Consider the following 85,359-nt stretch of genomic DNA (forward strand, 5'->3'; position numbering starts at 1 on the left):
TGGCTCCCAGGACGTCGCCGGCCTACAGCGGTTGATCGACCGGCTCTACGTGGACGCCAAGCAGTGGGAGCTGGCGGCGCGCCGGGCGGATCAACAGCGCCTCGAACAGGTCCGCGTGGCGATCCGGCTGCGGATGCAGCGCTTCATCCGAGAGGGGTGCTCCGCCGCAGACCTGGGGGAAGCTGGCTCGGGCGGTCGCGAGCTAGCTCACCGGCGATTCCTGGCGGAGCTGCGGGTGGCGGTCTTAAGTCAAGGGATCCTCTGCCCACCGGTGGATACCGCGCTTCCGCCGGCCGCCAAACCGGTGGAAGTGCCCGGCCGTGCCGCGCAACTGGCCACCCTGGCAGCTGGGGTGCTGGGCGCGGTCGGCCTGCTGTTCGCGGTGGGTCGGCTGGCGGGCTACCCGTGGTTGGGGCTCAGCCTGGGGCTGCTCGCGGCGGTGGCGCTGGGATGGTTCCGGCTCAGCGCGCAGCAGCGGGCTATCGACCAGGCTCAACGAGAGGCGGACTTCCGCCTGCTCCAGGAAGCCTGGAGCGCACAAGTTACAGAGACGATCACCCGCATGAACATTCCGCGGGTAGCTGAGCAGCTGACGCTGCGAACGGGGGTATAAGGCATGGATTTTCTTGGCGATATCTTTTCCCATCTACCGGCGGAACCGGACGCCACGGGGAGGCAGGACATGGTCTTCTCCGTTGGGGGCTCGGAGTATGCCATCCCCAATCCGCAGGGCTTAGGCTCCGCGACATTCACCGGCGAGGACGGCGTCACCACGGTCTCTGACCTGGACGGCGACGGGCACGTGGACTACGTCAGCAACGTCTCCTACGACGGCAAGTGGACAGCCTGGCGTCCTGATGGGGCGGCGGATGCGAAAGAAAACGGGCAACAAGTGAGTGAGCCTGTGGAGGGGGTGGCCGAATCCACCCCCAATGAGGTGAGCAAAACCTGGGATGCCGGGCGCTGGGAATGTGTGGACCGGGGGGAGTGGGGCTAGTGTGGGGGGTGAAGAAAAACTCTGCGCATCAGCATTCATCAGCACGAATGAGCACCTCAGCGCCTGCGACGCGAATCTGTGCGTCGGGGCAGGGGACGCAGACTCGGTTGGAGTAGTCCACACAAAGGTGGGCAATTCCGGCTGATCCGTGAGTCTGGTCCCCACATCCGCTCTCAGAACCGATAGTGTTGAGCCAGAGAAATAGCCGAGCGTTAGGAAAATATTCGATGACCATCCGAGGGCTTGTCGGCGAGGCACCCACCAAGAACCAGGAGCTGCTGGACTGGATCGAAGAATCCGTAGAGCTGTTCCAGCCGGACTCCGTCGTATTTTGTGACGGCTCCGACGAGGAGTGGAACCGGCTAGCCGAGCAGCTGGTTGAGGGAGGCACCCTCATCAAGCTGGACGAGGAGGCACAGCCGAATAGCTTCCTCGCACGCTCCAACCCGGCCGACGTGGCTCGCGTCGAGTCCCGCACCTTCATCTGCTCCGAGAAGGAGGAGGACGCCGGCCCGACCAATAACTGGGTCGAGCCAGAGAAGATGCGCGAGGAGATGCGCCAGCACTTCTCCGGCTCCATGCGCGGCCGCACGATGTACGTCGTCCCGTTCTGCATGGGCCCGATCTCTGACCCGGAGCCGAAGCTGGGCATCGAGCTCACCGACTCCGCCTACGTCGTGATGTCCATGCGCATCATGACCCGCATGGGTGCAGAGGCTCTGGCGAAGATCGACGAGACCGGTCAGTTCGTCAAGGGCTGGCACAGTGTCGGCGCTCCGCTGGAGCCGGGCGAGAAGGACGTCCCGTGGCCGTGCAATGACACGAAGTACATCACCCACTTCCCGGAGGACCGCGAGATCTGGTCCTACGGCTCCGGCTACGGCGGCAACGCCATCCTGGCCAAGAAGTGCTACGCCCTGCGCATCGCGACCGTCATGGGCCGCGACGAGGGCTGGATGGCCGAGCACATGCTGATCCTGAAGCTGATCAGCCCGGAGGATAAGGCGTACTACATCTGTGCCGCCTTCCCGTCTGCCTGCGGTAAGACCAACCTGGCGATGCTGCAGCCGACGATCCCGGGCTGGCGAGCGGAGGTCGTCGGTGACGACATCGCGTGGCTGCGCTTCGGCGAGGACGGCCGCCTGTACGCCGTGAACCCGGAGAACGGCTTCTTCGGCGTGGCACCGGGCACCAACTACGCCTCCAACCCGGTCGCGATGAAGACCATGGAGCCGGGCAACACCCTGTACACCAACGTCGGCCTGACCGACGACAAGAACGTCTGGTGGGAGGGCCTGGAGAACAAGCCGGAGCACCTCATCGACTGGCTGGGCAACGAGTGGACCCCGGAGTCCGAGGACAAGGCCGCTCACCCGAACTCCCGCTACTGCTCGCCGATCTCCCAGTGCCCGACCGCGGCACCGGAGTACGACGACCACCGCGGCGTGCCGGTCTCCGCGATCCTGTTCGGTGGCCGCCGCGCGGACACCGTCCCGCTGGTGACCCAGGCCCGCGACTGGAACCACGCCACCTTCATCGGCGCGACGATGGCTTCCGGCCAGACCGCCGCTGCAGCCGAGGCAGCGGTGGGCTCCCTGCGTCACGACCCGATGGCCATGCTGCCGTTCATCGGCTACAACGCCGGTGACTACCTGCAGCACTGGATCAACATGGGCGAAAAGGGCGGCGACAAGATGCCAGAGGTCTTCCTGGTCAACTGGTTCCGCCGCGGCGAGGACGGCCGCTTCCTGTGGCCGGGCTTCGGCGAGAACTCCCGCGTCCTGAAGTGGATCGTCGACCGCATCGAGGGCCGCGTCGAGGCCGATGAGACCGTGGTTGGCTACACCGCTCGCTACGAGGACCTCGACACCGAGGGTCTCTCCGAGCCGGAGGAGGACATCCGCGAGGCGCTGAGCGTCCACCCGGAGGAGTGGGACCGCGACGTGGCCTCCAACGAGGAGTGGCTGAAGTTCCTGGGCCCGAAGGTTCCGGCCGAGGTCTGGGAGCAGCACGAGGCGCTGAAGCAGCGCATCGAGGCTGCCAAGTAAGCGCCTAGAAGCCTTCGCAAGAACGACGGCTCCCGCCCACTGGGTGGGGGCCGTTTTCTCGTGTTATAGGGGGGCTTGCTGCGGGCACGGCGGTGGCTCTTGGCGAGACCATCCCTGGATGTGGCTTCGCCAGCAGATGTTCGTCTGCCCAGTCGTCGAAGACAGAGCCCAGCACGGCCACCTGTAGAAAGAGCAACACCCCGGCGCCACCATCGCGGTGGGCCGGGGCGGATGCTTAGCAGCCCGGGGTAGGGCTTAGCGGCGGAGCATTAGCCGATCGCGTTGTGTTCCCAGGCGGACAGGCCGGCGGTGGCGCCGGTGCCCGTGGCGATCACGATCTGCTTGTACGGCACGGTGGCACAGTCGCCAGCGCCGTAAACGCCCGGCACATTGGTCTTGCCCTTGGCGTCGATGACGATCTCGCCCATCTGGTTCAGCTCCACGCCGGAGCCCTCCAGCCACTTGGTGTTCGGCAGCAGGCCGATCTGGATGAACAGCCCGGAGAGCTCGAGGGTCTTGACCTCACCGGTGGTGCGGTCCTCGTACTTCAGGCCCGTGACCTCCTTGCCGTCGCCGATGATCTCCTTCGTCGCGGCGGAGGTGACGATGTCGACGTTCTTCAGGCTGCGCAGGGTGTCCATGAGGACGTCGTCGGCGCGGCAGGTGTCCGCGAACTCCAGGACGGTGAGGTGGTTGACCACACCGGCCAGGTCGATGGCGGCCTCGACGCCGGAGTTACCGCCACCGATGACGGCGATGTCCTTGCCCTTGAACAGCGGGCCGTCGCAGTGCGGGCAGAAGGAGACACCCTTGTTGCGGTACTCATCCTCGCCCGGAACACCCATGAGGCGCCAGTTCGCGCCGGTGGCGACGATGACCTCGCGGGCCTTGAGGGAGGCGTTCTCACCGAAGTGGACGGTGCTGAGCTCGCCGTCCTTGCCCGGGGTCAGGCCGGTTGCGGACTGTGCCTTGATGACGTCGATCTCGTAGTCGTTGACGTGTGCCTCGAGGTTCGCGGCGAAGGTCGGGCCATCGGTCTCCGGGACGGAGCTGTAGTTCTCGATGGACTGGGTATCCAGCACCTGGCCACCGAAGCGCTCACCGACGATGCCGACGCGCAGCCCCTTGCGGGCGACGTAGATCGCGGCGGTCGCACCAGCCGGGCCCTGGCCGACGACGAGGACGTCGTAGGGCTCCTTCTCGTTGAGCTTCGCGGCTTCGCGCTCGGCGTGGCCGTCGTCGAGGCGGGCGACGAAGTCCTGGATGTCCATGCGGCCGGAGGCGAACTCCTCGCCGTTGAGGTAGACGGTCGGGACGGCCTGGATGCCCTTCTCGTTGACCTCGTCCTGGAAGAGGGAGCCCTCCACCGCGGTGTGCTTGATCCGCGGGTTGATGACGGACATCGCGTTCAGCGCCTGCACCACGGTCGGGCAGTTCTGGCAGGTCAGGGACATGTAGGTCGTGAACTCGAAGTCCCCGTCCAGGGCTGCGACCTGGTCGATGAGGTCCTGCTCTTCCTTGATCGGGTTACCGCCGACCTGGAGGAGTGCCAGCACCAGGGAGCTGAACTCGTGGCCCATCGGGATGCCCGCGAAGCTCACGCCGATGTCGCTGCCTGCACGCTGAATGGTGAAGGAAGGCTTGCGCTCGTGAAGCTCGTCGTCCTGGCGGGCGGTGATGTTATCGGAGAGTGCCGCGATGTCCTCGAGCAGCTGCTTGAGGTCTGCGGACTGGCTGCGGTCGTCGAGGGAGTAAACGAGCTCGACCTTCTCGGTGATGCGGTCGACCAGCTGGCTGAGCTGGGACTTCAGGTTGTCGTCTAGGAGCTTCTTGGCCATGGTTAGCTGCCTCCTTCAAGGCGTGTGTGTAGTGCGGGGCCGGTATGGGCGGTGATTTATGAGTGCTTTATGGGGTGGCTCGGGCGTGTGGCGCGAAGCGACAGATAAGGGGAAAGGGCGGGCGGGCAGTGAGCCCGCCCGCCCTTAGCATTCGCGGCTGCGAGCTTGAGCCGCTTAAAAGATCTGGAAGCTAAAGGCTAGATCTTGCCAACCAGGTCGATGCCCGGGGTCAGGGTGTCCTGGCCCTCTTCCCACTTCGCCGGGCAGACCTCGCCTGGGTGCTCAGCGACGTACTGGGCAGCCTTGATCTTGCGGACCAGCTCGGAAGCGTCGCGGCCGATGCCCTCGGCGGTCTGCTCGATGTACTGGATGATGCCCTGCGGGTCGACCAGGAAGGTCGCGCGGTCGGCCTGGCCGACGCCCTCGCGCATGTTCTGGAAGTTGCGGGTCAGGTCGCCGTTGGAGTCGCCGATCATCGGGTAGTTGACCTTGCCGACCTCCTCGGAGGACTCGTGCCAAGCCTTGTGGACGAAGTGGGAGTCGGTGGAGACACCGTAAACCTCGACGCCCATCTTCTGCAGCTCCTCGTAGTGGTCTGCGAGGTCGCCGAGCTCGGTCGGGCAGACGAAGGTGAAGTCGCCTGGGTAGAAGAAGAAGACGGACCACTTGCCGAGGACGTCGTCCTTGCTGACCTCGGAGAACTCACCGTTGCGGAAAACCGGGTTCTTGAAATCCAGAATCTCAGTGTTGATCAGAGACATATGAACTTCCTTCCTGCTTTGTCGCTTGAATTGTCTGCCCTGTGGTGACCGGGCGCACAGGCCGGTGGTGGCCTGCGGAATTCCCGGGGTGGGCATTCACTATTTAAGGGTACCTAGCTGCGGCGGACTTCGCTGCCGTAGCTTCTGTCCATTAATATAGCAGAACCTTTTAATTATTCAAGCCCCAATAGGTGAGGGCTATAACAAGTCTTCACTTTGGAGCTCTGGGCGTGTCACTGCATTGCGGGTGGAGGGATGGCTGGGTTGTCGCGGCGCGCAGCGGGGGTGCGGCGGATGCTCCGCCAGTGTCGTGTGTCTGCCGCGCGAGCAGTGTGTGCGGCGCCGCTACGCGAGTCCCGTCATGCGACCGCCGTGCGCGTTTTGCAGAGTTTGATGCCGGAAATTGATGGAAAAGCGACATCAAACTCTGCAAAACGGATCAGTGGGGCGGGGTGGCTGGGTTGATGCGGGAGCTAGTAAATGGATATCAGTCAGTGTTTGGTGGAGGAAGGGGCGAGTTGTAGACCGTTCGGTCTTCTTCAATGGGGGTAAAGTTATGCCGGGTTACCTGCGTGAATGATGTCTATGGGGTGAAAACTAGACCGAGTGGTACGTTTTGCGCTTTACAAACTTCCGGCGGGGCGCTAATGTTCTCGGCCATACATAGACAGATCGGTTCATTACTGACAGAAAAGAGAGACACATGATCATCACCGGCCTCGCGCTCGGCGTGGTACTCGGATGGGTTATGCAGCGCGGCAGGTTCTGCGTCACCGGCATGATCCGCGATATCTTCCTCAACAAGACATGGCGCGGCTTCACCGCCCTGCTTATCGTCATCGCCGTCCACGCTGTGGGGTTGGCGGCGCTGACCACCGCTGGGGTGATCACCCCGGATTACAAGGAATTCGCCCCGCTGGCCGTGACCCTGGGCGGCTTCCTCTTCGGTGCGGGCATCGTGCTCGCCGGCGGCTGCGCCTCCGGTACCTGGTACCGCTCAGCCGAGGGGCTCATCGGCTCCTGGCTTGCGCTGCTCTTTTACGCGGGTAGTGCCGCTGCCATGAAGGGTGGCGCGCTGAACTTCCTCAACGAAGGCCTGCGCAGCTGGACCCTGCCGCTGACCACCATTAACGCCTCCCTGGGGGTTTCCGTCTGGTGGCTGGTGATCCCATTCGCCATCGGCGTGGCCTTCCTGACCCGCCACTTCCTCGCCGAAGAGGCAGCGGCCCCGAAGATGGCCACCCTGAAGCCGAAGAAGACCGGCCTGGCGCACATCCTCGCGGAAAAGCCCTGGCACTTCTACCCAACCGCAGCCATCATCGGCGTGCTCGGCGTGATCGCCTGGCCACTCTCCGCCGCCACCGGCCGCAACGACGGCCTCGGCATCACCAGCCCGTCCTCCAACCTCTCCAAGTTCCTCATCAGCGGTGAGGACACCGTGGACTGGGGCGTGCTGCTGGTCCTCGGCCTGCTGGTCGGTGCATACTTCGCCGCCAAGGCCTCCGGCGAGTTCCGCCTGCGCCTGCCGTCCGCTACCCAGGCTGTGCGCTCCGTCATCGGCGGCATCCTGATGGGTGTCGGTGCCTCCGCCGCCGGTGGCTGCACCGTCGGCAACGGCATGGTCCAGACCTCCCTGTTTAGCTACCAGGGCTGGGTTGCGCTGCTGTTCATCTCCATCGGCATCTGGGCGGCAGCCAAGCTGTGGCTCAAGCCCACCGACGCCGTCCCGGGCCAGAGCGCACAGCCGACGCAGGACGCCCCGAAGGCTGACTCTGCTCCGACCGTCGCCGCACCGGCCGCGCAGTCCGCAGAGGCTGCCGACCTGCAGTCCGCCGGCGCCCAGTACGGCTTCCAGACCACCGGCGTGGCCCTCCTGGAGCGTCCTCAGATTGCGACGGCCGCCGGGTCGACGTCCGAAAACACCGGCACCACGACGGGCCTGGAGCTGGTCGGGGACCGTACCTACAAGCTGGACTCCCTCGGCGCGGTCTGCCCCTTCCCGCTGATCGACGCCAAGGCTGCCATCGCACAGCTTCAGGTCGGCGACTCCCTGCAGATCGACTTTGACTGCACCCAGGCCACCGACGCCATCCCGCGCTGGGCGGCCACTGACGGTCACGAGGTGACGAACTTCGAGCAGACCGACGAGGCTGGCTGGACGATCACCGTCAAGAAGGGTGAATAGTCCCCGAACTGCACTGAAAACTAAATAAAAACCCCAGGGGTGGGCGGCTGCTTCCTGCTAACTTTGGAAACCAAAGTAAGGGAAGGAAGCAAACACATGCGAGTGAGAAACCTGCACGCACAGCCACGGGAAGCCAGTACGGCGCCCGCAGGAACGACCCGCCCCGAGCACAACACCGGCCTTTCCGGCCGGGTGCACAGCAGCGCTAAGCACCGCAGCGCGATGGCCGTCGCCATCGCGCTGTTGCTGTCTCTAGCCGGGGTCGTTGTCCCCTTCGGGCACCCCCAGGCCGCGGCGGAAGCCAAGGACATCCCGCCGACCATGCTGATCCTCGACGCATCCGGCTCCATGATGGCCCGCGACGCGGGCGGCCAGACCCGCCTGGACGCGGCGAAGGAGGCGTCCAAGAACTTCTCCCGCTCTGTCTCCAAGGACTCCGAGCTGGGGTTCATGGTCTATGGCACCAAGGTCGGCAATTCCCCGGAGGAGCGGGAGGCCGGCTGTAAGGACGTCACCACCCTGCTGCCCGTGGGCAAGGGCAACGCGGGCAAGATCCCGGGCGAGGTGGACAAGGTCAACGCCTCCGGCCACACTCCCATGGGCCCGGCCCTGAAGCAGGCCGCCAAGGAGCTACCTAGCGAGGGCGAGCGTTCCATCGTGCTGGTCTCCGACGGCGAGGACACCTGCGCTCCGCCGCCGGTCTGCGATGTCGCAAAGGACCTGCACAAGCAGGGCATCGACCTGACCATCAACACCGTCGGCTTCCTGGTCGACCCAGCTGCCCGCAAGGAGCTGCAGTGCATCGCCGAGGCCGGTGGCGGCGAGTACCTGGACGCTAAGGACTCCGAGTCCCTCGCCGAGTCCATGAAGGTTCTGGCGACCCGCACCGCCCAGACCGCGGAGTCCAACGCCCCGGAAATTAAGGGCGGGGACGACGCCGCGTCCGCCACCGAGGTCCCGGAAGACGTCGAGCTCTTCTCCACCCCGCTGCGTGAAAAGTCCGGCGGCGCGAAGAATGACGAGGACGGCGCCGAGTACTTCAGCACCCCCATTGCAGAGGGCGAGCGCCTCGCGATCGGTGTGGCTACGATGCCGCCGCCGTCCCAGGGCAGCGAGATCGGCTTCGGTAAGAACTTCTCGGTCAAGGTCGAGGTCGACGAGCCTCTGTGCTACCTCGCTAACGACAACGACTTCGGAATCATTGACTCCAACGGCCCTTTCTTCGCTTCGTGGACCACACAGCAGGCCGGCGAGGACTGCCCCGCCGGGGACTTCCGCTTCAAGGTGGTGCGCAAAAGTGGCCCTTATAAGGGCAAGGAGATCCCGGCTGAGGTCTCGATCAAGCGCCTGCCGAACGAGGACCTCTCTGAGGTTCCGGAACCCTTTGCGGCGGATAAGGCCGAGAACCGCAAGGAGCCGAGCGCTGCCGGCAAGCCCCGCAAGGTGACACCAGGCGCATGGTTCGACGACGCCACCGAGCTGAACCCGGACGCCAAGGAAACCGTCAGCGCGGACATCGTCCCGGGTGAGGCTCACGTCTACAAGATCAAGACCGACTACGGCCAGCAGCTCCGCGGCGGAATCAAGGTCACCAGCGAGCCACCGAAGGACCATTACGCAGAGATCAAGCAGCTGGACATCAACGTCCTCAACTCCGCCCGCCAGAAGGCAGCGATCGCGGAGAGCGTGCACGTCCGGGAGGGTGAATCCAAGGCCTTCGGTAACCCCGTGCGCGTGAACTACCGCAACATGGTGGGTGACGGGAAGGAACAACCGAGTGACGTCGAATCCCAGAAGGCCTGGCTGGACGGCGAGCAGTACATCGTCATTTTCCTGAACAAGAGCCTCAAAGCTGGCGCTAACCACGACATCAGCAAGGAGAAGAACGCCACCGCCACCTACGAGCTCACCACTGAGCTGGTGGGGGAGAGGATCCCCGGCCCCAGCTTCGAAAAGGTCTCCAATGACACGGAGATTGAGGAGAGCGAGAAGGCGGAGGAGCCGAAGGAGACCGAGCAGGCGGCCGCTGAGGAGGATAGCTCCATCAATTGGTTCCTGATCGGCGCGGGCGTACTCGTGGTGCTCGCCGTGGCCCTGGTGGCCCTGACCCGTCGCGGCCGCTAGAGCTCACCGGAGCCAAGCACAACGAAGCCCCGGCCCTGCCACTGAATCATTCTCAGTGACAGGGCCGGGGCTTTAGCCGTGCCCTGGTGGTACCAGAGGAGTACCAGAGGGCTGGTCGCGGGAAGTCCTGAAGAGCTCCCCGCACCCACCTGCTAGCTCTTCAGGGAGTCCAGCGGGGTGAAGCGCTCGCCGTACTTCGCGGCCAGCTCCTCGGCGCGGGCGACGAAGCCAGCCACGCCGGTGGTCGGGTAGTCCCCGCCGTCCACATCAGCCTTCTTGCCCTCCGGCAGCGCAGCGGCGGCCGGGCGAGCGTAGTTCTTGATGTACTGGCGGGTACCGCCGGTCCAGGCCGGGAAGCCGATGCCCATGATGGAGCCGATGTTGGCGTCCGCATCGGACATCAGCACGCCCTCGTCGATGCACTTCTGGGTCTCCAGAGCCTCGGCGAAGAGCATGCGCTCCACCAGGTCGACCAGAACCGGGCCCTCGGTGGAGATGGACTCCAGGCCGTGGCCGGCGGTCGCGGACTCGGCGTCCGGGACGGTGACGGACCCGCCGCCCAGCTCGTCCCACAGGCCGCGCCACAGACCCGTGCGGCGGCCCTCCTCGTTGTACTCGTAGAAGCCCTTGCCCTCGAGCTTGCCCGGGCGGTCGTAGACGTCCAGCATCTTGTCGACGATCTCGGTGACGCCACCGTCGTCCACGGAGATGCCGGCGGCCTCCTGCGCGGCCTTCGTCTCGGCGCCGATCTTGCGGGCCAGCTTCAGGTTCAGCTCATCCTGCAGCTGCAGCGGCGGTGCCGGGTAGCCAGCCTGGCGGCCAGCTGCCTCGATGACGGCCGGGTCGATGCCCTCGGCCAGCATGCGCATCGCCTCGTTGAGGAAGAAGCTGATGACGCGGGAGGTGTAGAAGCCACGGGAGTCGTTGACGACGATCGGGGTCTTGCGGATCTGGCCGGTGAAGTCCAGGGCCGCAGCCAGGGTCTCGTCGGAGGTCTCCTCGCCCTTGATGATCTCCACCAGCGGCATCTTGTCGACCGGGGAGAAGAAGTGGATACCGATGAAGTCCTTCGGACGCTTCACGCCGGTAGCCAGCTCGGTGATCGGCAGGGTGGAGGTGTTGGAGCCCAGGACGCAGTCCTCCGGCACCGCTGCCTCGATCTCTGCCCAGACCTTGTGCTTGAGCTCGGTGTTCTCGAAGACCGCCTCGATGACGATGTCGCAGTCGGAGAGGTCGGAGTAGTCCACGGACGGGGTGATCCGGTCCAGCAGAGCCTTCGACTTCTCCTCGGTGGTCTTGCCGCGCTTCAGCGCCTTGGCCTCCAGGCCCTCGGAGTAGGCCTTGCCCTTCTCCGCTGCCTCCAGCTTGATGTCCTTGAGGACGACCTCCATGCCGGCCTTCGCGGCGACATACGCGATGGCAGCACCCATCATGCCGGCGCCGACCATGCCCAGCTTCTTGAACTGCTTGCGCGGCACGTCCTTCGGGCGGGAGCCGCCACCGTTGCAGTACTGCAGGTCGAAGAAGAAGGCCTGCATCATGTTCTTCGAGGTGGAACCGGTGACGAGGTCCACGAAGTAGCGGGTCTCGACGCGGGTGGCCTCCTCGATGTTCTTCAGCTGCAGACCCTCGACGGCTGCGGCGAGGATCGCCTTCGGCGCCGGCATCGGCGCGCCCTTGATCTGCTTGGTGACGTTGGCTGGGAAGGACGGCAGGAAGGCGGCCAGCTTCGGGTTGGTCGGGGTGCCACCCGGGACCTTGTAGCCCTCGGTGTCCCACGGCTGCTTCGCATCCGGGTTTTCCTTGACCCACTTCTTCGCGGCGTCGAGCAGCTGATCGGCCGGTACGACCTCGTCGATCAGGCCGGTCTTCAGTGCGTCCTCGGCGCGGAATTGGCGGCCAGTGGTCAGGACCTTCATCAGCGCGTCCTGCAGGCCCAGCATGCGGGTCACGCGGGTCACGCCGCCACCACCCGGCAGCAGGCCGAGGGTGACCTCTGGCAGGCCGACCTTCAGGCCCTTGGCGTCGGAGGCCACACGGTGGTGGGTGGCCAGAGCCAGCTCGAGGCCTCCGCCGAGCGCGGTGCCGTTGATGGCTGCTGCGACCGGCACGCCCAGGGTCTCCAGGGCACGCAGGTCGGCCTTCATCTGGTCGATCTGCTGGGTCAGCTCGGCGGCATCCGCCGGGGTGGCCTGGATCATGGCCTTGATATCGCCGCCGGCGAAGAAGGTCTTCTTCGCGGAAGCGATCACAACACCCTTGACCTCGCCGGCCTCGACGGCCTCCTTGACCTTCGCCACGGTGGCGGTGAGGTCGTCCTGGAAGGTGGTGTTCATGGTGTTGACCGGTGCGTTCGGGTCATCCATCGTCAGGGTGAGGATGCCATCGGCGTCGACATCCCACGCGAACATGTTGTTGCTCATTGATTCTCCTGTATTCGAATCTTGCAGTGAGGTAGTGCTCTTCAGCGCTGAATGACTTCAGTGCTTACAGCGGCTGCAGTGCTTGAACTGTCGGGTGTCGATCGCTTAGACGCGCTCGATGATGGTGGCCACGCCCATGCCGGCTGCGACGCACAGGGTGATCAGCGCGTAGCGGCCGCCGGTGCGGTGCAGCTCGTCGACCGCATTACCGGTGATGATCGCGCCGGTCGCGCCCAGCGGGTGGCCCATGGCGATCGCACCACCGCTGATGTTGAGCTTCTCATCCGGGATGTTCAGCTCGCGCTGCGCACGCAGGACGACGGAGGAGAAGGCCTCGTTGATCTCCCAGACGTCGATGTCCTCCGGCTTCAGGCCAGCCTTGGCCAGCGCGGCGCGGGAGGCCGGTGCCGGTGCGGTGAGCATGATGGTCGGCTCCACGCCGGTGGTGGCGACGGAGACGACGCGGGCGCGTGGCTCGAGGTCCATCTCCTGGCCCGCCTTCTCGGAGCCGATGGCCAGCAGGGCTGCGCCGTCGACGATGCCGGAGGAGTTACCGGCGTGGTGCAGGTGATTGATGCGCTCGAGCTGCGGGTACTTCGTCTGCGCGACGGCGTCGAAGCCGCCCTGGTCGCCGATCATGGCGAAGGCCGGGCGCAGGCCGGAGAGGGACTCCACGGTCGTGCCCTGACGGATGGTCTCGTCGCGGTCCAGCAGCACCTGGCCGTTCTGGTCCTTGACCGGGACGACGGTGCGGTCGAAGCGGCCCTCCTCCCAGGCCTTGGCGGCGCGCTCGTGGGAGCGGGCGGCGAAGGCGTCGAGGTCCTCGCGGGTCATTCCGTCGAGGCTGGCGATGATGTCCGCGGAGATGCCCTGCGGGATGAAGTCGTTGTAGAAGTTGGACTCCGGGTCGAGGGCGAGGGCGCCGCCGTCGGAGCCCATCGGCACGCGGGACATGGACTCCACGCCACCTGCGAAGACGAGCTCATCCCAGCCGGAGCGCACCTTCTGTGCAGCGAGGTTGAGGGCGGTCAGGCCGGATGCGCAGTAGCGGTTGACCTGCAGGCCGGTCGCGGAGTACGGCAGGCCGGCGTTGAGTGCGGCGGTGCGGGCGATGTCCATGCCCTGGTCGCCGACGGGGGTCACGCAGCCAGCGATGACGTCGTTGATGCGCGCCGGATCCAGGCCCGGGTTGCGCTCCAGGATGGCCTCGATCAGTCCGCTGAGCAGGCTGACCGGCTTGACGGTGTGCAGGGATCCGCCGGGCTTGCCCTTTCCACGGGGCGTCCGGACGGCGTCGTAGATGAAGGCCTCAGGGGCGCCAGAGTTGCTCGTCATGACAGTCCTTTGGTTCCTATCGTTCGAGAAATGTGTCCTGCATCACTCTAATCTATTTCGGCCCGGTAGTTGTACTTTTATTCTCTTCTTTTTAGGACGTCAGTTCCCGCCTCCCCGGGCCACCGCCAGCTAGGCCTTCCGGAACACCAGAACCAGGTTGGATACCGCGAACTCCCGCAGCAGCGGAACCCGCACCATCCACCACGCCCACCAGGGGTGATAGCGCGGGAACGCCGCCACCAGCTCCGCGCCGCCTGCGGCGGCAACCCGCTGGCCGTATCGCAAACCATCGGCCGCGGAGACGTTGAATAGTGACTCGCCCCAGCGATTCTTCGGTGGCTTGCCCATCTTCTTCTCGTAGCGCCGCGCCGCGAACTCCCCGCCCACGTAGTGCTCCCACAGTCCGGTCTCGTGGCCGCCGAAGGGGCCGAGCCACACCGTATAGCTGTAGATCATCACCCCGCCCGGCTTGGTGACCCGCAGCATCTCATCGGCCATCACCCAGGGCTCCGGCACGTGCTCGGCGACGTTAGAGGAATAGGTGATGTCGAAGGCGGCGTCGATAAACGGCAGCTCCATTCCGGAGCCCCGCACCGAGGAGGCCAGGGTGATGCCCGCGGCTGCCATCTCGCCCACGTCCGGTTCGCAGGTCACGTACTCCGCGCCCGCGTCGCCGAAGGCGACACCGAAGTAACCAGGCCCGCCACCGACGTCCAAAATCTTGGAGCCTGTGAGCTCCCGTCCCGTCGCGCCGCGCCACAGGGCCTCGATGAGCCCCACCGTGTCCTCGGCGAGGTGACCGTAGAAGATGTCGGGACGAGTCTGCTCATACCGGAAGTCCGAAAGCAGGCCCACCGCGCGCCGCAGGCTGGCTTTCGGGCGCCAGAAACGCAGGGCGGAATTGCCCGCGGGGGCGGTGAGGGCAGTGCTGATGCGCCGGAAGAAACGCCGGGCGGGGTGCGCGGAAGTCATGGAAGGAATTGTGACATAACCAGAAGTGTTTGGGGTCGAATCCGGGTAGGGTGTGATGCACAATGAGTCGTTCCCTAAAAGTAATTTTGCTGTGCTGGCGCGACACTAACCACCCGGAGGGCGGTGGTTCGGAGCGCTACCTCGAACAGGTGGGGCAGTATCTAGCCTCCCAAGGACACGAGGTGATTTACCGCACCGCTTACTACCCGGGAGCGAAGAAAACCGAGCACGTCCAGCGCGGCGGATACTGGCTGAAGTTCTCCCGCGCCGGGGGAAACTTGAGCGTCTACCCCCGTGCGCTCCTGGCACTGCTGGCGGCCCGGCTCGGCCTCCGAGTCGGCGCGATCGGCAAGATGGGTGCCCCGGATGTGGTCGTCGATACCCAAAACGGTGTGCCCTTCTTCGCCTCCCTCGTCGCCGGCGCCCCCACCGTGGTGCTCACCCATCACTGCCACCGTGAGCAGTGGTCCGTCGCGGGACCAGTGCTCTCCCGGATCGGCTGGCTCGTGGAATCCAAGATCTCCCCACTGATCCATCGCCGCAACCGCTGGGTCACGGTCTCGCAACCCTCGGCGGAGGAATTCGCCGAGCTGGGCGTGCCGGCCGAGAACTTCACGATCATCCGCAATGGCATCGAACCGGTGCCCGCGGCCGCACGGGGGCACAGTGCCCAGGAAGGGGAGGACAAGCCCGTCTACCTGGTCGCGCTCTCCCGACTGGTGCCGCACAAGCAGATCGAGCACGCCCTCGATTGCCTTGCCGCCCTGCAGCGGAACCACCCCAACCTGCGCCTGGATGTCATTGGCGACGGCTGGTGGTCGGAGAACCTACGCCGGTATGCCCAGGAACTGGGGGTGGACGGCAAGGTGGTTTTCCACGGCTACGTCAGCGAGGAGCTCAAGCACCGCATCCTGCAGCGAGCCAGCATCCACGTCATGCCCTCCCGCAAGGAAGGCTGGGGGCTCGCCGTCATCGAGGCGGCTCAGCACGGGGTGCCCACCGTGGGCTATGAGTCCTCCGCGGGCCTGCGGGACTCCATCGTCGACGAGGAGACCGGCCTGCTGGCCACTTCCCCGGGCGGGCTGATTAACGCCGTGGAGCACCTGCTGGACGACCCCGCCCTCTGTCGGCGGATGGGGCAGGCGGCCGAGCGGCGGGCCGCCCAGTACTCCTGGGAAAATACCGGCCGGGCCTGGGAGGAACTGCTGCACCAGGTAGCGGGGCCCCGGAAGGCCGAAGGGCAGCACTAGCTGGAGATCTCGGCGGCCAGGGCGCGCCGACGCGCGTCACGCCGCGCCTGGCCCAGCGACCATAAGCCCGCGCCCAGCGCGCCCAGCTGGGTGATCCAGTACAAGACCATGCCCGCCACGGCGGGCGTGGAGGGCTGCTTGCTGCCAGCCCCGTGCGGCTGCGGGATCCGGTAGAGCTGGATGCCCTCGACTTCGTCGACCATCGGGTACTCGGCGAGCAGCTCGTCGAGCTGCTGGTAGTCCTCCTCGTTGTTAGTCATCAGCGGCCGGTCGGCGATCACCCAGCCCACACCATTAGCAGCCAGCGTGTCCCGGCCCGCCATCGCGTCCTTGAGCAGTCGGATCGTATCCCGATCCCCGTCGACGAGCGTGCCGTCCACGATGAGGAACTGCGGATCCAGCGGCTGGCCAGGCAGCGTCTTCAGCGCCGGGGTGAGGGTCGGTTCGCCGTCCTCACGCAGGCGATAATTGCCGGGAGGGAAGAGCAAGATCTTGCTCCGCGGAACGCCCGCGATCGTCTCCGCGAAGCTCGCCCACGCCGGCGAAATACGCTGCGGGGCAGCGGGAGAAACATCCGCGGGGTATCCCGGCACCGTCGCGATCACCAGCGCGCCGACGGCCAGGGGGACTACTCCGCCGAGCACTCGCGTGCCGTTGGGGGAGAGTTCCGTGCTGGTGGATGCCGCGTGCTGGCGCAACCGCTCCAGACCTACGGCCAGCAGTAGGATCAGCCCCGGCAAAGCCAGCCCCACGAGCTTGTGGGTATCGCGGAATAACGCCACCCCTGGCACGTGCGCCACCAGGAAGCGCATCAGCGGCAGCCCAAACGGTGTTGCGAGCAGCAGGGGAACCGCGAAGGCCGCAGCGGTAAGCACCGCCACGCCCCGGTACACCCGCCACAGCTCCGCGAAGCCCCAGGCCGCGAAAAGGAAGAGCGCGAGCCCCGCCAGCGCACCGAGCAGACCCCGGGAGGGCGGGATCGCGCCGGCGTTCCAGATGCCACCCAGCCCCAGCACCGAGACCACCGTGCCGAGCGGGCCATCCGGGCCCACCGCGAATGCCTCCGCGCCGTTGGCTGAAGACCGAGAGGGCGTGCCGTTGAACAGGGTCACCAGCAGCCAGGGGGTTGCCAGGGTGAGGCTGGTGAATAGCACCAGGGCGCGGGAACGCGCCGTCGGGCTAAACATCAGGGCGACGAGCGCGCCCAACACCAGCCCGGCCGGGGTCAGCCCCGCGAGGCTGATCAGCAGCACCTGCGGGCCCTGGAATCCCGTCGCCGCACAGTAGGCGATCGCGGGCAGCAGCATGACCGCCAGCGCCAGCGACCACTGACCCTGCAGCAGCCGCTCGATGACATACGGGTTCCACACCACGAACAGCCCGCACACCAGCTGGGCGGCCCGGTGGGCGCCCGCCATGTCGCGGGCCATCTTCACCGCGCCGAGGATTCCGCAGGCTGCCGCGGTCAGCACCATGGCCGCCGCCAACGTGGTCGCGGGGATGATGGGCGAGAAGACCGCGAGGATCGCATCCTGCGGCAACGCCCGCGGCGAATAATCCCCCTTGCCGAGGACCAGGTCATTGGCGCTGAGGTTGAAGGGCACCATCATGTCGCGGAGCATGAAAGCCCGGTCGCGGGAGGGGACGAGACCCCACCAAAAGGGCCACAACGTGCTGGCGGTGACCGCGAGGATAAACAGCCCCAAACCCCACGCCGGAACGCGCGGGAGGGGCCGGCCAGGCTTACCTGTGGCCAGTTCCCGCGTCGGCGTCGAATGAAGGGAAGAGCTCACAATACAAGTTTAAGCCCGCCCCGTTGCTGCGAAAGCAGAAACGGAAAGCGGGCTTAAAACGTCAGGTTTCTTGGGGTGAAGGCCTAGCTCTTACGCGGTGCGCGCTGCAGCCACAGGCCGACGAAGAGCAGGAACAGCCCCAGCAGGCCAGCGATGATAGGAACCGTGGCTCCCATCGTCTTGATGGTGCTCAGGCCTTCCTTGGCGGTCACCATCTGGCCCTCCTTGGACTTCTCGTCCCACTGCGCCGGCAGGTACATTGCGGTGCGCTTCGGGTTGGCCAGCTCGCGCTCCCGGTTCTCCGGCTTCGCGATCTCCTTGGCCTCCTCTTCATCCTGCGCGTAGAACATCCAGATCTCTTCGGCAGCGTTGACGATCACGCCGGTCTCCGGCTCGATGCTGATCTTGCGGTTGACGGTGTAGTAGCGCTCCATCTCGACGTCCGGGCCGGCCTCGGACTTCTCGTCCTCGTCCTTATCCTCACCCTTCTTCGGGTTACGGATCTCGTCGTCCTTCAGTCCCCACACCTTCGCCGGGAAGGTCAGCTTCAGGGAAGCCAGCACGCCCTCCTCCGCGGCGGTCAGGGAGCCGTCGGACTCGAGGTACTTCTTCTGCGCCTCGTACAGCGGGGTCGGGTCGATCGTCTGCTCGAAGGTGTAGATCTTCTCGCCGCCCTGCTCACCTTCGTCGACGAAGTCGATCGGGTTGGTGGTCAGGGTCTGGGCGTCGAAGTAGGGGTAGGACTTGCGGTCAGCGCCCATCGGGAACTGGTACTGCAGGCCCTTGCGGACGAACTCCGGCGGGGTGTAGCCCTCCGCGTCCTTGCCCTTCGGCGGGGCCAAGTTCAGGGAGGAGACCGGGTCGGTCACCGGCATCTGGGTCTTGCGGTCCAGGGTGACGCGGTCGATGGTGGCGGAGAGCAGGTTATCCGGCTCGCTCTTGTCCGTGCGGAAGACGGTCTGGCCGACCTCCAGGGTGACCTGCTTCTTGTCGCTCGGCTCCTGCGCGGTGGTGAACTTCTGGGTCTGGATCTCGACGTCCTTCAAGATGAAGCACGAGACCTCCTTGTCGTCCCCCTTGCACTCCGGACGGTTCTTGTTATCCCCCACGGGCTTGCCTTTCGCCAGCGCTCCCGAGTCGAGGAGGCGAGCCTCTACCGGCTCGGTGCTCGTCGTCGACACGACGTCCAGTGGCAGAACCTTGCCCTTAGGGACGACGTAGGTCGGAAGGGCGATCGCGAAGACCAGCAGCGCTGCTCCCAAAACGATCGAGATTAGGGAGATGGTTTTTCTCATATGGCAATTCCGTTCAGTGTCCTTGAGGCCTCTCTGCCCAGAGATCCCTCTTACAACAACGTGTTCGCCATACTTTAACCAAGAATGAAAGTATGTAAGGGGAAAGAAACAAAAAATTCTCTGGTTTTATGGCTATGCGCTGACTTTAGCCCTCAAGTACTCGCCGGAAGCTTAAAATGAACGGCCAGGAACCCGCCCGTCACGGTGGTTTTAATCCACCGGCGCGCCCATGATTACCTCGAGGAGGGTGAGTATGCGCTCTGCGTCCGCGTCGGAGAAGGCTTCAGAGACGGGGCCGTCCGCACCGTCCGCGACGTCGTCCAGCGCAACGTCTGGGGCCCCCACGACGTCGTCCTCGGGAACCGTGGCACCGTCGGGAACCGGTTCAGCGTCGACGACGGCCCACCCCAAGACCCCCTTCCTGCCCTCCCTGGAGGGGCTCCGCGCGATCGCGTGTTCGGGGATCATCATCACCCACGTGGCCTTCCAGACCGGCACGGACACTGGCTCGCTGATCAACCAGATCATGGCGCGCACGGACTTCTTCGTGCCCGTGTTCTTCGCCCTCTCCGGCTTCCTGCTGTGGCGCCGCCAGCACGTGCAATTCCGCAACCGGCGGAGCGTGGCCAGCTACTACGTCAAGCGCCTGGGGCGCATCATGCCGGCCGCCTGGGTGATGATGCTCTTCGTCTTCCTCTTCCTGCCGGTCGCCGATAACCCCTCAGCCAAGCAGATCGTGGAGAACCTGCTCATGGCGCAGGTCTACTTCGCCGACGGCCTGGTCGGTGGCATGACGCACCTGTGGTCGCTGTCCGTCGAGCTGACCTTCTACCTCGTGCTCCCGCTGATCGCCCTGCTGATTGGGAAACAGCCCCGCTGGCGCCGGGTGCTCGTCATCGCCACGCTCGGGCTCATCAGCTACTACTGGGCCTTCCTGCCGCCCTTCACCGGGGAACTGGAGCCGGGGCGGGTGAACCCGCACACGATGCCCCCGGCGTTCGCGGCCTGGTTCGCGATCGGGTTCCTCTCCGCGGAGGCGGAGGCCTGGGTGCTGGGCAACCCGGAGCGCAGCCGTCGGTTGGTGGCGGCACTGTACCGGCTGCGGCCGCTGTTCTGGCTGATCGCACTGGCGGCCCTGGTGGTCGCGGCCGTAGATGGCCCGCAGGGGCTGGTGCAGGCCACCCCGGCTGAGTTCGCGCGCCGCACGATTTATGGCACGGTCTTCGCCGCCGCTCTGATTACCCCCTATGCGTTGGCGCCACGCTCGGCATTCCTGGAGTCCGCGCCGATGCAGGCGCTGGGGCGCTGGTCCTATGCGATCTTCCTCTGGCACATCGCGATCCTCTCAGTGGTCTTCCCGCTGCTGGGGGTCCCGATGTTTAGCGGCAATCACGTCCACACGGTGATCGTGATGATCGCGACCTTCGTGCTGACCGTGCCGGTCGCCGCGCTGAGCTATGCCTTGGTGGAGGAGCCCGCCCGGGTGGGGATCAACAAGATGTGGGCGAAGTACACGGCGAGCACAACCGCCAGCAGCGCCAGCTGAACCACCCAGGAGTCCCCGGCGTAGTGGCGACCGGTCCACGGGCCCTGCGCCGCGAGCACGGCTGCCAGGAACGCGCCCGAGCCGGCGACGATGCGCAGCACGCCCCCGGTCGGCAGGGACCGGAGGACGGGGTGCTGCTCGGCCCACCGCTGGATGCCAGGCCGGGCGAACACCAGCTGCAGGAGGGCCAGCACCACCGCGAGCACCAGGCCCGGGATGCCGGCCAGCAGGAACGCCAGGGCCACGGTGGCGAGCAGCGCCGCGCCGCGCTGGGCCCGGTTGAGCGGGGTGGCGCTGTGGGCTGCGGCGCTGGCCTCGACCTGAGCCTCGTCGGCGGGCTCAGTGGATACCTCGTCGGTCGCCGCGGTGACCTCGCTCGAATGTGCCGACGCCCCAAGCGCTGCTGGGATGCCCGCCCGGCTGCCCAGCCGGCGAGCGCGCCGCTCCGCCAGCGCCCAGGCCAGTACGACCGCGAGAGCCAGCACCAGACCCGCAGCCAGCCAGGCCTGGTAAAAACCGGTGGCCGCGAAGCTGAGCGCGATCGTGCCGCTCACACCTGCGGGAACCACCCAGCCCTGCTGCCAGCCGTTGATCACCATCGGGTGTAGGCGAATCTCGCGGGAACCCTCGGGATCCGCCACGTGCAGGGTGGCCACCCGGCCCGGGTTGGCGTTGGAGGGCAGGAACACCACCCGCTGCTCCGAGGAATACCCCAGGTGGAAGCGGTCGTCACCGCCAGAGCCACCGTCCTGGGAGACCACCGGCAGAGCATCGGCCGCGGGAGCCTCGGAAACCGCCTCCGCGTACAGCGGTTCAGCCACGGAGAGGGCGGCCCAGCGCGCCGTCGTGGCCAGGCGGTGACGTCCTTCCGAAAGAGAGAGCTTCTCCCCGCAGCGGTAATCCTCCCCGTCGACGTTGACGACCGCAGACTCCGCGCGCGACGATGAATTCTCGCAGCCGGCGGTGTGGAGCACCAGCTCCTGGCCCGCGAGGTGCTCCGGCACCGTGAACTCCCGCACCATGGAGTGCTCCGGGACCTCCTGGCCGAAGACGAAGCGGTTGAGGTAGCGCGCCGAGGAACCGTCTAGCGCCGGGACGGTGGGCACCCGCCGGGGCGTGACATCCTGGGCCGCCCCGCCGCCGTCCGTGGCGAAGACGTCGACCTCCGAGAAGCCCACGTCCGAGAAGCTGCCCAGCAGCTGGAGGCGCACCCGATCGCCCCTGCCGCCCGGGATCGCGATGCGCGTGGCCTCGCCGGCCTTGACCGTCACTGTTGTGCTTCCCAGCGGGCTATCCCCGGCATCGCTGCGGAAGCTCTCCGCGTGGATGCGCGCGTCCGAGCCCTGGGTGAGCAGGGAGACGCTGAGACCCCGGTGTGGCTCGTCCAGCTCCAGTTCCAGGTACTGGCCGATCGCGCGCCCCGGGCTGGGGTACCAGGCAGTATCTGGGTTGCCATCCACCGCCGCGGTGAGCGAACGGCGGGTATCGGCCCCACCGAAGCCCGTGGGATCTGCCGCGGTGCTGCTCGCCCGGACCGTGCCCCCGGAGGCGCGCACCTCAGTCAGCGGGTGCTCGTCGTGGTTCGCCGGATCCGCGCCCTCCGCCACGCTGCTCAGCGGGTAATCCCGCACCGGGTTGAGCACCCGGGTCGAATCCTTGGGGGCGCGGATTTCGGAATCCGCGTTGGTCACATTGCCGTAGTTGTGATCGCGCCGGGCGGGCGTATCGGTGAGGGTCTGCGGGCCGCGATCGGCGAAGGCATCCGCGCCCGTGCCGCTGCCAGCGAGCTGCTGGTGGAGCGCCCGCACGCGAGGAGCATCGGTGCGGCCCAGGGCGCGGTCGGCAGCATCCAGCCGGGGCAGGGCCTCGGGGCCTGCATAGACGATCTCCACCTGCTCGGCGTCGATCTCCCGCAGCCCACCGGCCGGTTGGGGCGCATCCCCGCCAGCTTGGTCGGGGGTAACGGCGAAGATGCGAACCTCGGGGGCCTGCTCGTCCCCGAAGGTCGCGACCTCGCGGAAGCCACCCGAGCGCCGCAGCGTGCGCAGCACCGAATGAGCTCCCGGGGTGTCCGCGGCCACCGTCAGGTCCGTGCGCACCAGCACGTGGCCCACTCCCTGGGAACGCAGGGTCGCAGCCAGGGTGGGCAGCGGTTGCCCGGAGTGAACCTCGCGCTGAATGCCGTCCAGCCCGCGGATGGCATCCGGCTGCACGAGCGGCACGGAGTCGCGCACCACCCACGGCACATCCAGCAGTGGCTGGGCGGGTTCGTCGCGAGTATTGCCCCAGGTCTGGCGCCCAAAACGCGCCTGCGGGAGCAGCATGACGCGCCCGTCTTCCGGCTGGGTACTGTTCTCATTCAGCCAGTCCGCGGCGGCCCGCCAGTACTGCGGCACGCCACGGAAACCGTCGGCTGGGGCGATCCGGCCGGACCAGCCGGGGGCGGTGGCCAGCACGGTCAGAAGTACGGCAGCGGACACCTTCACCACACGGGGGTTCTTCTCCGGGTGGCGCCACTGCTGCATCCCCGCCCGGTCTCGGCCGGGGACCCGCACGTGGGCCAATGCGTGGGCCACGCCGACCATCAGCGGCAGTCGCACCAGGACGTCGAATTTGTGCAGGTTGCGCAGCGCGGCACCAGCGCCGTCGAGGAAGGAACGCGCTCCGCCGGAGAGCAGGGAGAAGGGGTCCACCGCGACCCCGAGCGCAGCCAGCCCCACGCCCAGCATGCTCAGCCACACCCCGGCGGCTGGAAGATCGCGCCGGGCAAGCCCCCACAAACCGAGCAGCGCCACCGCGAGGGTGGCAAGGATGAATACCGGCTCGCTGACCAGGGCAGCGCCAGCTACGCGCTCGGAGGAGAGAAAGGGAACCCAGCTGGTTGTGCCCCGCAGGTTCTCCAGCAGGTTCAGCCAGCGGGTGGTCAGCGAACTGGACTCGATGTAGTCCGTGAAGGGTGGGGAGTAGCGGCCCAGGATCAGCAGCGGGCCGACCCACCAGAAGCAGACGGCCAGCCCAGCGGGCACCCACCAGCGGCTGAAGTAGGCCACCTGCCCCCGGGTGTCGCGGCGCAGCCAGGCGGCGAGCCAGAAGATCACCGCCGGCAGGATGGCCACGGCGGTCGCCACCGCGTTGACCGCACCCATGCACAGGGCCGCCACCGCGCTGCGCAGCGCAGCCCGGCGCAGCAGAACCTTGTCCTCGGAGCTCAGGGCACGGTCAGCGGGGCCCGCGGCGGCATCATCGCGGGCCCCAGCCCGCGGCCGCAGCACGTCGACGAGCGGCAGGAGAACCCACGGCGCCAGCGCGCACACCCAGGCCTCGGAAGAGATCGCTCCCAAGGTGGTGAGCACCCGGGGAGAGAGCGCGAAGAGCACGCCGGCCACGATGCGGGAGAAGTTGTTTCCGACCGGTAGCTTCTCCAGCAGCCGGACCATCCCCGCGAAGGCCAGGAACAGCAGCAACGCCCACCACAGGCGCTGGGTGACCCAGGCGGGCAGCCAGGAAAAGAGCGCAAAAAACAGGCCGTGCGGGAAGAGATACCCGTAGGCCTGGTTCTGTAGCTGCCCCAGCGGGAAAACCTCAGTCCACGGCTGGAGCGCTTGCGAAAGAAAGCCCCAGGGGTTCTGAATCAGGTCGAGCTTGGTATCAGCGACCGATAGCCCAGGGGCTTGGAGAAAGGCGAAGGCGAGCCACCCGATGGCGCACAACAGCCACGCGCGGCTGCGCATGCTCGAGTGGACGGGGGCCTTCACCTAGCGGAGAGTGTGCAGCGTTGAGCTAGCTCTCGACGCGGCCGCCGTACTGCACGGCACCCAGGAACGCGCTGTCCTGGTCGACGGCCACAGCCTCTGCGGAAGGCAGGCTCGTGTTATCGGCGGCAGCGCCGGCGCCAAAAGCGACGAGGCCACCGAGGATGGCGCCCGAAACGATGGCGGCGATGGCCGGGCCGGCGGTGCGGCGTGGTGCGGAGTCGTTCTCGAATGGCATGGGAATCCTTAAATTGCTTCGTCGTGGTGCCCCACCTCCCCAACCGGAGAGGAGTGGCGCTGGGTGTTGTGGACTTATGTAGTGGTGAACCCCAAGTCCTTAATCGTCCTCGGCTGCCGGGACGATAAGCACTGGCCGACCAGCATTCTTCACGATGCTGTCGGAGACGCTGGACTGCAGGATGGACTTCCACCCGCTGAGCGCCCGGGAACCAGTGACGATGATGTCTACATCGAGCTCTTCTGCAGCGTCGACGATGGCGCTCCAGATGGCTGTTTCAGACTCTACCAAAAAGGGTTCGGTGGCAAAGCCGTTTTTGCGAGCAAACTCCACACCTTCGCGGCAGGTGGCCACAGCCTCGGTATATGCGGGGTCCTCGTTCTCGTTTTCCTCCGGCGAATCCACCGACCAATCGTGCTGCATCATCCCGCTCATCCCCGCGGCGCGGGCGGCCTGGCGGTGGATGGGCTCCCACACGGTGAGGATGTAGGCGTTGTTCGCGGACAGGAATCGCCCGGCGTATTCGATGGCCGCCTTGGCCTGCTCGCCGCCGTCGTAGGCAATGAGGACGGTATCGCCCTTCAGGCTGCCGGTGCTGCCTTCCTGCGCCTCTGGCTGTGGGGCGGGGGCGGATGCATCCTGGGCGGTCTGGGCGGGATCAGTCACGGTGTGCCTTCCTCGTTTTGGGTTTGCCGGCTTCATGCCAGCACTTGTTGCTCTTCTCCCCAGGTTAGTACGTTGGAATGATGACTTCCCGTCTTTGCCTTCTTCCCCGTTCCCGCAGTAGGACGGCGCGTCCCGCCGCCGCTGCTGTCCTGGTCGCTGGCCTAAGCCTGGCTGCCGGCTGTTCTTCCGGGGAGGAGGACGCAGCTCTTACTTCCGCCTCGTCTTCTTCTATGACGACGACTCCCCCGGCCAGCACCCCAGAGACCACGCCGCCGGCACCACAGGTGCCGGCCGAGGAACTCGCACCGAAACTCCTCGCGGTCGGGGTGACGGACTTCGAGAGCGCGCGGGCGGCCGTGGACGCCGGGGTGCGGCACCTCTTCTTCGGCACCGGCTCGGACTTCAGCATGCTCAACGGACAGGGTGACCCCGAGCGGAGCATCGCCGCGCTGCAGCGCCGGGCGGGGGAGCCGCTGCGGGTATCCGTCGACGAGGAGGGCGGGATGGTCCAGCGGCTCTCCGAGCTGATCGGCACCCTGCCCGCGCCCCGGGACATGGCCCGCACCATGACCCCTGAGCAGGTGCGGGGCATGATGGCGGAGCACGGCCGGAAGATGGCCGAGCTGGGATTCACCGTGGACTTCGCCCCCTCCATCGACCTGGCTGGCGGCGAGAATATCGAGGACAACGCGATCGGCTCGCGTTCCTTCGGGTCCGATCCACAGGTCGTCGCCCGCTACGCCCGCGCCTACGTGGAGGGCCTCCTGGATGCTGGCATCACCCCGGTGCTCAAGCACTTCCCGGGTCATGGCCACGCCAACGGGGATTCCCACACCGGTGAGGTCTTCGTCCCGCCGGTGGAACAGCTCAAGCAGGCTGACCTGAAGCCTTTCGCCGAGCTGTTGGAGATCCCGGGGGTCGAGGTGATGATGGGGCACGTCCAGGCGCCGGGGCTGAACCCCGACGAGCCGGCCTCTGTCAGCCCAGCCACCTATGGGCTGCTCCGCAAGGGCTGGGAGGGCTTCGGCGGCTACCAGGGGGTCGTCTACACCGACGACCTCACCGGGATGCGCGCGATCACCGACCGCTACCCAGGCGCAGAGGCCGTCGTCGCGGCGCTATCCGCGGGAGCTGACCAGGGGCTGACAGCCGCCGGTGCCTTCGACCTTCCCGAGCTCATTAGCGCGGTCACCGAGGCGATCCGCAACGGGGAGATCGCGCCCGAACAAGCCCAGCGCAGCGCCGAACGTCTCGCCCCGCCTGCGGAAGAAACGGAAAACTAAGGCCGTCGATGGCCTGAGCGCCCACCGCCTGCGCGGAAGCTAAAGACCTGAGAAAGTTCCTAGAAACGCTGGTCGGCCTATAGACTGTGCCTTATTGCTGGGCGCGGGCATCTTCACACGCTGGATGGAACCGCGCCTTGCCTTTTCAGGAATCGAACTAGGAAGGTGCGCCGTCATGGCGGCAGCTGCGAAAAAGAAGACTGTAAAGCCGCGCCACAAGCGCCGCCGCTGGCCCCTGTTTGTCTGGGGACTCCTTGTTCTCCTCGGCCTCGGCGGGGTCCTCTACGGAGTGGACTACGCTATGAGCGAGGGCAAGGTGCCCCGCGGCGTGACCGTGGGTGGGGTGGACATCGGCGGGCTGCCGAAGGACCAGGCGGAACAGCGCCTCGTCAACAACCTCGGCGACGTCGTGCGCCAGCCGGTCACCGTCAACGCGGGTAACATGTCCAGCATCGTCGACCCGCGCGACTCCGGCCTGCAGGTCGACTGGTCCAAGACCGTCGACCAGGCTGGGCAGCAGCCGCTGAACCCGATCACTCGCATCCGCAGCTTCTTCCAGACCCGCGAGGTCGGCATCGTCTCCCAGTTCCACGAGGGACCACTCGCGACGACCCTGCGACGCGTCACCGATGAGCTCACTCGCGAGCCAGAGAACGCGCACGTCTCCATCACGGAGAAGGGCAAGCCGAAGGTTGTCGCCGATAAGCCGGGGCAGACCGTCAACCGAGACCTGGTCGACGCGCGGATCCGGGAACACTGGCTGAACAAGGACCGCACCGTGCACGTTGACGCGGACGTCGTGGAGTCCAACATCCCGAAGTCCGCGGCGGAAGAGATGGTGGAGAAGGTCATCAAGCCGGCTACCAGCAGCGACGTCGTCTTCAAGGGAAGGGATAACGTGGACGGCACCCTGCGGGCGGAGGACATGGCGCACGTCGTCAGCTTCAACGAGAAACCAGGCAAGGAACCGGGCGACGGCACCTTCGAGCCGGTGTACTCCACTGAGGCGGCGAAGAAGATCCTGCAGCCGCAGCTCGCGGAGACCGAGGTGGAGTTCCGCAATGCGGGCTTCAACTTCAAGGGCCGCGACATTGAGGTCATCCCGCACCAGGACGGCGTGGAGATCGAGTGGGACAAGACCCTGGGCGACCTGAACAAGAAGGTGCTGGATACAAAGCACCGCGAGCACAAGGTCTTCTACGAGGACAAGAAGGCCGAGTACACGACCGAGGAAGCCGAGAAGGCCCACTTCGACGACGTGGTCAGTAGCTTCACCACCCACGGCTTCAGCGCCTCCTCTGGTGTGAATATCCGCCGTGTCGCGGAGATGGTCGACGGGGCTATCGTCCTGCCGGGTGAGACCTTCAGCCTGAACGGCCACACCGGCCCACGCGGCAAGGAGCAGGGCTTCGTGGAGTCCGGCATCATCATTGACGGCCAGGCCGGCGAGGCCGTGGGCGGCGGCATTTCCCAGTTCGCCACCACGCTGTACAACGCCTCCTACTTCGCGGGCATGGAGGACGTGGCTCACACGCCGCACTCCTACTACATCTCCCGCTACCCGGCCGGCCGCGAGGCCACGGTCTTCGAGGGCGCGATCGACCTGCAGTTCAAGAACCCGTTCGACACCCCGGTGCTGATCGAGGCATCGGCGGGCTCGGATAGCGTGACCGTGCGGATGCGCGGCGTGAAGCAGGTTGAGGTGGATTCCATCGCGGGCTCCCGCACCAACCCCACGAAGCCGGAGGTCCGCAAGGGCAAGGGCGATAAGTGCATCCCGTCGGGTGGCGCGCCGGGATTCACGGTCACGGACACTCGCGTGATTAAGGACCTGCGCGGCAAGGAGATCAAGCGCGAGACGCAGACCACGGTCTACGATCCGCAGCCGATCGTGCGCTGCAGCTAGCAGCGAGAAAAAGTGATGGGCGCCCCGGGGTGGGGCGCCCATTTCTTATTGCACGGTTGGGTTCGCCGTTGTGCGAGGGGCACGCCTTAGGAGTAATTGGCCTCGTGGGGCGGGTGGCCGCTGGCGATGGAGACGCGGTTGAAGGCGTTGATCGTGATGATCGCCCACTCTAGGGCGGTGAACTTCTCCTCATCCAGGGTGCGTAGCGCCCGGTTCTGGACGTCCACCAGCTCCGGGCCGCTGATTGTTCCGGTGGTGCTGCGGCCGATGGTCAACGCCTCGGCGAGCTCGAGGGCGATGCGTTCTTCCTCGGTGTAGATCTCGGCGTCCTGCCAGCTGGGCAGGAGGTCTAGTTTGAGCTCGGATACACCCGCGCGCCGGGCGGCGGGGACGTGCACACTCAGGCAGGCGGGGCAGCCGTTGAGCTGGGAGACGCGCACGTTGACCAGCTCGGTGAGTGCGCGGCTGAGGCCCGCTGCGCGTTCTGCACGTCGGACGTGGCGGGTCACGCCTGCGAGTGCCTTATAAGTCTCGGGGTGGGTCTTGTCGAGGAACGGGCGTTCGGCGGGGCTCATGGCTTCCCTTCGGGGTCGAGCTGGGTGTTTGGGCTTCGTAATGGCGGAGGCTAGCGGAAAACACGAAGCCGGGTGGGAAGCCACAGTGATGTGGTTCCCACCCGGCTGGGTGGTGCTAGCGCGCGACCGTTGTTGTGGTGCGTGGTGGCCGGTGCGCTAGGCGGTCAGTTCCTTAATTAGAACTGGCCCTCCTCGGTGGAGCCCTTCAGAGCGGTGGTGGAGGAGTTCGGGTCGACGGTGGTTGCGATGGCGTCGAAGTAGCCTGCACCGACCTCGCGCTGGTGCTTGACGGCGGTGAAGCCGCGCTCCTCGGCAGCCTTGAACTCGCGGTTCTGCAGGTCGACGAATGCGGTCATCTGCTCGCGAGCGTAGCCGTAAGCCAGGTCGAACATGGAGTAGTTCAGGGCGTGGAAGCCAGCCAGGGTGATGAACTGGAACTTGAAGCCCATTGCGCCCAGCTCGTTCTGGAACTTGGCGATCTCGTCTGCCTCGAGGTGTGCGGACCAGTTGAAGGACGGGGAGCAGTTGTAGGCCAGCAGCTGGTCTGGGTACTCCTCGCGGACTGCCTCGGCGAACTTCTTAGCCAGCTCGAGGTCCGGGGTGCCGGTCTCCATCCAGATGAGGTCAGCGTACGGAGCGTATGCCTTCGCACGAGCGATGCATGGCTCGATGCCGTTCTGGACGTTGTAGAAGCCCTCAGCGGTACGGCCACCGGTCAGGAACGGCTTGTCGCGGTCATCGACGTCGGAGGTCAGCAGGGTTGCAGCCTCGGCGTCGGTACGTGCGACGACCAGGGTCGGGGTGTTAGCAACGTCAGCTGCCAGACGAGCAGCGTTCAGGGTACGAACGTGCTGCTGGGTCGGGATCAGGACCTTGCCGCCCAGGTGGCCACACTTCTTCTCGGAAGCGAGCTGGTCCTCCCAGTGGGAGCCAGCGGCGCCAGCCTTGATCATGGCCTTCTGCAGCTCGTAGACGTTCAGAGCGCCACCGAAGCCGGCCTCACCGTCAGCGACGATCGGGACGAGCCAGTTCTCGACGGAGTCGTCGCCCTCGACGCGAGCGATCTCGTCGGCACGCATCAGAGCGTTGTTGATGCGCTGAACAACGTTCGGCACGGAGTTTGCCGGGTACAGGGACTGGTCCGGGTAGGTGTGGCCAGAGAGGTTGGCGTCACCTGCGACCTGCCAACCGGAGAGGTAGACAGCCTTCAGGCCAGCGCGGACCTGCTGGACAGCCTGGTTACCGGTCAGTGCGCCCAGAGCGTTGATGTAGGAGTCGTCGCCCTTGTTGACGGCCTCCCAGAGGATCTCAGCGCCGCGGCGTGCGAGGGTGTGCTCCTCGAGGACGTTGCCCTGGAGCTCTGCAACCTGCTCAGCGGTGTAGTCACGCTTGACCTGTGCCCAGCGCGGGTTCTCGTCCCAGTCCTTCTGGATTTCAGCTGCGGTACGTGGAGTTCCGACAGTCGACATGTGATGTCACTCCCTTTGTTGGTGGAGAATTGTGCCTAACAGTACGAACCTCTGAGGCCGTACGACGCTCAAGTCGGGCCGATAATCCCGGTGTAAAACCTGGTTGAAGGGCTCGACCTTGTGTGTCACAGGCCACTCTACCAAAGCATTCCTGCACGTCAACGGGGTGCGAGCGAGTGAATTGTGTGGGGGTACTCGCCCTTTTTGCAAAGTTTGCAAAGTTCGATCTGTTCAGATTTTTCCCGTTGTGGTGTGATTTGTCTCTCGTGCAGGGGTGATGCGGGGCGTTGAGATCTTTCATCCGGGGGTAACTCGGGATATTGTTCAACGAAAAATTTTGCTTTTCGCCAGCGAACGGGGGTAGTCGCTGTTCGCTCGTGGGCCGGTTTGCCTCTTTCGTGATCGAGGTCACCTAATGTGGGAGGGGTACTACACATGGGAAACCGCAACATAAAGGAGTCGAATATGGCCCAGACTCAGCAGACCGAACGCGTCAGCGCTGGTGGCCTCCAGGTCGCCAAGGTTCTCTATGACTTCGTGAATAACGAGGTTCTTCCGAAGGCTGGTAAGTCCGGCGAGGATAACCAGAAGAAGTTCTGGGATGGCTTCGGCGAGATCGTCGAGAAGTTCACCCCGCGCAACAAGGAGCTGCTGGCCAAGCGCGATGAGCTGCAGGCCAAGCTCGACCAGTGGTACACCGACCACAAGGGCGCTCAGGATCCGAAGGAATACGAAGCATTCCTCCGCGAGATCGGTTACCTGGTCGACGAGCCAGGCGAGTTCGAGATCGCGACCCAGAACATCGATAGCGAGATCGCAGAGACCGCCGGCCCGCAGCTGGTCGTCCCGATTCTCAACGCCCGCTTCGCCCTGAATGCGGCGAACGCTCGCTGGGGCTCCCTGTACGATGCCCTCTACGGCACCGATGCCATCTCCGAGGAGAACGGCCAGGAGAAGGGCAGCAGCTATAACAAGGTCCGTGGCGACAAGGTCATCGAGTGGGGTCGTGAGTTCCTGGACCGCGTCATCCCGCTGGAGTCCGGCTCCCACAAGGACGTCACCAAGTACGCCGTCGAGTCCGGCCAGCTGACCGCCACCATCGACGGCAACGATGTGCACCTGCGCAACCCGGAGGTCTACGCGGGCTACGCCGGCGAGGAGTCCAACCCGTCCGGCATCCTGGTCCGCAACAACGGCCTGTACTTCGAGATCCAGATCGATCCGGAGTCCCCGATCGGCAAGACCGACAAGGCTGGCGTGAAGGACATCCTCATGGAGTCAGCCATCACCACCATCATGGACTTCGAGGACTCCGTCGCAGCCGTCGACGCCACCGACAAGACCCTGGGCTACCGCAACTGGCTCGGCCTGAACGTCGGCGACCTCTCCGAGGAAGTCGAGAAGAACGGCAAGACCTTCTCCCGTACCCTCAACGAGGACCGCTACTACACCGACAAAGACGGCTCCGAGCTGCGCCTGCAGGGCCGCTCTCTGCTGTTCGTCCGTAACGTCGGCCACCTGATGCAGAACCCGGCGATCCTGGATGCCAATGGTGAGGAGATCTTCGAGGGCATCATGGATGCCGTTATTACTTCGGCTGCTGCGATCCCGGGTCTGGATGAGAACAACCCGCTGCGTAACTCCCGTACCGGCTCCATCTACATCGTGAAGCCGAAGCAGCACGGCCCGGAGGAGGTTGCCTTCACCAACGAGCTGTTCGCAGCCGTGGAGGACCTGCTGGACCTGCCTCGCTTCACCCTGAAGGTCGGTGTGATGGATGAGGAGCGTCGCACCACCGCCAACCTGGATGCCTGCATCGCCGAGGTTAAGGAGCGCCTGGCATTCATTAACACCGGCTTCCTGGACCGCACCGGTGATGAGATCCACACCTCGATGCTGGCCGGCCCGATGGTTCGCAAGGCGGAGCTGCAGACCGCGCCGTGGAAGATCGCTTATGAGGACAACAATGTCGACGCTGGCCTGGAGCATGGTCTGCCGGGCAAGGCGCAGATCGGTAAGGGCATGTGGGCCAAGACCGACCTGATGGCGGATATGTTGGCCCAGAAGATTGGTCAGCCGAAGGAGGGTGCATCCACCGCGTGGGTTCCGTCCCCGACTGGTGCGACGCTGCACGCGACCCACTACCACGAGGTGGATGTCTTCCAGGTGCAGGACAAGCTGCGCACCGAGGGTCGTCGCGAGACCTTGGGCGACATCCTGACCCTGCCGGTGGCGGAGTCCGCTGATTGGTCTGCTGAGGAGATCGCCGAGGAGATCGACAATAACTCCCAGTCCATCCTGGGCTATGTGGTCCGCTGGGTGGAGCAGGGTGTTGGTTGCTCCAAGATTCCGGATATCCACGACATTGATCTGATGGAGGACCGCGCGACCTGCCGCATTAACTCCCAGCACCTGGCTAATTGGCTGAAGCACGGTGTGGTGACCGAGGAGCAGGTTCTGGACTCGCTGCAGCGCATGGCTGCGAAGGTTGACCAGCAGAACGCTGGGGATGCTGCCTACCGCAACATGGCGCCGGACTTCGACGAGTCTGTGGCTTTCCAGGCTGCTAAGGACCTGGTGTTTAAGGGGCTGGAGCAGCCGGCTGGTTACACCGAGCCGATCCTGCACGCACGTCGTTTGGAGTTCAAGGCTAAGAACGGCATCGCCTAACACGGCTGCCGACTCTCGCCAGCGCTCTTGAGCGGGGCGGTGAGTAGGTCAACGGGGCGGACACACCACAACGGTGTGCCCGCCCCGTTTTTCATTGAAGGGATGGGGGCGAGGTGATCGGGGTGAGGGGGTGGCGGCGCTGGGGTTGGCCGGTGGAGGTGCCAAGAGCGAGAAGGCGGTCCCGGCCACAAGCCGCAGTGGGAAACGTACTATCGGCAGCATGAACCCTGGGAACGTGAACAAGCGACAGCCCGAGACGTCGACAAGCGGGCAGGGGAGCGGCAGCGCAGGCGCAGACCTGCCCGACCTGTGCCTGCCCGATCTGTGGCAGTACGGCGCGATCCTCTTCGACCTCGACGGCGTAATCACCCCCACCGCCGACCTCCACCGCGAGGCCTGGGCCCACATGTTCACCGAGTACTTCCGCGAACTCGGCGCCGGTGGGCAGAGCGTGGCCGAATACACCGACCAGGACTACTACGACTACCTCGACGGCAGACCACGAACCGAGGGCATCGCCGCGCTGCTGCACTCCCGCGGGATCGACCTACCCGCCGGTAGCGAGGAGGATACGGCGGCCGAGAACACCGTCTACGGGCTGGGCGAACGTAAGAACGCCGAGTTCCTCCGACTGCTGGGCCAGGGCATCGCGGCCTACCCAGGCAGTGTCCAGCTCCTCGACAGCCTGGCTGCGCCGAAGGGGGGCGCGACCCCGCCCCGGCTGGCGATCGTCTCCTCCTCCAAGAATGCGCGCCCCGTGCTCGAGGCGGCGGCCCTGCTCGACCGCTTCGAGCTGGTCGTGGACGGCCTGGTCGGCGCGGAACTCGAGCTGCCCGGCAAGCCCGCCCCAGATACCTACCTGCACGCGGCCACGTGGTTGGGTGTTCCCGCCGAGAAGGCCGTGGTGGTGGAGGACGCTCTCAGCGGGGTGGCCTCCGGGCGTAACGGCAAGTTCGGCCTCGTCGTGGGGGTGGACCGGGGAGCAGGCGACCAGGAACTGCTCGACGCCGGGGCGGACACCGTGGTCGCCGACCTCGCGGACTTCGTGGGCTAGCCCCGCGATAGCGCCACAGCGCTTGCTGCACTGCCTTTTGCGGCCGCACAAAAGAGCCGCCGTGCAACCGCACGAGCCAGCAACGTGACAACCCGAGCCCGCGATTCGGGGTAGTGCAACCCGCCCGCTAGACTGTGCGCGGCTCAGAAGAAAACCTCAACATGTGGGACACAATGACCTCAGCTTCTCAAACCGGAAACGCACAGCTCCAAGCCTTCCTCGCCGCCAAGCGCAACGGTGGCGCACAGGGGCCGAACCGGCCGATCGACGGTGCGGACTTGGCCACCGAGGGCTACCGGGCGGACCGCCACCACCACGGCGTCGACCCATTGGAGCTGATCGACCGCGATAATAACCCCGTCTGGGAGTGGGGCTGGGCGGAAACCAAACCCAACCGCACCGACCTGGGTGTCGCCGAGGCGCTCTTTGCGCAGTCCAACGGCTACCTCGGCATGCGCGGCAACCCGCCGGAGGGCCGCGATTCCGCCGTCCACGGCACCTATATCAATGGTGTCTACGAGAACTGGAAGATCACCCACGCCGAGGACGCCTACGGCCTGGCCCGCGATGGGCAGTCCATCATCGACGTCCCGGACGCGAAGGCAATGCGCCTGTACATCGACGACGAGCCGTTGCGCCTCGGCAACGCGGATATCAGTGAGTACAGCCGCACCCTCGACTTCCGCGACGGCGTGCTGCGGCGCAGCATGATCTGGCGCACCCCCGGCGGCAAGCGTGTGCGCGTGACCACCGAGCGCATGGTCAGCTTCCAGGAACGTCACCTCGCGATCATGGCGCTCGAAGTGGAGCTGCTGGATTCGGACGCCGCCGTCGTCGTCTCCTCCCAGCTGCTCAACCGCCAGGACGGCGAGGGCGAGTTCCCGGATAACAACGGCCCCGTCGCCGTCCAGGATGGGGAGCTGGACCCGCGGAAGGGCTCCACCTTCGACGAGCGCGTCCTGATCCCGAAGTACCAGTCCCAGCCCGAACCGGAGCGCGCGACCCTGGGCTACCAGGTCAACCACTCCGGAATGACGGTCGCCGCTTCCATGGACCACGAGCTGCGTGTGGACAATCCGGCGACCGCGGACTCCGGCGACGTCGAGGTCACAACGGAGGTCGCGGAGGACGTCGCCAGCGTCGTCTACCACATCAACGGCGCGAAGGGCTGCCACCTGCGTCTGGAGAAGTTCGTTAGCTACCACTCCTCCCGCCACGTGGCACCGAAGGAGCTGGCCTTCCGCTGCGACCGTACGATCAACCGGGCGAAGCAGGTGGGCTACAGCAGCTTGGTGGAAAATCAGCGCGAGTGGCTGGGCGCATTCTGGGAGCGCTCGGACGTGCGCATCGGTGGCCAGCCAGAGCTGCAGCAGGCGGCCCGCTGGTGCATCTTCCAGCTGATCCAGGCCTCCGCGCGGGCCGAGACCACCGGTGTTCCCGCCAAGGGACTGACCGGTGCCGGCTACGGCGGGCACTACTTCTGGGACACGGAGATCTACGTGATGCCGTTCCTCAGCTACACGAACTCGAATTACGCCCGCAATGCGCTGCGCTTCCGCTACGAGATGCTGCCCTCCGCGCACGAGCGTGCCCTGGAGCTTTCCCACGACGGCGTGCTCTTCCCGTGGCGCACGATTAACGGGCACGAGTCCTCCGCGTACTACGCCGCGGGCACGGCGCAGTATCATATCGACGCGGACGTGGCCTTCGCGCTGATGAAGTACTTCTACGCCACCGGGGATAAGGAATTCCTCATGCGTGAGGGCGTGGAGATCTTGCTGGGTACGGCCCGGTTCTGGGTATCCATCGGCTTCTTTAACTCCGCGCAGGATCGCTTTGAGATCCACGCGGTCACCGGCCCGGATGAGTACACCACGGTGGTGAATAACAACCTCTACACCAACGTGATGGCGCAATATAACCTGCGCATGGCTGCGAAGGTGCTCAAGACGATGCGCGCCGAGCGGCCGGATGACTACGCGGACCTGGCTGCTCAGCACAAGCTCAACGATGCCGAGCTGGACCGCTGGGAGCTGGCCGCAGAGCAGATGTACATCCCCTTCAACGAGGAGCTGGGGATCAATCCGCAGGATGATTTCTTCCTCAACCGCCAGATCTGGGACTTGGACGACCCGAACGGTGAGCCGAAGCGCCCCCTGCTGCTGCACTATCACCCGCTGACGATTTACCGCTATCAGATCCTGAAGCAGGCGGACGTGGTGCTGGCTCTGTTCCTGCAGGGGAAGCGATTCTCCCAGGAGGTCAAGCGGGCTGACTATGATTACTACGACCTGTTGACGACGGGGGACTCCACCCTGTCGGCGGTGGTGCAGTCCATCATGGCCGCGGAGCTTGGTTATGCGGATAAGGCGTTGGAGTTCTTCCACCGCGGGCTGTTTGTGGACCTGGCGGATATGCATGGCAATACCGCTGACGGCGTGCATATCGCCTCCTGCGGTGGGGTGTGGACTGCGCTGACCTATGGCTTCGGTGGTCTGCGCGATCACGAGGGGGAGTTCACCATTGATCCCCGCTTGCCAGAGGGCTGGGAGCACCTCAGCTACAACGTCACCATTCGGGATGTCCAGGTTCGCGTGACGGTTCGCCCGGGTGAGGTGGAGCTGGTTTCCGTTCGGGGGAAGGACGCCGGCGTGGTCACGGTGCTGGGTCAGGAGGTTCGGATCACCGGTGAGTCGCAGGTTGTCGTGGGGGAGACGGTTCTCGCGGCCGGCTAGGTGCGGATTTTTCCATTCTTCTCCCCGCCCCGGTGACCTCGATGCCACCGGGGCGGGGAGTTTTGTGGCTGTTGCGACTGGTGTGATTTGAGGGTATTTACGCAACGAAGTTGTTGCGCAATAGGTGCGCTTCCTGTGATTTTGCCCTAAATAGGGTGTAAAAGCCCAGGGTGGACCATGACAGTTAGTGACCAAGGTCTCCAAGCTCGTAGAGTTATTACGACACTGGAGGTGCCATGACTGTAAAGAATGACGAAAACCGGGACGCCCTTGTCCACGGGAAAATAACGACGAAAGCCCTGCGCGAAAAGCCGGGCATCCCAACCTGGGTTATGAAGCTGACGATGGCCATCACTGGCATCATCTTCGGCCTGTTTGTTCTGGTCCACATGCTCGGAAACCTGAAGGTATACACCGGCGCTGAGGGCTTCAATACTTACGCGGACTTCCTCCGCGAGGTCGGTTCGCCGATCCTGCCTGAGGGCGGCCTGCTGTGGATCTTCCGCATCGTGCTGCTCGTGGCAATCGTGCTGCACGTGTGGTTTGCGTTCGCACTGATCGGCCGCAGCCACCAGTCCCGCGGCCGCTTCCGCCGTAAGGGCATGGTCAGCAACTGGAATACCTTCTCTGCACGCACCATGCCGGTCACCGGTATCGTGCTGCTGCTGTTCATCATCTTCCACATCCTGGACCTGACCCTGGGTGTCCAGCCGGCTGCATCCAGCGAGTTCACCGAGGCTGTTGACGGCAACCACGCCGCCTACCAGAACCTCGTGGCCTCCTTCGAGCGCCCGGCAGTGGCGATCATCTACATCGTCGCGATGTTCATCCTGTTCGCCCACCTGTCTCACGGCATCTGGACCGCATCCTCGGACCTGGGTATCACCGGCCACCGCTGGCGCCAGGTGATCCTGTGGATCTCCTACCTGGTCCCGGCCCTGATCCTCATCGGCAATATCTCTATCCCACTGGCTGTGCTGTTCGGGGGCATTGAGCAAGTGCCATTCGTCCCAGGCGTTTAAGCTCGCGAGTCTGTTAAGGAGTAAACGGCTATGAGCGATGTTATTAATCACCCGCACAACCAAACTGCGGATTTCAACTACGACGAGGCAGTCGCAGCTTTCACCGCGCCTGAGTCCTCCGTCGACGGCGTGACCGTCGGCAAGGTTCTGAAGGACAACGCCCCGCACGAGGTCGGCCAGGATCAGCAGTGGACCTACGCCAAGGACCACTTCGGCCTGGTGTCCCCGCTGAACCGCAACAAGTTCCGCGTCCTGATCGTCGGTACCGGCCTGGCCGGTGGCGCTGCCGCTGCAGCCCTCGGCGAGCTGGGCTACGACGTGAAGGTCTTCACGTACCACGATTCCCCACGCCGCGCGCACTCCATTGCTGCGCAGGGTGGTGTGAACTCCTCCCGCGGTAAGAAGCTGGATAACGACTCGACCTACCTCCACACCAAGGACACGGTCAAGGGTGGCGACTACCGCTGCCGCGAGAACGACTGCTGGCGCCTGGCCATGGAGTCCCCGAAGGTCATCGACCACATGAACGCCATCGGCGCACCGTTCTCCCGCGAGTACGGCGGCACCCTGGCAACCCGTTCCTTCGGTGGCGTGCAGGTTTCCCGCACCTACTACACCCGTGGTCAAACGGGTCAGCAGCTGCAGCTGGCGACGACCTCCGCGCTGTACCGCCAGATCGGCGCCGGCAACGTGGAGATCTTCACCCACGCAGACATGCAGGACGTCATCGTCGAGGACGGCGTCTGTAAGGGTGTCGTGATGCGCAACCTGATCACCGGTGAGCTGACCGCTCACACCGGCCACGCAACCGTGCTGGCCACCGGTGGTTACGGCAACGTGTACCACATGTCCACCCTGGCGAAGAACTCCAACGTTTCCGCCATCATGCGCGCCTACGACCAGGGTGCCTACATGGCGTCCCCGTCCTTCGTGCAGTTCCACCCGACCGGCCTGCCGGTCAACTCGGACTGGCAGTCCAAGACCATCCTGATGTCCGAGTCCCTGCGTAACGACGGCCGCATCTGGACCCCGAAGAAGAAGGACGACGACCGCGACCCGAACAACATTCCGGACGACGAGCGCGACTACTTCCTGGAGCGTCGTTACCCGGCATTCGGCAACCTGGTCCCGCGAGACATCGCGTCCCGCGCGAACGCCCAGCAGATCAACGCTGGCTACGGCGTTGGCCCGAAGAAGAACTCCGTCTACCTGGACCTGGGTGACGCCATCAAGCGCCTCGGAAAGGACACCATCCGCGAGCGCTACGGCAACCTGATTCAGATGTACGAGGAGGCCATCGGTGAGTCCGCGTACGAGACCCCGATGCGCATCGCCCCGACCTGCCACTACACCATGGGTGGCCTGTGGACCGACTTCCACGAGATGACCTCCATTCCTGGGCTCTTCTGCTCCGGCGAGGCTTCCTGGATGTACCACGGTGCAAACCGACTGGGCGCTAACTCCCTGCTCTCCTCCTCCGTCGAGGGCTGGTTCACCCTGCCGTTCACGATCCCGAACTACCTGGCACCGCTGCTGGGCGAGGAGGTCTCGGCTGAGGACTCCCCGGCCGCACAGGAGGCCCTGGAACGCTCTCAGAAGCGCATCGACCGGATCATGAACATCCGTGGCGAGGAGCCACACGGCGCGGCCCACTACCACCGTCAGCTCGGTGAGATCCTGTACTTCTCCTGTGGCGTGTCCCGCAACGTCGAGGACATGAAGGACGGCATCGAGAAGATCCGCGCACTGCGCAAGGAATTCTGGGCCAACGTCCACGTCCCGGGCGAGGCCAACGAGATGAACCAGGAGCTGGAGTACGCACTGCGCGTGGCCGACTACCTGGATCTCGGCGAGCTCATGTGCGTCGACGCACTGGACCGCGACGAGTCCTGCGGTGCCCACTACCGCGATGACCACCTCTCCGAGGACGGTGAGGCCGAGCGTGACGATGACAACTGGTGCTTCGTCTCCGCTTGGGAGTCGAACGGCGATGAGAAGTTCATCCGCCACTCCGAGCCGCTGTACTTCGATCGAATCCCGCTGATGACAAGGAATTACAAGTAATGAAGCTGAATCTTGAAATTTGGCGTCAGGCGGGCCCGAACGCCGAAGGCCACTTCGAGTCCGTCAAGGTTGACGACGCCGCAGAACAGATGTCCATCCTGGAGCTGCTGGACCACGTCAACACCATGTACGTCGAGGCTGGCAAGGAGCCCTTCGCCTTCGCCTCTGACTGCCGCGAGGGTATCTGTGGTACCTGTGGCCTGATGGTGAACGACCGTCCGCACGGCCCAGACCAGAACAAGCCTGCCTGCCAGCAGCGCCTGGTTTCCTTCAACGATGGCGACACCATCAAGCTCGAGCCGCTGCGCTCCGCTGCCTACCCGGTCATCAAGGACATGGTCGTCGACCGTTCCGCACTGGACCGCGTCATGGAGAAGGGCGGCTTCGTCTCCGTCCAGGCTGGTACCGCACCGGACGCCGACGACCTGCTGGTCAACCACTCCGACGCGGAGAAGGCTCTGGACCACGCGGCCTGCATCGGCTGCGGTGCCTGTGTCGCAGCGTGCCCGAACGGTGCTGCTCACCTGTTCACCGGCGCGAAGCTGGTTCACCTCACCCTGTCCCCGATGGGTCGCGAGGAGCGCGGCAAGCGCGCCCGCGCCATGGTCGACGAGGTGGAGACCAACTTCGGTCACTGCTCCCTGTACGGCGAGTGCGCGGACGTCTGCCCAGCTGGCATCCCGCTGACCGCCGTTGCCGCGATCACGAAGGAGCGCGCACGCGCTGCCTTCCGCGGTAAGGACGACTAGGTTAAGCTGTAGATACATACAGGTTTTCCGGAAAGTAGGAAAGAAATGGCTCTCGCTGAAAACCTCCACATGGAGCGTTACTACGAGGACGGCTTCGTCCCGTCGAGCTACGATGCGCCGCACTCTTCTCTGCACCGCTCTATCACCTGGGTCGCAATGGGCTCCATCCTGAGCTCCCTGGCCTTCTTCGGCATGGCGATCTACGGCCTGGCTGGTGCAGCCGGTAGCGACAATGCAACCGGGTTCGTTATCGCAGGTCTGATCGGTGCTGCGCTCTTCCTCTTCGGTGGCTTCGCCATGGTCCACATCGGCCGTGCGAACTACCGCGAGTACGTCAAGCGCAGTGGTCGCATCCACTAGAACTTGGCTAGCGAGCGCGTAATGAACGCGCAGGGCACGCACCTCCAACGCAGCCCGCAAAGCTAGTACTTGAGGCCACCCCGGTCCCCGTCATTAAGGACGGCGACCGGGGTGGCCTTTTTTGCATGCCGTTCCCGGTCATGCCGCGGAGCACGAGACCTGGCCAGTGCATCGACCCCGGGGAAGATGCGGGTGAGATTAGGCAGCTCGTTCTCCGCACCGGGGGCAGTCAATCGGAGTGGGGGTGTGGCGCGTGTCGGCCGGGGCGAGGGGACCGCCGAAGGCCCAAAGCTGCGATACTGGTGGGGTGAGCCATCGCAGCATTGATAACCCCGCCCCAGCAAGCAGCAGCCTGCCAGTGCCCGGCCCCTCCCCGGAGTCCGAGGCCCAGCGGCGCCACGACCTGCGCAAGCACAAGGACATCGCCTCGGGTCTGCTGATCTTCGCGGCGATCGTCTTCGCAATCTGCCGCATCGTGGATCACGGCGGCAATGCCCCGGCCTGGGTCGGCTACGTCCAGGCCGCCGCCGAGGCCGGCATGGTGGGTGGCATCGCGGACTGGTTCGCCGTCACCGCACTCTTCCGCCACCCACTGGGCCTGCCGATCCCGCACACCGCGATCATCAAACGGAAGAAGGACCAGGTCGGCCACTCGCTGTCGGAGTTCGTCGGCGAGAACTTCCTCAACGCCACCCTGATCTCCGAGAAGCTGCGCGCCGCTCACCTGCCTACACGGGCAGCCAAGTGGGTTGTGGAATCCGAGGGGGACCAGGTCATCAGCCGGGAGATCGGCAAGCTGATCCGGCTGACGGTCAACGGGGTGAACGCCCAGGAGGTCGAGGCCGTCCTACGCGTGATGGTCATCGACCGCCTCCGCGAACCACAGTGGGGTCCACCGACGGGGCGCGGCCTACAGCAGCTCATCGACGAAGGGCGCACCGAGCCACTGGTGGACGCGGCCGTCATCTGGATGGACGATAAGGCCCGCGAGTCGGAGGACTTCATCGTCAACCTCATCGACGAGCGCACCCCGCGCTGGGCGCCCCGCTTCGTTCGCGAGCTCGTCGGCGACCGCGTCTACCGCGAGGTCGTGGACTTCACCGCTGCGGTGCGGGCCAACCCGAACCACGAGGCCCGCCAGCAGTTCCGCAGCTTCATCGCGGGTCTGGCCCGCGACCTTCAGCACGACCCGGTGATGATCCAACGCATGGAGAACATCAAGGAAGACATCCTCAACTCCGGGCCCATCACCGCCCTCCCGGCGACCTTGTGGGAGAACACCCGGCACGTGCTCGCAGAGCAGGCCGAGGACCCAGACTCCATGCTGCGCACCCGCATCGCGGCCTGGGTCACCGAATTCGCCAACCGGGTGCTCGCGGAACCACAGCTGCGAGAAAACCTCGAAGACCGGCTGGTGGGGGCGGCGTCCTACCTGGCGGAGAACTACGCGGGCGAGGTCACCAGCATCATCGGCGAGACCGTGGAGCGGTGGGATGCTGAGGAGGCCAGTGACCGCATCGAGCTGATGGTGGGTAAGGACCTGCAGTTCATCCGCGTCAACGGCACCGTCGTGGGCTCCCTGGCGGGGTTGGCTATCTACTCGCTGGCGCAGCTGATCGGCTGGCTCTTCTAGCGGCAGGGTCCGTGGCCTGCCGCTCCCGCTACGTGTCCGGGGAGTGCATTAGGATGAGGCCATGATGAATCCCGCACTACTCATCGGCTTCAAGGTGGCTGGCTACCTGTATTTGTCCCTGTCCGTGATCGTTCTGATCCTGGGGGTTGCTGCCGCTGCCCAGGTGGCAATGACCCGCGATGACGCCTTCGATGTCATCAACCGCAAGAAGCAGAACTGGCTGCTGCTCGGGGGTGGTGCGGCGCTGACGGGCCTGTTCGGCATCTTCGGCGGCGGTGCCTTCCCGCTGTGGATCATCGGTGCGGTGATCGTCGGTATCTACTGGCAGGACGTCCGCCCGGCGATCCGCGACGTCCTCGATAACGCCTCTGGGGCGTGGTAGCCGTGGCTGCTTCCCAGAACTCTTCCGGGCCGGTGGTCCCGAGCCGCGAGTCGGTCGCCCAGATTATGGACGCCACCCTGCTGGCCACCGACGCCAGCCGCGAGGACGTGCGGGCGCTGCTCCGCGAGGCCCAGGAACTTGGCTGTGGCGCGGTGTGTGTATCCCCGTCCATGCTGCCGATCTCGGGGGATTACCCCGGGCTGCGGGTGGCCACGGTGGCGGGATTCCCCTCCGGCAAGCACCAGAGCCTCATCAAGGCCACCGAGGCCCGCTTTTCGGTGGAGCAGGGCGCCGATGAGGTGGACATGGTGATCGACGTGGCCAATGCTCTGGCCGCCGACGAGAATGCCATGCTCTCGGAGATCATGGCCGTGCGCGAGGCGATACCAGCACCGGCGGTGCTGAAGGTGATCCTGGAGTCCGCGGTGCTTTCCGAGGAGCAGCTGCGCGCGGCGGTGCGTTCGGCCGTCCGGGCTGGGGCGGATTTCGTGAAGACCTCCACCGGATTCCACCCGGCGGGTGGCGCCAGCGTCGAGGCCGTGCGGATTATGGCCGATGAGCTGGATCGGATGGGCAAGCGCGGTCAGGTGGGGATCAAGGCCTCCGGCGGCATCCGTACCTGGGAGCAGGCCGTGGCCATGATCGAGGCGGGGGCGACCCGCCTGGGGGTATCCGCTGCGCGCGCCATCCTCGAGGGCGCTCCGCAGCAGTAGCCGGGGCTTGGTAGGGGCTTAGGCCGCAGCCCGGTTGAAGATCTCGCCGCCGGAGCCCACGGCTCCCGGGCGGTCCTCCCCGGCCGGGGTATCGTCCCCAGCGCCGTCGTTGCTGCGACCCCCGCGCGGGCTGTCCTGCCCGCCCTGCTGGGGCTGGCCCGCCTCGTTCAGGGAGTTCTGTAGCTCGTCGATGTGGACGTCCGTGCCGTGCAGGGAGATCTGCAGGCCCCGGTTGGTGACGCGCACGTCCCGGGCCTCCAGGCCGCCCGGCGTGTTCTGGTCCACGGAATCCTCGACCGCGCCGCCGAGTGTCTCGGCGAGGACATCCGGCAGCTCCTGGCCGAAGACCTTCACTGCCGAGACCTCCATCGTCAGCTGGCCCTGCTCGATCTTCGGGCTCATCACGATGCTGGCCAGCCCACCGCTGAACTGCACCTCGAGGGTCTGATCCTTGGGGTTCGGCACAACGTCATTGACCTGCAGAAGCTGACTCATCAGGTCATCGCCCGACTGACCGGACTGGTTGGCGATCATCTCCGCCTTCATGACCTCCTTCGGCAGCTCCGCGTCGACGGTCAGCTCCCCGAAGATCATGTCCTCCGGGTTCTCCCCCATCGAGAGCTTCTTGCCGGTGATATGGGTGCGCGGCATGCCGGTGATGACCGGGCGGCTGGGGTCGTTGTCCTCATAGGAGACGTCGATGCTGGAGGGGACCTCCACCTCCAGGTGGGGCAGCGAGCCCTGCACCAGCCCAAAGAGAACAGGGGTGGTGCCCAACGAGACCTTCGGGTCCTCGGCCATGCGCGAATCCGAGGCCTCGGTCATGGCGTTGGTGATCTCATGCTTGATGTACCAGCGCGCGCCGAACTCGGCGATCAGCGCGAGCAAGAGCACGATGACCACGATGATGGCCAGGATCTTCGGCGCCTTCGACTTCTTCTCCGGCGCCTGCTGGGCCGGGTAGCCGGAGAATTGGGGCTGCTGCTGGGGATAGTAATTTTGAGAGCTCACCCAACATAGTGTTCCGCAAAGCCGGCGAGATTTCTATAGAACGTCTAGAGCCGGATGTCGCTGACGAGCTCCCACGGGACGGTGAGCAGGTTGTCCTGCATTCGCCGCCGCGGGTTGAGCTTCGCAACCCCGGCAGGGAGCTGGCCCAGAAGGTCCTCCCGGGCGAAGCGCCAGCGCACCCGAGGGCCGTAGGGTGCATAGCCCGCCGCCCGGTCCCAGGCCGCATCCGCAGCCTGCAGCAGCGCGAAGACCTTGTGGCCCTCGGTGTTCTCGTGGATCAGGGCCTTCGGCAACCGCTCCGCCACATCCGAAGGCTTGTCCACATCGGCCGGGTCCCAGGCCAGCGTCAGCGTGCGCGGCCCGGACTCGTCCAGGAGCACCCAGGCCGCCCGCCGTCCGATCTCATCGCACGTTCCCTCGATGATCTGCCCGCCGGGGTTAAGCCCCGCGATCATCATCCGCCAGGCTGCCAGGACCTCGGAGACGTCGTACTGGCGCAGCACGTTGAAGGCCCGCACCAACTCGGCGCGGTGGCCCGCCAACTCGAAGCCGCCCAGGGCGAACTCCACGCCATCGCGGGGCGGCAGCACCCGGGAGGGCTCGATCTCGAGCCCCAGCACGCGCACCTCAGGGTTTACCCGGCGCAGCCACCCCGCCCATTCCACCGTGGTGGTGTGAGAAGCCCCGTAGCCCACATCCACGGCAAGGGGGCGACGTCCTGATAAAGAAGCGGCATCGAAGGCAGCGCGCACCGCGGGGTGATGGGCGAGCCACCGATCGGCCTTGCGCAGCCGGTTGAAGCCGGTCGTGCCACGGGTGGGTACGCCAACGGGCCCGTCCTGCGACCAGGAACGGGCCCGTAGATTGTGGGCGTGATCAGCCACGGAAGTTTAGGCGTTCTCCTTCAGATACTTCTCGATCAGGGAGGACTCGTGGGCGATGAACTGCTCGACCCACTCCATGATCTTCGGCTCCAGCATGGAACCCATCATGGGGATCTTAACGTCCACCGCGGACTTGGCGCTCAGGGAGGTCGCGTCACCGGCGTCCTGCAGCACCAGGTCGGCGTTGAACTTCACCGGCAGACCCGAGACCTCGGCGGTGACGGTCCCGGTCGCGCTGCCGCCCTCGACCGGTCCCAGGGTGACGGTGCGGGCCAGCTCCAGGGTGGCCGGGACCATCGCGCGGAAAGACTCCGGGACGGCATCAATCGGCAGCTTCTCGGCCAGCTCAACCTTGACGTTCGGGCCGCCGGTGAAGTTGCGGACCTCGCCGGGCTCGTCGCCGATGTTCTTCGCCTCGTACTCCCAGTACTCCTGGCTGGATAGCGCGGCGTGGACCTCGGCGAGCGGGAAGCCGATGCTGTGGGTGTTCTCACTGTTAGTCGTCATGGCTACAGGCTACCGTTAGAGGGGTGACACAAAAGCAGAATCACGCCAATACTTTTCCGGCCGCAACTACCGGCCTCGCCGCCCCGCCGAGCCTCGACGAAGTGGCCGCCGCCGTCGCCCCCACCGGGGCGGCCGTGGATCGCCGCCCGCTCGCGGAACTGACGACGCTGCGCATCGGCGGGCAGCCGGCCGCCGTGGTGGAATGCACCACCGCCGAGCAGCTGGCCGGTGTTCTGGAGATCGTCGATGCCGCGGGCTGGCGCGTGCTGGTCGTCGGTGGGGGATCGAACCTGCTGATCGGGGACGGGCCGGAGGTCTCCGAGCTGGTTGTGGTGCACGCCGCGGACGATCCGGAGGCTGCCATCAGCATCGATCCGGAGACGGGCGTGTGCTCGGCCTTCGCGGGAGTGGAGTGGGACCGCTTCGTCGCCGCGACCGTGGCTGCCGGCCTGGGCGGGCTGGAGTGCCTCAGCGGCATTCCGGGCTGCGTCGGCGCCACCCCGGTGCAAAACGTGGGCGCCTACGGGGCGGAGGTCTCCCAGGTGCTGCGCCGGGTACGCCTCTACGACCGCGCCCGCCGGGTCGCCGAGTGGGTGGCGCCCGAGAGCCTGGACCTGGCCTACCGCTACTCGAACCTGAAGTTCACCGACCGTGCGGCGGTGCTGGAGGTGGAGTTCCAACTGGACCCGGCGGGGCTCTCCCTGCCGCTGCGCTTCGGTGAGCTGGCCCGGCGCTTGGGCGTGGCCCGCCCGGCTGAGGGGGAACAGGCCGGTGAGATCCGCCGCCCGGCAGCAGAGGTTCGCGAGGCGGTGCTGGAGCTGCGCGCCGGCAAGGGCATGGTTCTCAACGCCGAGGATCACGACACCTGGTCCGCCGGTTCCTTCTTCACGAACCCGGTCGTCGCCGGGGAGGCGGCGCGGGATGCGGTGGTCGCCGCCGTGCGCGAGCGCGTGGGTGAGTCGGAGGCCGAGGCCATGCCACTGTTCTCCGTCGGCACGCCGGAGAATCCGGAGTTCAAGTTCTCCGCAGCCTGGCTCATCGAGCGGGCGGGCTTCCACAAGGGCTGGCAGGTGCCGGGCCGGGAGCGCGCCGGGCTGTCCACCAAGCACACCCTGGCGCTGACCAACCGGGGTGGGGCGAGTAGCGAGGACCTGGTGGCGCTGGCCACCGCGGTGCGCGACGGGGTCTTCGAGGCCTTCGGCGTGGAGCTGGTGCCCGAGCCGGTGTGGATCGGGGCGGAGCTGCCGCAGGTCAACAGCGCAACTGACTAGGCACTAAAAGAACAACGCCCTTGGCGCGAGCTTCGCGACCCCCAAAGCTGGGGTCAGTCTCGGCCTAGGGCGTTGTGCGTGTTCGGTATCGCCGGGCGAGTACCTGAGGCGGGTGAGTGCCCGTCTCAGGCATCGAACCCGGCGACCCGGGTGGAGGCTTAGCCCTCCTCGGCGACGATCTTTTCGACCAAGTCCTTGATCTCGCGGCGGCGGATCTTACCGATCAGGTCCGTCGGCAGCTCGTCGACGACGAAGAAACGACGTGGCACCTTGTAGCGGGTCATCTCGTGGCGTGCCCACTCCTTGACCTTCTCCTCCTCGAAGTCCTCCTTCTTGACGTGCTCGTCGAGCACCACGGCGGCGACGACCTCGTCGGAGCCGTCCTCCTTGGCCAGGCCCACCACGCCAGCCTTCGCAATCATCGGGTGATCCGCCAGGACTTCCTCGACCTCCGCCGGGTAGACGTTGAAGCCACCCGTGATGATCATCTCCTTGATGCGGGAGACGATGCGCAGGAAGCCATCCTCCTCCATGACGGCCATGTCACCGGTCTTGAACCAGTCCTCGAAGAACGGCTGCTCGTCATCGGCGACGTTGATATAGCCGCTGAACACCTGCGGACCACGGATCAACAGCTCGCCGGCCTCGCCGTCCGGCATGGTGCGGGAGAGATCCTCCGGATCAGCGACCCGAACCTCGGTGCTCGGGAACGGGATGCCGATATAGCCTGCACGCGCGTGCTCCGAAATAGGGTTCGCAGTGGCGATCGGGGAGGTCTCGGTCAGGCCGTAGCCCTCGATGATGGAGCCACCCGTGCGCCCCTGCCACTGGTGCGAGATGGACACCGGCAGTGGCGCCGCGCCGGAGAGCGCGTTCTTCACGCCGTTGATGTCCAGGTTGTGCTCCTCCGCAGCCTCCAGGATCTTGTCGTACAGCGTCGGCACGCCCGGCATGTACGTCGGAACCTGCTTCTTCATCTGATCCACGATCAGCGGGATCTCCGGCTTCGGCAGCAGGCAGAGCTTGCCGCCAGTCGCCACGCCGAGTGCTGCGGTCAGGGTCAGACCGAAGATGTGGAACATCGGCAGTGCGGCCAGGTAAATCTCCTGCTCGCCCTCGCCGAGCTCACCCACCCAGGCCAGACCCTGGGCCACGTTCGCCATGATGTTGCGGTGCGTCAGCATCGCGCCCTTCGGCTTGCCGGTGGTGCCGGAGGTAAAGAGGATGAAGGCCTCGTCATCCAGGCTGCGCTCCGGCACCGGACTGAGGTAGGCGCCGTCGCCGCCGATGGTGCCGTCGACCAGCTTCTGGAAAGGCACCGTGCCCGGTGCCGGGGAGTGCAGCTGTTCCCGCTTTTCCTTCAGGGGGGAGATCGGCAGCTTCAGTGCGAGCTGCTTGATCTTCGGCATCGCCTCGATCATGTTGACGGTGACGACGGTATGCAGCTGCGTGCGGTTGACCAGCTCCTCGCACAGCGGGGCGATCTTGTCCCAGGCGATGATGACCTTTGCGCCGTGGTCGATGAATGGTCCCTGCAGCTCGCGGGCGGTGTACAGCGGATTGTGTTCCACCACCGTCGCACCCAGGTATAGCACCGCGAAAATCGAGATCAGGTGCTGCGGGCAGTTCGGCAGGCAGATGGCGACGCGGTCGCCAGGGCGGACTCCGAGCGCCTTCAGTCCAGCGGCTACCTTACGGACCTGAACGTGCGCCTGGGCATAGGTCGTTGTGCCGCCGAAGAAATCGAGCATCACATCCTTGCCGTGCTCGTTGCTGGCCTTGATGAACATGTCCACCAAGGTGTCGCCGCTGAGTTCGATCTCCGCAGGAGTCCAGGAGTTGTAGTACTTCAGGTACGGCTTCTCCCGCCAAGCGCGGCCTTCAGGCTTCTTTCCTTCCTCGTTCGCCGCGGAAGAGTTGGGGGCGAGGGTTTCGGTCATGTCTTTATCCTCCTTGGGGTCCGAAACAAGGAATGTGATGCGGGTCTCACTAACGCTAGCTGCTCCGGGGACATTTGTGTGTGAAAACAAATAACTCGCAAGGAATACTAACGCCGGCGGGGAGGCGGCCTCAAAGGGGCTGGAGCGAGTGGGGGAACGTAGGATCGGAAAGCATGCGCATCGCGATGATCTCTATGCACACTTCTCCGCTGGAACAGGCGGGAACCGGCGACGCCGGCGGAATGAACGTCTACATCCGAAACACCGCCGAACAGCTGGCCAAACTGGGCTTAAGTGTGGACATCTTCACCCGCGCCACCCGGCCGCTGCAGGGGGAGGTCGTGGAACTCGGTGACGGGGTGCGGGTGATCAATTGCGTGGCCGGACCCTATGAGGGGCTGAGCAAGGAGGAGCTGCCGACTCAGCTGGCCGCGTTCACTGGCTCCGTGCTCGCCTTCACCCGGCAACACGGGCTGAGCTATGACCTCATCCACTCCCACTACTGGCTCTCTGGCCAGGTCGCGTGGCTGCTGCGAGACCTGTGGAATATTCGCTGGGTCCACACCCCGCACACGCTGGCCGCAGTGAAGAATAACTACCTCTCCGAGGGGGATCACCGGGAGCCGGAGTCCCGTCGCATCTGTGAGCAGCAGATCGTGGACAACGCCGACGTCCTCATCGTCAACACCGACGCCGAGGTCGCGGACGTCGAGGAGGGCTACGACTCCCATAAGGCCCGCATCGCGGTGGTCACCCCTGGCGCCGATATTGAAAAATTCACCCCCGGCACCGAACGCGCCACCGAGAATGCCCGCCGAGCTCTGGGAATCCCGCTCTCTGCGAAAGTGATCGGCTTCGTGGGGCGCCTCCAGCGACTCAAGGGGCCTCACGTGCTGCTGCAGGCCGCCGCGACCCTCATCGAGCGCTACCCGGATATGCCGATCCGCGTGCTGATCTGCGGCGGGCCGAGCGGTTCCGGGCTGGAGCGCCCGAAGTGCCTGGAGGAGCTCGCCGAGGAGCTGGGAATTTCGCGCGCGGTGCGCTTCTTGAAGCCCCGCCCGCCCGAGGAGCTCGTCTCGATCTACCAGGCCGCGGACGTGGTGGCGATGCCGAGCGCGAATGAATCCTTCGGTCTGGTCGCCCTGGAGGCGCAAGCCACCGGCACGCCCGTGGTCGCCACCCGCATCGGAGGGCTGCAGGCCGCGGTCGCGGAGGGGAAGTCTGGTCTGCTGGTCGACGGCCAGGATCCGCAAGCCTGGGCCGATGCGCTGGGCCAGCTGCTTTCCGACGACGACCAGCGCATCGCGATGGCGGAGTACGCGCCCCAGCACGCCGCCCGCTATAGCTGGGAGAATACGGCCAAACAGCTGGTGGAGCTCTACCGAAGCCTCCCGACGATGCCGGAGGAAGGTCCCGCGGAGCGTCACCCTGCGGGCAGCGCGAATTAATGCTCGGGCCTTCCGCGGCCCGGCTGCGGGGGTAGGTTGGGGGCATGAACCTCGAAAAGATCTCTGCGCTCTTAGATGAAGCCGACGTCGACTACGTCGAATCCGGCGGCAACCTGGTTGTCGTCCTCCCTGGGGAACGCAGGCTCAAGACCAACTGCCTCTTCATCCCGCAGGAGGGCATGTTCCGGGTCGAGGCCTTTGTGTGCCGCGCGGTGGAGGAGGCCCAGGAGGAGGTCTACCGGCTGCTGCTGCAGGCCAACCGCCGGACCTACGGGGTGCATTACACCCTCGATGGCAATAACGACATCTACTTGGTCGGGCAGTTCGGTGAATCCACCACTGCCGAGGATATCCAGCGGATCCTGGGGCAGGTGCTGGAGCGCGCGGATGGGGACTTCAACCGCATCCTGGAACGCGGCTTCGAATCCTCCATCCGCCACGAATGGGCCTGGCGGCTCTCCCGCGGCGAGCCGACCTTCAACCTGGGCGCCTTCCAGCGCCTGCGTCCCACCGACGAGGAGGTCGACCGGCTGGCACCCATGCCCGGCAAGTCCCCGCGCGAGGTCGTGGCTGAACAGGCTGCCGCCGCGCCAGCCGGGTCTGAGGAGGAAAGCAAGGAGACCACCGAGCAGGACGCTGAGTAGCCAGCCGCGCGTCGGGGCAGCGTGGGAGTGAGCCCCGCGAACGGGGTCACTGGCCGCCGGGGTCGCAACGTTTCATGGCAAAATGGAAGCATGAGCAACACTGAAGGAACACTGATCCTCCTCCGCCACGGGCAGAGCGAATGGAACGCAACGAATCAGTTCACCGGCTGGGTGGACGTCAGCCTCACCGACCAGGGCAAGGCCGAGGCCAAGCGCGCTGGCCAGCTGATTAAGGACGCCGCCGTCGAGCCGACCGTCCTGTTCACCTCTCTGCTGCGCCGCGCGATCATGACCGCGAATATCGCGCTGAACGAGGCGGACCGCCACTGGATCCCGGTGCAGCGCGACTGGCGCCTCAACGAGCGCCACTACGGTGCGCTGCAGGGCCTGAACAAGGCAGAGACTCGCGACAAGTACGGCGAAGAGCAGTTCATGTCCTGGCGTCGCAGCTACGACACCCCGCCGCCGCAGATCGACGTGGATAGCGAGTACGCGCAGACCAACGACGTGCGCTACGCCGATCTGCCGGAGGTCCCGCGCACCGAGTGCCTGCAGGACGTCGTTAATCGCCTCGTCCCGTACTACGAGGCCGAGATCGAGCCGCGCCTGAAGGCCGGGGAGACCGTCCTCGTTGTCGCGCACGGCAACTCCCTGCGCGCGCTGGTCAAGCACCTGGACGAGATCTCCGATGAGGACATCGCCCAGCTCAACCTGCCGACCGGTATGCCGCTGGTCTACAAGTTCGACAGCAATGGTGCGGTCAAGGTCAAGGGTGGCGAGTACCTCGACCCGGAGGCAGCAGCAGCCGGTGCGGCCGCCGTAGCCGCCGAGGGTAAGAAGTAACACCTTTCACAAAGCTCACCACATAAGCGAAACGCCCCAGGAAGATTTTCCTGGGGCGTTCTTGCGTCGCGTGCAGCGCGACCGCGCCCAGTCCGGGTGGGCGTTCCCCACTCAATCGCGATCGTGGGGGGGGGAGCTAGAGCTTGCGCTCGCGGGCTGCCCGGGTCGCCGGGTGGATCGTCAGCAGCGGGAAGCCGCTGGGGGCGAGAGGCGCACCCGCCTCGTTCTGCTCGCCGGTGGCTGCGGCGCGCGCCTCCAGGGCCTCGCAGTGCTCTGCCAGCACCTCGTAGGACTCCTCGCCGATGAGTTCCACCAGCTCGTCCTTGTGGGTGCGCCACATGGCATCGGCCGGTCCGCCCTGGCCCTCGGCGCTGCCAGCGTGGCAGTTCGGGTCCGTGGTGCACCACCAGTCGAAGTCCGCTCCGCCGTCGCCCCAGGCGCGGCGGTTATATTCCGTGATCGTGGTGCGCAGCATTTCCTGGCCATCTGGGCGGGTCTCCCAGTCCTCCAGGCGGCGCAGCGGCACCTGCCAGCACACCTCCGGCTTGGACTCCACGATGGACTCGCCGTTTTCAGTGGCCCAGATGTGCAGCGCGCACCCGATGCCGCCGTCAAAGCCCGCGCGGTTGGCGAAGATGCATGCGCCGTCGACGGTCTTGGTCTTCAATGCGGGCTCCATCTCGCCCTCGTCGTTTTCCAGCTCGTCCCACTCGAGCCATGGCTCGAGCTCCCCGTCTGCCTGCGCCTTCTCATCCGGGGTTTCGCCCGGCGTGTAGAGCTGCCACTGCTCGGGGCTGAGCTCCTGGACCACACGGTTGAGGTTGGCGCGGTCGTCGTCGTCGGTAAGAAAAGCACCGTGGACGCAGCAGGCCACGCCCGGGTCGGCGGCGACGTCGATGCCGTGGCAGGCCTCCGTGCCGAAACGGCAGCGGTAGGTGGACATCAGCCAGGTCAGGTCGATCTGGATGATGTGCTCGGAGTCGGCCGGGTTGATGAATTCCAGCCATTCGCGGGGGTAATCGCCGGGCAATTCGACGCCCCGGCGTACCGAAAGGTCAGCTGGGGTGCCGTCCGGATAGCCGGATGCGATGGGGTGGGGGGAATTTGGCTCGCTATTTCTCACGCAATCCACCGTAGACCCGATAGGCTGAAAACGTGAGATTAGGTGTCTTGGACGTTGGCAGTAATACGGTTCACCTCGTGGTTGTGGATGCCCAATACGGTGGCCCGCCAACTCCCATGAGTAATTGGAAAACCCCCATGCGGTTGGTGGAGTACCTCTCGAAGAAGGGGAACATCAACTCGAAGGGGATCGATAAGCTCACGCGCGGCGTAGGGCTGGCTTCGGAGATGGCGGAACAGTTCCGCTGCGAGGAGCTGCTGCCGTTTGCGACGTCGGCGATCCGTTCCGCGAATAATTCCGAGAAGGTGCTGGACGCCGTCGAGGACGCCACCGGCGTGCGGCTGCAAATCCTCACCGGCGAGGAAGAGGCCCGGTTGACCTTCCTCGCGGTGCGTCGCTGGTACGGCTGGTCGGCTGGCCGGATCTGCGACCTCGACATTGGTGGCGGTTCCCTGGAGATGTCCGTGGGAACTACGGAGAGCCCGGACGTGGCGCTGAGCCTGGATCTGGGTGCGGGCCGGTTGACCCGGGAATGGTTCGACAGTGATCCGCCGTCCCGGAAGTCCGTGAAGAACCTGCGGGAGTTCATCGAGGAGCAGCTGGACGCCAATATCAAGGAATTCCAGGATGCCGGCCCCATCGACGTGGCGGTGGGGACCTCCAAGACCTTCCGCATGCTCGCCCGCCTGACCGGTGCGGCACCGAGCTCTGCGGGGCCACGCGTGAAGCGCACCCTGACCCAGCCTGGCCTGCGGCAGCTCATCGCTTTCATCTCCCGCATGACGGCGGCGGACCGCGCAGAGCTGGAGGGCGTCAGCCAGGAACGGTCCCACCAGGTGGTGGCTGGCGCGCTGGTCGCGGAGGCGGCGATGCGCAAACTGGACCTGGATTCCTTGGATATCTGCCCGTGGGCGTTGCGTGAGGGAATGATCTTCCACCACACGGACGTGGCTTTCGAAGATTTTTCTTAGTTTCCTAGCGCCATTAGGGTGTGGAATGAACAAAACCAAAAATGGCGCTTCGTATACTATGCGAAACAGTTATTTGTATGTTCACGTGGACATTGATGGGAACATTCGATGAGTGAGAAGCTTACGGTCGCGGAACTGCTCGCCCGCAGCGGTCGCACATCTTCTGATAGCGGCCGCCGCCGGCGCCGCCGCAGCCTCGACGAGGGTGGCATTTCCGTTGCCGAGCTGACCGGCGCGATCCCGGTCGTCGAGGACGCCGAGAGCGAAGCTTCCACCGCGCCCGCACCGGGCGCTGACAAGCGTGAGCAGCCCACGGTCGATCGGGCTGAGGCCGGGGTAAAGCAGGCCGATAAGGCTGAAAAGACGGCGAAGCCTGAGCAGGCCAAGCAGGCTCAGGCTGCCGAGCAGGCTGAAGATAAGAAGGCTGAAGCCGAAAAGGCGAAGCAGGCCGAGGCCAAGCAGGCCAAGGAGGCTGCCGCAAAGAAGGCCGCCGAGGAGAAGGCCGAAGAAGAGGCTGCGGCCAAGAAAGCAGCGGCCCAGAAGGCTGAACAGAAGAAGCCCGAGCAGAAGAAGCCTGAGCCCAAGAACGCGGCTGCCGTTGGCTCCGCGATTGTCGACCGCCGCGAGGTTCCGGCACAGCGTCCGGAGGAAAAGACCTCCGAGATCCCGGCTGTCACCGATAAGTCCGCGCCGGCAAAGAAGAACACCGAGCCGTCCACCGAGCAGACGGCCCTGATCACAAAGGTCACCGCGGATCAGGCTGAGGGCACCGAGGCTGCGCAGAAGCCTGCGGCGAGGAACGCTTCGGCTACGAAGGCGCCGGCCAAGGGCGCTGATCGTAAGGACGCTGACCAGAAGGGCTCTGGCGCCGGGGCCGCAGCGGCTGCTGCCACCACCGGTGCTGCCGGCACTGCCGCCGCCACGCGGGGCTCCGATGCGGAGCGCAAGGGAGAGGAGCCCGCTCCGGAGGAGTTCCACAGCCCTGAGGAGCTCGAAGAGCTGCAGCGCACCCTCGGCGAAGACGAGGTCATCGAGTACGAGGACGACACCATCTCCTGGCCAGCCCTCATCGGCCAGGCCATCGCGGCCATCCTGGTCGGCATTGGCGTATTCCTGGGCTTCAAGCTCCTGTGGGGCTCCCTGCCAGCGGTGCTGGTGCTGGTGCTCGCCCTCGCGGTGACCCTCGTGATGGTCGGCGTGGTGCACGCACTGCTGCGCCACCGCGACAAACTCATCATGATCCTCACCTTCGTGGTGGGCTTGGTGCTCACCATCGGCCCACGGCTGATCATGAGCATCTAAGTTTCTGCGCGCCGCGAGGCGCGCTTTTCTTTTTGGGCGACTGGCCACGTTCGGGCGGGGTGCTGTGGCGCCGGAGAGCGACGTCCTCACAACTGGATGCGGGACCACCGAAAACGGGGGAGCTGCACGCAAGCGCTGCAATCGACGCGCCGGGCTGGCACCCTGGAGGGCATGACTCGAATCGCAATTATCGGCGGCGGGAAGATCGGCGAAGCATTGATCGCCGGGCTCGTCGCAGACGGAATTGACCCGAAGAACATCATCGTCGCGAACCGCAGCGAGGACCGGCTCACCGAGCTGGCGGACCGCTACGGCGTGCTGACCGCGGAGGACTCGGTCACCGCCGCGGTGGAGGCGGACGTCCTATTCAACTGCGTGAAGCCCGACGGCACGCTCTCCGTTTTCGACGAGGTCGCGGAACAGCTGGACGATAACGACGCGACGACGGTCGCGGTCTCCGTCGCCGCTGGCGTGACCATCGGTGCGATGGAGAACGTGCTGCCCGCGGGCACCCCGGTGGTGCGCGTGATGCCGAATACCCCGATGCTGGTTGGCAAGGGGACCAGCGCGATCGCCGGTGGCCGTTTCGCGACGGAGGAGCAGCTGGAAACGGTACGCGAGCTGCTGGCCAAGGTGGGCACCGCGGTGATCGTCAAGGAGAAGGACATCGACGCGGTCACGGCGGTCTCCGGGTCCGGCCCGGCCTATTTCTTTCTCGTCGCCGAGGCGATGGTGGACGCAGGCGTGAACCTGGGACTCCCACGTGCGCTGGCCGAGAAACTCGCGATCGGTACCGCGGAGGGCGCGGCCCAGATGATGGCCAACGGCCTCGCTGAGGGCGGCGACGGGCCGGTGGAGCTGCGTGCCAAGGTCTCCAGCCCGGGTGGGACGACCTCCATGGCGACCCGCACCCTGGAGGAGGAGGGGCTGCGACGCGCCTTCTTCCGCGCGATGGAGGCGTGCCGGGACCGCTCCGTGGAGCTCGGTGCCCCGCCGAAGGGGGACTAGGGGAGCCAAGGGGTGCCGTGGCGGAGGCGGCGCACCGTGGGGGTGCGGAGCGATAGCGCGTAAGGGGGTTAAGTACGGTGCGTGAGGGGGGCGCATCGTGGGGCCTGCCGCAGTGCGCGGCGGGCCCGATTTTTGTAATTTCAAGACTCCCGGGGCGGGGAGAGTCTCAAGTGAAACTTGAGGTGGGGGTGATGGGTGCCGAACTGTTTGCACTGGTCAACCCAAGTCACAAAAAGAAACAAATAGCACTTTCGACATAATCGTCCCTGAATGCGCAAGCGTCACTTGGTTCACGTTATAGTGGTGAGGAAAGCGCGGCCGCGTGATGTCCTGCAGAAGGGGAAGTCTGCAGCGCGAGGTCGTGTGAAGAAAGAGATAAGACTTTATGGCTAACCCAATGGGTGGAAATGACAAAGGAACCTTTCTGACCGTCGCTGAGGTCGCAGAGCTGATGCGCGTGTCGAAGATGACCGTGTATCGCCTGGTGCACGCTGGCGACCTGCCGGCGGTGCGCGTGGGCCGCTCCTTCCGCGTCCACGAGCAGGCAGTGAGCGAGTACCTCGGTGCGTCCGTCTACGACGCCTCCGAGGGGCAGACTGGTTAGAAAAACCTCCCCGACCGCGGCCCCAGCGCCGTGACAGTCGGGGTTTAGTGCCGTCATCGCGGTGTAAGAAACCGGCCCTTATGGGCCGATTTTTGTGCGCTCAGCCACCGGAGCGGTAGAATTTAATAATTCGTGTCCTATGTGAGCTCCCGGGTCGCCCCGGCGATTAAGCACTGAAGCGTAGGGCTCGCCTTGTTCGCTGACTTCCGGACGGCAGCCGCCTACCGGGGCTGCGGAACCGTCGCGATGGCGCGGCATACGAGTTTTCAACAATTTGAAGTGAGGTGCCCACGATGGGTTCTGTGATTAAGAAGCGCCGCAAGCGCATGTCCAAGAAGAAGCACCGCAAGATGCTGAAGCGCACCCGCGTGCAGCGTCGCAAGCTGGGCAAGTAAGCCGCCATCGGGCTGTGTGCCCGACCCGCGGCTCGCGAGGAAGCACTCGCGACGAGGCGGCTGCAATGCTGCCGCACGAGCCCCAGTGGGAGCCAACCGGCCCCGCTGGGGCTTTGTGCTGCCTAGGCACCTCGAGCGCAAAAGGGCCCGGCTACCCATCGCTGAGAAACCCAACGAAGGCCGCAAATGCTGGGACCGTAAATGCGGGGGCTAGCGCCGGGCGAGCGCGCCGGCGAGGGCGGGCAGGAGGAGCCACCCCACCGCCCCGGCCGCCAGCATGCCCGCGGCCGTCGCGCTGGCCTCGGCTGCCCGCAGCGTTCGCTTCGGATCGTGCTTGCGGTACTCCACCGTCGGCCAGCCCCGCTCTTGGGCTGCTTCCGCCAGGCGGGGATCGGCGTTCACCGCGACGGCCCGGCCGACCAGGGAAAGCAGCGGCATGTCGTTATAGGAATCTGAGTAGGCCACGCAGCGCGAAAGATCGTAGCCCTGCTGCTGTGCGAGGGCAGCCACGGCGTCCCGCTTCTCGGGGCCGTGCAGGATATCTCCCACCAGCCGGCCGGTGAACCTCCCATCGGAGACTTCCGCCACCGTTCCTAAAGCCCCGGTGAAGCCCAGGGCCCGGGCGATGACCTGCGCGAGCTGCACCGGCGCCGCGGTGACCAGCCACACGCTGTGACCGGCCTCCAGGTGCTCCTCGGCGAGCTCGCGAGCCCCCGGGAAGATCCGCTGGGCAATCGTGCTCTCCCAGATCTCCTCGGTGAGTGCCACGACCTCGGCCTCGCTGCGGCCGCGCACGATCTCGAGCGCCCGCTGCTTGCCGGAAGCGATATCCGGCCGGCTCTCGGTGCCGGAGAGGATGAACTTCGCCTGCTTCCAGGCGAAGCCCGCGATATCCCCCACGGTAAAGAAGCGCCGGGAGGCCAGCCCCAGCGCCAGCCAGAGGGAGGACGCCCCCTTGATGATCGTGTTGTCCAGGTCGAAGAATGCTGCGGTGCTGGGGTTTTGTGGAACATCCGCTTTCGGCGGGGACAACCTCAGTGTGCCGCCAGCGGCCAACCATGCCCCATGGACGGAGGCTCGGCCGCTTTCTAACTGTGTTGGGGTGACGGGGGAAAAGCTGTGTTGACTCGGTTGGCTCGGTTGGGTCGGCTGGGTCGGTTGAATGATTTGGATGGGTTGGCTGACACGGAAAGCTGTTGACTTAATCTCGCCCACGGCTACCAAGGTACCTTTGAATCCGTGACTGGTGATGAGAAGAAAATCGTGACCCTCCTGACCCGCGCAACCTGTGGCTCCTGCGCCCGCGTGTGGGAGCAGATCCGGCCGGTCGTCGCGGCAAAAAACGCCACGCTGGAGCGGGTCGACGTCGACGAGGATCCGGAGCTGAAGATGGAATTCGGTGACCGCGTGCCCGTCGTCCTCATCGACGATGAAGAATTCGCCTGCTGGGAAGTCGACAACGAGGACCTCGCGGCTGCGCTCGAGGGCTAAAACGCGAGCGTGGCGCGCCGAGGGGGTGCGGCCGTCGAATTGATCACCCCGCGCTGTCCGCCCCTATAACAGTCGGCTGTGGCTGTTTTGTCATAGGGGTCGGTTAAGGGATACCGTAGGTAGCTGTTAAAGAGCCGATGACAAGCGTCGGCAGGGGAGCTGCGCCCATCAGCAGCATCTGGCTACCGACCTCGTCGGCTGCGGTGCATCACCCCACCACGGGGGAGCATTCGGCCCACCGTCGGCGGCCCCAAGACCCGGGTCATACACCCGGTTCGCTAGGAGGCACGCAAGACCGATGGCTGGGCACGTCCAAACCGGTTCCGCCGCTGTGCTGCTCGTCGGGCTTTCCTTCCGCTCCGCCCCGGTGTCCGTCCTCGAGCAGGTCTCCACGGTCGACACCGACCTGCCCAAGCTGGAACACGCCCTGCTCGACCACGACTCCCTCTCCGAGGCGCTGGTGCTGTCCACCTGCAACCGGATGGAGTTCTACACGGTGGCCAATGCCTTCCACCCCGGCCTCGACCACATCGTGGACACTATCGCCACCTACTCCGGGCTCGCCGACGGCGACCTGGAACCGCACCTCTACGTTCACTACTCCGACGCCGCGGTGGAGCACATGCTCAACGTTGCTTCCGGCCTGGACTCCATGGTGCTGGGGGAGCAGCAGATCATCGGCCAGCTCCGCGGCGCCTACGAGGAGTCGAAGGAGGCCGGCACCGTCGGGCGCACCCTTCACGACCTCACCCAGCGAGCCCTGCGCACCGGTAAGCGCGTCCACAGCGAGACGGAGATCGACTCCGCCGGCTCCTCGATGGTGAGCTTCGCCCTCGACCAGGCGCTGACCGTGCTGGGGATCCCGGAGGCCAGCAGTACCGCGCTGAGCGGACGCCGCGCCGTCGTCATCGGGGCCGGCGCGATGTCCTCCCTCGCTTCCACGCACCTCGGCCGTCTCGGAATAGAGCACGTCACCGTCGCTAACCGCACCGTCGAGCGCGCCGAGCAGCTGGCCTCCCACGCGGTGGAGGCAGGCGTGCCGGCCCGCGGCATCGGCCTGGACGAACTGCCCGCAGCGCTGACGGGGGCGGACATCGTCGTTTCCGCGACGGGTGCGGTGGGAACCGTCGTCAGCGCGGCGGACATCAAGGCTGCGCAGCAGGTCCGGGAGGGTCGCCAGCAGGTCCTCATCGACCTGTCCATGCCCCGCGACATCGAGCAGGCCACGGCCGACGTGCCGGGGGTCGCGCTGCTCAACATCGAAGAACTCACCGGGATGACCGAGGACACCATCGAGGACGAGGACGCCGCCCGCGGCATCGTCGCCGAGGAGCTCGAGGGTTTCCTGGAGCAGCAGCGCGCCCAGGCCGTCGTCCCCACCGTCAAGGCCCTGCGCCAGCAGGCGATGGACGCGCTCAGCAACGAGATGCTCGCGCTGCAGCGGCAGACGCCGGGGATGTCCGACGAGGACCGCGAGGCTGTGAACCGCTCGATGCGCCGCCTCGTGGAAAAGCTGCTGCACACCCCGACGGTGCAGGCCAAGAAGCTCTCCGCGGCGGGCCAGTCCGTCAGCTACCCCGATGCCCTGGCTGCCCTGTTCAACCTTCCAACCGGCATGACCCAACAGGTCAGCGCGGTGAAGGGCGCGAACGCGGGCAGTGGGCAGCGGAAGCAGCAAAAACCGCAAGAAAATCGAGTATCCGCCGCGCGGGCCGTGTACCGCTCGACCTACCAGGACCTGACTCAGGCCTCGACCCCAGGAGGGAAAGACGATGACCGATAACCGCCGTTTGCTCGTCGGTACGCGTGGCTCCACGCTGGCTACCACGCAGGCAGGCCATGTCCGCCAGGGCATGGTCGACGCCGGCTACGAGGCCGAGCTGCATATCGTCCACACCCCGGGGGATGCCTCCCAGGCCTCCCAGATCCCGGTCGCGAAGGTCGGCGTGGGTGTGTTCACCGAGACGCTGCGCACCGCATTGGACGAGCGCGAATGCGACGTGGCGGTGCACTCCTTCAAGGACCTGCCGACCGCCCCCGATGCCCGCTTCCGCGCGGTGGTTCCGGAGCGCGTGGACTCCCGCGAGGTCCTGATCAGCGTGGATAACAAGAAGCTGATGGAGCTGCCGGAGGGCGCGAAGGTCGGCACCTCGGCCCCGCGCCGCGTCTCCCAGCTGCGCGCCCTGCGCCCGGACCTGCAGATCCTGCCGCTGCGCGGGAACATCGGTACCCGCATGGGCCGGGTCGGCGACGACCTGGACGCCGTGATCCTCGCCCGCGCCGGGCTGGAGCGCGTCGGCTGGCTGGACAAGGCCGCCGAGTCCATCGACCCGGAGCTCATCCTGCCCGCCCCGGCACAGGGCGCGCTGTGCGTGGAGGTCCGCGCGGATGACGAGGAGGCCTGGAACTCCGTGGCTGATCAGAACCACATCCCGAGCTACGCCTGCGTGGTCGGCGAGCGCACCGTGCTCTCCACCCTGGAGGCGGGCTGCTCCGCCCCGGTGGCCGCACACGCGACCCTCAACGAGCAGCAGAACCAGCTGACCGTCACCGGTGGTGTGTTTGCCATTGACGGCTCCCGCAAGCTGCTGGAGACCCGCACCGTGGACATCGACCTGGCGGGCGACTGGCGTGCGGCTGCCGCCGGCGTCGGCGCCCAGATCGGCCGGATCCTGCTGGACGCCGGAGCCGCAGAACTCGTGGCGGAGGCCCGCGAGAGCTAACAGTAGGCTCGCGGAACCCCAGGGTGGGGTGCTGCGAGCTGCCTCACCCCGCCACCCGAAAGAGCGTTCCCCTTCGGAACTGCCCCGAAATGACATGGAAAAGATCAGTATGACTACCTCCGGACTTACCCCGCAGGGGACAGGCCGCGTCCTGTTCGTTGGTGCCGGCCCCGGAAATCCGGAATTGCTGACCGTTCGCGCCCAGAAGGCCCTGGAGAGCACCGCCCACGCGTGGGTGGACCCCGAGGTCCTGGAAGGCGTGCGTGCCCTGGTGGGTGCCCAGGTGCCCGTCCCACAGCACAAGATCGATGCTGCCGAGGCCGAGTGGCAGGCCAAGGTCGCCGCGGCGAAGGAGGCGGGCGCTCGCCGGAAGCCGCCCCGTCCCGCACCGCCGACCGCGGCTGAAATCCGTCTCGCCGCACCCTTCGTCGGGGAGGGGGCCGTTGCAGAGGGGGAGGCAGAGACGGTCCAGCAGCTGACCGCGAGCCAAATCGCTGAGGAGATGGTCGCGCTGGCCCGCGAGGGCGAGGACGTCATCCGCCTGGTGGCAGGCAACCCGCTGTCCAACCAGGCTGTGATGATGGAGCTGCAGGAGGTCGCGAACCTGGGTGTGGACTTCCAGGTCGTCCCTGGCATGACGGGGTCTGTCGCGGTGCCCGCGTTCACGGGCATCGGCGTCGGTTCGGACTTCACGGAGGCCGACGTGCGTGGCGGGGCGGACTGGGACCAGCTAGCCTCCGCGGGGCTGCCTCTGATCCTCACCGCCGCGCCGGGGGATCTGGCGACCATCGCCAGCGAGCTGAAGGAACGCAATATCCCGGGCTCGACCGCGGCCACCGTCACCCTGCATGGCACGACCCGTAAGCAGCGTAGCTACGACGTCACCCTGGATACCCTGAAGTCCGTCGCGGCGGCCTCCGGGCCAGCCGCGAAGGAAGGCGAGCTGCCGGAGCAGCTGCTGGTCACGATCGGCTCCCAGGCAGGTAACCGCAGCAAGTACTCCTGGTGGGAGAACCGCGCCCTCTACGGCTGGACCGTGCTGGTGCCGCGCCCGAAGGCGCAGGCCGCCCCGATGAGCACGCGCCTGGCGAGTCATGGCGCGATTCCCGTGGAGGTGCCGACGATCTCCGTCGAGCCGCCGCGCACCCCGGCGCAGATGGAACGCGCCATCAAGAACCTCGTGGATGGTCACTACCACTGGGTGGTCTTCACCTCCGTCAATGCGGTGAAGGCGACCTGGGAGAAGCTCCAGGACTTCGGCCTGGACGCCCGCGCCCTGGCTGGTGTGCGGGTGGCCGCGGTGGGTCCGAAGACGGCCAGCGCGGTGCAGGCCCTGGGCATCACCCCGGAGCTGCTGCCCAAGGACGACGCCCGCAACGCCTCCGGTATCGTCGACGTGTTCCCGGCCCGCGATCCGGACCTGGACCTGGTCGACCGGGTGCTGCTGCCGCGCGCGGACATCGCGACGGAGGTCCTGGTCGAGGGGCTGTTGAAGCTGGGGTGGAAGGTCGACGACGTCGTCGCCTACCGCACCGTCCGCGCCGCTCCGCCGGCCCCGGAGATTCGCGACATGATCAAGTCCGGCGGCTTCGACGCGGTGTGCTTCACCTCCTCTTCGACCGTGAAGAACCTGGTGGGCATCGCCGGTAAGCCACACTCGCGCACCATCATCGCCTGCATCGGCCCGATGGCTGCCCAGACCGCCCGGGAACACGGGCTGCGGGTGGACGTCATGCCGGAGGTCGCCGGCGTTCCGGAGCTGGTGGATGCCCTGGCCGCCCACGTGGCGGACCTGCGAGCGAAGGGGCAGCTGCCACCGCCGCGCAAGCGTCGTCGCCGTCGGAAGAAGACGAGCGAGCAGAACGCAACGGCGAAGTAGGGGGAGAAGCCATGACACCCGTCGGCACGTGATGCCGGCGGGTTTGCGCGTCCCAGTAAGCTAGAAACATGGGAAAAGGAGTATCTGGGACGCATGATAGTCGGCGGTCGTGGCACCGGCGAGCCGGGCGCCCGGTCAACATTTGGCTGAGTCTCCTGCTGGTCGCCGGGTTCGTGCACCCCGCTTTGCCCGAATACCGCTGGGTGCTCATCCACCTGCTGACCTTGGGTGCGGTGACCAACTCCATCGTCGTGTGGTCCCAACGCTTCACCGAACAGCTGCTAGACCAGCGATGCCCGGATTCCGCTCGGCCGCGCCAGCTGAGGCGCATCTGGGTGCTCAACACAGGTATTGCGTTGACGATGATCGGTCAGCTCGGCAAGGGGGCCGAAGGTGCTTTCGATGCCGCGTTAACGATCGCGCACAGCATCACCGTCGCTGGTGCTGCGATCGTGGGGCTGAGCTTGTGCTCGCACGCACTAAGCCTGCTGCGGCAGGCTCGCAAAGCTCGAGCACACATGCAGCACAGCCTGCCGCTGGTGCCCGTCAGCGCATATATTCTTGCAGCCCTGTTCCTACCGATTGGCGCGATCGCGGGCGCACTCCTGGCAGTGGGCATGTCCTCACCGTGGCAGGAACGCCTCCTGCTGGCACACACCGCGGTGAACGTGCTGGGCTTTTTGGGCTTTGCTGCGTCCGCCAGCCTGACATTCCTCGCCCCGCAACTGCAGAGCGCGCTGGGCAGCGACAAGACACGCGACGGACGTCCTGGGGTGGGGCATGCGGCTCGGCGGCTGTGGGGCGTGATCATCCTGCAGGGGATTGGAGTCCTCAGCATCGGCGGTGGTGCGCTCCTTGACCAGCGCTTCGTGGTCCTCGGCGGGCTTGTCGCTTATGTGGCCGCCTGGGGGATCCTGTTGTCCACCTATGCCCCAGCGGTTCTGCAGGGGATCTTTAGTGGGAACGCGCCGGTGTTTGCGGGCGTGGCCATGGTGGCTGCTCCGCTGTGGCTCATCGGCGGCCTGCTGCGGCTCGCAGGTCAGATCGCCATCGGCACCCCGGCCAGCGAGGCCACGCTGCCAACGCTGGCGTTGACCGTGGGCTTTGCGGCCCAGCTGCTGCTGGGAGTAATGAGCTATCTGCTGCCGACCACGATTGGTGGCCCACGCCCCGCCGTTACCGCGGGGCTGAAGGCTTTGGATTGGGCTGGACCATTCCGCACGGTGCTGCTGAACCTGGGTTTGGCGGTGTGGCTGCTGCCGATCAGTAGCTGGCTGAAGGTTGCCGTGTCGGTGCTGACCCTCCTGCCACTCGCTCTCGTGGTGCCCCTGATTCCTAGGGCGGTTAAGGCTCAAGGCGCACGCCTGGCGGCCTTCGCGCGTGGGCGCCGAGAGACAGTGGCCGAGCGCCCCGAGAACGAGCCCGCAGAGCAACCCGGCGAGGCAACCACAGGGGTGTCAGAAAACCGCGAGAACCCGGTGGGCAGCACACGGCGCGGTGGCGTCGCCGAAGTAGCCGCTGCCATCGCGACGATTGCCCTGGTGCTCGCCAGCGGGGCAGCTCTCGGCGGATCGGGTGGCTCCACGAACACTGCTACCGATTCGCAGGTCGTCCCTACGGGCAACACCGTGCGGGTGGAGGTGTCCGCCAAGGGCATGGCTTTCCATCCCGACAGTGTCACCGTAGAGCCCGGCGACAAACTCGAACTCGTGCTCACCAACGATGACAAGCAGGACCACGACCTGAAACTCGCAACCGGGGCCGAAACGGGGCGCGTGTCCCCGGGCGACACTCGTGTGCTCGACGCCGGAATCATCAGCGCGGACGTGGAAGGGTGGTGCACCATTGCGGGGCACCGCATGCAGGGCATGACCTTCATGGTCCACACCAGCGGCGATGGCGATGCGTCACAGACTTCCGGCGGAGGAACCCGGTCGGAACACACTGCTCATGGTGCCGGCTCCGGGAGCCCAGGCGAGGAAATCCCCGATACACCGCTCGACCCGGCCTGGATGCGGGACCCGGAACTCGCACCGGCGAGCGCGAACCGCACCCACCGGATCACGATCGACGTCCAGCAGGTCCAGGGAACCCCGCACGAAGGCGGAGCCACCCGCGGTTGGTGGACCTTCAACGGCAAACCGATGGGACCAACCCTGCGTGGCAAGGTCGGGGATACCTTCGAAATCGTGCTGAAGAACTCCGGCACGATGAACCACTCCATCGACTTCCACGCGGGCATCGTCTCCCCGGATGAGCCCATGCGGGACATTGCCCCGGGGGAGCAGCTGACTTACCGTTTCACTGCAGATAACGCCGGGATCTGGATGTACCACTGCGCGACAATGCCGATGAGCTTGCACGTGGCGGCCGGCATGTTCGGCGCAGTGATCATCGATCCGCCGGACTTGGATCCGGTGGACAAGGAGTTCCTGCTGGTGCAGTCGGAGGTCTACGGCCTGGACTCAGACTCGGAGCAGCCGGTAGACGAGGAGCTCCTGCAGGCCGCCCAACCGAGCGCGGTGGTGTTTAACGGGCTGGAGAACCAGTACGTTCAGTCCCCGTTGCGCCTGGAGCCAGGGCAGCGGGCACGGTTCTGGTTGCTCAACGCTGGCCCGAATATCGCGGAGAGTTTCCATATCGTGGGGACGCAATTCCCGGTGATGTACAAGGAGGGCGCCTACACGGTGCGTAATCAGCCTTCCGGTGCTGGGCAGGCACTCGACCTTCAGCCCGCGCAGGGCGGATTCGTGGAGGCGGAATTCCCGGAGGCGGGGACGTACACCTTCGTCAACCACCGTTTTGTGGACGCCGAACGCGGCGCGACGGGGCATGTTGTGGTGAAGTAGGGGCCATGGCAGCAAAGAAGAAGCACGGCGGTTCCAGCCCAGCTGGCGGCACACCGCCGCAGGACACCCGCAACGTGGTCCCAGTGCGAGCTCTCACGGACTTCGACGGTCTTCCGGAGGCCTTCGCCCAGGGGGAGGACGTCCCGATCCTCGCGACGAGCGCGTGGGGCGGGCCCAAGGGGCAGAAGCAGCAGATCGGGCTGGCAGCCTGGGGCGAGCTGTCCGCGGTGAACGCGGCGGACCCGTTCGTGATCGCCAGCCCGCACGTGCCCAGCGAGGTTCGGCTGCACGTGCGCGGCGAGGTGGGCACCCCGGACTTTAAGGAACCGCGCGAGCCACTGCTCATCGCGGAGGCCGGTGAGGCGCTGGCCGGGGCGGAGGTGCGGCGCACGCTGCTCGGCACGATGATCCATCCGCCCGCGGAGTTGCTCGCTGAGGTGGAAGGTTCGGCGGGGCTGCGGGCCACCATTGAGGCCCTGTGGATCACGGACGAAGGCGACGAGACCGTGACCTGGGCCGTGCGCCTGGCCGACGAAGCCACCGACTAAACCCCACCCCGTAGGCTCAGTTAGCCACGGAACCCCCGCAGCCAGCCGGAACCCGTAGCCAGTCGGGACGCTGCGGGCTGGGCCAACAGTGGTGTCTGCCCCGTGGCGTACCATCGGTGCTATGTCTGAATCCGCACAGAACTCCCAGCTGCAGTTCAATATTCCCCGCCGTCCGCGCCGCCTGCGCACCAACCCGGTGATGCGCGATTTCACGGCGGAGACCAGCCTGAACCCGAGCCAGCTCGTCCTGCCGATGTTCGTCGCGGACGGCCTTAGCGAGGCAAAGCCGATCAGCTCCCTGCCTGGGGTCTACCAGCACACCACCGACTCTCTGCTGCGCGCCGTCGAGGAAGCCGCGGAGGCGGGCGTGGGTTCCATCGACCTCTTCGGTGTTCCGCTGGACGAGGATAAGGACGCCACCGGGTCCGTGGGCGTGGACCCGGAGGGGATCCTGAACAAGAACCTCCGCGCGATCCGCGAGGAGTTCGGCAACGACATCCTCGTCATGGCCGATACCTGCCTCGACGAGTTCACCGACCACGGCCACTGCGGGGTGCAGGGCGAGGACGCCTTCGGCCAGCAGATCGTGGACAACGACGCCACCCTGGAGCAGTACGCCGCCCTCGCGGTCGCCCAGGCGGATGCTGGCGCCCACATCGTTAGCCCGTCCGGAATGATGGATGGCCAGGTCGCGGTCATCCGCGCGGCCCTGGACGCCTCCGGCCACGAGGACGTCTCCATCATGGCCTACTCCGCGAAGTACGCCTCCGCCTTCTACGGCCCGTTCCGCGAGGCCGTCGGCTCCAGCCTGACCGGCGACCGCCGCACCTATCAGCAGGACCCCCGCAACCGCCGGGAATCCCTGCTGGAGACCCAGATGGATATCGACGAGGGCGCGGACATGGTGATGGTCAAGCCCGCGATGCCGTACCTGGACGTGCTGCGGGAGGTCGCGGACATGTCCCCGGTTCCGGTGGCCGCTTATCAGGTGTCCGGTGAATATGCGATGATCAGTGCAGCAGCCCAGAACGGTTGGATCGATCTGGAGCCGGCGATCATGGAGTCCCTGACGGGGATTCGCCGCGCCGGTGCGGACATCATCCTGACCTATTGGGCAACGACCGTCGCGAAGATGCTGCGCGGCTAGCCGAAGGATGTGCCGACAATCCCGCTGATTGTCGGCACGTATTTTCTCCCCACAACCCCTTGATCTGCGATTTATGAGCAATTCTTCTTCTCCCACTCCCTCCGGGCAGTCCCGTCCGCCGCGGCCGCGCGGCCAGCAGGGCCGGCAATGGGAGGCCAGCCCCGATAACGGGCACATCCCCGGCTACCCCAAGCCGGAGGACGGCGGCCCGGTCGGACCCGGTTGGAACAACCCTCAGGGGCGGGACAATCAGTGGCAGTCTGGCAATGGCTCTAAGAATCAGGGAAGCCCGAACCCGGGCACGCCCCCGGAGCTGCCGAAGCCACCGAAGGTGGGCCGCCCGGATGGCCTGGCGCCGAGCCTCAAGGGGGCCCCGGAGAACGTCCGCCTGGGCGTGCGCGCCTGGCTGGCGGTCAGCGGCCTGCAGATCCTCTACGCCCTGGTCCAGTTCGCCGCGAACTTGAGCGACGACCGCGACCTGCGCCGCACCGTCACCAAGACGATCGAGGAGGGGGCCGGTGTTCCCGACGAGGTGACGGAGAACGTCTCCATCGACACCCTCGTCCTGGGCACGAATGCCCTGACGACCGCCTGGCTCATCATCGCTGCCCTGATCTGCGCGTGGCTCACGCTGCGCGCCGGGCGCGGCGCGGTGTATTCCCGCATGTTCCTCAACGTGGGCTCGGTCTACCTCATGCTCACCGCGGTGCTGATGAGCCTGTCCTCCGGGCCGTCGACGATGGCGGTGGGCTTCGTCCTCGCCCTCGGCGTGCTCAGCATCCTGGCCGGCGTGACCGCGGGTGTGGGCATGTGGTTCATGTCCCGCCCCGGCAACGAGGAGTGGTTCGGCATCCCGAGCCGCGAAGAGGTCGAGCGCTACGCCGAGGAATACGAGAAGACTCGCCGCGAACGCGATAAGCACAAGGGCGGAAAGAAGTCTCGCCTCCCCTGGGGGAAGCCCCAGGATGAGAACGCCGATAGCGAAGATAAGGCCTAAGCTGAGCCGATGGCTGGAAAATTCTCCACACCCCAACCCGGGCGAGGCGACGATATCCAGGAACTCGACCTGGCTATCGCGCAGGCCCGCACCGCGGCCGAAGCGGCCGGCGTGGACGTCGAACATTTCGACGCCGAAGAACACAGCAACGTGCTCAGCACGGGCAACGGACTGACGTCCTACGCCTTTCACCTGGAAAACCTGGAGTCGGCGGCGCAGGCGACCTCCCTGGAATACGAGCTCAACGCCATCGACGGGGTCGAGGCCGTGGTGGTGTACTCCGCCAACATGGTGTGGATCTCCGCGCTGGATAGCGTGCGGCCCGATGAGGTGCAGCGCCACCTCGAAGATGCCGGGATCCGCGGGCACCTCACCGCCTCCTCGCTGCGCCGCCGCGCCACCCGCCTGACGAAGCAGGACGCGCGCATCCGTTCCCGCCGCGAATCCGCCCGAGAGCGCGCCATCATGGCCGCCCGGCGCCGCAAGCAGGGGGCGGGGGCGCGCCGCCGTGGGGAGGCCCGCGCCGGTGAGGTGCTGCACACCGCCCGCGAGCTGGTGACCGCCTGGCGGCTCATCATCGCGGTCGTCTTCGGCCTGCCTGTCGTGGCGATGCAGATGATCCCCTCCCTGCAGTTCGACTGGTGGCAGTGGGTGTGCCTGGCGCTGTCCACGGTCGTGGTCGGCTGGTCGGCCTGGCCCTTCCACCGCGCGATGGTCGCTGGTGTGCGTCGCAGCATGTCCGCCCTCGACGGGGCGAGCAGCTTGGCGATCCTGCTGGCCTACGGCTTCTCCGTGCTCTCCCTGATCACGACTTCCGCCTCTGACCCGACGTGGCGGGCCAGCACCGTGTGGCTGGCCCGTACCTGGTCCGATCCGAGTTTCGAGGGCGCCATCTTTTTCGACGTCGCGTGTGGCGTGACGATCCTGCTGCTCTTCGGTCGCCTGCTGTCCCGCCGGAACCAGATCCGCACCCGGTCCGTGCTGGCGGTGCTGCAACCGCCGAAGAACGAGCCGATCACCGTCATTCGGAAGAACAAGTCGGAGAAGAAGGTCATCTCCACCGCGGAGATCAGGCGTGGCGATGACGTCCTGCTTGGAACGGGCATGACGTGCCCGGTGGACGGCGAGGTCATCAGCGGTCGCGGGGTCGTGGACATGGGGCCGGTCGGGGGAGTGGACCGCAAGAAGGAGCTCGTGGTCGGCGACCGGATTTACGCCGGGGCGACGAATCACGGGCAGATGCTCAAGGTGCGCGCCTACGCCACCGGCTCGCACACCCGCTTGGCCGCGATGGGGCGTTGGTTCAACCACGCCGCGCAGGATGAGAACCGGATGGCACAGATCACGAACCGCTCGGCGAGCCTGCTGGTGCCGTGGGCTTTCGCCATCGCGGTGGTGAACTTCTGTATGTGGCTGATCTTCAACGGTTCCCTGGACGCGGCTGTGGCCACCAGCCTTTCCGTCCTCGCGGCGGTGGGGCCGGTGGCGCTGGCCCTCTCTGCGCCGCTGGCTCTGCGCTTGGGCCTGGCTCGGGCGGCGAACTACGGCATGCTGCTGCGCGATAGCGCGACGATCCACCGACTCTCCGGCGTGGACTCGATCATCTTCAACCGGCTGGGAACGCTCACCCGGGCGCCGATGAACGTGGTGAACGTGACGGCCGTCCACGGTGAACACCCGGAGTTGGTGCTGCGTGTCGCGGCTTCGCTGATGATGGAGTCCGAGCACGCGGTCTCCAAGGCGATTGTCCGCGCAGACCGCGAGACCCGCGACGCGAACTCCGGCTTCGACACCATTCCCGTGTGGCTGGAAACCGGCGAGGTGAAGGTGAACGCCGAGGGCACGTTCGTGGGCTCCATCGACGTCCCGGTTCCGCCGAAGGGGAAGAACTATATGGACGTGGTGCGCCGCGACCGCCACGAGCTGCCGGCCTCCCCGGAGCTGACGGATGACGAGAACGTCCGTCGCGTCACCGCCCGGGTCTGGCGCCCGAAGGACCTGGGCGAGGTCCGCGACCCGCACCTGGCCTCCGCGGCGCTGTCCGGCGGCAGCCCCGTCGTCGTGTCCTGGAAGGGTAAGGACCGCGGCGTCATCAACGTCGCCGATGCTTTTAAGGACGACGCCGCCCTCGCGATCGAGGAGCTGGAATCCATGGGCGTGGAGACGCTGATGATGTCCCGCGACATGTACCCGGTGGCCCGCCACCTCGCGGATTCCATCGGGGCGTCCACGGTGCTGGCCGGTGTGGTGCCGGGCAAGAAGGCCAAGGCTGTGCGCGGCGTGCATGCCCGTGGGCACCGAGTGGCGATGGTCGGCGACCAGGATTCGATCGGCGCGCTGCGGGTAGCGGATGTGGGCATCCTCATGGGTTCCCCGAGCCGGACGGACGCCGATAGCGCGGACGTGGTCCTGCTGCGCGACGACGTCATGGCGATCCCCACTCTGATTAACTTCGTCCGCCACGTGCGCAATACCGTGGACTGGAATGTGTGGCTGGCCTGGGCGTATAACGCCATTGCGATCACGCTGGCGGTGGCGGGTGTGATGAACCCGATGGCCGCCACGGTGGTCATGCTGCTGAGCTCCACCATGATCGAGTGGCGCAGCTCCCGCATCCTGCGTCACAACTACAACGCCGCCACGATGCGGCACACGCACACCTGGCAGGGCTGGGTCGAGCGGCTGCGTAGCCGCCGGGAGCGCCGCCGTCGGGCGGAGCAGCGCGAGCAGTTCGTGGAGAGCGCACGCCTGAGCGCCACGGAGGATGGCCGCGAACTGCAGGAGCACATCACCGGCCCCGGCGTCGCCGGCCGCTAGTGCTCGTCGGCTGCTAGGGGTCGAGATGTTCGCGCGCTGGGCTGTTCGCGCGCCGGGTGAACAGCCGCGCCCGGCGCAGTCGGCTTGCTAGGCCAGAGGCCTGCTGGCCAGGCGGGCCCACGGGCCAGCAGGGGTGTCCGGGGCCATCGGTAGGATGAGGGCGTAGTGCATTAAACCGACGAGGAATCTTCACAAGAAAGGGCTATGTAGGCGATGGCTTCGACCAACACCAACGTCAACGCGGCAGCCGAGGAGCGCCACCACGAGAGCGCGGCGGCGATGGAGCGGGCACGCCGCTTCATCCCAGGGGGTGTGAACTCCCCGGTGCGTGCCTTCGGCTCTGTCGGCGGGACCTCCCCGTTTATCACCTCCGCCTCCGGCTCCCAGCTGCACGATGCTGACGGCCTGTCCTACGTGGACCTGGTGTGCTCCTGGGGGCCGATGATCCACGGGCACGCCCACCCGGAGATCGTCGAGGCCGTGAAGTCGACAGCCTCCCGCGGCCTGTCCTTCGGCGCCCCGACCTCACTGGAGGTCGACCTGGCTGAGGAGATCGTCAACCGCACGAGCGTGGAGAAGGTTCGCCTGGTCAACTCCGGCACCGAGGCCACCATGTCCGCCGTGCGCCTGGCCCGTGGCTTCACCGGCCGCGACAAGATCCTGAAGTTCGAGGGCTGCTACCACGGCCACGTGGACTCCCTGCTCGTCGCCGCTGGCTCTGGCGTGGCAACCTTCGGCCTGCCGGACTCTCCGGGCATCACCAAGGCCGCCGCCAGCGATACCGTCGTGGTGCCGTACCGCGACATCGAGGCCGTCAAGAAGGCATTTGCGGAGAACGAGGGCCAGATCGCCGCCATCATCCCCGAGGCCACCCCGGGCAACATGGGCACCGTTTCCTCCATCACCGCGGACGGCACCAGCTTCAACGCCCAGCTCAAGGAGATTGCGCACGCTAACGGCGCGCTGCTCATCGTCGACGAGGTCATGACCGGCTTCCGCGTGGGCTACCAGGGCTGGTTCGGCAAGGACGGCGTGGCCGGCGACCTCACGACCTTCGGCAAGGTCGTCTCAGGTGGCCTGCCCGCCGCGGCCTTCGGTGGCCGCGCCGAGATCATGGACCACCTGGCCCCGGTCGGCCCGGTGTACCAGGCGGGCACCCTCTCCGGTAACCCGGTCGCGATGGCCAGCGGGCTGGCGTCGTTGAAGCTGGCGGACGAGGAGGCCTACCGCACCCTGGACGCCAACGCCGAGCGTCTGATCGGGCTGATCACCGAGGCGCTGGACCGCGAGTCGGTTGAGCACCACATCCAGCGCGCTGGGACGATGTTCTCCGTGCGCTTCGCGGGCGGCGAGGGCACCAACTTCGGGGAGATGAAGGCCGCGGAGACTTTCCGCTACCCGGCCTTCTTCCACGAGCTGCTGGACAACGGCATCTTCGCCCCGCCGAGCGTGTTCGAGACCTGGTTCGTCTCCACCGCGCTGACGGACGCGGACTTCGAGCGTTTCGAGGCCGCCCTCGTGCCAGCCGCGAAGGCAGCCGCCGCCGCGGAGGCTTAGGCGCAGGCCGGGTCGGCCGGTAAGCTCGACAAGCATGACAACCATCGTGCATTTGGTTCGCCACGGCGAGGTCCACAACCCAGATCGGATCCTCTACGGTCGCCTCCCCGGCTACCGGCTTTCCGCCCGGGGCGAGAACATGGCTCATGCCACGGCCGCCGACCTGGCCGACCACCACGTCACCCACCTGGTGGCCTCCCCGCTGCAGCGCGCACAGGAGACGGCCCGGCCCTTCGCCGAGAAACTCGGCCTGGAGATCCAGACCGATGAGCGGGTCATCGAGGCGGGTAACGACCTCGAAGGTCTGCATATCAAGGGGGTGCGCTCCGCGCTGTGGAACCCCAAGCGCTGGCACATGCTGCGCCGCCCGGCCGAGCCGAGTTGGGGTGAGCCCTATACCGAGATCCGCGACCGCATGTGGGAGGCCGTGGAATCCGCCCGCGCTGCCGCCCGCGGCTCCGAGGCCGTGATCGTGAGCCACCAGCTGCCGATCGTGATGATCCAGCGCGACGTGCGCGGCCAGAAGTTGGCCCACAACCCGGCCGCCCGCCAGTGCAACCTCGCCAGCGTGACTTCCCTGATCTTCGAGGGCAAGGAGCTGGTGGACATGATCTACTCCGAGCCCGCAGCCGATATTTAACGGGTCGCAACCCGAGCGAATAGCAGCAGAAAGGTAGGTAGGCCCCATGTCGCGACGAGGCGCCCATCTGAGGAGCACCCGTCCCAATCTCCGCTCGCGCAGCCGCGCCGCACTGGCCGCGCTGCTCACCGCCGCCATCTCCCTCGGCGGGCTCACCGCCTGCGGGGAGGGCGCGACCGGCGACGATGCCGTCGCGGTCGGTGGCACCTTCGAGTTCGTCTCCCCAGGCGGGCAGACCTCCATCAGCTACCCGCAGGAGGAGCGTAAGGAAGTCGCCAACCTCACCGGCGAGTCCCTCATGGAGGAAGGTGAGCAGATCAACCTGGAGGACTACGCCGGCAAGGCCGTCGTCCTGAATACGTGGGGCCAGTGGTGCGGGCCGTGCCGCTCCGAGGCGGATGACCTGGAGCGCGTCCACGAGAAGCTGGAAAAGCGCGGCGACGGCACCGTCTTGGGCATCAACGTCCGCGACCCGTCGCGGGAGAAGCCGAAGAACTTCGTGCGCACCTACGGCATCACCTACCCCTCCATCTACGACCCACCGTTCAAGTCCGCGCTGCGGCTGGGTGGTATCCCGGCGTCCGTCGTCCCGACGACGATCGTGCTGGATAAGCAGCACCGTCCGGCCCACATCTTCCTCAAGGAAATCACCGACGATGAACTGTGGAAGGTTCTGGAGCCCATCCTCAACGAGGATGACGGAGCCGCAGCTGGGGAGGGAGCTTAAGTGCTGAGCCCGGAGCAGGCTGTGTTCACCCTGGCTGCGGGGGACATCGGCCAGCGTTTCGCGGATACGGTCTCCGCCGGTCCGCTGGTTCTCGCGCTGCTGGCGGCAGCGCTGGCAGGCCTGGTCTCCTTCGCATCGCCGTGCGTGATCCCGCTGGTGCCGGGCTATATCTCTTATCTCGCGGGCGTGGCCGGCGCGGATACCGAGTTCACCGAGCAGGGCACGAAGGTCGCGAATAAGAAGGGGCGAGTGGGCGCTGCGGCGCTGCTGTTCGTCGCCGGTTTCACAGTGATCTTCTTACTCGCCACGGTCACGGTCTTCGGCCTGATCAGCACCCTGATGATCAACCAGCAGCTGCTGATGCGCATCGGCGGCGCGGTGACGATCCTCATGGGCGTGGTCTTCATGGGCTTCATCACCCCGCTGCAGGCCGACACCCGGATGGCGCCGAAGCGCTGGACGACCCTGGCGGGAGCCCCGCTGCTCGGCGGGATCTTCGCCTTGGGTTGGACGCCCTGCCTGGGCCCCACGCTCGCGGCGATCATCTCCGTCTCCGCGGGAACCGAGGGCACGACCGCCGCGCGCGGGGTGCTGCTGATCATCGCCTACTGCATTGGCTTGGGTTTGCCGTTCATCCTGCTGGCCCTGGGCTCGCGCCGGGCGCTGGCAGGCGTTGGCTTCCTGCGCCGCCATTCCCGCAGCATCCAGGTAGCCGGCGGCATCCTCCTGGTGATTGTTGGGATTTTGCTGCTCACCGGGCAGTGGGCAATATTTGTGGAGTGGATCCGGGACGCGTTCATCAGTGATACAACGTTGCCGATCTAACGGGTGAGTAGAGCGTGTGCGAGAAGAACGTGAAAGGGCATTCTCATGACTGAGCACAAGGCCGGTACGAAGCCAGGCGGCGGGAAGAACCCCGCTCGGCTGATTCTGGCCCTGCCCAAGCGTGGGTGGCAGTGGCTGACCAAGATGAAGACGGCCCTGGTGCTGCTCTTCCTATTGGCTCTTGCTGCGATTCCCGGCGCCCTGCTGCCGCAGCGCTCGCTGAACCGGGACAAGGTGGCCGACTACATCGCCGCCAACGGTAAGACCGCCGAGGTCTTCGACAAGCTGGGCCTGTTCGATGTCTTCAGCTCCTCGTGGTTCATGGCGATCTACGTGCTGCTGTTCATCTCGCTCGTGGGCTGCATCCTGCCACGCAGCTGGGATCACTACCAGGCGCTGCGCTCCACCCCACCGCGGGCGCCGAAGGTGCTCACGCGGATGCCGAACCACATCTCCGGCACCGTGGACACCGACCCGGAGGCGATGAAGGAGCTGCTGCGCCGCGAGTTCAAGGGCTGGCACATCGCGGAAACCTCCGCTGAGGACGACCGCGCGGGTCGTTGGTCCATTTCTGCGGAGCGCGGTTATCTGCGTGAGTTCGCGAACCTCGTCTTCCACCTGGCCCTGGTGGGCATCCTCGTGGCCGTCGGCGTCGGCCGACTCAGCTACTACGAGGGTCAGGCGATCATCATCGCTGATACGGAGAACTCCGAGTTCTGTAACTCCGCGGTCGGTAACTTCGACTCCTTCCGCAACGGGCAGCTCTTCGACGGCACCGGCCTGCACCCGTTCTGCATCAACGTCAAGAACTTTAAAGCGGAGTATCTGCCCAACGGGCAGGCGGTGGACTTCGAATCGGACATTGATTACGCCGTCGGTGACGCTGCTTACGAGCCGCACGAGAAGTGGGAAAAGACCACCCTGAAGGTCAACCACCCGCTGCGCCTGGAGGGCGATCGCATCTACCTGCAGGGGCACGGCTACGCGCCGACCTTCACGATCAAGTGGCCGAACGGTGAGACGGTGACGGAAACCACGCAGTTCCGCCCGGACGACCTGATCAACTTCCTCTCCTCGGGTGCGATGCGCTGGGACCCGCCGGCAGATATGTTCGACACGGAGCTGGAGCGTCGCAATAACCAGGTCGCCATCCAGGGGCTATTCGCCCCCACCGCGGAGTTCACCGGTGAGAAGGGCGCGCTGCTGACCTCCCGCTACCCGGCGATGACGGACCCGGCGGTGGCCATCGACGTCTACCGTGGCCAGACGGGGCTGGACGCTGGCTCCGCGCAGTCCGTCTTCTCCCTGCACCCAGAGCAGATGCACAACGGCCTGCTGGAGAAGCTGGACCGCGTGAACCTGCGCGTCGGCGAGAAGGTGACCCTGGACGACGGCACCGAGATCACCTTCGACGGCGCCAAGGAGTTCATCAACATCCAGATCGGCCACGATCCGAGCCTGTACTGGGTATTCATTTTCTCCATGCTGATGCTGGGATCCCTGGTGGTGTCTCTGGCGATTAAGCGCCGCCGCCTGTGGGTGCGCCTGGCGCCTCGGGAGGACGGCCAGCCGGGAACCGTGGTCGAGATCGCGGGTCTGGCGCGCACCGACTCCGCCGGTTGGGGTGCGGAATTCAGCCGCACCGCGGAGCGCATCCTGGGCCTCGAGGAGGAGGACCTGGACGATGAGCACAACGTTTCCAGTGGTAGCTGGGAAGAGGATTTCGGCGACGGGCTTGACGAGCAGCTCCGCGATCGCTAAATCGTTTTTGCTGGTCGCTGCCACTATCCGGCGCCGTTGGAGTGTTGGATTTCCCGCTAGGCAGGGATAATCTTAGATGTGCAAGAGATGCGCCTTAGTCGGCGTATGCCTTTAGTCCGTTGAGGAATCGAAATAATCCATGCAGATTAATCAAGATCTCGCGCTGTTTTCTGACCTGGCGTACAAGACCACGGTGGTGCTGTACCTGCTCGCCCTGGCGGTGTCCTTGTTCTACTACGGGCTGGTCCGCCTGGCGAACGACGCTCGCCGTGAGCGCGCCCGGGTGCTGAAGAACGAGGCGACGCCGCAGGAGGCGAAGCGTCGCCAGAAGGTGGCGGTGGGTGCTGGTGCACCCGGTGCGGCCACCACCGACGTCGCTGCCGATGAGGTCGGGGACGACGGCGCGGCAGACGTCTCCGGCATCGCGACCTCCTCTCTGGACGAGGAGAACCTGCCGGCGGGGCTGCGCGCCGAGACGATTCTGCAGCGCGTGAACCGCGCGGATACCTTCGGTGGGATTACCCAGGCGCTGGTGTGGCTGGCCATCGCCGTGCACGCCGCATTCCTGGTGCTGCGTGGCATGTCCGCGAACCGCTTCCCGTGGGGCAACCTCTTCGAGTACGTCGCGGTCGTCACCCTGTTCGCCATGGTGGCCGCAGCTGTGGTGATCAACCGCCGCTCGATGCGCGTGATGTGGCCGTGGGTGCTGACCCCGGTGACCCTGCTGCTGTTCTACGGTGGCACGAAGCTCTACGCGGAGACCGCCCCGGTCGTCCCGGCCCTGCAGTCCAACTGGTTCGTCATCCACGTCTCCACCGTCTCCATCGGTGGCGGCATCGGTCTGCTCTCCGGCATGGCTTCCCTGATGTACCTGCTGCGCCGCTGGCACCCGAAGGGGCAGGAAAAGGGCTTCTTCGGAGCCATCGCCTCCCCGCTGCCGGATGCCTCCAAGCTGGACGCCCTGGCCTACCGCAGTGCGATCTGGACCCTGCCGATCTTCGGCCTGGGCATCATCTTCGGCGCGATCTGGGCCGACGCCGCCTGGGGCCGCTTCTGGGGCTGGGACCCGAAGGAGACGGTCTCCTTCATCACCTGGATCCTCTACGCCGCCTACCTGCACGCCCGCGCAACCCCGGGCTGGCGTGGCACCAAGGCTGCCTGGATCAACGTCATTGCTTTCGCGACGATGGTCTTCAACCTCTTCTTCATCAACATGGTGGTCTCCGGCCTGCACTCCTACGCTGGCCTGAACTAAACCACCGCCTAGAAACCACGCTTGGAGTGTGACGCTTCCTCGTGACCGCTCAAACCGCTAACCAAGCGGCAGCGCCCCACCGCCGGTTGACCCACGTGCTGGTCACCGGCGGTGCCGGTTTTATTGGGGCGAACTTCGTCCACCGCACGCTGGCCACCCGCCCGGATGTGCACGTGCACGTCGTGGACGCGATGACCTATGCCGCCAACCCGCTGAACCTGTGCACCACGGACGGTACCCCGTTGGAGGATGCCTATCCGGGGCGTTTCCGATTCACGCAGCTGGACCTCGCGGACCGGGATGCGGTGCTCGCCCTGGTCGACGAGGTCGCCGCCGAGGTTCCGGACGCCGACGCGCTGGCCATCGTCCACTTCGCGGCGGAGTCGCACAACGATAATTCCCTGCTGGACCCGGCGCTGTTCGTGCGCAGCAACGTGGATGGGACGGTGCACCTCGCCGAGGCTGCGGTGCGCCACGGCGTCTACCTGCACCACGTCTCTACCGATGAGGTCTTCGGGGACCTGGCGCTGGACGATCCGCAGCGCTTCACTCCGGCAACCCCGTACCAGCCCTCCTCGCCCTACTCGGCGTCCAAGGCGGCGGCTGACCACATGGTGCGCGCCTTCGTCCGCAGCCTGGAGCTGAAGGCCACGATCAGTAACTGCTCGAATAACTACGGGCCACGCCAGCACCCGGAGAAATTCATTCCGCGTCAGATCACCGGCCTGCTGCAGGGGCAGCGGCCACGGCTGTACGGCAAGGGGGATAACGTCCGCGACTGGATCCACGTCGACGACCACAACGACGCGGTCTGGGCGATCCTGGAGCGTGGCGAGCTGGGGCAGACCTACCTCATCGGTGCGGACGGGGAGCGCAATAACCTGCAGGTTGTGCGGGACCTCTTGGCGGCCTTCGGTCGCGAGTCGGATGACTTCGACTGGGTGAGCGACCGGCCGGGCCACGACCGCCGCTATGCGATCGACCCGTCCTCGATGGAGGGCCTGGGCTGGCAGCCGCGATACACGGACTTCGCCGCGGGCCTGGCGGCGACGATCGACTGGTACCGGAACAACCAGCAGTGGTGGGAGGAGACCCGCGCGGCGGCGGAGCGCCGCTATGGGCAAACGGAAAAGCTGCTGGGATAGAAAAGCCCCGCAAGCTCGTGGCTTGCGGGGCAGGTAGGCGGCGGGTTTTAGAGCTCGGCGTCCGCGAGGTTACGCGGGGTGCGCAGCAGCGCGACAACGGAGATCAGGCAGATCACCATCAGGTAGATGCCGACCGTCCACACCATCCCGGTGCGGTTGAAGAGCATCTGGGAGATCATCGGGGCGAAGGCGCCACCCAGGATGGAGCCCAGGGCGTAGGCCACGGACACGCCGGAGAAGCGTACCTCGCGGGGGAACATCTCCGCGTAGAGGGCGGACTGCGGGCCATAGGAGAGGGCCAGGCCCGGGATGAACAGCAGCATGCCGATGCCGAAGATCCACAGCGAGCCGGAGTCGATGAGGAACCACACAGGCACCGCGATCACGATGAGCATGCCGTAGCCCCAGAGGAAGGTCTGCACGCGTCCAATGCGGTCGGAAAGGCCGCCGGAGTACATCGTCAGCGCGATCCACGCCAAGGCGGCGATGACCACACAGAGGAACACGCTGACCTGGTCGTGGCCCAGCTCCTTCGTGGCGTAGGAGCCCATGAAGGCGATGATCATATAGCCGGAGGCGTTGTTACCGGAGAAGATCAGCGCCGCACGGATCACGAGGCGCCAGTGATCGCGCAGCAGCACACCCAGCGGGGCGCTGGACTCGGCGGCGCGCTCGCGCATCTCCTGGAACACCGGGGACTCCGCGACCTTGGCGCGCACGATGACACCCACGATGACCAGCACGAAGCTCAGCAGGAACGGGATACGCCAACCCCAGTCGAGGTAGGCCTCCTGCCCGATGATCGCGGTGATGACGAGCAGCACCACGGTGGATAGCGCCAGACCGGTGGGCACGCCGATCTGCGGGTAGGAGCCGAAGTGGCCGCGGCGGCCCTTCGGGGCGTGCTCCACGGCGAGCAGCGCGGCCCCGCCCCATTCGCCGCCCGCGGACAGGCCCTGCAGGATGCGGAGGAAGACGAGCAGCAGGGGAGCGGCGATGCCGATGGCCGCAAAGGTCGGGAGCACGCCGATCAGGGTGGTGGCCACACCCATGAGGATCAGGGTGCCGGCGAGCACCTTCTTGCGCCCGATGCGGTCGCCCAGGTGGCCGGCGATGGCGGCGCCGAGAGGGCGGAAGAGGAAGCTGATGCCCAGCGATGCCCAGGCGAAGACCTGCGCGAGGCTGGGGTTATCGCTGCTGGCGGGGGCGAAGAACTGCGTACCGAACACGAGGCCGGCGGCTTGAGCGTAGATGAAGAAGTCGTACCACTCGATGGTCGTGCCGACGAGGGTGGCGCCAAGAATGCGCCGGTCTTCTGAACGGTTGGGAGAATCCATGCGCTGAAAGTTAGCAAAGGCTAAACACTTCGGGGAAGTTATGGAAAAATTCGCGCGTGCGACAGCGCGGGAGCGCGGCCTGGCGCGCACCGCACCGGCTGTCTGTCCGGGCCGGGCGCTAAAGTATGGGCTATGAGTACCGCAGAGCTGCCTGTTGACTTGCGTCCCCTGGACTCGGCCACCGAGCCGGCCATCGTCGACCTTCCCATCGCCGGTGCCTGGCTCTTCGCCCCACGGGTTTTCGGGGACGCTCGGGGCAGCTTCCACGAGGGCTTCCGCGCCGCCCAGTTCACCGAGCATCTGGGATACCCCTTCGACGTCGCGCAGGCGAACGTCTCCCGCAGCAGCAGGGACGTCGTTCGGGGCATCCACCTGGCCGAGGTACCGCCGGGGCAGGCAAAGTTCGTCAGCTGCCTGGCCGGGGAGGTGGTCGACGTGCTGGTGGACTTGCGGGTCGGTTCCCCGACCTTCGGCAAGCACGTCAAGGTCGCCCTCAGCGAGGAGAATAACTACGCGGTGCACGTGCCGATCGGGGTGGGGCACGGCTTCGTCGCCCGCTCCGAGACCGCGGTGCTGAACTACCTGGTCACCGAGGCTTATAACCCGGACCGGGAGTTCGGAGTGGACCCCTTCGACCCGGAGTTGGGCATCGACTGGGGCGTGGACCGCGCCGATGCGGTTCTTTCCGATAAGGACGCCGCCGCCCCGGCCCTCGCAGAGGTTCACGCGCGCTTGGCTGATTGGCAGGAGGCGCGTGGCTGGGAGCAGGAGCTGCGCCGGGAGTGGTCCGAGGCTCTCGACTTCGCCGATAGCTACGGCGAGCACGGGGAGGGCTAGTTCACCATGCGCGGAATCATTCTGGCCGGTGGCACCGGCTCGCGGTTGTGGCCCATCACCTTTAGCGTGTCCAAGCAGCTCGTGCCGGTCTACGACAAGCCGATGATCTACTACCCGCTGTCCACGCTGATCTTGGCGGGGATCACCGAAATCCTGGTGATCACCACCGAGCGCGATGAGCGGGCCTTCCAGGAGCTGCTGGGGGATGGCAGCCGCTTCGGCGTGAGCATCGAGTACGCCACGCAGGAAGCCCCGCGTGGGCTGGCGGAGGCCTTCATTATCGGTGAGGAGTTCATTGGGGACGAGCCGGTCGCGCTGGTGCTGGGCGACAATATCTTCTACGGCTCGGGTCTAGGCACCCAGCTGCGCCGCTTTAACGAGCCGGATGGCGGGGTGATCTTCGGCTACGCCGTCGCCGACCCCACCGCCTACGGGGTGGTGGATTTCGATGAGACCGGCAAGGCGATCTCCATCGAGGAGAAGCCCGCCACGCCGTGTTCCCCATACGCGGTGCCGGGGCTGTACTTCTATGGCCCGGACGTGGTGGATATCGCCAAGCAGCTTCAGCCCTCCGAGCGCGGCGAGCTCGAAATCACTGGCATCAACCAGGCATACCTGGAACAGGGGAGGCTGCACGTGGAAGTGCTGCCCCGTGGTACCGCCTGGCTGGACACTGGCACGATCGACGATCTCAACGGTGCCAGCGACTTTGTTGGCGCGATCGAGAAGCGACAGGGCCTGAAGGTCGGCTGCCCCGAGGAGGTCGCGTGGCGCATGGGGCTGATCAGCGATCAGCAGCTGCGGGATAACGCCGACGCGCACGGGTCCAGCCCCTATGGTCAATACCTGAGGCAATTGTGCGCCCAGGCGGAATGGGAAAAGTGAGGTAACGAGAATGACAGAGCAGCAGGACGGCTTTTCTTCCGGGAACTTCCAACCCATCGGCAAGCTGAGCGCGGAGGACATCCGCACCGGCAACATCGACCGGGCGGAAGTAGCGCACGACTACACCCGCGAGGACCTGCGCCCGGAGACCCTGCCGATCTTCATCAAGCTGATCTGGCAGGACCTGGCCTGGGAGAACATCCTTCTGCCGAAGCAGGGCATGGACCACGCCGTCATCCTGCTCGAGGGAGTGCGCAGCGACGAGGGAGAGTTCGCGGACATGGTCCCGAACCGCGTCATCGTCCGCGCACCCTACACCGAGGCCTACCGCCTGCAGGCCTCTCGGGAATCCGGGGTGATCGCGGCGTTGGGGCACCGTTCCAACGCCCGCCTGCCGCAGACGGTACGCCAGGCCCACGTGCCGCGCCGCTTCACCGGCAACCAGCGTCGCATCCGGGTGACCCTGCTGTCCGTCATCGACGGCACCCCGCTGGACGCGAACGTCTGGCAGCAGATGAACGCCGAGCAGCAGGAACTCGTCGTCGAACAGCTGGGCAGCCTGCTGGCGGCGATGCACACGATGAACTCCAGCCTCCCGCCGGCCAGCAACCTCGAGAGCTGGTGGGCCGACGGCCCGGGGCAGAGTAACGCGACGGGTGCCCACGAGGTCGGCGGGGTGCCGATCAGCCCGGCCACCGAGGGGGAGCAGCACGGGCTGAACTACACGGAACGCACCCTGCCGGGCAAGCACGAGGTGATGCGCCGCCGCATGGTTGAGGTTCTGAAACCTGAGCTCTCGGCGGCGGAGTACACCCGCGCCGAAGGGATCATGGCCGAGATGGACGACATGCTGGCCCGCACGGACCTGCGGCGCTGCCTCACCCACGGCGACCTCTCGCGGGAGCACCTGCTGTGGCTACCCGACCAGGGCGTAGGCGTGCTGGACTTCTCCGACATGACGGTGGGGGACCCGGCGCTGGACTACGCCCACTTCGAGATGATCGCGCCGGGGCTGACGAAGCGGATCTTTGACCACGCCGGGGTGACCGCGGAGGACGTGGCAGATCCGCAGGTGGTCTTCGAAGACGAGGACCTGCTGGAACGGGCGAAGCTCTACAAGCGCTGGGATAACCTTTTCCTGCTCATCGACCACTACCGCACGGGGCGTTCCCCGCGGATCGAGATTTAAACGGGCCGGGCGCTAGCCCTGGGCGGGTGGGTCCTGCTGGTCCTCGTCCCGCTGGCGGCGGAGGCGCTCCCGCTCCTCGCGCTGAGCCTCCTCCTCAGCCAGGCGTTCCTGTTCGCGGCGTTTCTTGAAACGCTCCTTCTCGATATTCCACAGGAAGTCCGGGTCGTCGTCCGGCCCCTTCGCCCGCGGCTGTTGCTCGAGCTGCTTATTCTGCCGGCGCCCCAGCTGGCCTACTGCAGGCGTGTTGCCGCTGCCCGGCCCGAAGGCTTTCCACAACATCACGATCGTGATGATGACCAGGATCAGGATAATGAGGCGACCCAAGGGTGCGATGCTCCTTCAAGGCAGAAAAATTCGGTGAAATGTCTTCCCCCGACTCTAGCCACCTCATGGGGTTAGTGGGTAGAGGAAAAGTGGCGGGGATACGGCGGCGGGCCGGGGTGACGTCCTAAAAATGAAGCGCAATTGGTGCCTAGCGAAGCAGTGACCGTAGGCTGGACGGCGTGACTAATAAGCAGAATCCGCAAGACCCATCCCAGGTTGAACCATCGCTGCCGGGGCCTCCCGGGCAGAAGCCGAAGCTCGGCTCGAAGGCCTGGCGGGACGTCCTGCTATACGGATTCCTGCGGCTGGTGCTGTTCCTGGTGCTGACGTTCGTGATCCACTCGATCGTGATTCTGCTGGGGATGGCGAACTTCTTCCCGCTGCTGATGAGCGCGCTGCTGGCTCTCATCCTCGCGTTGCCGCTGTCCATGATGATGTTTAAGAACCTGCGGCTGCGGGTGACCGCGCAGATGGCGGAGTGGGACTCCGCGCGACGCGAGCACAAGCGCCAGCTGCAGGAGCAGCTGCAGGACCGCTTGCACGACTAACAGGACGGCCGGGGTTGGGACTGGCTGTGGGGGGATAGCTGTGGCGACCGGCCGGGGGGGGACTGGCTGTGGCGACCGGCCGGGGGGGG

At 66.0% G+C, this 85,359-nt stretch carries 69 protein-coding genes (1 of these 69 only partly in view); 48 read left to right on the forward strand and 21 right to left on the reverse strand.

What is annotated here, in order from left to right:
• From HMPREF3088_RS03870 to HMPREF3088_RS03880, 3 genes are all read left to right on the forward strand, one after another.
• Nucleotides 1–613, forward strand: the 3' portion of a protein-coding gene (locus tag HMPREF3088_RS03870) for a hypothetical protein (RefSeq protein WP_070758522.1). The gene continues 242 nt to the left of window position 1, outside the view; only the last 613 of its 855 coding nucleotides appear in the window; the start codon falls outside the window, past its left edge; it ends in the stop codon at nt 611–613.
• Between the two features lie 3 nt (nt 614–616).
• Nucleotides 617–997: a DUF6802 family protein gene (locus HMPREF3088_RS03875; protein WP_070758523.1), complete on the forward strand. Its 381-nt coding sequence runs from the start codon at nt 617–619 to the stop codon at nt 995–997.
• A 227-nt stretch (nt 998–1,224) separates the two neighbouring features.
• Nucleotides 1,225–3,045 carry a phosphoenolpyruvate carboxykinase (GTP) gene (locus HMPREF3088_RS03880; protein WP_070758524.1) on the forward strand — a complete coding sequence of 607 codons (1,821 nt, stop codon included), beginning with the start codon at nt 1,225–1,227 and terminating at the stop codon, nt 3,043–3,045.
• Nucleotides 3,046–3,314: 269 nt separating this feature from the next.
• Here HMPREF3088_RS03880 and ahpF read toward each other — a convergent pair whose 3' ends face one another.
• On the reverse strand, nt 3,315–4,883 hold the full coding sequence (gene ahpF, locus HMPREF3088_RS03885) for an alkyl hydroperoxide reductase subunit F (protein ID WP_070758525.1): 1,569 nt from the start codon (nt 4,881–4,883) through the stop codon (nt 3,315–3,317).
• Nucleotides 4,884–5,080: 197 nt separating this feature from the next.
• On the reverse strand, nt 5,081–5,644 hold the full coding sequence (ahpC, locus tag HMPREF3088_RS03890) for an alkyl hydroperoxide reductase subunit C (RefSeq protein WP_070758526.1): 564 nt from the start codon (nt 5,642–5,644) through the stop codon (nt 5,081–5,083).
• A gap of 703 nt (nt 5,645–6,347) precedes the next feature.
• On the opposite strand from ahpC, the gene HMPREF3088_RS03895 reads away from it, so the two are divergent.
• Both HMPREF3088_RS03895 and HMPREF3088_RS03900 read left to right on the forward strand, forming a co-directional pair.
• Entirely contained in the window at nt 6,348–7,829 is a 1,482-nt protein-coding gene (locus tag HMPREF3088_RS03895) for a YeeE/YedE thiosulfate transporter family protein (protein WP_070758527.1), read from the forward strand.
• Between the two features lie 96 nt (nt 7,830–7,925).
• Nucleotides 7,926–9,953, forward strand: a complete 2,028-nt coding sequence (locus tag HMPREF3088_RS03900) for a vWA domain-containing protein (protein ID WP_070758528.1) — start codon at nt 7,926–7,928, stop codon at nt 9,951–9,953.
• Nucleotides 9,954–10,105: 152 nt separating this feature from the next.
• Here the strand turns inward: HMPREF3088_RS03900 and HMPREF3088_RS03905 are convergent, their stop codons facing one another.
• The 3 genes from HMPREF3088_RS03905 to HMPREF3088_RS03915 all read right to left on the reverse strand — a co-directional run bounded on the left by HMPREF3088_RS03905 (nt 10,106) and on the right by HMPREF3088_RS03915 (nt 14,746).
• Nucleotides 10,106–12,376, reverse strand: a complete 2,271-nt coding sequence (locus tag HMPREF3088_RS03905) for a 3-hydroxyacyl-CoA dehydrogenase NAD-binding domain-containing protein (protein ID WP_070758529.1) — start codon at nt 12,374–12,376, stop codon at nt 10,106–10,108.
• 105 nt (nt 12,377–12,481) lie between these two features.
• The gene (locus tag HMPREF3088_RS03910; RefSeq protein WP_070758530.1) at nt 12,482–13,711 is read right to left on the reverse strand and encodes an acetyl-CoA C-acetyltransferase; all 1,230 of its coding nucleotides are present in this window, start codon (nt 13,709–13,711) and stop codon (nt 12,482–12,484) included.
• 129 nt (nt 13,712–13,840) lie between these two features.
• The gene (locus HMPREF3088_RS03915) at nt 13,841–14,746 is read right to left on the reverse strand and encodes a class I SAM-dependent methyltransferase (RefSeq protein WP_083317318.1); all 906 of its coding nucleotides are present in this window, start codon (nt 14,744–14,746) and stop codon (nt 13,841–13,843) included.
• Between HMPREF3088_RS03915 and HMPREF3088_RS03920 the strand changes: the two genes are divergently transcribed.
• Nucleotides 14,746–15,933 carry a glycosyltransferase family 4 protein gene (locus tag HMPREF3088_RS03920; protein WP_070758531.1) on the forward strand — a complete coding sequence of 396 codons (1,188 nt, stop codon included), beginning with the start codon at nt 14,746–14,748 and terminating at the stop codon, nt 15,931–15,933. The genes HMPREF3088_RS03915 and HMPREF3088_RS03920 overlap by 1 nt on opposite strands.
• On the opposite strand, the gene HMPREF3088_RS03925 is transcribed toward HMPREF3088_RS03920, so the two are convergent.
• The 3 genes from HMPREF3088_RS03925 to HMPREF3088_RS10815 all read right to left on the reverse strand — a co-directional run bounded on the left by HMPREF3088_RS03925 (nt 15,930) and on the right by HMPREF3088_RS10815 (nt 19,366).
• Nucleotides 15,930–17,726 (reverse strand): MmpA family trehalose lipid delivery protein, encoded by a 1,797-nt coding sequence (locus HMPREF3088_RS03925; RefSeq protein WP_070758532.1) that lies wholly within the window; start codon nt 17,724–17,726, stop codon nt 15,930–15,932. The genes HMPREF3088_RS03920 and HMPREF3088_RS03925 overlap by 4 nt on opposite strands.
• A gap of 83 nt (nt 17,727–17,809) precedes the next feature.
• Nucleotides 17,810–19,021, reverse strand: a complete 1,212-nt coding sequence (locus HMPREF3088_RS03930) for a cell envelope lipid trafficking protein PgfA (protein ID WP_070758533.1) — start codon at nt 19,019–19,021, stop codon at nt 17,810–17,812.
• A gap of 210 nt (nt 19,022–19,231) precedes the next feature.
• Nucleotides 19,232–19,366: a hypothetical protein gene (locus HMPREF3088_RS10815; protein WP_256374469.1), complete on the reverse strand. Its 135-nt coding sequence runs from the start codon at nt 19,364–19,366 to the stop codon at nt 19,232–19,234.
• 19 nt (nt 19,367–19,385) lie between these two features.
• Here HMPREF3088_RS10815 and HMPREF3088_RS03935 point away from each other — a divergent pair, with 19 nt between their 5' ends.
• Nucleotides 19,386–20,567, forward strand: coding sequence for an acyltransferase family protein (locus HMPREF3088_RS03935; protein ID WP_246818035.1), 1,182 nt, complete (start codon nt 19,386–19,388; stop codon nt 20,565–20,567).
• Here the strand turns inward: HMPREF3088_RS03935 and HMPREF3088_RS03940 are convergent.
• The 3 genes from HMPREF3088_RS03940 to HMPREF3088_RS03950 form a co-directional block, all read right to left on the reverse strand.
• On the reverse strand, nt 20,477–24,322 hold the full coding sequence (locus HMPREF3088_RS03940; protein ID WP_246818036.1) for a DUF3367 domain-containing protein: 3,846 nt from the start codon (nt 24,320–24,322) through the stop codon (nt 20,477–20,479). The two genes, HMPREF3088_RS03935 and HMPREF3088_RS03940, sit on opposite strands and share 91 nt — an antisense overlap.
• 25 nt (nt 24,323–24,347) lie before the next feature.
• Nucleotides 24,348–24,557: a DUF2613 domain-containing protein gene (locus HMPREF3088_RS03945; protein WP_012359452.1), complete on the reverse strand. Its 210-nt coding sequence runs from the start codon at nt 24,555–24,557 to the stop codon at nt 24,348–24,350.
• A gap of 99 nt (nt 24,558–24,656) precedes the next feature.
• Entirely contained in the window at nt 24,657–25,259 is a 603-nt protein-coding gene (locus HMPREF3088_RS03950) for a universal stress protein (protein ID WP_012359453.1), read from the reverse strand.
• A gap of 41 nt (nt 25,260–25,300) precedes the next feature.
• On the opposite strand from HMPREF3088_RS03950, the gene HMPREF3088_RS03955 reads away from it, so the two are divergent.
• Nucleotides 25,301–26,506, forward strand: coding sequence for a glycoside hydrolase family 3 N-terminal domain-containing protein (locus HMPREF3088_RS03955; RefSeq protein ID WP_070758536.1), 1,206 nt, complete (start codon nt 25,301–25,303; stop codon nt 26,504–26,506).
• 175 nt (nt 26,507–26,681) lie between these two features.
• Entirely contained in the window at nt 26,682–28,412 is a 1,731-nt protein-coding gene (locus HMPREF3088_RS03960) for a VanW family protein (protein ID WP_070758537.1), read from the forward strand.
• 86 nt (nt 28,413–28,498) lie between these two features.
• Here HMPREF3088_RS03960 and HMPREF3088_RS03965 read toward each other — a convergent pair whose 3' ends face one another.
• Both HMPREF3088_RS03965 and aceA read right to left on the reverse strand, forming a co-directional pair.
• Complete coding sequence (locus HMPREF3088_RS03965) at nt 28,499–28,987, reverse strand: carboxymuconolactone decarboxylase family protein (RefSeq protein ID WP_070758538.1); 489 nt, start codon at nt 28,985–28,987, stop codon at nt 28,499–28,501.
• Between the two features lie 176 nt (nt 28,988–29,163).
• On the reverse strand, nt 29,164–30,456 hold the full coding sequence (gene aceA, locus HMPREF3088_RS03970; RefSeq protein ID WP_070758539.1) for an isocitrate lyase: 1,293 nt from the start codon (nt 30,454–30,456) through the stop codon (nt 29,164–29,166).
• A gap of 465 nt (nt 30,457–30,921) precedes the next feature.
• On the opposite strand from aceA, the gene HMPREF3088_RS03975 reads away from it, so the two are divergent.
• From HMPREF3088_RS03975 to deoC, 10 genes are all read left to right on the forward strand, one after another.
• Nucleotides 30,922–33,126 carry a malate synthase G gene (locus HMPREF3088_RS03975; protein WP_070758540.1) on the forward strand — a complete coding sequence of 735 codons (2,205 nt, stop codon included), beginning with the start codon at nt 30,922–30,924 and terminating at the stop codon, nt 33,124–33,126.
• 220 nt (nt 33,127–33,346) lie between these two features.
• The gene (locus HMPREF3088_RS03980; RefSeq protein WP_246818038.1) at nt 33,347–34,180 is read left to right on the forward strand and encodes an HAD family hydrolase; all 834 of its coding nucleotides are present in this window, start codon (nt 33,347–33,349) and stop codon (nt 34,178–34,180) included.
• Between the two features lie 173 nt (nt 34,181–34,353).
• On the forward strand, nt 34,354–36,915 hold the full coding sequence (locus HMPREF3088_RS03985; protein WP_070758541.1) for a glycoside hydrolase family 65 protein: 2,562 nt from the start codon (nt 34,354–34,356) through the stop codon (nt 36,913–36,915).
• 236 nt (nt 36,916–37,151) lie between these two features.
• On the forward strand, nt 37,152–37,937 hold the full coding sequence (locus HMPREF3088_RS03990; protein WP_012359467.1) for a succinate dehydrogenase cytochrome b subunit: 786 nt from the start codon (nt 37,152–37,154) through the stop codon (nt 37,935–37,937).
• Between the two features lie 30 nt (nt 37,938–37,967).
• Nucleotides 37,968–40,001, forward strand: coding sequence for a fumarate reductase/succinate dehydrogenase flavoprotein subunit (locus tag HMPREF3088_RS03995; protein WP_070758542.1), 2,034 nt, complete (start codon nt 37,968–37,970; stop codon nt 39,999–40,001).
• A complete protein-coding gene (locus HMPREF3088_RS04000) occupies nt 40,001–40,750 on the forward strand; it encodes a succinate dehydrogenase/fumarate reductase iron-sulfur subunit (protein WP_012359469.1) in 750 nt (249 codons plus the stop codon). The genes HMPREF3088_RS03995 and HMPREF3088_RS04000 overlap by 1 nt, the downstream gene beginning before the upstream one ends.
• Before the next feature lie 45 nt (nt 40,751–40,795).
• The gene (locus HMPREF3088_RS04005) at nt 40,796–41,110 is read left to right on the forward strand and encodes a hypothetical protein (protein ID WP_070758543.1); all 315 of its coding nucleotides are present in this window, start codon (nt 40,796–40,798) and stop codon (nt 41,108–41,110) included.
• Nucleotides 41,111–41,417: 307 nt separating this feature from the next.
• Complete coding sequence (locus HMPREF3088_RS04010) at nt 41,418–42,743, forward strand: DUF445 domain-containing protein (protein ID WP_070758544.1); 1,326 nt, start codon at nt 41,418–41,420, stop codon at nt 42,741–42,743.
• Nucleotides 42,744–42,804: 61 nt separating this feature from the next.
• Nucleotides 42,805–43,125, forward strand: a complete 321-nt coding sequence (locus HMPREF3088_RS04015) for a DUF2516 family protein (protein ID WP_070758545.1) — start codon at nt 42,805–42,807, stop codon at nt 43,123–43,125.
• A gap of 65 nt (nt 43,126–43,190) precedes the next feature.
• Nucleotides 43,191–43,838, forward strand: coding sequence for a deoxyribose-phosphate aldolase (gene deoC / locus HMPREF3088_RS04020; RefSeq protein ID WP_246818042.1), 648 nt, complete (start codon nt 43,191–43,193; stop codon nt 43,836–43,838).
• An 18-nt stretch (nt 43,839–43,856) separates the two neighbouring features.
• Here deoC and HMPREF3088_RS04025 read toward each other — a convergent pair whose 3' ends face one another.
• The 3 genes from HMPREF3088_RS04025 to HMPREF3088_RS04035 are packed head-to-tail and all read right to left on the reverse strand — an operon-like array spanning nt 43,857 to nt 46,240.
• Complete coding sequence (locus HMPREF3088_RS04025) at nt 43,857–44,849, reverse strand: LmeA family phospholipid-binding protein (RefSeq protein WP_070758547.1); 993 nt, start codon at nt 44,847–44,849, stop codon at nt 43,857–43,859.
• A gap of 44 nt (nt 44,850–44,893) precedes the next feature.
• Nucleotides 44,894–45,733, reverse strand: a complete 840-nt coding sequence (locus HMPREF3088_RS04030) for a methylase (RefSeq protein WP_070758548.1) — start codon at nt 45,731–45,733, stop codon at nt 44,894–44,896.
• Between the two features lie 6 nt (nt 45,734–45,739).
• On the reverse strand, nt 45,740–46,240 hold the full coding sequence (locus HMPREF3088_RS04035) for a DUF2505 domain-containing protein (protein ID WP_070758549.1): 501 nt from the start codon (nt 46,238–46,240) through the stop codon (nt 45,740–45,742).
• A gap of 23 nt (nt 46,241–46,263) precedes the next feature.
• Here HMPREF3088_RS04035 and HMPREF3088_RS04040 point away from each other — a divergent pair, with 23 nt between their 5' ends.
• Nucleotides 46,264–47,511, forward strand: coding sequence for a UDP-N-acetylmuramate dehydrogenase (locus HMPREF3088_RS04040; RefSeq protein WP_070758550.1), 1,248 nt, complete (start codon nt 46,264–46,266; stop codon nt 47,509–47,511).
• A gap of 158 nt (nt 47,512–47,669) precedes the next feature.
• Here HMPREF3088_RS04040 and HMPREF3088_RS04045 read toward each other — a convergent pair whose 3' ends face one another.
• Entirely contained in the window at nt 47,670–49,451 is a 1,782-nt protein-coding gene (locus HMPREF3088_RS04045; RefSeq protein WP_070758551.1) for a long-chain-fatty-acid--CoA ligase, read from the reverse strand.
• 173 nt (nt 49,452–49,624) lie between these two features.
• On the opposite strand from HMPREF3088_RS04045, the gene mshA reads away from it, so the two are divergent.
• From mshA to HMPREF3088_RS04060, 3 genes are all read left to right on the forward strand, one after another.
• The gene (gene mshA, locus HMPREF3088_RS04050; RefSeq protein ID WP_012359479.1) at nt 49,625–50,899 is read left to right on the forward strand and encodes a D-inositol-3-phosphate glycosyltransferase; all 1,275 of its coding nucleotides are present in this window, start codon (nt 49,625–49,627) and stop codon (nt 50,897–50,899) included.
• A gap of 44 nt (nt 50,900–50,943) precedes the next feature.
• A complete protein-coding gene (locus tag HMPREF3088_RS04055; RefSeq protein ID WP_012359480.1) occupies nt 50,944–51,543 on the forward strand; it encodes a type III secretion system chaperone family protein in 600 nt (199 codons plus the stop codon).
• A gap of 90 nt (nt 51,544–51,633) precedes the next feature.
• Entirely contained in the window at nt 51,634–52,386 is a 753-nt protein-coding gene (locus tag HMPREF3088_RS04060) for a phosphoglyceromutase (RefSeq protein WP_041628441.1), read from the forward strand.
• A 136-nt stretch (nt 52,387–52,522) separates the two neighbouring features.
• Here HMPREF3088_RS04060 and HMPREF3088_RS04065 read toward each other — a convergent pair whose 3' ends face one another.
• Entirely contained in the window at nt 52,523–53,518 is a 996-nt protein-coding gene (locus HMPREF3088_RS04065; protein ID WP_012359482.1) for a DUF3109 family protein, read from the reverse strand.
• A gap of 23 nt (nt 53,519–53,541) precedes the next feature.
• Between HMPREF3088_RS04065 and HMPREF3088_RS04070 the strand changes: the two genes are divergently transcribed.
• From HMPREF3088_RS04070 to HMPREF3088_RS10110, 5 genes are all read left to right on the forward strand, one after another.
• Nucleotides 53,542–54,480, forward strand: a complete 939-nt coding sequence (locus HMPREF3088_RS04070) for a Ppx/GppA family phosphatase (RefSeq protein WP_070758552.1) — start codon at nt 53,542–53,544, stop codon at nt 54,478–54,480.
• A gap of 108 nt (nt 54,481–54,588) precedes the next feature.
• Nucleotides 54,589–55,782, forward strand: a complete 1,194-nt coding sequence (locus HMPREF3088_RS04075) for a hypothetical protein (protein WP_070758553.1) — start codon at nt 54,589–54,591, stop codon at nt 55,780–55,782.
• Nucleotides 55,783–55,953: 171 nt separating this feature from the next.
• Nucleotides 55,954–56,790 (forward strand): pyrroline-5-carboxylate reductase, encoded by an 837-nt coding sequence (gene proC, locus HMPREF3088_RS04080; protein WP_070758554.1) that lies wholly within the window; start codon nt 55,954–55,956, stop codon nt 56,788–56,790.
• Nucleotides 56,791–57,187: 397 nt separating this feature from the next.
• Nucleotides 57,188–57,394 (forward strand): helix-turn-helix domain-containing protein, encoded by a 207-nt coding sequence (locus HMPREF3088_RS04085; protein WP_041628442.1) that lies wholly within the window; start codon nt 57,188–57,190, stop codon nt 57,392–57,394.
• A gap of 293 nt (nt 57,395–57,687) precedes the next feature.
• On the forward strand, nt 57,688–57,789 hold the full coding sequence (locus HMPREF3088_RS10110; protein ID WP_012359487.1) for a 30S ribosomal protein bS22: 102 nt from the start codon (nt 57,688–57,690) through the stop codon (nt 57,787–57,789).
• A 210-nt stretch (nt 57,790–57,999) separates the two neighbouring features.
• On the opposite strand, the gene HMPREF3088_RS04090 is transcribed toward HMPREF3088_RS10110, so the two are convergent.
• Nucleotides 58,000–58,821: an HAD family hydrolase gene (locus HMPREF3088_RS04090; RefSeq protein ID WP_246818039.1), complete on the reverse strand. Its 822-nt coding sequence runs from the start codon at nt 58,819–58,821 to the stop codon at nt 58,000–58,002.
• A 207-nt stretch (nt 58,822–59,028) separates the two neighbouring features.
• Between HMPREF3088_RS04090 and HMPREF3088_RS04095 the strand changes: the two genes are divergently transcribed.
• The 16 genes from HMPREF3088_RS04095 to rfbB all read left to right on the forward strand — a co-directional run bounded on the left by HMPREF3088_RS04095 (nt 59,029) and on the right by rfbB (nt 80,150).
• Nucleotides 59,029–59,280, forward strand: a complete 252-nt coding sequence (locus tag HMPREF3088_RS04095) for a glutaredoxin family protein (protein WP_070758556.1) — start codon at nt 59,029–59,031, stop codon at nt 59,278–59,280.
• 298 nt (nt 59,281–59,578) lie between these two features.
• Nucleotides 59,579–61,063 carry a glutamyl-tRNA reductase gene (locus HMPREF3088_RS04100; RefSeq protein ID WP_070758557.1) on the forward strand — a complete coding sequence of 495 codons (1,485 nt, stop codon included), beginning with the start codon at nt 59,579–59,581 and terminating at the stop codon, nt 61,061–61,063.
• A complete protein-coding gene (hemC, locus tag HMPREF3088_RS04105; RefSeq protein WP_070758558.1) occupies nt 61,053–62,003 on the forward strand; it encodes a hydroxymethylbilane synthase in 951 nt (316 codons plus the stop codon). Before HMPREF3088_RS04100 ends, hemC begins: the two co-directional genes overlap by 11 nt.
• A gap of 94 nt (nt 62,004–62,097) precedes the next feature.
• Complete coding sequence (locus tag HMPREF3088_RS04110) at nt 62,098–63,882, forward strand: bifunctional uroporphyrinogen-III C-methyltransferase/uroporphyrinogen-III synthase (protein WP_070758559.1); 1,785 nt, start codon at nt 62,098–62,100, stop codon at nt 63,880–63,882.
• A gap of 173 nt (nt 63,883–64,055) precedes the next feature.
• Nucleotides 64,056–66,731 (forward strand): multicopper oxidase domain-containing protein, encoded by a 2,676-nt coding sequence (locus HMPREF3088_RS04115; protein WP_246818041.1) that lies wholly within the window; start codon nt 64,056–64,058, stop codon nt 66,729–66,731.
• A 5-nt stretch (nt 66,732–66,736) separates the two neighbouring features.
• Nucleotides 66,737–67,279, forward strand: coding sequence for a hypothetical protein (locus HMPREF3088_RS04120; protein WP_070758561.1), 543 nt, complete (start codon nt 66,737–66,739; stop codon nt 67,277–67,279).
• A gap of 121 nt (nt 67,280–67,400) precedes the next feature.
• Nucleotides 67,401–68,426 (forward strand): porphobilinogen synthase, encoded by a 1,026-nt coding sequence (gene hemB / locus HMPREF3088_RS04125; RefSeq protein WP_187441021.1) that lies wholly within the window; start codon nt 67,401–67,403, stop codon nt 68,424–68,426.
• A gap of 73 nt (nt 68,427–68,499) precedes the next feature.
• Complete coding sequence (locus tag HMPREF3088_RS04130; RefSeq protein WP_070758563.1) at nt 68,500–69,423, forward strand: MFS transporter; 924 nt, start codon at nt 68,500–68,502, stop codon at nt 69,421–69,423.
• Between the two features lie 9 nt (nt 69,424–69,432).
• Nucleotides 69,433–72,240, forward strand: a complete 2,808-nt coding sequence (locus tag HMPREF3088_RS04135; protein WP_070758564.1) for a heavy metal translocating P-type ATPase — start codon at nt 69,433–69,435, stop codon at nt 72,238–72,240.
• Nucleotides 72,241–72,453: 213 nt separating this feature from the next.
• On the forward strand, nt 72,454–73,797 hold the full coding sequence (gene hemL, locus HMPREF3088_RS04140) for a glutamate-1-semialdehyde 2,1-aminomutase (RefSeq protein ID WP_070758565.1): 1,344 nt from the start codon (nt 72,454–72,456) through the stop codon (nt 73,795–73,797).
• Nucleotides 73,798–73,831: 34 nt separating this feature from the next.
• Nucleotides 73,832–74,437, forward strand: a complete 606-nt coding sequence (locus tag HMPREF3088_RS04145) for a histidine phosphatase family protein (protein ID WP_070758566.1) — start codon at nt 73,832–73,834, stop codon at nt 74,435–74,437.
• Nucleotides 74,438–74,483: 46 nt separating this feature from the next.
• Entirely contained in the window at nt 74,484–75,164 is a 681-nt protein-coding gene (locus HMPREF3088_RS04150; protein WP_070758567.1) for a TlpA family protein disulfide reductase, read from the forward strand.
• Nucleotides 75,165–75,989 carry a cytochrome c biogenesis CcdA family protein gene (locus HMPREF3088_RS04155; protein ID WP_012359501.1) on the forward strand — a complete coding sequence of 275 codons (825 nt, stop codon included), beginning with the start codon at nt 75,165–75,167 and terminating at the stop codon, nt 75,987–75,989.
• Between the two features lie 45 nt (nt 75,990–76,034).
• Entirely contained in the window at nt 76,035–77,750 is a 1,716-nt protein-coding gene (locus HMPREF3088_RS04160) for a cytochrome c biogenesis protein ResB (protein ID WP_012359502.1), read from the forward strand.
• 139 nt (nt 77,751–77,889) lie between these two features.
• On the forward strand, nt 77,890–79,005 hold the full coding sequence (gene ccsB, locus HMPREF3088_RS04165; RefSeq protein WP_070758568.1) for a c-type cytochrome biogenesis protein CcsB: 1,116 nt from the start codon (nt 77,890–77,892) through the stop codon (nt 79,003–79,005).
• Between the two features lie 41 nt (nt 79,006–79,046).
• Complete coding sequence (gene rfbB, locus HMPREF3088_RS04170) at nt 79,047–80,150, forward strand: dTDP-glucose 4,6-dehydratase (protein ID WP_070758569.1); 1,104 nt, start codon at nt 79,047–79,049, stop codon at nt 80,148–80,150.
• A 47-nt stretch (nt 80,151–80,197) separates the two neighbouring features.
• Here rfbB and HMPREF3088_RS04175 read toward each other — a convergent pair whose 3' ends face one another.
• On the reverse strand, nt 80,198–81,577 hold the full coding sequence (locus HMPREF3088_RS04175; protein WP_070758570.1) for an MFS transporter: 1,380 nt from the start codon (nt 81,575–81,577) through the stop codon (nt 80,198–80,200).
• Between the two features lie 42 nt (nt 81,578–81,619).
• Here HMPREF3088_RS04175 and rfbC point away from each other — a divergent pair, with 42 nt between their 5' ends.
• From rfbC to HMPREF3088_RS04190, 3 genes are read left to right on the forward strand one after another with little or no spacing between them, the layout of a single operon-like run.
• On the forward strand, nt 81,620–82,324 hold the full coding sequence (gene rfbC, locus HMPREF3088_RS04180) for a dTDP-4-dehydrorhamnose 3,5-epimerase (RefSeq protein ID WP_070758571.1): 705 nt from the start codon (nt 81,620–81,622) through the stop codon (nt 82,322–82,324).
• A gap of 6 nt (nt 82,325–82,330) precedes the next feature.
• Entirely contained in the window at nt 82,331–83,209 is an 879-nt protein-coding gene (rfbA, locus tag HMPREF3088_RS04185) for a glucose-1-phosphate thymidylyltransferase RfbA (protein ID WP_070758572.1), read from the forward strand.
• A 10-nt stretch (nt 83,210–83,219) separates the two neighbouring features.
• Nucleotides 83,220–84,398: a phosphotransferase family protein gene (locus tag HMPREF3088_RS04190; RefSeq protein WP_070758573.1), complete on the forward strand. Its 1,179-nt coding sequence runs from the start codon at nt 83,220–83,222 to the stop codon at nt 84,396–84,398.
• A gap of 12 nt (nt 84,399–84,410) precedes the next feature.
• On the opposite strand, the gene HMPREF3088_RS04195 is transcribed toward HMPREF3088_RS04190, so the two are convergent.
• Nucleotides 84,411–84,722 (reverse strand): hypothetical protein, encoded by a 312-nt coding sequence (locus HMPREF3088_RS04195; RefSeq protein ID WP_012359509.1) that lies wholly within the window; start codon nt 84,720–84,722, stop codon nt 84,411–84,413.
• Between the two features lie 179 nt (nt 84,723–84,901).
• Here HMPREF3088_RS04195 and HMPREF3088_RS04200 point away from each other — a divergent pair, with 179 nt between their 5' ends.
• Complete coding sequence (locus HMPREF3088_RS04200) at nt 84,902–85,270, forward strand: DUF4229 domain-containing protein (protein WP_083317319.1); 369 nt, start codon at nt 84,902–84,904, stop codon at nt 85,268–85,270.
• The last annotated feature ends 89 nt before the right edge of the window (nt 85,271–85,359 follow it).

This window comes from Corynebacterium sp. HMSC22B11, assembly GCF_001815965.1.
Lineage (GTDB): Bacteria > Actinomycetota > Actinomycetes > Mycobacteriales > Mycobacteriaceae > Corynebacterium.

What these genes read in the sequence shown, in the direction of transcription:
- HMPREF3088_RS03875 (WP_070758523.1), top strand. Translation starts at nt 617, where the DNA reads ATGGATTTTCTTGGCGATATCTTTTCCCATCTACCGGCGGAACCGGAC.
- HMPREF3088_RS03880 (WP_070758524.1), top strand. Translation starts at nt 1,225, where the DNA reads ATGACCATCCGAGGGCTTGTCGGCGAGGCACCCACCAAGAACCAGGAG.
- ahpF (WP_070758525.1), bottom strand. Translation starts at nt 4,883, where the DNA reads ATGGCCAAGAAGCTCCTAGACGACAACCTGAAGTCCCAGCTCAGCCAG.
- ahpC (WP_070758526.1), bottom strand. Translation starts at nt 5,644, where the DNA reads ATGTCTCTGATCAACACTGAGATTCTGGATTTCAAGAACCCGGTTTTC.
- HMPREF3088_RS03895 (WP_070758527.1), top strand. Translation starts at nt 6,348, where the DNA reads ATGATCATCACCGGCCTCGCGCTCGGCGTGGTACTCGGATGGGTTATG.
- HMPREF3088_RS03900 (WP_070758528.1), top strand. Translation starts at nt 7,926, where the DNA reads ATGCGAGTGAGAAACCTGCACGCACAGCCACGGGAAGCCAGTACGGCG.
- HMPREF3088_RS03905 (WP_070758529.1), bottom strand. Translation starts at nt 12,376, where the DNA reads ATGAGCAACAACATGTTCGCGTGGGATGTCGACGCCGATGGCATCCTC.
- HMPREF3088_RS03910 (WP_070758530.1), bottom strand. Translation starts at nt 13,711, where the DNA reads ATGACGAGCAACTCTGGCGCCCCTGAGGCCTTCATCTACGACGCCGTC.
- HMPREF3088_RS03920 (WP_070758531.1), top strand. Translation starts at nt 14,746, where the DNA reads ATGAGTCGTTCCCTAAAAGTAATTTTGCTGTGCTGGCGCGACACTAAC.
- HMPREF3088_RS03930 (WP_070758533.1), bottom strand. Translation starts at nt 19,021, where the DNA reads ATGAGAAAAACCATCTCCCTAATCTCGATCGTTTTGGGAGCAGCGCTG.
- HMPREF3088_RS03945 (WP_012359452.1), bottom strand. Translation starts at nt 24,557, where the DNA reads ATGCCATTCGAGAACGACTCCGCACCACGCCGCACCGCCGGCCCGGCC.
- HMPREF3088_RS03950 (WP_012359453.1), bottom strand. Translation starts at nt 25,259, where the DNA reads ATGAAGCCGGCAAACCCAAAACGAGGAAGGCACACCGTGACTGATCCC.
- HMPREF3088_RS03955 (WP_070758536.1), top strand. Translation starts at nt 25,301, where the DNA reads ATGATGACTTCCCGTCTTTGCCTTCTTCCCCGTTCCCGCAGTAGGACG.
- HMPREF3088_RS03960 (WP_070758537.1), top strand. Translation starts at nt 26,682, where the DNA reads ATGGCGGCAGCTGCGAAAAAGAAGACTGTAAAGCCGCGCCACAAGCGC.
- HMPREF3088_RS03965 (WP_070758538.1), bottom strand. Translation starts at nt 28,987, where the DNA reads ATGAGCCCCGCCGAACGCCCGTTCCTCGACAAGACCCACCCCGAGACT.
- aceA (WP_070758539.1), bottom strand. Translation starts at nt 30,456, where the DNA reads ATGTCGACTGTCGGAACTCCACGTACCGCAGCTGAAATCCAGAAGGAC.
- HMPREF3088_RS03975 (WP_070758540.1), top strand. Translation starts at nt 30,922, where the DNA reads ATGGCCCAGACTCAGCAGACCGAACGCGTCAGCGCTGGTGGCCTCCAG.
- HMPREF3088_RS03980 (WP_246818038.1), top strand. Translation starts at nt 33,347, where the DNA reads ATGAACCCTGGGAACGTGAACAAGCGACAGCCCGAGACGTCGACAAGC.
- HMPREF3088_RS03985 (WP_070758541.1), top strand. Translation starts at nt 34,354, where the DNA reads ATGACCTCAGCTTCTCAAACCGGAAACGCACAGCTCCAAGCCTTCCTC.
- HMPREF3088_RS03990 (WP_012359467.1), top strand. Translation starts at nt 37,152, where the DNA reads ATGACTGTAAAGAATGACGAAAACCGGGACGCCCTTGTCCACGGGAAA.
- HMPREF3088_RS03995 (WP_070758542.1), top strand. Translation starts at nt 37,968, where the DNA reads ATGAGCGATGTTATTAATCACCCGCACAACCAAACTGCGGATTTCAAC.
- HMPREF3088_RS04000 (WP_012359469.1), top strand. Translation starts at nt 40,001, where the DNA reads ATGAAGCTGAATCTTGAAATTTGGCGTCAGGCGGGCCCGAACGCCGAA.
- HMPREF3088_RS04005 (WP_070758543.1), top strand. Translation starts at nt 40,796, where the DNA reads ATGGCTCTCGCTGAAAACCTCCACATGGAGCGTTACTACGAGGACGGC.
- HMPREF3088_RS04015 (WP_070758545.1), top strand. Translation starts at nt 42,805, where the DNA reads ATGATGAATCCCGCACTACTCATCGGCTTCAAGGTGGCTGGCTACCTG.
- deoC (WP_246818042.1), top strand. Translation starts at nt 43,191, where the DNA reads ATGGACGCCACCCTGCTGGCCACCGACGCCAGCCGCGAGGACGTGCGG.
- HMPREF3088_RS04035 (WP_070758549.1), bottom strand. Translation starts at nt 46,240, where the DNA reads ATGACGACTAACAGTGAGAACACCCACAGCATCGGCTTCCCGCTCGCC.
- HMPREF3088_RS04045 (WP_070758551.1), bottom strand. Translation starts at nt 49,451, where the DNA reads ATGACCGAAACCCTCGCCCCCAACTCTTCCGCGGCGAACGAGGAAGGA.
- mshA (WP_012359479.1), top strand. Translation starts at nt 49,625, where the DNA reads ATGCGCATCGCGATGATCTCTATGCACACTTCTCCGCTGGAACAGGCG.
- HMPREF3088_RS04055 (WP_012359480.1), top strand. Translation starts at nt 50,944, where the DNA reads ATGAACCTCGAAAAGATCTCTGCGCTCTTAGATGAAGCCGACGTCGAC.
- HMPREF3088_RS04060 (WP_041628441.1), top strand. Translation starts at nt 51,634, where the DNA reads ATGAGCAACACTGAAGGAACACTGATCCTCCTCCGCCACGGGCAGAGC.
- HMPREF3088_RS04075 (WP_070758553.1), top strand. Translation starts at nt 54,589, where the DNA reads ATGAGTGAGAAGCTTACGGTCGCGGAACTGCTCGCCCGCAGCGGTCGC.
- proC (WP_070758554.1), top strand. Translation starts at nt 55,954, where the DNA reads ATGACTCGAATCGCAATTATCGGCGGCGGGAAGATCGGCGAAGCATTG.
- HMPREF3088_RS04085 (WP_041628442.1), top strand. Translation starts at nt 57,188, where the DNA reads ATGGGTGGAAATGACAAAGGAACCTTTCTGACCGTCGCTGAGGTCGCA.
- HMPREF3088_RS10110 (WP_012359487.1), top strand. Translation starts at nt 57,688, where the DNA reads ATGGGTTCTGTGATTAAGAAGCGCCGCAAGCGCATGTCCAAGAAGAAG.
- HMPREF3088_RS04100 (WP_070758557.1), top strand. Translation starts at nt 59,579, where the DNA reads ATGGCTGGGCACGTCCAAACCGGTTCCGCCGCTGTGCTGCTCGTCGGG.
- hemC (WP_070758558.1), top strand. Translation starts at nt 61,053, where the DNA reads ATGACCGATAACCGCCGTTTGCTCGTCGGTACGCGTGGCTCCACGCTG.
- HMPREF3088_RS04110 (WP_070758559.1), top strand. Translation starts at nt 62,098, where the DNA reads ATGGAAAAGATCAGTATGACTACCTCCGGACTTACCCCGCAGGGGACA.
- HMPREF3088_RS04120 (WP_070758561.1), top strand. Translation starts at nt 66,737, where the DNA reads ATGGCAGCAAAGAAGAAGCACGGCGGTTCCAGCCCAGCTGGCGGCACA.
- hemB (WP_187441021.1), top strand. Translation starts at nt 67,401, where the DNA reads ATGTCTGAATCCGCACAGAACTCCCAGCTGCAGTTCAATATTCCCCGC.
- HMPREF3088_RS04130 (WP_070758563.1), top strand. Translation starts at nt 68,500, where the DNA reads ATGAGCAATTCTTCTTCTCCCACTCCCTCCGGGCAGTCCCGTCCGCCG.
- HMPREF3088_RS04135 (WP_070758564.1), top strand. Translation starts at nt 69,433, where the DNA reads ATGGCTGGAAAATTCTCCACACCCCAACCCGGGCGAGGCGACGATATC.
- hemL (WP_070758565.1), top strand. Translation starts at nt 72,454, where the DNA reads ATGGCTTCGACCAACACCAACGTCAACGCGGCAGCCGAGGAGCGCCAC.
- HMPREF3088_RS04145 (WP_070758566.1), top strand. Translation starts at nt 73,832, where the DNA reads ATGACAACCATCGTGCATTTGGTTCGCCACGGCGAGGTCCACAACCCA.
- HMPREF3088_RS04150 (WP_070758567.1), top strand. Translation starts at nt 74,484, where the DNA reads ATGTCGCGACGAGGCGCCCATCTGAGGAGCACCCGTCCCAATCTCCGC.
- HMPREF3088_RS04160 (WP_012359502.1), top strand. Translation starts at nt 76,035, where the DNA reads ATGACTGAGCACAAGGCCGGTACGAAGCCAGGCGGCGGGAAGAACCCC.
- ccsB (WP_070758568.1), top strand. Translation starts at nt 77,890, where the DNA reads ATGCAGATTAATCAAGATCTCGCGCTGTTTTCTGACCTGGCGTACAAG.
- rfbC (WP_070758571.1), top strand. Translation starts at nt 81,620, where the DNA reads ATGAGTACCGCAGAGCTGCCTGTTGACTTGCGTCCCCTGGACTCGGCC.
- rfbA (WP_070758572.1), top strand. Translation starts at nt 82,331, where the DNA reads ATGCGCGGAATCATTCTGGCCGGTGGCACCGGCTCGCGGTTGTGGCCC.
- HMPREF3088_RS04190 (WP_070758573.1), top strand. Translation starts at nt 83,220, where the DNA reads ATGACAGAGCAGCAGGACGGCTTTTCTTCCGGGAACTTCCAACCCATC.